Source organism: Sulfurovum indicum (genome assembly GCF_014931715.1).
Classification (GTDB): domain Bacteria; phylum Campylobacterota; class Campylobacteria; order Campylobacterales; family Sulfurovaceae; genus Sulfurovum; species Sulfurovum indicum.
Map to the genome: position 1 here is coordinate 169,717 of NZ_CP063164.1, position 115,343 is coordinate 285,059.

At 43.3% G+C, this 115,343-nt stretch carries 120 protein-coding genes and 5 tRNA genes (2 of these 125 only partly in view); 93 read left to right on the top strand and 32 right to left on the bottom strand.

Annotation, left to right across the window (positions count from 1 at the left end):
• On the bottom strand, positions 1–396 hold the 5' portion of the coding sequence (locus IMZ28_RS00910; protein WP_197548778.1) for a hypothetical protein. The gene continues 207 nt to the left of window position 1, outside the view; the window shows 396 of its 603 coding nt (coding positions 1–396); the start codon lies at positions 394–396; its stop codon lies beyond the left edge, outside the window.
• 145 nt (positions 397–541) lie between these two features.
• Here IMZ28_RS00910 and IMZ28_RS00915 point away from each other — a divergent pair, with 145 nt between their 5' ends.
• The 3 genes from IMZ28_RS00915 (at position 542) to IMZ28_RS00925 (ending at position 1,722) form a co-directional block, all read left to right on the top strand.
• On the top strand, positions 542–919 hold the full coding sequence (locus IMZ28_RS00915; protein WP_197548779.1) for a (2Fe-2S) ferredoxin domain-containing protein: 378 nt from the start codon (positions 542–544) through the stop codon (positions 917–919).
• A 123-nt stretch (positions 920–1,042) separates the two neighbouring features.
• Entirely contained in the window at positions 1,043–1,411 is a 369-nt protein-coding gene (panD, locus tag IMZ28_RS00920; protein WP_197548780.1) for an aspartate 1-decarboxylase, read from the top strand.
• The gene (locus IMZ28_RS00925; protein WP_197548781.1) at positions 1,411–1,722 is read left to right on the top strand and encodes a YbaB/EbfC family nucleoid-associated protein; all 312 of its coding nucleotides are present in this window, start codon (positions 1,411–1,413) and stop codon (positions 1,720–1,722) included. Before panD ends, IMZ28_RS00925 begins: the two co-directional genes overlap by 1 nt.
• Position 1,723: 1 nt before the next feature.
• On the opposite strand, the gene IMZ28_RS11040 is transcribed toward IMZ28_RS00925, so the two are convergent.
• On the bottom strand, positions 1,724–1,849 hold the full coding sequence (locus IMZ28_RS11040; RefSeq protein WP_269472897.1) for a hypothetical protein: 126 nt from the start codon (positions 1,847–1,849) through the stop codon (positions 1,724–1,726).
• 88 nt (positions 1,850–1,937) lie between these two features.
• Here IMZ28_RS11040 and IMZ28_RS00930 point away from each other — a divergent pair, with 88 nt between their 5' ends.
• From IMZ28_RS00930 to IMZ28_RS00945, 4 genes are all read left to right on the top strand, one after another.
• A complete protein-coding gene (locus tag IMZ28_RS00930; RefSeq protein ID WP_197548782.1) occupies positions 1,938–2,465 on the top strand; it encodes an ankyrin repeat domain-containing protein in 528 nt (175 codons plus the stop codon).
• A gap of 168 nt (positions 2,466–2,633) precedes the next feature.
• Complete coding sequence (locus IMZ28_RS00935) at positions 2,634–3,860, top strand: hypothetical protein (RefSeq protein WP_197548783.1); 1,227 nt, start codon at positions 2,634–2,636, stop codon at positions 3,858–3,860.
• Between the two features lie 162 nt (positions 3,861–4,022).
• Positions 4,023–5,561 carry an inorganic phosphate transporter gene (locus IMZ28_RS00940; protein WP_197548784.1) on the top strand — a complete coding sequence of 513 codons (1,539 nt, stop codon included), beginning with the start codon at positions 4,023–4,025 and terminating at the stop codon, positions 5,559–5,561.
• Between the two features lie 122 nt (positions 5,562–5,683).
• Positions 5,684–6,367 carry a response regulator transcription factor gene (locus tag IMZ28_RS00945; RefSeq protein WP_197548785.1) on the top strand — a complete coding sequence of 228 codons (684 nt, stop codon included), beginning with the start codon at positions 5,684–5,686 and terminating at the stop codon, positions 6,365–6,367.
• Positions 6,368–6,387: 20 nt separating this feature from the next.
• Here the strand turns inward: IMZ28_RS00945 and IMZ28_RS00950 are convergent, their stop codons facing one another.
• Positions 6,388–6,624, bottom strand: a complete 237-nt coding sequence (locus tag IMZ28_RS00950; RefSeq protein WP_197548786.1) for a hypothetical protein — start codon at positions 6,622–6,624, stop codon at positions 6,388–6,390.
• Positions 6,625–6,771: 147 nt separating this feature from the next.
• Here IMZ28_RS00950 and IMZ28_RS00955 point away from each other — a divergent pair, with 147 nt between their 5' ends.
• The 11 genes from IMZ28_RS00955 to IMZ28_RS01005 all read left to right on the top strand — a co-directional run bounded on the left by IMZ28_RS00955 (position 6,772) and on the right by IMZ28_RS01005 (position 18,380).
• Positions 6,772–6,981, top strand: a complete 210-nt coding sequence (locus tag IMZ28_RS00955) for a hypothetical protein (RefSeq protein WP_197548787.1) — start codon at positions 6,772–6,774, stop codon at positions 6,979–6,981.
• A complete protein-coding gene (locus tag IMZ28_RS00960) occupies positions 6,978–8,699 on the top strand; it encodes a lysophospholipid acyltransferase family protein (protein ID WP_232087486.1) in 1,722 nt (573 codons plus the stop codon). Before IMZ28_RS00955 ends, IMZ28_RS00960 begins: the two co-directional genes overlap by 4 nt.
• A 90-nt stretch (positions 8,700–8,789) precedes the next feature.
• Positions 8,790–9,791: a phosphate ABC transporter substrate-binding protein PstS gene (pstS, locus tag IMZ28_RS00965; RefSeq protein ID WP_197548788.1), complete on the top strand. Its 1,002-nt coding sequence runs from the start codon at positions 8,790–8,792 to the stop codon at positions 9,789–9,791.
• Between the two features lie 195 nt (positions 9,792–9,986).
• Complete coding sequence (pstC, locus tag IMZ28_RS00970) at positions 9,987–10,841, top strand: phosphate ABC transporter permease subunit PstC (RefSeq protein ID WP_197548789.1); 855 nt, start codon at positions 9,987–9,989, stop codon at positions 10,839–10,841.
• Between the two features lies 1 nt (position 10,842).
• Complete coding sequence (pstA, locus tag IMZ28_RS00975) at positions 10,843–11,652, top strand: phosphate ABC transporter permease PstA (protein ID WP_197548790.1); 810 nt, start codon at positions 10,843–10,845, stop codon at positions 11,650–11,652.
• 17 nt (positions 11,653–11,669) lie between these two features.
• Positions 11,670–12,461: a phosphate ABC transporter ATP-binding protein PstB gene (gene pstB / locus IMZ28_RS00980; RefSeq protein ID WP_197548791.1), complete on the top strand. Its 792-nt coding sequence runs from the start codon at positions 11,670–11,672 to the stop codon at positions 12,459–12,461.
• A 132-nt stretch (positions 12,462–12,593) separates the two neighbouring features.
• Complete coding sequence (locus IMZ28_RS00985; RefSeq protein WP_197548792.1) at positions 12,594–13,259, top strand: phosphate signaling complex PhoU family protein; 666 nt, start codon at positions 12,594–12,596, stop codon at positions 13,257–13,259.
• A gap of 56 nt (positions 13,260–13,315) precedes the next feature.
• On the top strand, positions 13,316–15,205 hold the full coding sequence (locus IMZ28_RS00990) for an alkaline phosphatase PhoX (protein WP_197548793.1): 1,890 nt from the start codon (positions 13,316–13,318) through the stop codon (positions 15,203–15,205).
• Positions 15,206–15,228: 23 nt separating this feature from the next.
• On the top strand, positions 15,229–15,912 hold the full coding sequence (locus IMZ28_RS00995) for a response regulator transcription factor (RefSeq protein WP_197548794.1): 684 nt from the start codon (positions 15,229–15,231) through the stop codon (positions 15,910–15,912).
• Between the two features lie 69 nt (positions 15,913–15,981).
• Positions 15,982–17,772, top strand: a complete 1,791-nt coding sequence (gene recQ / locus IMZ28_RS01000; protein WP_197548795.1) for a DNA helicase RecQ — start codon at positions 15,982–15,984, stop codon at positions 17,770–17,772.
• 38 nt (positions 17,773–17,810) lie between these two features.
• A complete protein-coding gene (locus IMZ28_RS01005) occupies positions 17,811–18,380 on the top strand; it encodes a ribonuclease HII (RefSeq protein WP_197548796.1) in 570 nt (189 codons plus the stop codon).
• 10 nt (positions 18,381–18,390) lie between these two features.
• Here IMZ28_RS01005 and IMZ28_RS01010 read toward each other — a convergent pair whose 3' ends face one another.
• The 5 genes from IMZ28_RS01010 to IMZ28_RS01030 all read right to left on the bottom strand — a co-directional run bounded on the left by IMZ28_RS01010 (position 18,391) and on the right by IMZ28_RS01030 (position 23,023).
• Positions 18,391–19,716, bottom strand: coding sequence for a YdgA family protein (locus IMZ28_RS01010; RefSeq protein ID WP_197548797.1), 1,326 nt, complete (start codon positions 19,714–19,716; stop codon positions 18,391–18,393).
• A 9-nt stretch (positions 19,717–19,725) separates the two neighbouring features.
• Entirely contained in the window at positions 19,726–20,808 is a 1,083-nt protein-coding gene (gene aroC / locus IMZ28_RS01015; protein WP_197548798.1) for a chorismate synthase, read from the bottom strand.
• On the bottom strand, positions 20,805–21,476 hold the full coding sequence (gene rnc / locus IMZ28_RS01020) for a ribonuclease III (RefSeq protein WP_197548799.1): 672 nt from the start codon (positions 21,474–21,476) through the stop codon (positions 20,805–20,807). Before rnc ends, aroC begins: the two co-directional genes overlap by 4 nt.
• 103 nt (positions 21,477–21,579) lie before the next feature.
• The gene (rnhA, locus tag IMZ28_RS01025; protein ID WP_197548800.1) at positions 21,580–22,020 is read right to left on the bottom strand and encodes a ribonuclease HI; all 441 of its coding nucleotides are present in this window, start codon (positions 22,018–22,020) and stop codon (positions 21,580–21,582) included.
• Positions 21,980–23,023 carry a tetratricopeptide repeat protein gene (locus IMZ28_RS01030; RefSeq protein ID WP_197548801.1) on the bottom strand — a complete coding sequence of 348 codons (1,044 nt, stop codon included), beginning with the start codon at positions 23,021–23,023 and terminating at the stop codon, positions 21,980–21,982. The genes rnhA and IMZ28_RS01030 overlap by 41 nt, the downstream gene beginning before the upstream one ends.
• Positions 23,024–23,223: 200 nt before the next feature.
• Here IMZ28_RS01030 and dnaG point away from each other — a divergent pair, with 200 nt between their 5' ends.
• The 4 genes from dnaG to IMZ28_RS01050 all read left to right on the top strand — a co-directional run bounded on the left by dnaG (position 23,224) and on the right by IMZ28_RS01050 (position 26,731).
• On the top strand, positions 23,224–24,879 hold the full coding sequence (gene dnaG, locus IMZ28_RS01035; RefSeq protein WP_197548802.1) for a DNA primase: 1,656 nt from the start codon (positions 23,224–23,226) through the stop codon (positions 24,877–24,879).
• Between the two features lie 20 nt (positions 24,880–24,899).
• Positions 24,900–25,181, top strand: a complete 282-nt coding sequence (locus IMZ28_RS01040) for a peptidylprolyl isomerase (RefSeq protein WP_197548803.1) — start codon at positions 24,900–24,902, stop codon at positions 25,179–25,181.
• Between the two features lie 62 nt (positions 25,182–25,243).
• A tRNA-Ala gene (locus IMZ28_RS01045) sits at positions 25,244–25,319 on the top strand.
• A gap of 179 nt (positions 25,320–25,498) precedes the next feature.
• Positions 25,499–26,731 carry a DUF302 domain-containing protein gene (locus IMZ28_RS01050; protein WP_197548804.1) on the top strand — a complete coding sequence of 411 codons (1,233 nt, stop codon included), beginning with the start codon at positions 25,499–25,501 and terminating at the stop codon, positions 26,729–26,731.
• 190 nt (positions 26,732–26,921) lie between these two features.
• Here the strand turns inward: IMZ28_RS01050 and IMZ28_RS01055 are convergent.
• Both IMZ28_RS01055 and IMZ28_RS01060 read right to left on the bottom strand, forming a co-directional pair.
• A tRNA-Glu gene (locus IMZ28_RS01055) sits at positions 26,922–26,996 on the bottom strand.
• 36 nt (positions 26,997–27,032) lie between these two features.
• Positions 27,033–27,107: transfer RNA gene (locus IMZ28_RS01060), tRNA-Glu, on the bottom strand.
• A gap of 92 nt (positions 27,108–27,199) precedes the next feature.
• Here IMZ28_RS01060 and IMZ28_RS01065 point away from each other — a divergent pair.
• The 7 genes from IMZ28_RS01065 to IMZ28_RS01095 all read left to right on the top strand — a co-directional run bounded on the left by IMZ28_RS01065 (position 27,200) and on the right by IMZ28_RS01095 (position 34,362).
• Positions 27,200–27,691: a hypothetical protein gene (locus tag IMZ28_RS01065; protein WP_197548805.1), complete on the top strand. Its 492-nt coding sequence runs from the start codon at positions 27,200–27,202 to the stop codon at positions 27,689–27,691.
• A gap of 1 nt (position 27,692) precedes the next feature.
• Positions 27,693–28,583, top strand: a complete 891-nt coding sequence (gene nfo / locus IMZ28_RS01070) for a deoxyribonuclease IV (RefSeq protein WP_197548806.1) — start codon at positions 27,693–27,695, stop codon at positions 28,581–28,583.
• Between the two features lie 87 nt (positions 28,584–28,670).
• Positions 28,671–29,924, top strand: coding sequence for a lipase family protein (locus tag IMZ28_RS01075; RefSeq protein WP_232087487.1), 1,254 nt, complete (start codon positions 28,671–28,673; stop codon positions 29,922–29,924).
• A 10-nt stretch (positions 29,925–29,934) separates the two neighbouring features.
• Positions 29,935–31,158, top strand: coding sequence for an OmpP1/FadL family transporter (locus IMZ28_RS01080; protein WP_197548807.1), 1,224 nt, complete (start codon positions 29,935–29,937; stop codon positions 31,156–31,158).
• A 1-nt stretch (position 31,159) separates the two neighbouring features.
• Positions 31,160–32,710 (top strand): long-chain-fatty-acid--CoA ligase, encoded by a 1,551-nt coding sequence (locus IMZ28_RS01085; protein WP_197548808.1) that lies wholly within the window; start codon positions 31,160–31,162, stop codon positions 32,708–32,710.
• A gap of 58 nt (positions 32,711–32,768) precedes the next feature.
• Positions 32,769–33,890, top strand: coding sequence for an N-acetylglucosamine-6-phosphate deacetylase (gene nagA / locus IMZ28_RS01090; protein ID WP_269472907.1), 1,122 nt, complete (start codon positions 32,769–32,771; stop codon positions 33,888–33,890).
• 1 nt (position 33,891) lies between these two features.
• Positions 33,892–34,362, top strand: coding sequence for a PTS sugar transporter subunit IIA (locus IMZ28_RS01095; protein ID WP_197548809.1), 471 nt, complete (start codon positions 33,892–33,894; stop codon positions 34,360–34,362).
• 121 nt (positions 34,363–34,483) lie between these two features.
• Here IMZ28_RS01095 and IMZ28_RS01100 read toward each other — a convergent pair whose 3' ends face one another.
• Complete coding sequence (locus tag IMZ28_RS01100) at positions 34,484–35,878, bottom strand: PTS transporter subunit EIIC (RefSeq protein WP_197548810.1); 1,395 nt, start codon at positions 35,876–35,878, stop codon at positions 34,484–34,486.
• 86 nt (positions 35,879–35,964) lie between these two features.
• On the bottom strand, positions 35,965–37,794 hold the full coding sequence (locus tag IMZ28_RS01105; RefSeq protein WP_197548811.1) for an HPr family phosphocarrier protein: 1,830 nt from the start codon (positions 37,792–37,794) through the stop codon (positions 35,965–35,967).
• A 177-nt stretch (positions 37,795–37,971) separates the two neighbouring features.
• Here IMZ28_RS01105 and IMZ28_RS01110 point away from each other — a divergent pair, with 177 nt between their 5' ends.
• Positions 37,972–39,705, top strand: coding sequence for an ATP-binding protein (locus tag IMZ28_RS01110; protein ID WP_197548812.1), 1,734 nt, complete (start codon positions 37,972–37,974; stop codon positions 39,703–39,705).
• On the opposite strand, the gene IMZ28_RS01115 is transcribed toward IMZ28_RS01110, so the two are convergent.
• Positions 39,706–40,110 carry a rhodanese-like domain-containing protein gene (locus IMZ28_RS01115; protein ID WP_197548813.1) on the bottom strand — a complete coding sequence of 135 codons (405 nt, stop codon included), beginning with the start codon at positions 40,108–40,110 and terminating at the stop codon, positions 39,706–39,708.
• A 190-nt stretch (positions 40,111–40,300) separates the two neighbouring features.
• On the opposite strand from IMZ28_RS01115, the gene IMZ28_RS01120 reads away from it, so the two are divergent.
• The 15 genes from IMZ28_RS01120 to nuoN all read left to right on the top strand — a co-directional run bounded on the left by IMZ28_RS01120 (position 40,301) and on the right by nuoN (position 58,088).
• Positions 40,301–40,690 carry an NAD(P)H-quinone oxidoreductase subunit 3 gene (locus tag IMZ28_RS01120; protein ID WP_197548814.1) on the top strand — a complete coding sequence of 130 codons (390 nt, stop codon included), beginning with the start codon at positions 40,301–40,303 and terminating at the stop codon, positions 40,688–40,690.
• Entirely contained in the window at positions 40,672–41,190 is a 519-nt protein-coding gene (locus tag IMZ28_RS01125; RefSeq protein WP_197548815.1) for a NuoB/complex I 20 kDa subunit family protein, read from the top strand. The genes IMZ28_RS01120 and IMZ28_RS01125 overlap by 19 nt, the downstream gene beginning before the upstream one ends.
• On the top strand, positions 41,190–41,975 hold the full coding sequence (locus tag IMZ28_RS01130; RefSeq protein WP_197548816.1) for an NADH-quinone oxidoreductase subunit C: 786 nt from the start codon (positions 41,190–41,192) through the stop codon (positions 41,973–41,975). The genes IMZ28_RS01125 and IMZ28_RS01130 overlap by 1 nt, the downstream gene beginning before the upstream one ends.
• Positions 41,976–41,986: 11 nt before the next feature.
• Positions 41,987–43,216, top strand: a complete 1,230-nt coding sequence (gene nuoD / locus IMZ28_RS01135) for an NADH dehydrogenase (quinone) subunit D (protein ID WP_197548817.1) — start codon at positions 41,987–41,989, stop codon at positions 43,214–43,216.
• A 97-nt stretch (positions 43,217–43,313) separates the two neighbouring features.
• Positions 43,314–43,835, top strand: coding sequence for an NADH-ubiquinone oxidoreductase subunit E family protein (locus IMZ28_RS01140; RefSeq protein WP_197548818.1), 522 nt, complete (start codon positions 43,314–43,316; stop codon positions 43,833–43,835).
• Positions 43,835–45,844: an FAD-dependent oxidoreductase gene (locus IMZ28_RS01145; RefSeq protein WP_197548819.1), complete on the top strand. Its 2,010-nt coding sequence runs from the start codon at positions 43,835–43,837 to the stop codon at positions 45,842–45,844. Before IMZ28_RS01140 ends, IMZ28_RS01145 begins: the two co-directional genes overlap by 1 nt.
• Before the next feature lie 16 nt (positions 45,845–45,860).
• Positions 45,861–48,143, top strand: a complete 2,283-nt coding sequence (locus IMZ28_RS01150) for a 2Fe-2S iron-sulfur cluster-binding protein (RefSeq protein WP_232087489.1) — start codon at positions 45,861–45,863, stop codon at positions 48,141–48,143.
• Positions 48,136–50,613: an NADH-quinone oxidoreductase subunit G gene (locus IMZ28_RS01155; RefSeq protein WP_197548820.1), complete on the top strand. Its 2,478-nt coding sequence runs from the start codon at positions 48,136–48,138 to the stop codon at positions 50,611–50,613. Before IMZ28_RS01150 ends, IMZ28_RS01155 begins: the two co-directional genes overlap by 8 nt.
• A gap of 1 nt (position 50,614) precedes the next feature.
• A complete protein-coding gene (nuoH, locus tag IMZ28_RS01160) occupies positions 50,615–51,646 on the top strand; it encodes an NADH-quinone oxidoreductase subunit NuoH (RefSeq protein WP_197548821.1) in 1,032 nt (343 codons plus the stop codon).
• Between the two features lie 9 nt (positions 51,647–51,655).
• The gene (gene nuoI / locus IMZ28_RS01165; protein WP_197548822.1) at positions 51,656–52,279 is read left to right on the top strand and encodes an NADH-quinone oxidoreductase subunit NuoI; all 624 of its coding nucleotides are present in this window, start codon (positions 51,656–51,658) and stop codon (positions 52,277–52,279) included.
• Between the two features lie 9 nt (positions 52,280–52,288).
• Entirely contained in the window at positions 52,289–52,852 is a 564-nt protein-coding gene (locus tag IMZ28_RS01170; protein ID WP_197548823.1) for an NADH-quinone oxidoreductase subunit J, read from the top strand.
• Positions 52,849–53,151, top strand: a complete 303-nt coding sequence (gene nuoK / locus IMZ28_RS01175) for an NADH-quinone oxidoreductase subunit NuoK (RefSeq protein ID WP_197548824.1) — start codon at positions 52,849–52,851, stop codon at positions 53,149–53,151. The genes IMZ28_RS01170 and nuoK overlap by 4 nt, the downstream gene beginning before the upstream one ends.
• 2 nt (positions 53,152–53,153) lie before the next feature.
• Positions 53,154–55,052: an NADH-quinone oxidoreductase subunit L gene (gene nuoL / locus IMZ28_RS01180; protein WP_197548825.1), complete on the top strand. Its 1,899-nt coding sequence runs from the start codon at positions 53,154–53,156 to the stop codon at positions 55,050–55,052.
• A 10-nt stretch (positions 55,053–55,062) separates the two neighbouring features.
• On the top strand, positions 55,063–56,598 hold the full coding sequence (locus IMZ28_RS01185) for an NADH-quinone oxidoreductase subunit M (protein ID WP_197548826.1): 1,536 nt from the start codon (positions 55,063–55,065) through the stop codon (positions 56,596–56,598).
• A complete protein-coding gene (gene nuoN, locus IMZ28_RS01190; protein WP_197548827.1) occupies positions 56,598–58,088 on the top strand; it encodes an NADH-quinone oxidoreductase subunit NuoN in 1,491 nt (496 codons plus the stop codon). The genes IMZ28_RS01185 and nuoN overlap by 1 nt, the downstream gene beginning before the upstream one ends.
• Positions 58,089–58,154: 66 nt before the next feature.
• Here nuoN and miaA read toward each other — a convergent pair whose 3' ends face one another.
• Positions 58,155–59,048, bottom strand: a complete 894-nt coding sequence (gene miaA, locus IMZ28_RS01195; protein ID WP_197548828.1) for a tRNA (adenosine(37)-N6)-dimethylallyltransferase MiaA — start codon at positions 59,046–59,048, stop codon at positions 58,155–58,157.
• Positions 59,049–59,119: 71 nt separating this feature from the next.
• Between miaA and IMZ28_RS01200 the strand changes: the two genes are divergently transcribed.
• The 10 genes from IMZ28_RS01200 to IMZ28_RS01245 all read left to right on the top strand — a co-directional run bounded on the left by IMZ28_RS01200 (position 59,120) and on the right by IMZ28_RS01245 (position 65,912).
• On the top strand, positions 59,120–59,680 hold the full coding sequence (locus IMZ28_RS01200) for a CDP-alcohol phosphatidyltransferase family protein (RefSeq protein ID WP_197548829.1): 561 nt from the start codon (positions 59,120–59,122) through the stop codon (positions 59,678–59,680).
• A 17-nt stretch (positions 59,681–59,697) separates the two neighbouring features.
• The gene (gene mqnP, locus IMZ28_RS01205; RefSeq protein ID WP_197548830.1) at positions 59,698–60,588 is read left to right on the top strand and encodes a menaquinone biosynthesis prenyltransferase MqnP; all 891 of its coding nucleotides are present in this window, start codon (positions 59,698–59,700) and stop codon (positions 60,586–60,588) included.
• The gene (locus tag IMZ28_RS01210; RefSeq protein WP_232087490.1) at positions 60,589–60,915 is read left to right on the top strand and encodes a sigma-70 family RNA polymerase sigma factor; all 327 of its coding nucleotides are present in this window, start codon (positions 60,589–60,591) and stop codon (positions 60,913–60,915) included.
• On the top strand, positions 60,881–61,603 hold the full coding sequence (locus IMZ28_RS01215; RefSeq protein ID WP_232087491.1) for a uracil-DNA glycosylase family protein: 723 nt from the start codon (positions 60,881–60,883) through the stop codon (positions 61,601–61,603). Before IMZ28_RS01210 ends, IMZ28_RS01215 begins: the two co-directional genes overlap by 35 nt.
• A gap of 51 nt (positions 61,604–61,654) precedes the next feature.
• A tRNA-Arg gene (locus tag IMZ28_RS01220) sits at positions 61,655–61,731 on the top strand.
• 175 nt (positions 61,732–61,906) lie between these two features.
• Positions 61,907–62,749, top strand: coding sequence for a hypothetical protein (locus tag IMZ28_RS01225; protein ID WP_197548831.1), 843 nt, complete (start codon positions 61,907–61,909; stop codon positions 62,747–62,749).
• Positions 62,750–63,370, top strand: coding sequence for a guanylate kinase (gene gmk, locus IMZ28_RS01230; protein ID WP_197548832.1), 621 nt, complete (start codon positions 62,750–62,752; stop codon positions 63,368–63,370).
• 81 nt (positions 63,371–63,451) lie between these two features.
• On the top strand, positions 63,452–63,676 hold the full coding sequence (locus IMZ28_RS01235) for a twin-arginine translocase TatA/TatE family subunit (RefSeq protein WP_197548833.1): 225 nt from the start codon (positions 63,452–63,454) through the stop codon (positions 63,674–63,676).
• A gap of 130 nt (positions 63,677–63,806) precedes the next feature.
• A complete protein-coding gene (gene argS, locus IMZ28_RS01240; RefSeq protein WP_197548834.1) occupies positions 63,807–65,504 on the top strand; it encodes an arginine--tRNA ligase in 1,698 nt (565 codons plus the stop codon).
• A 66-nt stretch (positions 65,505–65,570) separates the two neighbouring features.
• Entirely contained in the window at positions 65,571–65,912 is a 342-nt protein-coding gene (locus IMZ28_RS01245) for a hypothetical protein (protein ID WP_197548835.1), read from the top strand.
• Between the two features lie 58 nt (positions 65,913–65,970).
• Here the strand turns inward: IMZ28_RS01245 and rsfS are convergent, their stop codons facing one another.
• Together rsfS and nadD are read right to left on the bottom strand one after the other, a co-directional pair.
• Positions 65,971–66,324 carry a ribosome silencing factor gene (gene rsfS / locus IMZ28_RS01250; RefSeq protein ID WP_197548836.1) on the bottom strand — a complete coding sequence of 118 codons (354 nt, stop codon included), beginning with the start codon at positions 66,322–66,324 and terminating at the stop codon, positions 65,971–65,973.
• 6 nt (positions 66,325–66,330) lie between these two features.
• Entirely contained in the window at positions 66,331–66,888 is a 558-nt protein-coding gene (nadD, locus tag IMZ28_RS01255) for a nicotinate (nicotinamide) nucleotide adenylyltransferase (protein WP_197548837.1), read from the bottom strand.
• A 160-nt stretch (positions 66,889–67,048) separates the two neighbouring features.
• Here nadD and gap point away from each other — a divergent pair, with 160 nt between their 5' ends.
• From gap to IMZ28_RS01270, 3 genes are all read left to right on the top strand, one after another.
• Positions 67,049–68,044: a type I glyceraldehyde-3-phosphate dehydrogenase gene (gene gap / locus IMZ28_RS01260; RefSeq protein WP_197548838.1), complete on the top strand. Its 996-nt coding sequence runs from the start codon at positions 67,049–67,051 to the stop codon at positions 68,042–68,044.
• A 13-nt stretch (positions 68,045–68,057) separates the two neighbouring features.
• Complete coding sequence (locus IMZ28_RS01265; protein ID WP_197548839.1) at positions 68,058–69,254, top strand: phosphoglycerate kinase; 1,197 nt, start codon at positions 68,058–68,060, stop codon at positions 69,252–69,254.
• 70 nt (positions 69,255–69,324) lie between these two features.
• Positions 69,325–70,014, top strand: coding sequence for a triose-phosphate isomerase (locus IMZ28_RS01270; protein WP_197548840.1), 690 nt, complete (start codon positions 69,325–69,327; stop codon positions 70,012–70,014).
• Between the two features lie 46 nt (positions 70,015–70,060).
• Here IMZ28_RS01270 and nusA read toward each other — a convergent pair whose 3' ends face one another.
• Complete coding sequence (gene nusA / locus IMZ28_RS01275) at positions 70,061–71,194, bottom strand: transcription termination factor NusA (protein WP_197548841.1); 1,134 nt, start codon at positions 71,192–71,194, stop codon at positions 70,061–70,063.
• A gap of 184 nt (positions 71,195–71,378) precedes the next feature.
• On the opposite strand from nusA, the gene IMZ28_RS01280 reads away from it, so the two are divergent.
• The 4 genes from IMZ28_RS01280 (at position 71,379) to IMZ28_RS01295 (ending at position 74,502) form a co-directional block, all read left to right on the top strand.
• Positions 71,379–71,618 (top strand): HP0268 family nuclease, encoded by a 240-nt coding sequence (locus IMZ28_RS01280; RefSeq protein WP_197548842.1) that lies wholly within the window; start codon positions 71,379–71,381, stop codon positions 71,616–71,618.
• Positions 71,619–71,713: 95 nt separating this feature from the next.
• A complete protein-coding gene (miaB, locus tag IMZ28_RS01285; protein ID WP_197548843.1) occupies positions 71,714–73,018 on the top strand; it encodes a tRNA (N6-isopentenyl adenosine(37)-C2)-methylthiotransferase MiaB in 1,305 nt (434 codons plus the stop codon).
• A gap of 6 nt (positions 73,019–73,024) precedes the next feature.
• The gene (locus IMZ28_RS01290) at positions 73,025–73,645 is read left to right on the top strand and encodes a lysophospholipid acyltransferase family protein (protein ID WP_197548844.1); all 621 of its coding nucleotides are present in this window, start codon (positions 73,025–73,027) and stop codon (positions 73,643–73,645) included.
• Entirely contained in the window at positions 73,645–74,502 is an 858-nt protein-coding gene (locus tag IMZ28_RS01295; RefSeq protein ID WP_197548845.1) for a tyrosine-type recombinase/integrase, read from the top strand. The genes IMZ28_RS01290 and IMZ28_RS01295 overlap by 1 nt, the downstream gene beginning before the upstream one ends.
• A 4-nt stretch (positions 74,503–74,506) precedes the next feature.
• Here the strand turns inward: IMZ28_RS01295 and tilS are convergent, their stop codons facing one another.
• The 9 genes from tilS to mraY form a co-directional block, all read right to left on the bottom strand.
• Positions 74,507–75,517 carry a tRNA lysidine(34) synthetase TilS gene (tilS, locus tag IMZ28_RS01300; protein WP_197548846.1) on the bottom strand — a complete coding sequence of 337 codons (1,011 nt, stop codon included), beginning with the start codon at positions 75,515–75,517 and terminating at the stop codon, positions 74,507–74,509.
• Positions 75,514–75,870, bottom strand: coding sequence for a four helix bundle protein (locus IMZ28_RS01305; RefSeq protein ID WP_197548847.1), 357 nt, complete (start codon positions 75,868–75,870; stop codon positions 75,514–75,516). Before IMZ28_RS01305 ends, tilS begins: the two co-directional genes overlap by 4 nt.
• Before the next feature lie 2 nt (positions 75,871–75,872).
• Positions 75,873–77,201 (bottom strand): 30S ribosomal protein S12 methylthiotransferase RimO, encoded by a 1,329-nt coding sequence (rimO, locus tag IMZ28_RS01310; protein WP_197548848.1) that lies wholly within the window; start codon positions 77,199–77,201, stop codon positions 75,873–75,875.
• Positions 77,202–77,506: 305 nt separating this feature from the next.
• A complete protein-coding gene (locus IMZ28_RS01315) occupies positions 77,507–78,826 on the bottom strand; it encodes a hypothetical protein (RefSeq protein ID WP_197548849.1) in 1,320 nt (439 codons plus the stop codon).
• Between the two features lie 274 nt (positions 78,827–79,100).
• Positions 79,101–80,342 (bottom strand): hypothetical protein, encoded by a 1,242-nt coding sequence (locus tag IMZ28_RS01320; protein WP_197548850.1) that lies wholly within the window; start codon positions 80,340–80,342, stop codon positions 79,101–79,103.
• Positions 80,343–80,587: 245 nt separating this feature from the next.
• Positions 80,588–80,663 (bottom strand) — tRNA-Phe (locus IMZ28_RS01325).
• 244 nt (positions 80,664–80,907) lie between these two features.
• Entirely contained in the window at positions 80,908–82,167 is a 1,260-nt protein-coding gene (gene murD / locus IMZ28_RS01330; RefSeq protein ID WP_197548851.1) for a UDP-N-acetylmuramoyl-L-alanine--D-glutamate ligase, read from the bottom strand.
• 87 nt (positions 82,168–82,254) lie between these two features.
• Positions 82,255–82,611, bottom strand: coding sequence for a four helix bundle protein (locus tag IMZ28_RS01335; RefSeq protein WP_197548852.1), 357 nt, complete (start codon positions 82,609–82,611; stop codon positions 82,255–82,257).
• Positions 82,612–82,705: 94 nt separating this feature from the next.
• On the bottom strand, positions 82,706–83,764 hold the full coding sequence (mraY, locus tag IMZ28_RS01340) for a phospho-N-acetylmuramoyl-pentapeptide-transferase (RefSeq protein ID WP_197548853.1): 1,059 nt from the start codon (positions 83,762–83,764) through the stop codon (positions 82,706–82,708).
• A 77-nt stretch (positions 83,765–83,841) separates the two neighbouring features.
• Here mraY and gpmI point away from each other — a divergent pair, with 77 nt between their 5' ends.
• The 8 genes from gpmI (at position 83,842) to IMZ28_RS01380 (ending at position 90,412) form a co-directional block, all read left to right on the top strand.
• Positions 83,842–85,323: a 2,3-bisphosphoglycerate-independent phosphoglycerate mutase gene (gpmI, locus tag IMZ28_RS01345; RefSeq protein WP_197548854.1), complete on the top strand. Its 1,482-nt coding sequence runs from the start codon at positions 83,842–83,844 to the stop codon at positions 85,321–85,323.
• A gap of 95 nt (positions 85,324–85,418) precedes the next feature.
• Positions 85,419–85,757, top strand: coding sequence for a TerB family tellurite resistance protein (locus tag IMZ28_RS01350; RefSeq protein ID WP_197548855.1), 339 nt, complete (start codon positions 85,419–85,421; stop codon positions 85,755–85,757).
• A 230-nt stretch (positions 85,758–85,987) separates the two neighbouring features.
• On the top strand, positions 85,988–86,731 hold the full coding sequence (gene fabG / locus IMZ28_RS01355; protein WP_197548856.1) for a 3-oxoacyl-ACP reductase FabG: 744 nt from the start codon (positions 85,988–85,990) through the stop codon (positions 86,729–86,731).
• Positions 86,732–86,864: 133 nt separating this feature from the next.
• On the top strand, positions 86,865–87,527 hold the full coding sequence (locus IMZ28_RS01360) for a response regulator transcription factor (protein WP_197548857.1): 663 nt from the start codon (positions 86,865–86,867) through the stop codon (positions 87,525–87,527).
• A gap of 3 nt (positions 87,528–87,530) precedes the next feature.
• Positions 87,531–88,373, top strand: a complete 843-nt coding sequence (locus tag IMZ28_RS01365; protein WP_197548858.1) for a sensor histidine kinase — start codon at positions 87,531–87,533, stop codon at positions 88,371–88,373.
• A gap of 212 nt (positions 88,374–88,585) precedes the next feature.
• Positions 88,586–89,506, top strand: a complete 921-nt coding sequence (yegS, locus tag IMZ28_RS01370; protein WP_232087492.1) for a lipid kinase YegS — start codon at positions 88,586–88,588, stop codon at positions 89,504–89,506.
• Between the two features lie 82 nt (positions 89,507–89,588).
• Positions 89,589–90,041, top strand: coding sequence for a TonB-system energizer ExbB (exbB, locus tag IMZ28_RS01375; RefSeq protein WP_197548859.1), 453 nt, complete (start codon positions 89,589–89,591; stop codon positions 90,039–90,041).
• On the top strand, positions 90,038–90,412 hold the full coding sequence (locus IMZ28_RS01380; RefSeq protein ID WP_197548860.1) for an ExbD/TolR family protein: 375 nt from the start codon (positions 90,038–90,040) through the stop codon (positions 90,410–90,412). The genes exbB and IMZ28_RS01380 overlap by 4 nt, the downstream gene beginning before the upstream one ends.
• A 53-nt stretch (positions 90,413–90,465) precedes the next feature.
• Here IMZ28_RS01380 and IMZ28_RS01385 read toward each other — a convergent pair whose 3' ends face one another.
• The 6 genes from IMZ28_RS01385 to IMZ28_RS01410 all read right to left on the bottom strand — a co-directional run bounded on the left by IMZ28_RS01385 (position 90,466) and on the right by IMZ28_RS01410 (position 95,197).
• Positions 90,466–90,756, bottom strand: coding sequence for a DUF1104 domain-containing protein (locus IMZ28_RS01385; RefSeq protein ID WP_197548861.1), 291 nt, complete (start codon positions 90,754–90,756; stop codon positions 90,466–90,468).
• A 422-nt stretch (positions 90,757–91,178) separates the two neighbouring features.
• Positions 91,179–92,342: a DUF2202 domain-containing protein gene (locus tag IMZ28_RS01390; RefSeq protein WP_197548862.1), complete on the bottom strand. Its 1,164-nt coding sequence runs from the start codon at positions 92,340–92,342 to the stop codon at positions 91,179–91,181.
• Between the two features lie 52 nt (positions 92,343–92,394).
• The gene (locus tag IMZ28_RS01395) at positions 92,395–93,411 is read right to left on the bottom strand and encodes a sensor histidine kinase (RefSeq protein ID WP_197548863.1); all 1,017 of its coding nucleotides are present in this window, start codon (positions 93,409–93,411) and stop codon (positions 92,395–92,397) included.
• A 10-nt stretch (positions 93,412–93,421) separates the two neighbouring features.
• The gene (locus tag IMZ28_RS01400; RefSeq protein WP_197548864.1) at positions 93,422–94,051 is read right to left on the bottom strand and encodes a response regulator transcription factor; all 630 of its coding nucleotides are present in this window, start codon (positions 94,049–94,051) and stop codon (positions 93,422–93,424) included.
• Positions 94,044–94,838, bottom strand: coding sequence for a hypothetical protein (locus IMZ28_RS01405; protein ID WP_197548865.1), 795 nt, complete (start codon positions 94,836–94,838; stop codon positions 94,044–94,046). The genes IMZ28_RS01400 and IMZ28_RS01405 overlap by 8 nt, the downstream gene beginning before the upstream one ends.
• The gene (locus IMZ28_RS01410; protein ID WP_197548866.1) at positions 94,835–95,197 is read right to left on the bottom strand and encodes a hypothetical protein; all 363 of its coding nucleotides are present in this window, start codon (positions 95,195–95,197) and stop codon (positions 94,835–94,837) included. The genes IMZ28_RS01405 and IMZ28_RS01410 overlap by 4 nt, the downstream gene beginning before the upstream one ends.
• Before the next feature lie 319 nt (positions 95,198–95,516).
• Here IMZ28_RS01410 and IMZ28_RS01415 point away from each other — a divergent pair, with 319 nt between their 5' ends.
• The 23 genes from IMZ28_RS01415 to IMZ28_RS01525 all read left to right on the top strand — a co-directional run.
• Positions 95,517–96,170 (top strand): energy transducer TonB, encoded by a 654-nt coding sequence (locus IMZ28_RS01415; protein WP_197548867.1) that lies wholly within the window; start codon positions 95,517–95,519, stop codon positions 96,168–96,170.
• A 73-nt stretch (positions 96,171–96,243) separates the two neighbouring features.
• Positions 96,244–98,289: a TonB-dependent receptor gene (locus IMZ28_RS01420; protein WP_232087493.1), complete on the top strand. Its 2,046-nt coding sequence runs from the start codon at positions 96,244–96,246 to the stop codon at positions 98,287–98,289.
• A gap of 384 nt (positions 98,290–98,673) precedes the next feature.
• A complete protein-coding gene (gene nosZ / locus IMZ28_RS01425; RefSeq protein ID WP_197548868.1) occupies positions 98,674–101,274 on the top strand; it encodes a Sec-dependent nitrous-oxide reductase in 2,601 nt (866 codons plus the stop codon).
• A gap of 200 nt (positions 101,275–101,474) precedes the next feature.
• Positions 101,475–102,257 carry a cytochrome C gene (locus IMZ28_RS01430; protein WP_197548869.1) on the top strand — a complete coding sequence of 261 codons (783 nt, stop codon included), beginning with the start codon at positions 101,475–101,477 and terminating at the stop codon, positions 102,255–102,257.
• 1 nt (position 102,258) lies between these two features.
• Complete coding sequence (locus tag IMZ28_RS01435) at positions 102,259–103,482, top strand: nitrous oxide reductase family maturation protein NosD (protein WP_197548870.1); 1,224 nt, start codon at positions 102,259–102,261, stop codon at positions 103,480–103,482.
• The gene (locus IMZ28_RS01440; protein WP_197548871.1) at positions 103,482–104,303 is read left to right on the top strand and encodes a 4Fe-4S dicluster domain-containing protein; all 822 of its coding nucleotides are present in this window, start codon (positions 103,482–103,484) and stop codon (positions 104,301–104,303) included. Before IMZ28_RS01435 ends, IMZ28_RS01440 begins: the two co-directional genes overlap by 1 nt.
• Positions 104,296–104,868: a c-type cytochrome gene (locus IMZ28_RS01445; RefSeq protein WP_197548872.1), complete on the top strand. Its 573-nt coding sequence runs from the start codon at positions 104,296–104,298 to the stop codon at positions 104,866–104,868. The genes IMZ28_RS01440 and IMZ28_RS01445 overlap by 8 nt, the downstream gene beginning before the upstream one ends.
• A complete protein-coding gene (locus IMZ28_RS01450; RefSeq protein WP_197548873.1) occupies positions 104,865–105,389 on the top strand; it encodes a c-type cytochrome in 525 nt (174 codons plus the stop codon). The genes IMZ28_RS01445 and IMZ28_RS01450 overlap by 4 nt, the downstream gene beginning before the upstream one ends.
• Positions 105,390–105,443: 54 nt before the next feature.
• Entirely contained in the window at positions 105,444–106,355 is a 912-nt protein-coding gene (locus IMZ28_RS01455; RefSeq protein WP_197548874.1) for a NapH/MauN family ferredoxin-type protein, read from the top strand.
• Positions 106,355–106,996, top strand: a complete 642-nt coding sequence (locus tag IMZ28_RS01460; protein WP_332061154.1) for an ABC transporter ATP-binding protein — start codon at positions 106,355–106,357, stop codon at positions 106,994–106,996. The genes IMZ28_RS01455 and IMZ28_RS01460 overlap by 1 nt, the downstream gene beginning before the upstream one ends.
• On the top strand, positions 106,983–107,456 hold the full coding sequence (locus tag IMZ28_RS01465) for an LIM domain-containing protein (protein ID WP_197548875.1): 474 nt from the start codon (positions 106,983–106,985) through the stop codon (positions 107,454–107,456). Before IMZ28_RS01460 ends, IMZ28_RS01465 begins: the two co-directional genes overlap by 14 nt.
• Complete coding sequence (locus tag IMZ28_RS01470; RefSeq protein ID WP_197548876.1) at positions 107,456–108,283, top strand: ABC transporter permease; 828 nt, start codon at positions 107,456–107,458, stop codon at positions 108,281–108,283. Before IMZ28_RS01465 ends, IMZ28_RS01470 begins: the two co-directional genes overlap by 1 nt.
• A gap of 9 nt (positions 108,284–108,292) precedes the next feature.
• Positions 108,293–108,772, top strand: a complete 480-nt coding sequence (locus IMZ28_RS01475) for a nitrous oxide reductase accessory protein NosL (RefSeq protein ID WP_197548877.1) — start codon at positions 108,293–108,295, stop codon at positions 108,770–108,772.
• A 115-nt stretch (positions 108,773–108,887) separates the two neighbouring features.
• Entirely contained in the window at positions 108,888–109,412 is a 525-nt protein-coding gene (locus IMZ28_RS01480; protein ID WP_232087494.1) for a PAS domain-containing protein, read from the top strand.
• Between the two features lie 64 nt (positions 109,413–109,476).
• Positions 109,477–110,214 (top strand): nitrous oxide reductase accessory protein NosL, encoded by a 738-nt coding sequence (locus IMZ28_RS01485; RefSeq protein WP_197548878.1) that lies wholly within the window; start codon positions 109,477–109,479, stop codon positions 110,212–110,214.
• A 44-nt stretch (positions 110,215–110,258) separates the two neighbouring features.
• Positions 110,259–110,933, top strand: coding sequence for a nitrous oxide reductase accessory protein NosL (locus IMZ28_RS01490; protein ID WP_197548879.1), 675 nt, complete (start codon positions 110,259–110,261; stop codon positions 110,931–110,933).
• A gap of 48 nt (positions 110,934–110,981) precedes the next feature.
• Positions 110,982–111,236 carry a hypothetical protein gene (locus IMZ28_RS01495; RefSeq protein ID WP_197548880.1) on the top strand — a complete coding sequence of 85 codons (255 nt, stop codon included), beginning with the start codon at positions 110,982–110,984 and terminating at the stop codon, positions 111,234–111,236.
• Complete coding sequence (locus IMZ28_RS01500; RefSeq protein ID WP_197548881.1) at positions 111,226–112,404, top strand: ABC transporter permease; 1,179 nt, start codon at positions 111,226–111,228, stop codon at positions 112,402–112,404. Before IMZ28_RS01495 ends, IMZ28_RS01500 begins: the two co-directional genes overlap by 11 nt.
• A 109-nt stretch (positions 112,405–112,513) precedes the next feature.
• Positions 112,514–113,194, top strand: coding sequence for an ABC transporter ATP-binding protein (locus IMZ28_RS01505; RefSeq protein WP_197548882.1), 681 nt, complete (start codon positions 112,514–112,516; stop codon positions 113,192–113,194).
• 45 nt (positions 113,195–113,239) lie between these two features.
• Complete coding sequence (locus IMZ28_RS01510) at positions 113,240–114,208, top strand: hypothetical protein (protein ID WP_197548883.1); 969 nt, start codon at positions 113,240–113,242, stop codon at positions 114,206–114,208.
• Complete coding sequence (locus IMZ28_RS01515) at positions 114,205–114,708, top strand: hypothetical protein (RefSeq protein WP_197548884.1); 504 nt, start codon at positions 114,205–114,207, stop codon at positions 114,706–114,708. Before IMZ28_RS01510 ends, IMZ28_RS01515 begins: the two co-directional genes overlap by 4 nt.
• Before the next feature lie 68 nt (positions 114,709–114,776).
• Positions 114,777–115,010: an acyl carrier protein gene (acpP, locus tag IMZ28_RS01520; protein ID WP_197548885.1), complete on the top strand. Its 234-nt coding sequence runs from the start codon at positions 114,777–114,779 to the stop codon at positions 115,008–115,010.
• Between the two features lie 109 nt (positions 115,011–115,119).
• A protein-coding gene (locus IMZ28_RS01525) for a beta-ketoacyl-ACP synthase II (RefSeq protein WP_197548886.1) crosses the window boundary here: on the top strand, positions 115,120–115,343 show its 5' end (the start). It continues 994 nt past the right edge of the window; 224 of the gene's 1,218 nt are visible here — the first part of the coding sequence; it begins with the start codon at positions 115,120–115,122; its stop codon lies off the right edge, out of view.

Consider the following 115,343-nt stretch of genomic DNA (forward strand, 5'->3'; position numbering starts at 1 on the left):
TGTCAACTTGACCTCTCCCTCCATTGGAACATTGTAGGAGACAAGATTGTCTCTGGAGAAATGACCCTGTATACCCTTGAAGCCGCTTTCCCCGTTGGCACCTGCGATAAAAGAGATGACATTGCAGATCACGCCGGTCACACCGTCACTCTCTCCGTCTCTCATCGAAACATGGACCGAACCTCTTTGAGGACGTGCATCTGCATAAAGTATTTCAAGACCTTTAAGTGCCATCAGATAGGCTCCTGCCACTGTCGGACAGGAGTGGCCGGCAAGCTTGACACACTCAAGATAGCTGACCTCCATCTCTCCGTTTTTGAAAGCTCCCAGAAACTCACTCAATGGATCGTAAAGGGCAATGGGCGGTACCTTGTTGAAAAAATCAGGATATTGCATTGATACTCCTAGTTGAAATTACTGATGTGATTATAGTTTAAAATTTTTAATAAGTGTTTGACATGTGTCAAGAGATACTTTAAAGACGATTTAAGTAATTAAGAGTAAAATACTCCTAATTGAAATTACTTTTAAAGGATAAATCATGATGCAAGGTGTACCTCAACCAGCGTTCTATATTTTTAAATGCCAGCAGTCGGCACCTCCGGGAATGCCAAAACCAAGCTGTGTGAGCCAAAATGATCCTGAATCCCAGCAGCTTTTTCAGCATCTGGCACAATCTCTGATGATGAAAGGGATCATCGGAACGGTCCAGCCGATCCAGACAGGGTGTTTGAACAGATGTCAGCAGGGACCGGTGATGCTTGTGGAGCCGGGGCATACAATGTATGTCGGTTTGACAAAAGAGAAGATCGACAGGATCATCGATGAGCATATTATCGGTGGGAAAGTCGTAGAAGAGTATGTGATCCCGGATGAGATGTGGGGTGAGCCTGTCCCTCCATCGCAGATGGCGCGTTAACCTCTTGAGCAGGTGGGTAAGCTTTGCCTGCGCTGCTTATTACAATTTCTTCACAATTACTGTATAATATAGTTAGAAATTCGGTATAATTCCGTCAATTTAAATAGATCAAGTAGGAATATTATGAACATTACTATGCTTTATTCTAAACTACATAGAGCAACTGTGACAGATGCGAACCTCAATTATGTCGGTTCCATCACTATTGATCAGGATCTTTTGGACGCTGCAAATATGCGTGTAGGACAGAAGATTGATATTGTCAATATCAACAACGGTGAACGTTTCTCAACCTATATTATTTCCGGTGAAGCGGGTAAAGGTGATATCTGTCTCAACGGTGCAGCAGCAAGAAAGGTGCATAAAGGGGACAAAATCATCATCATTGCCTATGCAACGATGAGTGAAGAAGAGGCGGAAGCCTATAAACCAAAGATCATCATCCTAAACGATGATAACACGATCGCGCAGGCGTTTGAAGGACTTGAATAATGTTCGAGGGATTTGATATGAGCAAGATGTCCGAGATGATGTCTCAGATGCAGGAGAAAGCAAAAGAGATGCAGGAGCAGGCAAAAAATGTCGAGCTGACTGCAAAATCAGGCGGAGGAATGGTAGAGATCCGTGCCAATGGTGCAGGAGAGATCATTGATATCAATATTGATGATTCGCTGCTGGAAGATAAGGAATCTTTACAGATCCTTTTGATCTCGGCAATGAATGATGTTAACAAAATGGTAGAAGACAACAAGAAGTCCCAGGCAATGGGAATGTTGGGCGGTATGAACCCTTTTGGCTCATAAACTAACGTTTCAGATCAACAAGGTAACTGAACTCTTTAGACTTTTTCAGTCTGAGGATCGTTTTGGTACTCAGGGCATGCCTGCCCTCTTTTTTGATAACACTCTGTATGGCTTTGCTTAACTTCATCTCTTCTCCTTTCTCCTGGTCTCTCTTTAGAGGCAGTGCAATCGTAACAGTGACCCATAACATAATGGTAACAACCAAAGGATAGACAATGAATGAAGTAACCCAGGCGATAGAGAATGATTCGATAGCCAAGCTCAAATCTCTTATCAAAGCAGGTGCGGACCTGAACAAACCTATATTGATAGGTGAAGAGTATGATTTGGAAGATTATGATGAGATCAGTCCTCTCTTTTACGCCATTCGCAAATATGCCTCTCTGGAGATGATCGAGTTGATGCTTGATAACGGTGTCGATCTGCACATGACGGACAGCGACGGTGTCTCGGCACTGGATATGGCGATCAAGTTCAAGCGTAAAGATGTGATACAGTTCTGTATTGATAAAGGTTTTGATCTGAACAGTACCAAACGTAAAAGCGGGATTACTCCGGTTATGCTGGCAGCCTGTTTTGCCGATACGGAGATGATGCAGATGCTGCTTGATGCCGGCGGTGATATCAATGCGCAGGACAGTGCAGGGATGAGTCCTTTGGACTACTCCAGGAAGCTTGGCCAGAAGAAGATGCAAGCCTATCTCGAAGAACGGGGAGCCAGGCATGCTGCCTATAGAGACTGAGGATCATGAACAATAAGGTTGGTTTCAGCCAACCCATGCAAAATTTAACTCATAACTCATAACTCATAACTCATAACTCATAACTCATAACTCATAACTCTCCATGTAACCATTTTGTAACTTTTTTGTTTTATACTGCCACCACAAAAACAAACAAGGAAATAACAAATGAAGAAAACAATACTTTCACTGGTTGCCATTTCAGCGATCTCTACTACAGGGGTATTGGCTGACAGTACAACAGACATTGCAGAGCTTAAAGCAATGATGATGGAGATGAACAAGCGTCTTGCCACTCTTGAGACTGAGAACAAGCAGCTTAAAGCACAAGTTAAAAAAACAAAAACAGCAGTTGCTTCAAGCAGAAAAAGATATGCCTCCAAAGGTGTTGTGCTTGCAGACAACTCTTTGGAAGAGAGAGTTGAAAAACTTGAAAAACATACAACTGTAAAATCGAAAGCGCCAGTACTTAAGTTTTCAGGGAAACACTACCTTGGTTTTGTAAGTGATTCTGAAAAAAATACGAACAAGTTTGAAACAAGAAGAAACTATCTTCAGGTAAAAGGCTATTTTGCCGACAATCCAAAAGACTACTTCAGAATCACACTTGATACACATCATGATGAGACAGGTGACTGGAAAGTCAGACTTAAATATGCATATCTTTACTTGGATAATGTACTTCCTTTTACCGGTGTAGAAATTGGTCAGGCTCATAGACCATGGATCGATTACGAAGAGCATCATGGCTGGTTTTACCGCTCTATCTCCAAAGTATTGGTTGAAGACAGTAATGCTGCACACTTTACCAACTCTGCGGACCTTGGGGTGAACTTTAAAACGAAAACCGAAAATTTCTCTTCAGAGCTTGGTATATTCAATGGTGAAGGTTACCATGGTGATACAGATGGTAATACCAACCTAAGCGGAGAGTGGAGATTGACTGCCCACCTTCTCGGTACAGGTACAAAACATGTTCATAAGTCTGATACTTATGCAAATATCTCATTCTTTGGACAGTACAATACAGATTATAAAGAGACAACAACCAGTGGACCAAAAGATGATTTTGTATGGTATGGTCTGCATGCAGTCTATAACCAGCCTGAGTTCCTTGTTGCAGCACAATATGTAGAAGCAACTGACGGTGGTGTAGACAAAGAAGGTAATGGTTGGTCACTCAATGGTGAGTTCAGATTTGCTGAAAAATGGAACCTTCTCGGAAGATACGATAGTTTTGATCTTGATGCAGGTGAAGAGAAAGAAAGAAAAATTGTCGGTGTAGCATATAAATACAATAAAAATGTTGAGTTTATTGCAAACTATTTGAATGAAGAGATAGATAACAATACTAAAACTGATGCGGCCATGCTTACAGCAGAAGTAAACTGGTAATTAATATTTGAAACTTCATGTACTCTTCTAAAGGTGGGCTGTAATGCCCATCTTGTTTTTTCTTTCCCCTATTTTTATTATTCAAAGTTGTTTGGTTACAGTTTGGTAACAAAATTGTAATACTTTTTTTCTATACTTCGTAAATTTTTTCAAGGATAGAGAATGAACAACACAATAAAGATGATACTGGGGGCAGGTTTTGCTGTGGCAGTAGCTTTCTATGCGAACAGCATCATAGGGCAGGCATCTCATGGCGGCTTTTTGGTGCTTGCCGCAGTCTTTGGTGCCTATATGGCGATGAATATCGGTGCGAATGATGTAGCAAATAACGTAGGTCCTGCGGTGGGTGCAGGTGCACTTACGATCGGTGGTGCAATTTTTATTGCTTCTATATTTGAAGCGGCTGGAGCATTAATTGCAGGTGGAGATGTTGTCGGTACGATCAAGAAAGGGATCATCGATCCTGCTGCATTTGGCGGGGACCCGATGCTTTTTGTCTATGCTATGTCGGCAGCATTGCTCTCTGCAGCGCTTTGGCTTAATCTTGCTACCTGGCTAAAAGCACCGGTATCTACGACACACTCTATTGTCGGAGGTGTCCTTGGAGGAGGTATTGCTGCAGGCGGCTTTGCAATTGTTTCATGGGGAACCATGGGTAAGATCGCTGCGTCGTGGGTGATCTCGCCGGTACTGGGTGGTGCTATCGCTGCGATTTTCCTCTATATTATTAAATCCCAGATCCTTTATAAAGAGGACAAATTGAGCGCGGCAAAGAAGATTGTGCCTGTTCTGGTTTCGATCATGGCAGCGGCATTTTTGACCTACTTGACGCTTAAAGGGCTTAAACACGTCTGGAAAGACTTGACACATGCACTAAGTTTCCTTCCCCAGACCAAAAAGCCGACATTCGGGATTGCTTTTTCTCTGGGCGTTATCGGTGGTGTTATAACCTATTTCTGGACAAAACCAAGAGTGGTGAGCAGGGTCGCCGGTATGGAAGGCAGCAGAGCAGATATCAACATGCTCTTTACGATTCCACTGATTTTTGCCGCGGCACTGCTCAGCTTTGCACATGGTGCGAATGATGTTGCCAATGCCGTCGGGCCTCTGGCTGCGGTGAATGATGCATTGATACATCTTGCGATCTCCAAGAAAGCATCGATCCCTCTATGGGTAATGATCACAGGGGGTATTGGTATCTCGATCGGTCTGGCACTTTTTGGACCGAGACTCATCAGAACAGTAGGTTCGGAGATTACGGAACTTGACCAGATGAGAGCTTTCTCTATTATGATGGCTGCGGCGATCACCGTGGTCATTGCTTCCCAGCTTGGACTTCCGGTTTCATCTACGCATATTGCCGTGGGAGCAGTGTTCGGTGTAGGTTTCCTCAGAGAGTGGCTGGATAGTAAAAATATGGGAGAGAAACAGCAGAAACTTCAGGAAGAAGTTGCCAAACTCCACGAGATAAAGGAGCAGCTGAATGCCTGTACCAATGAGGATCCGGCCAGGAAGCTTGCGTTGATTGAAGCACATAAAGATCAGAAGAAAAAAGTCAAAAAGATCAAAAAGGCACTCAGAGAAAACTATGTCAAGCGTGGCATGGTCAAGAAGATCCTGGCAGCATGGGTTATCACCGTACCGGCCGCAGCGATGCTTTCTGCCATTATATTCTTTGTCCTTAAAGGGCTTGTCTCCTGATACATGGGCTCAAGAGGGAGCTTCCTCTTCCTCTTTCTCTTTCTATCTATTTATCTACCTGCCTCTTTTCGCATATTAGCCGATTGTAATCAAAATGTTACCAATAGATATTATGATACAGTATGGAAAATCAAAATATTGAAATTGTGATTATTGAAGATGAAGAGGATATCCTGGAACTTCTTGAGTATCATCTTAATAAAGAGGGGTATAGAGTGACAGGATTCCTTTCAACAGAGAATGTAGAACAGTTTCTGGAAGAAGAGAGTCCTGCCTTGATGATTGTTGACCGTAACCTTCCCGGTATAGAGGGGAGTGAGTTTATCGCCTATCTAAGAGAAGCAGGGTATAACATTCCCGTGATCTTCCTTACAGCAAGAGATCAGGAGAAGGATCTTGAAGAGGGCTTTAGGTCTGGCGGTGACGACTATATGACCAAACCGTTCAAGACCAAAGAGCTGCTGTTGCGTATCGAGGCATTGCTCAGACGTGCAGGGGTAAGCAGCAATGATAAGGTAAAGTACAGAGATCTGGTACTGGATATGCATCAGCATACATTGAGTATTGAAGGGAAACAGATCGACCTTACCAATCTGGAGTTCAGGCTGCTGCATACATTTATCAAAAATCCGCATCAGCCGCTAGACAGAGATTTCCTGAGGGAAGAGGTATGGGGTGATGACAGTACGGACTTTCATGACAAGACCATCAATGTTGCAATGAACCGTCTGAAAAAGAAGATCGATCCGACAGGAGAGAAGGAGTACATAGCTCCTGTCTGGGGAGTAGGATACAAACTGGTGTAGTCACCAGCGATACGTTCATATCACAGAACAGAAACACCGATCCTGTGCAGATTGAGATACCACTCCTGTGTCAACTCACTTTTGTCAATATCCGTCAACACAACTTCCAGCGTCTCTCCTGCCATTTCCGTACCGTATATTTTTTCATCCGGGATCTCCAGGGCATAGATGCAGTATGCTTCCTGAGAATCGGTATCGTGCAGATCATCCACATCCCATCCCGCTTTAAACTGATCAACCCAAAATATATTTTCCATTATATCTCCTTTATATTCTGATGTGTCAATAGTAATTTATTTTGGAATCAAAATGGTGACAAAAAAGTAACAGAGGTGTAATCGTTCGGTAGCCGTTTTGTTACCAAGTTCTTTTATGATAAGGCATATCAGCATCTGGAGAATATTATGGAAAAAGAGATGATCATTTCGGAAAAAAAACTTGAAAAGCTCGCTAAAAGATTATCAAAAGAGTTTGGTATCGGTATGGATGAAGCCTATGAGCTGATTTATGAGGAGTGGGAGCTGGTAGAAGAACTTTTTGCAGTACATAAAAAGGCGAAAACAGTTAAAGAACACCTGGTACGTAGAATGAATGAACTTTACAGGATCGCATGATGCCGCAGATCAGTGTAGAAAATTATCTGATACATCACTACCCTGCCATAGAACATTTCCCTGCGTTGGCAAAAAAACTACTCTTCTCTTCTGTCCGTAAGCTCTTCCATGAAAACCAGATCAATGATTTTCTGGAAAAGAACAGATATAAAGATGCCTACAGCTTCATTGAAGCGGTACTGGACTATTTTGAGGTAGATATTGCTTTAAAGCAGAAAGAGATGAGTCATGTTCCTCCTTATGGACGGGTAGTGATTATCGCAAACCACCCTTTAGGCACACTGGATGCCATGGCAATGATATATCTGCTCAAAGATGTCAGAAAAGATATCAAGATCGTGGCCAACTCATTTTTGAAAGAGTTTGAGAATCTTAAAGAACTTATTATCCCTGTGGATAATATCAGCGGTAAGATGAGCAGGGAGACACTTGAGGGGATCTATAGTGCATTGGAGAGTGAAAAGGCTGTGATCATCTTTCCTTCAGGAGAGGTGAGCCGTGCAAGACCCAACGGCGTCAAGGATACTGCATGGAAGTCCGGGTTTTACAAAATTGCCAAAAAGACCTACTCTCCCATCCTTCCTGTCTATATCAAAGCAACCAATTCCAAAAGTTTTTATCTGCTCTCCATGCTCAACCGTTCATTTGCAACGGCAACCCTGCCGCATGAAATGTTCAAGGCACGGGGTAAAGAGATAAGATTTACTATAGGTAATCCTGTTCCGTATGAGAGCTACTGTATACAGGGAGTTCCCCAAAAAGAGGCAGTAAAGCTTATTAGAAAACATTTTTACCGTGTTGCAAGAGGGAAACCGAATCTTCTTAAGGTACAAAAGGGTATCTCTCTGGCTGAAGCACCGAGCGATATCAAGCATGCACTCAGCCAGGGAGAACTTTTGGGAGAGACAGCGGATGGAAAACAGATCATTCTCTATGAGAGTGAGCTGGAGAATTGTGTGATCAAAGAGATCGGGCGTTTGCGTGAAATCAGTTTTCGCCATGTGGGAGAGGGTTCGGGGGAGAAAAGAGATGTGGACAGTTATGATTTTTACTATAAACATATTGTGATCTGGGATGACAGTGATCTTGAGATCGCAGGTGCCTACCGTATAGGAGAGTGTGCACAGATTATTGAAGACTTTGGGGGTGAAGGGCTTTATACCAGTACACTTTTTAAGTATGATAAAGCATTCGAACCCTACTTTTGCAGGGGCCTTGAACTTGGAAGAAGTTTTGTGCAGCCGAAATACTGGAACTCAAGAGCGCTGGATTACCTGTGGCAGGGGATCGGTGCATATATCAAAAGCCATCCGGCTATCCGTTATCTGTTTGGTCCTGTGAGTTTGAGTGACAGTTTCACACCGCAGGCAAAAGCGCTCATTATCTATTTTTACCAACACTATTTTCCGGACAGGAAAATGCTGGTAGCACACAAAGCACGCTATAAAATACCTAAAGAGATGAAAGCATATTGTGAAGATATATTCTGCGGACATGACTATAGAGCTGACCAGCGTATTCTGAAAGAGGAGCTTAGCTATATGGGATACACGATACCGCCTCTTTACAAACAGTATGCAGAGGTATGTGAGGAGGGTGGTGTACAGTTTATGGACTTTGGCTATGACAAGCATTTCAATTACTGTATAGATGGTTTCATTTTTGTTGATCTGGACTTTATGAAAGAGAGCAAAAGAAAACGTTATATTGGAGAATAGAAGTTGTTATCGTCTGTAACCAAAATGTTTCCAAGTTGTTCTATACTTTCGATAACCCTAAAGGGACATACTATTTTCGAAGGAAAAAAAATGACATTGAAAAAGATCGTTACTGCTGCTCTAGCAGCATCTGTTGCCTTGACTGCCCTTAATGCGGACGAGCTTAAAGGTAGAGGAGCATCTTTCCCCGGACCTGTATATAAAGCCTGGACATCTGAGTACTTTGCTGCAACAGGCAACAAAGTGAACTATACCCCGACAGGTTCAGGTGACGGTATCAAATCGATCACAAAAAGAATGGTGGATTTTGCAGGTTCGGACAAACCGCTTAAGCCAAAGAAGCTTCAAAAAGAGAAGCTCTATATGTTCCCGTCTGTAATCGGATCCATTGTACTTGCATATAATATAGACGGTGTGAAAGACGGTGAATTGAAACTGAGCCGTGCTGCGATCGATGCGATCTTCTCCGGCAAGGCAAAATTCTGGGATGATGCGGTCATCACGAAAGAGAATACCGGACTTAAGCTGCCCCATGCACCTATCACGACCTGTGTAAGAGCGGACAAGTCCGGTACGACATTCAATTTTACATATTTTCTTAACAAGATCAACCCGGATGTTAAAGTAAGTAAAAAACCGACTTGGAAGGCAGCCAAGGTGGTTGCAGGCAAATCAAACTCCGGCGTATCTGCAAATATCCAGCAGATCAAGAACTCCATTGGCTATATTGAGTACTCATACAAGATCAAGTTGGGCCTTCCTGCTGCACAGGTAGAGAACAAAGAGGGTAAATTCATCAATCCGACAGTCAAGTCTTTCCAGGATGCTGCCAAGTATGCTACATGGACACCGGACAATGATTTCTATGCTGTTATCGGTGATCCTGCAGGTTCAACTTCCTATCCGATAGTAGCCGCAACATTCATTCTTCTTCCACAGGAAAAGAGTGAGAAAAACAAGCAGGTTACAGCATTCATTGACTGGGCATATACCAACGGTGACAAGGCAGCAGCTGATCTTGGATATGTTCCTCTTCCGAAAGAGACGAAGGATCAGATCAGAAAATACTGGGAAGCAAAAGGTATCAAGTAGGATCTGTTTCATTACGCAAAAAGAATCATTTAAAGCATCTCTCTGACAGATGCTTTCCACAGTACCTTTCCGGTACTGTTTCTGTAATCACTCTGTCAACTCTTCTCACAACACTTTTTCACTTGCTGCGCCGGTAACCAAAATGTTACCAATTTGTAATATAATCGCGCAAAACATCAATAAAGGCAATGCGGTATGAGTGGAAAACTCTTTCGAAACTTCTCTTTTATTTCAGCGACACTCTCCTTTTTTCTGCTGGTAGGTATTTTTGCCGTTCTCTTCAGCTATGCACAGGAAGCACTGCATACGTTTGGGTTTGATTTCCTCTGGAATGAACAGTGGGAGCCGGATGAAGATGACGAGGGTGGTGTATTTGGCGGATATATTCCTATAGTAGGTACACTTCTGAGTACCGTGCTCGCTATGGTGCTCGCTACACCGTTAGCTATGGGAATTGCCATTTTTTTAACGGAGATCGCTTCAGAAAAAGTGGCAAAACCTGTCTCTGTCGCTATTGAGCTTCTTGCCGCGATTCCGAGTATTATCTACGGGATGTGGGGCCTTTTCTACTTCGCTCCCATTGTACAGGCGGTTTTTGGGGGCAATGGTGTCGGACTTTTGACTGCAGGGATAGTCCTGGCGATCATGATCATTCCTTTCATGGCTGCGATCACCAGAGACTCAATGAACACTACGCCGGCAGTGCTTAAAGAGTCAGCCTATGCAATGGGTGCCACCAAGTTTGAGGTGATCAAAGATGTGGTGATGCCGTATGCAAAAGGTGGGATTATCGGTTCGATCATTCTGGCCCTTGGACGGGCATTGGGAGAGACGATGGCGGTAGCTTTCCTGATAGGTTCGGTCATGAGTACTGTAGGCAAAGTAACAGATCCGACAACATCCATTCCGGTACTTCTGGCAAACAATTTTGCCGAAGCGGAAGATTTGGAGATGAGCAGTATGTACTTCCTGGCACTTATTCTTTTTGCAATAAGTTTTGCTGTTATCTCCTTTGCAAAATTCTATTTCCTTGGCAGAAAGGCAAAATAAAATGAATAGACTCTTACTCAACAAGATCATTCTTGTTCTTTCGACACTCTCTGCATTGACAGGGATCGGCTTCCTGTTTTGGATCCTTGCTACACTCAGCTACAAGGGAATCGTCAGTATCCATTGGGATACCTTTACCAAAGATCTGGTGGAAGGGGGGATCAGAAACCTGCTGGTCGGCCAGTTTACGATGGCACTGATCGCTACAGCAGTGGCTGTTCCTGTAGGCATGATGGCAGGGATCTATCTTAGAGAGTACGGACATGGTTCCAGACTTGCTTCGATCATTAGAAATCTCAGTGATGTTATGATGTCGGCTCCCTCTATAGTGATTGGTGTTTTTGTCTACGCGCTTCTTGTTGATCCATTTGGCGGATATAATGGCTGGGCAGGGGCAGTGGCCTTGGCGATCATGATGATTCCGATCATTATCTCTACGACGGATAATATGCTTGCACTTGTACCCCAGGAGCTTAGAGAAGCAGGTATCGCTCTGGGAGGAAGCAAGCACAAGATCATTTTGCAGATCGTAATCAGGGCAGCAAAGGTGGGTATTATGACAGGGGTTCTGCTCTCTTTTGCCCGAATCATTGGAGAGACCGCACCGCTGCTCTTTACCTCGGCGAACAACCAGTTCTTTACGATGGATATGAGTGAACAGTTCCCGTCATTGACGGTCAGTATCTATAATCTGGCAACCTACCCGGATGAGGCAAGCCGTGAGTTGGCATGGGCGGCATCATTCATTTTGACGGTGATCGTACTGTGTATCAACCTTTTGGGACGATTTGTCATCCGAAATAAAAAGTAAAAAGTGAAGGAAAAGCAATGGCAGACAAGAATGTAGTAATGGAAGCAAAGAGTTTCTCTTTCTTCTACCCGGGAGCGGAAGCCCCTTCCCTTAACAAGATCGATCTTCCTGTTATGGAAAACAAGATCACGGCAATGATCGGACCGAGCGGTTGCGGAAAGTCGACACTGCTTCGCTCCATGAACCGTATTCATGATCTCTATCCGGGTAACACCTATAAAGGAGAGATAAACCTTTATAAAGCAGACGGAAGCAAAGAGAATATTTTAAAGATAAAAAAAGAGAATGATTTTATCCGTCTGCGACAGGAGGTTGGAATGATCTTTCAGAAGCCCACTCCTTTCCCTATGAGCATTTTTGACAATGTAGCCTACGGACTAAGGCTCTCAGGAGTGAAGAACAGGACAGAGCTTGCCGACCGTGTAGAGCATGCACTCAAGGGTGCAGCAATATGGAAAGAGACCAAGGAGAGACTGGGTGAGAGTGCCCTTGGAATGTCAGGCGGACAGCAGCAGCGTCTCTGTATTGCCAGAGCGGTAGCACTCAAGCCAAGGGTACTGTTGTTTGATGAACCGACTTCAGCACTCGATCCCATCTCTACCGGAGCGATCGAAGAGCTTATCTCTGAACTGAAAAAAGAGATATCAGTAGTGATCGTTACCCATAATATGCAGCAGGCAAGCCGTTTGAGTGACTATACGGCATTTATGTACCTGGGTGAGCTGATCGAATATGATGATACGGAAAAGATCTTTCTCAATCCGGGGAAAAAACTGACAGAAGACTACATTACAGGCAGGTTCGGGTAGAACTTTATGTAGTGGTAGAGGAAATACTCTGGTAAAGGGAGCTTCTCTGCCTCTAAAAGGGAGTATGCCCCGGGCGATTGAAGGCAGACTCTGCCCGGTTTCAAGAAGCAAAAAATATTAAGGAGTTGGATAATGTTGACAAAATATCAGGAAGCAAGACATGCGGTAAGATCACAGATAATAGAGACTGCAGAGATACTGGCCAGTGCGAATGCAGAGGGCTTAAGAGCGCTTGAGGCTTCCGATACGGTCAAGCTGGAAGTAATACGCAAGACACTTAAACCAGTGAGTGAGTATACAGAGAAGATCGATAATGATATCGTTCTGATCTTCGCCCGCTATACACCTGAGGCAAAAGACCTTCGTGAACTGGTCTCCTATCTTAAGATTACATCGGCACTTAACCGCATTAAGACCAATATTAATAATTATCTGAAAAATATGCAAAGCATGCTGGCCGAAGAAGATGACAACATTGTACAATTTATCAAAGAATCTCTCAGTATTAACCGCTGTACAATCAATGCATTTGAGAAAACACTTGCAATGTTCAAGACATTTGATGACAATGAGAAGATCAAACAGTTTGCCATTGAGATCGATGTAGAGTATGCCAAGACAGATGATATCTATGCACTGCTTGAGAAGAGTGTTCTGCAGAAGATGGGTGAAGCAGACGGCAAGGCTGAAGAGTATTTCAATCTTTTAAAATACATCCGAAAAAATCTTAAGATCATTGACAGGCTTGACAGTATTGCCCAGAGGATCATATTTGCACGTATGGGCGGGAAGCTCTAATACACTTTTGAAATCCAAAACGGTATACTATGCTGTCTTGTTTAAAGGAGTATAGTATGTCTAAAATCCAGTGGTCCCTGTTTCTGCTGATCTTGACCGTAGTTGCAGTGAAAATCATACTGCTTGACCCAAAAGAGGTACATCTTCTGGCCTCAAAGATCGAAAAGATTTCGTTTGAACCGGTTCCCCTTTCCAAAACGGATGCAGAAAAGTCTACCTTGCGTATTTCAAACCGTCTGTATCTTACCTATGAGAACAATCGTACCGTTACCTATCCGCTGCAGTATCATCAGATCGCAAAGATGGGAGAGAAGATCGGAGGCGGTACGATCGGATTGCTTACAGACAGAGAGGAGAGAGGGCTTAAAAACAGGGATGGTAAACCGCATATCTCTACCGAACCGGACGGTAACTCTCTCATTACATCTGGAGGCAGACATTTTCTGATCACCCATCTGGAAGAGGCACCCGGAGCTCTTTATGAAACAGAACTCGTTATGGGAGAGGGAAAAGTTTTGACAGCGATCGAAACAAAGAGTGTGGATCTCAGCCGGACTGGAGGGAGCATTATTGACTGTGCAAGTTCAAAAACGGTTTATGGCAGCCATCTTGGAGGGGAGGAGAACTATGCCATGAACTCCCGTTATGCAGACAAGGCTTCACCTTTTTATATTGACTGTCTTCTGGACGGCAGCTCGCAAACAAGTGATGGAGTATTTCACTACTTCTGTGATTATGTTGAAGGTATGAAAGCCTATCTCAATGAAAACAACATCAGCAAAGAGAATGGATACAACGGACGGGAGTTTACACCGTACAACTACGGATATATTATTGAGGTCAAACCTGATGAAAACGGTTCGACAGAAGCAGCAAAACACTATGTAACCGGGCGCTACAGCCCGGAGCTTGCAGTGATGATGCCTGATCACAGAACGCTGTATATGTCAGATGACGGCAACTATAAAGGGTTCTGGAAATTTGTTTCGGATGAACCGATAGAGCAGTTCAGGAAAGTATGGAAAGGGAGGCTGTATGCCGCGAAGCTGACACAACTCTCTGACCGGAACGGGGGTAAGTTTAAAGTGCAATGGCGTGAGCTTGGCCATGCCAGTGACAGTGAGATCAAAGCGTTGATCGACAAGAAGATGAAGCTGAGCGATATCTTTGAGATCGCCAAGCCTGACAAGAACGGGGTATGTCCCGGGGGCTTTAAAAAAATAAATGAAGACAGTGCTGTGGAGTGTCTGAAGATCAAATCGGGGATGCACAAAGCAGCTGCCTTTTTGGAAAGCAGAAAGTATGCTGCCTATCTGGGTGCGACAATGGAGTTTAGAAAGGGCGAAGGGCTTAGCTATGACCCACAACGGAACAGACTCTATTTTGCCATCAGTACGATCAATAAAAGTATGGAAGATGACCATGACGGAGAAGAGAGCCTTAATGATATCAGGCTGCCTGAAAATATCTGCGGAGCAGTCTACGCTTTAGATCTTGACAGTAACTACAGCGTGCAGAAAATGGAAGCCATGGTCATAGGAAAACCACTCAGGGAGTATGAGCCATTTTCCGAAGAGTATCGCTGCCATCCTGATGCCATAGCCAATCCGGACAATATCATGTACCTTGGGAAGAGTATTCTGGTCATAGGAGAAGACAGCAGGAACCATGTCAATAATATGCTATGGGCATATAATATCAATGAGAAAAGCTTGACACGTATCGCCTCTTTGCCCATTGGGGCTGAGGTTACAGGATTGGATAAGACAGTGATAGAAGGGAAGGGTCTTCTGCTCTTTAATGTACAGCATCCGTTTGCAGACAATCCTAAAAATGTGGAAGAAGATACTCCGAATGAAGTACTTGTAGAGGAGAGTACTGATGAACAGAAACGTGCCCAGATCGGTTATATAGGCGGTATTCCCAAAGTGATGATCTTCCAATAGATAAAATCTGATATAATCATTTTATGCAAAACAACATAGAGATCATCGTCATCGAGGACGAAGAGGATATTTTGGAATTGATCGAATATCACCTTATAAAAGAGGGATATGAGGTGACCGGTTTTCTATCGACTGAGAATGTGGAACGTTTCCTTGAAGAGGAGAGCCCCTCTTTGATGATCGTTGACCGCAATCTTCCGGGAGTGGAAGGGAGTGCTTTCGTGGCACATCTGCGGAAGATGGGATATGATATTCCAGTGATCTTTTTGACGGCCAAAGACAAAGAAAGTGACCTTGAATCCGGCTTTGAAGCAGGCGGAGATGACTACATGACCAAACCGTTTAACCCAAGAGAGTTGACCCTGAGAGTCAAGGCACTGCTTAAACGTTCCGGTGTTCTCCAAAAACAGGAAAAAGTCAAATACAAGTCGTTGACACTCGACTTGGCTAGCAAGATACTTTCTGTCAACGGGAAAGAGGTCTCACTAACCAATCTTGAGTTCAATCTGCTGTATACATTCCTTAAACATATTGACAAGCCGTTGACAAGGGATTTCCTCCGTAATGAAGCCTGGGGGTCTGAAGGAGAAAGTGTCAATGACAATGCTGTTAATGTTGCGATCAACCGTCTCAAGCACAAAATAGATCCGGATAATAAAGAGGGCTATTTTCATCCGGTATGGGGTGTAGGGTATAAGTTCGCATAGTACTATAAATAATATGACAATATGACATATTTCATCCGACTTTTGTTAAAAAATAGTTACACTTTCTTTATGAATAAAATAGAAACACTCGAACACTACTTTGGGCACAGCCGATTCAGACCACTTCAGGAAGAGGTGATCGATGCAATAATGGCAAAGCAGGATGTACTGATGATTCTTCCTACAGGAGGGGGGAAGTCACTCTGCTACCAACTACCCACACTCATGATGAAAGGGGTTACAGTCGTGGTCTCTCCGCTTTTGGCACTCATGCATGACCAGGTCGTAGCACTCAGAGCCAATGGTATTCCTGCAGTGATGCTCTCCTCCATGCAGGATATGGAGGAGAGTCAAATGATCGAAAAACAGCTTAGAAGTGGAGAGGTAAAATTTCTTTATGTGGCACCAGAGCGTTTGACAAACGGCTATTTTCTCAATCTTCTGCATCAACTTGATATCAACTTCTTTGTAATCGATGAAGCCCACTGTGTGAGTGAGTGGGGGCATGAATTCAGAGAAAATTATCGCCGTCTCTCTTTGCTCAAGGAGCAGTTTGCCACGATACCGATCGCTGCTTTTACTGCAACCGCAACAAAGATGGTCGAAGAGGATATTGCTGCCAATCTTGGATTGAAAGCTCCCAAACGTGTCAGGGGTTCACTTTTCAGAGAGAATTTGACCATTCAGGCAAAACACCGTATCAAAGACGGACGTGAACAACTGTTGGCTTTTTTGAAGCAGCATGAAGGTGAATCAGGCATCATCTACACGCTTTCAAGAAAGTCGACAGAGTCGGTTGCCCACTTTCTGCAGAACCAGGGCCTCGAAGCCAGAGCATATCATGCAGGGCTCTCTACCCAGGAGAAGAACAGTACTTACCAGGATTTTGTTGCAGACAGAGTCCAGATCGTAGTTGCGACCATTGCGTTTGGTATGGGGATCGACAAGAGCAACATTCGTTTTGTCGTACATATGACAATGCCAAAGACACTGGAAAATTACTACCAGGAGATCGGCCGTGCAGGGCGTGACGGTCTTGAGTCAGAGACCCTGCTTCTCTTTTCTGCATCCGATATCGTACAGCAGAAGATGTTTATAGAGGATCTTCCTGAGACACCCTATAAAGAGCATGCATTCAACAAGCTTGAGAGTATGGTACGCTTTGCCAACTCAGAGAATTGCCGTCACCAGAGCGTAGCAGCATATTTTGATGACAGGATAAATGTATGTGGTGATAAATGTGACAACTGTTCAGCACCGGCATCCCAAAAAGTTGACATTACTACAGCTGCACGAAAACTGCTCTCCGCGATTGCCAGAACCGATCAGAAATTCGGTCTGCACTATGTGATCGATATTCTCAGAGGAAGCAAGGAACAGCGTATTTTACAAAATGGTCATGACAAGTTGACAGTTTACGGTATTGGGGAAGAGTACAGCAAATCCCAGTGGCTGACCATCGGTGACAAACTGCTTGAGATAGGGGCACTGAGTATCGGAGAGTTTAAAGTCTACAAACTGACATCTTTTGGAGTAGAGGTACTTAAAGGAGAGCATCATGTCTCTCTTAAAGAGAGTCGGCTCAGTATCCAAAAAGCAGCACCCAAACGCAAGGTGACCTACTTTGATGACTATGACGTGGAAGTGTATGACAAGCTGAGGGATCTGCGTACCCGTATCGCTTCGGAGAATGGCATTCCTCCCTATATTATATTTTCAGACAAGACACTGAAAGACCTCAGTGCCAAACAGCCAAAAAGCAGAGAAGAGATGCTTGAAGTCCATGGGATCGGTGAAGTAAAATTTGATCGGTACGGGGAAGCGTTTTTGACACTGCTTGCAGAAAAAAGTACAGAATAGGAACAGGCCTGCATCTGCCTGTGAATGAAAAGGAACATATGAATAGAGAGTTTCAAAAACGGCTATGCGGCATAGATGAAGCAGGCAGGGGACCTTTGGCCGGTCCGCTTGTCATGGCTGGGGTGATCCTTACTCTCCCGATTGACGGGCTGATGGACTCCAAAAAGTTGACAGAAAAGAAGCGTGAAGCCCTTTTCCCATTGATCCTTGAGAATTCCGACTATCATATTGTTACATTTTCAGCCAAGCAGATAGATACAATGGGTATTTCAAAATGTCTTCAAAGCGGACTGCTTTCCATTCAAGAACACCTGCCGGGTGTTGCGTACCTGTTTGACGGCAACAGCTCCTTCGGTGTTGTGAATATTGAAACCATGATCAAGGCAGATACGAAGGTTCCAGAAGTAAGTGCTGCAAGTATTTTGGCAAAGGTGACACGGGACAGGGAGATGGTGGAGATGGGCAGGCGCTATCCACAGTATGGCTTTGAAAAGCATAAAGGATATGCGACAAAAGCCCATTATGAGGCGCTGCTGAAGCATAACCGGTGTGCGATCCACAGAAAGACCTTTCGGGTCAGAGGTTTGGACGAACCGGCTCTTTTTTAAACACTCTCTTTTAGAAAGAGATACCGTTTACAGTCGTTTTCCCGTTTCTCATAATGAGCGTATAGCTTTTTCCTCCATTCTCTTCTTTGGGAGGGATAAGCATCATCAGCATCATAGCTCTTGGATCCTCTCCGATAACAGAGAGGATCTCATTTGAAACGACTATTTTTGTATGGCTGTCAAGCGCATTGAGAAGTATAAGCGGGTTCTTGTCCAGCTGGGAAATATCGATATTCGGGTCAAACTTGAAAGAAGAGTTCACTAAAACTCCTCCTAGCTTTTTACCATTTTCAACGATCTTCTGAATGGAAAAGTTGTTGACAGTGAGAGTGATACCTTTTGAAAGCAGCAATCTGAGCTGCTTTTTGTAAGTCTCTGTCTCTATATCGCTCTTTTGCAGTTTATCGAGGGCATCTATATCAATATTCTCTATACTTACATCCCCGTGAAGATCGTTCAGAGAAAAGACTCTGGCTTTGGCTTTGGCCTCCAATACTTTTACAGTTGTTTTAATATGGCTTTGTAAAAGACCGTTTATAAACTTTTGGGAACTCTTTACCGATACTTCTCTGATCTCTGAGGAGAAGGTATCAGTTTGTCTCATATGAATATGTTCTACTTCGTAGAGAGCATCTACATCATGAATCGTTGTACCGGTCATTTGATGGTGGGATACCATGTTTTGAAGTGTGATCTCTGTGCCGTTGTTATCCATGATACCCAGTACTTTCAGCTTTTGGTCCAATTGTGTGATACGCTCCTGATCCATTTTTCCGGTAAAGGAAAGGCCTTTGATTTTGATCCTTACTTCCCTTTTTCCTGTCATGGTCTCATCAATATCCTGCACATAGCCCTGAAAGCCGGAAAGGTTTTTATTGATATCGATATGGATAAGAAGTTTTTTGTTGTCAAATATTTTCTGTATCTGGGAGAAGAGCGCTTTTTCCTCTTCATTCTCTGCAGTCTCAAGAATCCCGTCAGGCAGTTTTACAGGATAGAGATCAATGGAAAGTGCACTGTATATATCTTTCATATAGAAAACATCCGCACCGATCTTCATTCCTTTAAGTAGTGCGATCTCTTCAGGTGTTGTCGGGGTTCCCTGTGCAGTAAAGTAAGATGCGATCTTGGGAGGATCATCGAAACGGATAATGAAATGCTCTTTTTTGCCACTATTCTTGCGGTTTTCTATGACAAAACCGTTATGTTGCAATATGGTCAATTCCTGGTTGAGTTGTTTTTTGGCCTGTATAGTGAGTTCATCATGTCCCAGACTCAGGAAGTAGATGAGTGCTGCGGCAATAAGACCGAAAATCACTATGCCGGCTTTTTTCATAGAGATCCTTTAGTTTGAACGGGAGTAGAGAGTTCTGAGGTGCTCCATCTTCCTGCCCATGTTCAGGAGAGTCATGTCTGCAAGAACCAGTGCCATCATTGCCTCACAGACGACAGCACCGCGAATGGCAACACAGGGGTCATGGCGTCCTTTAAGGTTGCACTTGACCGGTTCATTGGCAGTAGTGACTGTATCCTGTTCCTGAAAAATGGAAGGAGTTGGTTTAAAGTGGGTCTTTATAATGATAGAATCTCCATTACTGATACCGCCAAGCATTCCGCCGGAGTGGTTGCTTTTGAAGCCTTCTGGTGTGATCTCGTCGTTGTTCTCACTGCCTTTAAGGTGTGTACTGGCCACACCGTCACCGATCTCCACAGCTTTGGCTGCATTGATTCCCATCATAGCATCTGCAAGAACAGCATCGAGTTTATAATAGAGAGGCTCACCAAGACCGACAGGTACACCTGTAGCTGTTGTCAAAACCACACCGCCTACGGAATCATGGTTCTCTTTGGCAGTCAGTATTGCCTCCTCCTGTATTTTTTCTTTGTTTGGATCAAGGGCATAGAGTTTTGAGTTTTTAGCATATTCAAAGTCTATGCTCTCTGCTTTGATACCGTCGACTTCACACAGACCGCTTTGGATCTCGATGCCCAGTTCCCGCAGCATTAGTTTGGCGATGGCACCACCGGCCACACGTGCTGCTGTTTCTCTTGCCGAGCTCCGTCCGCCGCCGCGATAGTCACGCAGACCGTATTTGTGAAAGTAGGTGAAATCTGCATGTCCCGGGCGGAAAAGATTTTTGACATTCTCATAATCTTTGCTCTTCTGATTGGTGTTGAAGATGATCATTGCAATGGGAGTACCTGTACTCACACCTTCAAAAACTCCGGAGAGTATCTCAACTTTGTCATCCTCTTTACGCCCGGTCTCAAGCTTGCTTTTGCCAGGTTTGCGTCGATTGAGTTCGGATTGTATAAATGCTTCATCGATCTGGAGTCCTGCCGGTACACCGTCAATAATACACCCGATCGCTTTTCCATGTGACTCGCCAAAAGTGGTCAATGTCAGTCTCTTTCCAAAGGTATTCATGCTTTCAGTGCCTCCAATGCGATCTGTGCAGCTTTCTGCTGTGCCTCTTTTTTGCTTTTTCCTTTTGCCTTGGCGATGATCTCATTATTGAGTGTCACAGCGATCTCAAACTCTTTTTTGTGATCAGGGCCGGAAGAACCCAGAAGTTCATATTGCGGGGTGACACCATGGGATGCCTGTGTCAGTTCCTGAAGGGCGGTTTTGTAATCCTTGGAGAGTGAGTCCAGGTCTATCTTCGGATGTGATGCCTCCAGAAGGGAAATGGAGATCTCTTTTGCCTTTTCCAGTCCAGCCTCCAGATAGACAGCTCCGATAACTGCTTCAAAGGCATTGGAGAGCAGGGAGGGTTTGTGACGTCCGTTGTTGTTCTCTTCTGCCGAGGAGAGAAAGATGTACTCACCCAGATCGATAGTCTTTGCCAGAAGGGTAAAGCCGCTTTCATTCACCAGTGACGCACGGATCTTTGAGAGTACCCCTTCATTGGAGTTTGGGAACTTGTTGAAGAGGTATTCCCCAACAATAAGGTCAAGTACGGCATCGCCCAAAAACTCAAGCCGCTCATTATTGTAAGGCTTTTTATAACTTTTGTGTGTTAAAGCCTCAATAATCAATTGCTTATCTTTAAATGTATAGTTCAGTCGTTTTTCCAGTTGACTGTAGTCTGTCATTGTAGTATCCCTTTATTTTGGTATGTCTGTTGTGCCATTGCGAACCTGTGTATCCCAATAGAAGCCTCTTTGGTCTGCAAAGCCCGGGATGACACCCCTGTTATTATCTATTTTGAAAACGCTCTGCCTCTTCCTTTGCAAGAGCGTCACAGCGTTCGTTCTCCGGATGACCGTTATGTCCGCGTACCCAGGTACCGTGGACATTGTGCGGTGCAGCAACCTCCAGATACTCTTTCCAGAGATCAATATTTTTGACCTTTTTGAAATCTTTTTTTACCCAGGTATCCAGCCACTCGTTGATCGCTTTGACCACATAGGAGCTGTCAGAGATCACTTCCACATCGCAGGGCTCTTTGAGCAGCTTCAATCCCTCGATTACTCCCCTCAGCTCCATACGGTTGTTGGTAGTGTGTGCTTCCCCGCCACAATACTCTTTTCTGTGCCCATTGTACTCCAGGATACCTCCATAGCCTCCGGGACCGGGGTTGCCCAGACTTGAACCGTCAGAGTAGAGAGTAATCTGTTTGCGTACTTGCTTTTGCAATCTGTTCCTCGACTTCTACAGAGTTGATCGCCATACAGTTTGGACACCGTTTGAACGAAACAGGAAAACTCTGTTTACATTTTTTACACAGATAGGAGAACTGCAGATCTCCCTCTTCAAAACCGTTCTCTTTGGCTTTTGCCAGCATATCCAGAGAGAAAATACCGCTTTGGGCCATCGGTTTTTGCAGATACCCCTTTGCATAATAGAGTGTACCCAGTTGTGTATTGTTTGAGATTATATCCAAATCGAGTTGTGAATTGGGTAAGAACCAGAGGATATCAAGTATCTCTCTAATACGTGAAGTATCAATATTTTTCCAGGCAATACGCGTATCCAGCTGAAGCATTGCAGCGATGATCTGACGATAGAGACCAGGTTCTTCGTTCAGCAGTTCCTGCAGTGAGAAGAGCTTCTTTTCTGCAGCTATGGAGCGGTTGGCCATCAATTGGGAGAACTCAAGAAATTTTTGGAGTGTATGGGTGTCCTCTCCAAGCACTTCAAGTGGTTCTATAACCTCTTTTGCCTTATCATACTGCTGCATTATCTCATAAACGACCCCCAACTCATAAAGTACTTTTTTATTGCGGGGTTTTTTGCGCAGTATCTCGACATAGATAGTTCTTGCACGCTCCAGAAAGCCGGCATGCAGGTAGGTTGTGCCCAGCCGTTCCATTAATTCTGTTTTCGCCAGTTCATTGGGTATGTTTTTGATCAGATAGAGATAGATACTGATCGCTTTATGATACTCCCCTGAGTTCTCGAACGCTTTTGCAAGCAGTGTAAGGGGCTTGAACATATGCTCTTCAAAAGGCATGGAAGCTGTATCGAGTGCACACTCTGCACTGTCAAACTTGTCCAGGAACTTCAGCAGGTTTCCGGCTTCTTTTTGCTGTTTATAGACTCCCCATGCATAGGTAGCTACAGCAATAATAAGGCTGATAACAATAATAAGCAGAATACTGAAAAGCGGATCGTTGTAGGTAGGGAGGATATGCTCCATTAAGTGCTCCTTTGGGAGTGTTTAATGGAGGGTGAAGAGTGAAGAGTGAAGAGTGAAGAGTGTAGGTATGCACAACACGTTTGTTGTGCTTTTATTGGATAGGCAGTTTTGTTTTTCACTTTTCATTCCTCAGTTCATCATTCATCATTCATCATTCATCATTCTATGTTGGATTATACCAAATTGGATATAATGTTACTATGATAGATAACGCGTCCATTGAATCACTTAAAAATAGTATCGATATTGTTGATGTGATCGGAAATTATGTTGAGCTGAAAAAGGCGGGAGCCAACTATAAGGCAAACTGTCCGTTCCATGGGGAGAAGACGCCTTCTTTTGTTGTCAGTCCTTCCAAACAGATCTACCACTGTTTCGGATGTGGTGTCGGAGGGGATGCTATCAAGTTCGTTATGGAGCTGGAAAAACTTGCCTATCCTGAAGCGATCGAGAAACTGGCATCAATGTTCAACTTCTCGCTAAACTATACCAAAGGCAGTTCTGACTACTCGGATGCCAAACGGCTGCTTGAGGCGATCCAGCGCTGGTATGTAAAGAATCTTGAACAAAACAAGACGGCAAAATCCTATTTGCATGACAGGGGAGTATCGCAAAACTCCATCGAGCGTTTTGGTATCGGGTATGTACCTGACGGAAGGTCAGTGATGCGTTTTCTGGATTCGGCATCGTTGCCGCGTCCCCAGGCTGCTGAGGCAGGGATCATTGCACAGGGAGAAGATGGAGGGTACTATGCCAGACTGGTTGAGCGTATTACCTTCCCTATCTTCTCGCCCAACGGGGCAGCGGTAGGATTTGGAGGACGTACTATTACAAACCACCCGGCCAAGTATATCAACTCTCCCCAGACAAAACTCTTTAATAAGTCCCGTCTGCTTTATGGCTATAATCTTGCAAAAGAGAGTATCTACAAAAATAAAAAGCTGATCGTCTGTGAGGGGTATCTGGATGTGGTGATGTTCCATCAGGCAGGTTTTACAGAAGCGGTTGCGACCCTTGGTACGGCATTGACACAGGAGCATTTACCGCTGCTTCGTAAAGGGGAGCCTAAGATCATTTTGGCATATGATGGGGACAAAGCAGGTGTATCTGCTGCACTGAAAGCGGCACAGATGCTTGCTTATGCAGGATTTGACGGTGGAGTTGTACTCTTCCCGGACGGACAGGATCCAGCTGATCTTATTGCGAAAGGGGAGAGTGAAACAGTTGCGAAACTGCTGCGTGAAGCCAAGTCGATCATTCCTTTTGTGCTTGAAAAGATCGCAGAGAGTTACGATCTGTACGATCCTCGAGCAAAAGAGACAGCATATGGCGCAATGAAGCAGTTCCTCTCCGGACTCAGCCAGATCATTAAAGATGCCTATATTCCGATGGCAGCGACTTTGATCGGGGTAGCTCCCGCCATGTTCGGTACCCAGACTCAGCCAAATCGTGCCAGAGAGAGTTTTTCTCAGCCAAAAAATGATGTCGCAAAGCTGAGTATCCTCAAGACCTTGCTGGAAAAACCGGAGCTGATCGACTTCGTGCTGGATGTGATTGACATAAAGATGTTCGGTACGTATGCTTCTCTTTTTGCCTCTGTAGTCAATGGTGAGAAAGAGCACCCTCAGTTGATGGGTCTATCTGTGGACGAAAGTATAAAGACCATGACCGAAAAAGAGTTGGAGAGGGCGTTGATACAATTTTTAAAGACATACTACGAAGAGAAGCTAAAGCGTATTCCAAAGGACACTACTATGCCTTCGTCCCAAAAGGTATATTGGATAAGAAAGATAAAAACCGATATCATACCAAGACTGAAACGGGGTGAACTGGTTGCCTCTGTTACAAACATATAGATACTTCCAAAGGAAAAACAATGGCTACAGCAAGTGCAAGACATATTTTGGTAAACGATGAAACGTTCTGTCATGAACTTAAAGCAAAGATCAGCTCCGGAGAGATCACGTTTGAAGAAGCGGCAAGAGACCACTCTTTGTGTCCTTCTGGCATTAAAGGGGGAGAATTGGGCAGCTTCAGTCAGGGGCAAATGGTTCCTGAGTTTGACAAAGTGGTATTCAATGATGAGGTAGGTGTAGTTCACGGTCCGGTAAAAACCCAGTTTGGTTACCACCTTCTGGAAATAACAGAACGCTCATAATTGTACATAAGATGGGTAATCTTTTATCCATCTTATGCTAAAATCCTTTTTATCTAATCTTTGGGGGCTTAGCTCAGCTGGGAGAGCGCTTCGCTGGCAGCGAAGAGGTCGTCGGTTCGATCCCGATAGTCTCCACCACTCTTTTATTTCAATACACTCCACATAGAAATACTTCTTGCCAAATTTACTCTTTTTTCAATCGATACTGTTTGTTTTATCAAAATGTTTTAATTTAAAACATATTTAAAAGTTCAGTTCATATTTAGTTCATATTAATTATATAGAATAAATTATTCTAATAATAGGAGACATTAACGATGAAATATTCAAACATACTAGGCTCAGTTGCATTCTCTGCACTTTTACTTATGGGAACCACCGGTTGCAATAGTGAAAATGACATACTTGCGGCAGAGGAAACGGTTTCACCGTATCAACGCGTGGCGGTTATCCCGGGCACATGGGATGATGTGAATGCAATAGCAACCAAAATTGCACAAATGACTATATACAGTGATGAAAACCAAACTCTCGGATATCCTACCAACTGGGTTATTGCCGGTGCAAACCTTGCTGGGGGAGAGACAGATGACGGACTGGATGACCTGCTGCCGATCCCTGCTATCGGAGGAAAAAGCCGTGTGATAGAGTTCTGTAACAAAGCCTATGCGACCGCAGCTATTGAAACAGGACGGTTCCATGGTTCTGCACTCCCATGTGAGGTTTCTGTTCACAGTGACGGTACAAATGTCTATGTCGATATGTTGGATGCTGAAGCGATCTTCAATATATTTTTTACAGATGCCAAAGACAACTTTACCGATGCGGAGAATGCTGAGTTTGCAAAACTTGCTTCTGCGGTAAAAAGCGAATTACGCGGAATGGTCAAGGCTGCTCTGGAAGATGACAACGGGGCAAGCGGATCGGCTGCAGTTGACTATACGGAGTCAACACTGGCAATGGGACCGGTATTCACACAAGAGAAGATCGATAATGAGATCTCACTGCGTAACCCGTATATTGTCTACAAGTATACCGGAACCGGCACAGGTGAAGGAGGCAGTTTTACACTGGATGATGCAGATACGCTAGCACGTGAGATCATTGCAAAACTGGGAACAGATACGGCAACGGCAGATACAAATGTGCCGGGAGTATCACAAGATTCGGCATGGAGATCGGGAAGACCGGATCCGATCTCTATACCAAATGTGAAAGTGGTTGAAGCCTGTTCCCCAAAATATGCAGCAAAAGCAACGGCCTTGGGCAATGAGTATATTACTGCACTGCCATGCGAAATTACGGTATATGTTGACGAAACAGATCCGACAGGCCAGACACTGGCTATCAGCTTTTTAAATCCCAATTTTATGTTTGGAACTATGTTTGAAGGCGCTGTGGAAAAAGCTTACATGGAGGGTACGCTCAGTAAAGCAGATATGATCGAGTACAGTACGCTTGCCGATGTTGTTTTTGCTGATTTGAGACTGATCGTGGATGCAGCTGTTCAGGGCAGTGTACTGGGATTGGCTGTTCCTCAGTCGCTTTAGAACCCAATCTTCCGATTCCGGATTTCTTCCGGAGTCATACTCCCCCATAGACACTACATACTATAGAAAGACCAAAAGCTATACTCCTTCTCGTAATATAGTACCGGGATGAAGTTTTATTAGCAAAAGGGATTATAGATTTGAATTGGTGTCAAGTAAGTTTCAGTTGATATAATTTGAGTAGTTGTATTGGTGACCCCTAGGAGACTCGAACTCCTGTGGCATGGATGAAAACCATGAATCCTAACCGCTAGATGAAGGGGCCGCAATAGTAATGAAAATAGTATAGACAAGAGATAAATGGTGACCCCTAGGAGACTCGAACTCCTGTGGCATGGATGAAAACCATGAATCCTAACCGCTAGATGAAGGGGCCATTTACAACTTGTGGACGGAATTATATAAACTGAATGCTTAAAAAACTCTTAAAATAGGGTATAATTTTATTAAAAATCCAAAGAGGTCTTGATGAAAGCAAAAATCTCTCTGCTGTCTTTGTTGTTGATGTTGTTTTTGCAGGCATGCAGCACACAACCCTATCTGCAGCAGAACAGTGCCTTTATTGTATTCAGAACACCAACAATGAAATATGCGGACCAGGGGTTTGTCTATATGAACAGGGAGGAGATTAAAGCAGAGGTCTATGGAAGCGGCCAGGCACTCTTCTCTCTGAAGATCAATAAAGACTCTGTCTGTACCGGCCGATTTTCCTGTTTAAGCCGAAGAGCTTTTACCGATAAAGTTCTCTCTCCTTATTATCCGGATGATACGATAGAACAGATATTTCGTTCTGTTCCGGTCTTTAACGGGGAAAAGGTTTGGAAAAAACGTAACGGCTTTACACAAAAACTTATCAAACCGAATAAATATCATATTGACTATAGTGTTTTAAATAATGAAACAATTTTTCGTGATACAATCAATCATATTGTGATCAAGATCAAACGGATGAGAGGTTAAAATGAAATTTGTCGGAGCACACGTCAGTGCCAGTGGCGGAGTAGAAAATGCACCGCTTAATGCTATGAAGATAGGTGCAAAAGCTTTTGCACTTTTTACCAAGAATCAGCGTCAATGGGTGGCTAAACCGTTGGAGTCCAAGAGTATTGATGCTTTTCAGAAAAATCTTGAACTCTCCGGGATATTGCCAAAACATGTACTTCCCCACGACTCCTATCTGATCAACCTGGGACATCCCGAAGCAGACAAGCTGGAAAAATCGCGCAATGCGTTCATTGATGAGCTGGAACGTTGTCGTATTTTAGGGTTGGACAAGCTTAATTTTCATCCCGGGTCACACTTGGTAAAGATTCCCAAAAAAGATCCTTTGTATGAAGAGAAGATGATGGAGGCGGAACTGCATTGTCTGGATGTGATTGCCGAGTCGATGAACCGTGCCATCGATGCGACAGCAAATTCCAATGTCAAACTGATTATCGAGAATACGGCAGGACAGGGAAGCAACCTCGGTTACAGATTCGAGCATTTGGCACACTTGATCGACAAGGTTGAAGACAAAAGCCGCGTAGGTGTCTGTCTTGACACCTGTCACACCTTCACTGCAGGTTACGATTTGCGTACAAAAGAAGCCTATGATGAGACAATGGAGGCATTTGACCGTATTGTCGGAGCTGAATATCTGATGGGTATGCACATTAATGACTCCAAACCGCCGCTTGGTTCCAGGGTTGACAGGCATCACTCTCTGGGCTTGGGAGAGATAGGCTGGGATGCCTTCAGGTTCATTATGAATGATACACGTATGGATGATATCCCATTGATCCTTGAGACGATCAATGAGGAAATCTGGGCAGAGGAGATCAAAGCACTGTATGCATTGACAGAGAGCTGATGCATACATCTGTTTGGACTTGACTCAGGATCTTGAGGGAAAGGTCCTGAGTCAAGTTCAGTGCAACTGAACATTTAAAGGAGGAGAATGATGAAATACAGTATGACAAAAGCTCTATTGGCAATGTCGGTTGTTTTTTTCGTAGGGTGCGGCGGAGGCAGTCTGGAGCAACCTGCAAACGAAACAGTGGTCGGAGGTGAAGTTGTTGTTGATCTTGATGGAGAGACGATCAAGCAGAGTTTACTGCAGGCAGGGACACCGGGAGTAGATGCCTCTACAACCGTTTATGGGTACAAAGCCTATAAAATTCCCTATAAAACAACGGATGAAGAGGGGAATATTGTTGATGTATCCGGTTTGATGGTTGTTCCAACAGGTGTACCGGAAGCTATGACCGCAGCAGGTTTCTCTCTTGTCAGTGATTCTCATGGTACTATTTTTGCCAACTGGGAGGCACCGACAGAAATTGCATCGCTGACCAACGCTCCAGACGGAGCCCCTGTTATTCTGACATCACTGGCAGCATTTGTAACGCTCCAGGCGGACTATATAGGGTTTGGTGATTCGGTCGACCATTATCATCCGTTTGTTCTGAAAAAGTCCTTGGCTAATGCAACAGTTGACTTTATCAAGGCGGCAAAAGAGTTTGCATCCAACAACAATATTCCTTTGAACGGGCAACTCTTTTTAACGGGATACAGTGAGGGCGGGTATGCATCCGTGGCTGCGTTGGAAAAGATTGAAAATGAGGGTGAGTTGCAAGTGACAGTTGCCGCGCCGATGGCTGGTCCGTATATTATGGATGGTCTGGCCGCTCAGGTTTTGTCTCTCGATACACTGAGTGTTCCCTCTTTTATGGCAGATGTTGCATATGCATATACAAAAGCCTATGGACAAGAGATCACTTCTGTACTCAATGAACCTTATGCCTCCAAACTCGATGGACTGTTCGACGGGACAAAAACACGTTTGGAGATTGATCCGGAGTTGACAACGGTAACTACAGGACCTGACGGTCTTTTTACGGAAAGCTTTGTTAGCGGATTTTTTTCCGGAAACTGGTTTACACTGGCTGCGAACGAAAACAATGTACATACCTGGGGACCAAGTACACCTGTAAAGTTGCTGCACTGTAAAGGTGATGATGTAATTCCTTATGATATTTCTGTATATACACAGCAGACTATGGTCGGATACGGCGCACAAAGTGTTGAGCTTATTCCTGTCGAGGATACACTGGGACTGGGTACTACGGTAGGTCATGCTGAGTGTGCGCTTCTTGCCTATGGTATAGCGGCAAATATTTTTGCTCAAACACGTCAGGCAACAATAGGATATTAGGAGAAAATCAATGAAAAAGATAATCGTACTTTCAACATTGGCCGGCAGCCTGCTGTTAGGCGGAGCCTACAAACTACCGGAACAGTCACTGAACTCTATGGCACTTGGTGCAGCATATGTGGCACATACAACTGAGGCGGATACTGCATACTTTAACCCGGCAAATATGGCATTCATGGGAGACAAACAGTATATTGACGGAGCGGTAACCTTGATTCGTCTGCCGTCGAATGTCTATACACTGATAGACCCTTATTCCGGTGAATCGAAAACAGAAAATATAGTTGTACCTACAATACACTATGTTGCTGCACCTGCAGGTGATTTCAGGTGGGGGGTCAGTATAGCAGTTCCAGGCGGTTTGACAAAGAGGTGGGACTCTGCCTATCAAAAACTCTATGCAGAAGAGTTTACTCTGAAAAATGTGGAAGTCAACCCTGTAGTATCATATAAGATCAATGAGAAGTTTGCAGTAGGTGGAGGGGTTCGCCTTGTTTACAGCGAAGGTGTTGTCAAAAGTGACGGTAGGGAAACTACTCCGTATCCTATTGCAAGAGAGATGGAAGGGAATACGATTGAGTTCGGATATAATCTTGCCGTGACCTACCGCCCGACAGATGATATCTCTATGGCAGTGACCTACCGCTCCAACATTGATCTGAATGAAGAGGGTGAAGCAAATCTTTATTTTGGCGGCGTAGGAGAGCAGTATGATGCTGAGGTTTCAGTTCCTCTTCCTGCAGCACTCAATATAGCAGTATCCAAAACATGGAATAATAGATTCACACTCGAGTTTGTTTATGAACGAACCTACTGGTCTGCCTATAAAAGCCTCGACTTTAATTACGACCAGGATATTTTGAATCCTGTGCTTGAGGAAGCATTTAATACGCCTATTCCCAAAAACTGGAAGGATACCAACACTTTCAGGGTCGGTGCGACCATAGAAATGGATAAAATAACGATGATGATGGGATTTGCGATCGACGAAACGCCTGTGCCGGAAGAGACACTCGGGTTTGAGCTTCCTGACAGTGATGCCAAGGTCTTCTCTATGGGATTCCGTTATCAGCAGACTGAGAGTCTCTCCTGGGGAGCTGCTTTTTTGTATGACAGCAAAGAGAGTCGATCTATAACGCCGGGGGTTAATTCCAACGAGGTTCTTGCCAATGGGGGAAGTTTCCACGAAGGAGGTGCATACTTGACAACAATAGGTGTATCATACGAGTATTAATATGAGCTATCAGTTTAACAATTTTTATGAACTCATTGTATACCATGCAAAAAAGCGAAAGAACAAAACAGCACTTTTTGTGGATAATGAGAAGATATCTTACGGTGAACTTCTCTCAAAGGCAGACAGGCTTGCAGGGTTTTTGGCAGAGAAAGGGGTGAAAGAGGGTGACAGGGTCGCACTCTTCTTGCGAAATTCCCCAGAGTTTATCTATACAGTTTTTGCGGCTTCCAAACTGGGAGCTATTCTGGTTCCTGTAAATACTTTTTTAAAAGAGGAAGAGCTCAGCTATATTCTTGAAGACAGCGGCAGTTCCGTATTGGTAGCTTCTGCTATACATGACAAAGTAGTCAACTACAGCCAGGCAAGCAGGCTTTGCAGGTTCATTCTCTGGGAAGGTGATGTGCTGGTCGAAGGTGAACAGCATCACTATTTTGAAGAAGCGTTTAGGTCGGATAAAACGACAGAACATATACAGAGAGGACTTGAAGAGACAGCAGTTATTATTTATACTTCAGGAACTACAGGTAAGCCCAAAGGGGCTATGTTAAGCAATAAAAACATACTGTCAAATGCAGACTCCGGAAGAAGAACCATTAATGTAACGGCAAAAGACAGAGGGATAGTTTTTTTACCCATGTTCCACTCCTTTACCTTCTCTATCGGTGTCATCCTGCCTTTATATGTAGGAGCAAGTATCGTGATCATCAAATCACTTCAGCCCTTCTCCAATATCTTTAAACAGACACTGCTGAAGCAGGTTACAATTTTCTTTGGTATTCCTGATGTTTACAATGCTCTGGCAAAAGCAAAGCTTCCGTGGTACTTTATGTGGTTCAACCGGATTCGTGCATTTATTTCCGGTGCTGCAGCACTGCAGCCTAAAACACTTGAGGCCATGGCAAACAAGTTTAAGCGTGCTACGCTGCTTGAAGGATACGGTTTGAGTGAAGCGAGTCCGGCTGTCTGTATGAATACATTCAAAAAACAAAAAGCCGGCTCGGTCGGGACGGCACTCTACAGTTATGAGATGAAGATCGTTGACGAGAATATGAAGGAACTTCTGCACGGGGAGATCGGGGATATTATCGTCAAGGGAGACAATGTGATGCAGGGGTACTGGAAACGCCCCGAAGCGACAGCAGAAACTATCGTAAACGGATGGTTGTTGACAGGCGATATGGGCTATATGGATGAAGAGGGATTTCTTTTTATTGTGGACAGAAAAAAAGACCTTATTATCTCCAAAGGGATCAATATCTACCCGCGTGAGATAGAAGAGGTGATTGATGCGTTTGCCGGGGTAAAAGCATCGGCAGTAGTTGGTGTTTTCGATGAGAAACACGGGGAGATCCCTGTCGTTTATATTGAACTTGAAGAAGGGACTGAATCACTGGATGAAGCAGGACTGAAAAAGTATCTGCGCGAACAACTGGCCAATTATAAAGTACCGAAGCAGATTCATGTTATTGATGAACTTCCGAAGAATGCCACAGGTAAAGTACTTAAGCGTGTGCTGAAAGAGAAGCTGAAGCAATCGAAAGAAGCATAGGTCGGGTTATCCGCCTAAAGATGATTTAAGACTCTGCAAGGGAGAAGAGATCAAAGCAATAACAAATGCAAAACTCATTATAGGGACTGAGATCATCGAAGGGTTGACACTGCTGTTGGATGAAAAGATCAGAGCTGTTGACAGGCATGTCAACATTGATGGTGCTTCTATTATCGATGCACAAGGCTGTTTTGTAAGCCCGGGATTCATCGATCTTCATATCCACGGAAGCGGTGGTGCAGATGTGATGGATGCTACACACGAGGCACTTGAAACCATCTCCCAGACACTTTTACAAACAGGTACAACAGCCTTTCTTGCTACAACTATGACAATGTCCCGGGAGCGGATCGATGCGGCTTTGGAGAATATCAGAGAGTACAGTGCCGGTGTGTCTGGGGCACAGATCATCGGTGTACATATGGAGGGACCGTTCATTAACCCTCTCAGGCATGGAGCACAGGATGTCAAATATGTGGCAAAGCCGGTACTGGAAGCAGTAGAACCTCATACAGATATCGTCAAAATGATCACACTTGCACCGGAAGTGGAGGGTGGAGAGCTTTTTGTCAAGCTGTTGACAGAACATTTTCCTCATATTATTCTAAGTATTGGCCATTCCGAAGCAAACTATCATGAGACAAAAGAGAGTTTTGGGTGGGGGATCTCACATGCAACCCATCTTTTCAATGCTATGCCCCCTTATCATCACCGTGATCCCGGACTTGTCGGTGCAGTGCTTGAAAGCGATGTTACCTGTGACGTAATCGCCGATCTGCTTCATTTGCATCCTGCCGTACTGAGACTGGTACACAGGATGAAAGAGGACAAACTCATCCTCATTACAGATGCAATGCGTGCAGGATGTATGAAGTGCGGTACCTACGAACTGGGCGGACAGGAGGTTTTGGTAAAGGATGGGAAAGCGACACTCCAAGATGGTACACTCGCAGGCAGTGTACTGAAGATGAATGAAGCACTCCGGCATATGGTAGATCATACAGCTATGTCGCTGCCACAGGCGGTATTCAGTGTAACAGAGGCACCTTCAAAGAAACTGCGACTGAACAAAGGCTGCCTGAAAGAGGGCTACGATGCCGATATTGTGATCTTTGATGAAGATTTCAGTATCATATCGACTATTGTTGCAGGTGAAGTGAAATACCAAAGGAGAATGTAATATGTTCGGATTTTTAAAACGCAAACAAAGAGAGATCTTCTCCCCCGCTGATGGGCAGCTTATTGATATCACAGAGGTTCCCGATACAGTCTTTTCCCAAAAAATGGTAGGTGACGGGGTTGCCCTCAAACCTGTGGGAGATACCTTCTGCGCTCCCATCGATGGAGTTATCAGTAAGATTTTTCCCACTAACCATGCCTTTAGCATTAAAAGTGACAAGGACATGGAGGTGATGGTGCATATCGGTCTGGAGACGGTCGCATTGGAAGGGAAAGGTTTCGAACGCCTTGCCGGTGAAGGTGACAAAGTATCGGTCGGTGATCCCATCATCAAGGTCGATCTGAACTACATTGCCGAGCATGCGAAAGATACTATCACCCCCATCATCGTTTCTGAAGAGAGCGATGTCAAAAGTATTGAGAAGAAACTGCGTATTGTCAAGTGTGGTGATCTCATTATGGAGGTGAACTGATGCCTCAGCACTCAAATGATGTAGTTACCTATATCCTTTATGCAGTGATCATTGTGGTGACGATCGTTATATTGAAGATGCCAAAGAAGAAGTGATGTTATTGCGGGTTTGATCCGGGATTTCAAAACTTCTTTTTGCTCATTGCATTTCTAATGCTCTCCGCGACACTTTCCGCTTTTGTACCAAGTACGATCTGTATGGAGTGCCTGTCAGGTCTTATGACACCTTTGGCACCCAGTGCTGCAAACTCTTCATCTTTCAGGGATCCGCTCTCTTTGAGAGTGATACGAAGTCTGGTAATACAGGCATCGACAGTCACGATATTCTCTTTCCCGCCCAGTGCTGCGATGAATGCAGTACTTTCGTTGGAGGCACAGTTATTGCGGTTATTCTCTTCAGAAAGTTCTGACTCAAAGATTGTAAGTTTGAAAAACTTGATCGTGTAGTAGCTGACTATAAAGTAGATCAGTGCGAAGAGCGCTCCAAGAGGCAGTATGCGGAGGGGATTTGTTGCCAGTTTGTAGTTGATGACATAGTCGATGAATCCTGCTGAGAACCCAAAGCCGGCATGAACGTCAAGTGCCTGTGCTGCGGCGAGAGCAAATCCTGTCAACAAGGCATGGATGACAAAGAGCAGCGGAGCGACAAAAAGAAAGAGAAACTCCAGAGGTTCAGTGATGCCCGTCAGAAAAGAGGTAAAAGCTGCTCCTGCCAGAATGGCACCTGCTTTTTTCCGGTAAGCCTCAGGTGTGTTCAGGTAAATGGCATAGGCCATAGCCGGCAGTCCGAACATCATGACAATATAGAAACCGGACATATAGATGCCTGCGCTTTTGTCTCCGGCAAAGAAACGGTGCAAGTCTCCGTTTGCAATAACCTCTACCCCGTCTTTGAGGTAGGTGTACTCTCCAAGCTGGAACCAGAAGAGCGAGTTGAGAATGTGGTGCAGTCCCAGAGGGATGAGCAGCCGGTTGAGTGTACCGTAGATAAAGGTACCTGTTTCACCCAGCCCGATAATGGTATTGGAGAAGGAGTCGATACCATTTTGGGCATAGTGCCAGAAGTATCCTGCCAATACACCAACAAAGATAGCTGCAAGAGCTGTGATGATAGGTACAAAACGTTTGCCTCCAAAAAACCCAAGGAACTCCGGGACTTTTATGGTATGGTAGCGGTTGTAGAGCGTTCCGGCGATCACACCGATAATGATTCCTACAAAGACACCCATGTTGACATCTTTGTCAATACTGATGTAAACAGCTTTTGCAATGAGCACACCGATGGCACCGCTCAGCGCGGCGGCTCCGTCATTATTTTTCGCCAGGCCATAGGCGATACCAATACCAAAGAGCAGGTCGAGGTTGGCGAAAACTGCTTCTCCGGCACTTTTCATAATGACAGCGATCTGGCCGTCAAAGATGTCTCCAAAACCTAAACGCAAGAGCAGTGCTGCAATAGGAAGTACCGCAATAGGGGTCATTAATGCCTTGCCGATCTTTTGTAAAAGATTAAACATGTAACAGCCTTTTTTCTCTGGTTGTATATGGGTCTTTGTATGTATGGTTCTGAGTCTGTTCCGTCAAGTTTGGAAGGAGTACGTATTCAAACATTCCGAATGGTCTCCTTGGTCTGTGCAATATTTCTGGCTGAAACACTGAGTCTTCTCACTCCGATCTCAATGAGCTTTCCGATCGCTTTGGTATCTCCGGCAAGTTCTCCGCATATGCTGATGGGTTTCTCTGCTTCATCCACGATCTTTTTGATGGCAGCAAAGAGCGCTTCTGAACGCGGATCAAGTTTAAGTGTAGCATGGGTACGTTCAGTGGCGAAAAGATACTGGTTAAGGTCATTTGTTCCAATGGAGTAGAAGTCGACAACATCATTGAAGTGTGTGATCAAAAAGAGTACAGAAGGTACTTCGACCATAATACCAAACTCTATATGGTCAAGGTTGAGGTGATACTTTTTTGCCACATCAAGCGCAAATGCTTTAGCCTCTTCAAACTCTTTGACTGTGCTTATCATGGGGAACATTATTTTGACAGATTTTCCTTTAGCCGCAGTAAAAATGGCATACATCTGTTCTTCAAGGAGTTCGGGATGGGTTTTTAGGAGTCTGACCCCTCGGATACCAAGGAACGGGTTGCTTTCCGGTGGCAGGGTGATATATGGCAGTGCTTTGTCCCCTCCTATATCGAGTGTGCGTACAGTGACCTCTTCAAAGAGAGAAAAGATCGATCTATATGCTTCAACCTGTGCTTCAAAAGTTGGTTTCTCCTCCTTGAAGAGGAACTCGGTACGTAAAAGGCCGATTCCTTCGGCTCCCTCTTCCCTGGCAAGCTGTGCTGAGGTAACATCTGTGACGTTCGCCAACACTTTAATTGTATCACCGGAGGTGGTCACAGCACTTTCAAAACGTCTGCTTTGTGCAGTTTGTTCATTTTTCCTGTCGTTCTCTATGCGTATTTTTGCCTGATGTATATCTGCCGGTGTCGGATCAATGACAACGATACCTCTATGTCCGTCCAGAATGATCTCATCGGGCTCTTTACCTTTCATAGAAAAGGTATTGATGATTAATGAGGGGATACCGGAAGCTCGAAGGAGGATAGCTGTGTGGGAGGTCAGTGAAGTATTGCGCAGGATCACTCCGGCAGTGTTCTGTGGCAGTGTCTCTATCCGGGAGGGAAGAAGATCATCAGCCAGAAGGATGAAAGGTCTCTGTGGATATGCTGTAACAGTCGTATACCCCAAGTGCATTTTGACCCGCTGCAGAATATCCCTGTAGTCATCGTGCCTGGTTTCAAGTATACCTCCTTTCAGTTCCCTCCCCGCTTTCTCAACTGCTTCCTCAAGCATTTCAAGAGAGGTTACGTTTTGCTGCAGGGAGGCAAGCAGCTCTTTTTGTGCCAGGTATATTCCGCTGTCGGCATCAGTTTTATGTGCTTTATATATCTGCTCCAGTTCACTGATACTTTTTGCTACCGCTTCTGTAAAGCTGGTAGTGCTTTGGGTTCGGATGGTCTCTTCTGTGTAGTGCCAGAGGGGTGAAAGTGCCATACCGCCGGAGATGATCTCCCCTTCAATACTTTCTCCTTCATATGCTCCTGTCTCTTTATCGATTCTTACTGCTTCATGGTCATTGGACATCAGTATATCAAATTTTCTGCTAAGCGTCTCCAGCGCTTCCCGGGAATCTTTCCCTTTACAGGTAAGTTCAAAATGGTCTCCTTTTTCAAGATTCAAAGAGAGAAGGGCATTAAGACTTTTTGCATTGATACTCCTCCCGTGCGTTCTTGCTTCGATCACAGCAGCGAACTTTTTGGCTTCTGCTGCAAATGCAGCAGCGGGACGAAGATGAAAACCATTGCCTGAAGTAATGTGAAGCACAGTACTGAAGCTTTTGGAAAAGAGTCTGTCAAAAAAAGGCATTGTTTACTTCATCTCCATGACGATGGCAGCTTCAGCAGGAAGCAGTGCAGAGGAAAGCATCAGTAACAGAGTGGTTTTAAGCATTGCAGCCCTTTTTTCATTTTGTGTTTGATAGGAGTAGTATATCAAATCATATCAAAACTTTGCTATACTGAAAAGAAAAACAGGAAATCGATATTGAAATATCTTATAGAATTTATTGAAGCCAAAGATGTAAAGAAAAGTTCCATTTTCACTCACTTGAAGTGTACAGAAACTGAAGCAAAACTGGTACAGTATGTCTGTCTCCGCTATGTCAGAGGACTGGAAGAGGTTCCTGTCCTTGAAATGCTGCAGGAGAATTTTCAGGGGGAGCCTTATCTTTATCTGAAAAAACTGCCGCTTGTAAAAAACCTGCTTGATCTTGGCTGGTTCATTCAGGTCAGTTTCGGACAGGTAAAAGCACATGATTCCTCACAGTTGGAGCTGATCAATACTTCTATTACACCAAGCATGTCTCTGCTGCGCCTGCTGGAGGAGGGTTCCCTGGAGATATTTCTTCCCGAGGTCAAACCCTATACTGACCATCTGGAGTATCTTCAAGACCAGTTTGATATGGTTACGCTGCTTCATAAGATCGCTACTTTCAAACAGGGATTTGCAGACAACTCCCTGAGCATCGGAAGGCTGAAGAACAAACTTACACTGCTTACCAAGCGTATTGAAGAGCGTGTCAAGATCACTGAGACACCGATTGTTGTAGAAGAGTTCTTCAAAGAAAAACAGCTTGACGAGAAAGAGCAGCGTATTTTTCTTGCCCTGCTAAAAGAGGAGTACAGCGGTGGAGAGGGGCAGTTTAGAGATATGAACACACTCATTGAACTGATCTCTTTTGATGAGTATGAGAAGATCAAGAACCGTGCGTTACTCGAAGACGGGGCCAAGCTTATTACCGAGGGGATTATCGATTATGAAGAGATCCTCAACATGTTTGGAGGAGTGAGTCGTTCTTTTTATCTGCAGGAAGAGGTGATGCAGCGTATTATCCATCCAAAAAAGAATAAAAAAGTGACCAAGCTTAAGCTTGATGCACTCGTCAAAGAGCAGGATATTTTTGAGTATCTCAAACCTGAAACCACGCTTGATGATGTAGTACTGCACCCCAAAACAAGAGAGACACTGAACAATGTGGTCAAACAGGTGGACAAAGAGGTCTTTAAAAAGCTTCGTGAATGGGGTATTAAAGACAAGCGTAAGAGTATCGATGCACGTATCATTTTTTATGGACCTGCAGGAACAGGAAAGACTATGACAGCGATGAGTCTTGCCAAAACACTCAAAAAACCGATCCTCTCCTTTGACTGTTCAAAGATCCTCTCTATGTATGTGGGAGAGAGTGAAAAGAATGTGAGACGTATTTTCGATGATTTCAAGGAGCTTAGTGCCAAAGCGAAGGTGGAGCCCATACTGCTGCTGAATGAAGCCGACCAGTTCCTGAGTGCCAGAAGTGAGGGGCACGGAAGTTCGGCTGACAAAATGCATAATCAGATGCAGAACATCTTCCTTGAACAGATCGAGAGGTTCGAAGGTATTCTTATTGCCACGACCAACCTGCTTGGCAATATTGACAAGGCCTTTTCAAGACGTTTCAATTACAAGATAGAGTTTAAGAAACCGGGTAAGAAACAGCGTCTGCGCCTATGGCAGTTCATGCTTCCCGAAAAAGCGGATTACGCTGAAGATTTTGATGTGGAGGCGCTTGCAAAATATGAACTCACCGGCGGACAGATCAATCTTATTATCAGGAACACAGCCTATAAAGTCGCTGTACGTGATGAGAGTGTCTTCAGCCATCAGGATTTTTTGGAAGAGATCGAAAAAGAGCTGGGTTCCAGTTTCGAAGGTACCAAAAGCATGGGCTTTAAGGTATGATCACTGTGTCAGCTCTATTTTCGCACCCATCAATCCGATGATACCATTCTTCACATTCAGCGGGGTGAACCCGTTTTTTTCCAAAATGCGTGAAGCACTTACGCTTCTGTTGCCGCTCCGGCAGTAGACAATGATCTTTTTGTTCTTGAATGGTGAGAGTTTGTCCAGATTGCTTTCAAGCTTTTCCAGGGGAATGAGTGTCGCACCTCTGAGGTGTCCGGTTCTGAATTCTTCAGGAGTACGGACATCCAGCAAGGTGACATTTTCATCATTTTCAAGCAGTATCTTTGCCTGCTGAGGGGTGATCGTTTCAAAATTTGCCAGTATCCAGCCTTTGGAGTATGCAAACCAGAAAAGAAGACCGATCATTGCTATATAATAAAGAAGGTTTGTCAAGTTTTTCATTTTATTCTCTTTTTTGACCGTATTTTACCACTTTAGTCTTGTTTCACATAGTTACAATAGTTCTGATCTGTTTTCGAATGAAAAAAGAGTTCAAGTAGTTTAATCATCTTTTGGTTAATATAGAAGCACTATTCTGAGAATACTCTCGTGGCAACACGCGGGAAGAATTAAACTTAGCTAAGGAATTACTATGACTCATGTAATTACGCAACATCCGTACTATGGTGTGTTCATACTGTTTGCACTGACCACCATTGCATTTACTGCAACACTGTTTCTGGCTCGTTTTGTCAGTAGAAAACTCGCCAAACTAGATACTGAAAAGCTCAAGCTGACGATCTATGAGTGTGGACCTGAAGTAACCAAACAACCCAATACTATCTCTGCGCAGTTCTATCTGATTGCGCTTCTGTTCATTCTGTTCGATGTGGAAATCATCTTTATGTTCCCATGGGCGATCGACTTTAAGCTGCTTGGCTGGTTCGGTTTTGCGGAAATGATACTGTTTATTTTACTACTTGCGATTGGTTTCGTATATGCATGGAAGAAAGGAGCACTTGAATGGCACAGCATCAAGTAAATTATGCCAGCTCAGCTGGATTGCCGATAGCATTGACTTCGGTAGACAAACTCGTTAACTGGGGGAGAAGTAACTCTCTTTGGCCTCTGACTTACGGACTCGCATGTTGTGCGATCGAAATGATGGCATCGGGTGCGTCCCGTTATGACTTTGACCGTATGGGTACGATCTTTAGAGCCTCTCCAAGACAGGCTGATGTTATGATCCTTGCAGGAACTCTCTCCAAGAAGCATGCTGAATTCGCCAGACGTCTTTATGACCAGATGACAGAGCCAAAATGGGTCATCTCGATGGGATCATGTGCGAATACCGGTGGTATGTTCAATACTTACGCGACTGTTCAGGGGGTTGACCGTATTGTTCCTGTTGATATTTATCTGCCTGGATGTGCGCCGAGGCCTGAAACACTGCAGTATGCACTGATGATGCTTCAGAAAAAGATCAGACGTGAGTCGGCGGACATGAAGAAGAACACAAAACAGAATTTGAGGTTAGTGTAATGAGAAAGTATACACCAAAAGACAATGTACAGGCAAAGTCCTACTATACGGACAGATACTGGGTAGCACCGCGTGTTCCTAGAGAAGCGGTTGAAGAGGGAAGTCACTTTGCCGAGGTAGTGAAGGCGATGAAGGACTTCAGCAAAGAGTCATATGTTGAAGTAGGGCAGCTTGTTATCCACATTGATGCACAAGAGAATTTTGAAGCGATAAAAACACTTAAAGAAGTTTGCGGATATACACAGTGTTCGGAGCAGAGTGCGGTGGATTATCTTGCTCAGGACGGCGAGTTCGAACTTTTCTACCAGTTCCTCAATGTCAATGAAGCAAAAAGAGTACGTATAGTCTGCCGTATCAAGAAAGGTGAAGCGATCGAGTCGATTGTACCGCTTTTCAATTCAGCAAATTTTGCAGAACGTGAAATGTACGATATGTTTGGAATCAAGGTGAATAACCATCCGTTTCTCAAGCGTATCATTATGCCTGATGACTGGGAAGGACATCCGCTGCTTAAGACCTATCCTCTGCATGGTGATGAGTTCGCATCATGGTATGAGGTTGACAAGATCTTCGGTAAAGAGTATCGTGATATTATCGGACCGGAGAACAGGGACCCTGCGCGGATCGACAGATATGATACGAAGCGCTTCTCCAGAGTCGGTTATGAAGTACCGTTTGGAGAAGATATCTCTCAGGGTGAAAAAGAGAATCCGATTGAATACAGTGAGACACTGCTGGTTGACTACAACAACAAGTCCGGTAAACAACTGGATCAGAGAAAGTAAGGGGAGAGAGTATGCAACAGCCTAATAAATTAACACCATTTTTCGAAAACCTCAATTTTGAGCGTGATGACAATACAATGGTGATCAACTTCGGTCCTCAGCACCCTTCTGCACACGGACAGCTTAGACTGGTACTTGAGCTTGACGGTGAACAGGTCGTGAAAGCTTATCCTGATATAGGTTATCTTCACAGGGGTATCGAGAAGATGGCAGAGAATATGACTTACAATGAGTTCCTGCCGACGACAGACAGACTTGATTATATTGCAGCAACTTCCAACAACTATGCCTATGCATTGGCTGTAGAGAAACTGCTTGGTATTGAAGCACCAAGACGTGCACAGGTGATAAGAACGATGCTGCTTGAGATCAACCGTATTATCTCTCACCTCTTCTTCATCGCAACACATGCGCTTGATGTCGGTGCGATGTCGGTGTTCCTCTATGCTTTCCGTGAACGGGAGTTCGGTATGGACCTGATGGAGGATTACTGCGGGGCAAGACTGACACACTCTGCTGTACGTATCGGTGGAGTACCTTTGGACCTTCCTGAAGGATTCATCGAGAATATGATCGCATGGTGTGACAAGGTAGATCATGAAGTGAAGAACACTTATGAAGCACTACTTACAGAGAACCGTATCTGGAAAATGCGTCTGGAAGATGTAGGGGTGATCTCCGCAGAAGATGCACTCAACTGGGGATGTACCGGACCGATGCTCAGAGGCTCCGGTGTGAAATATGATATTAGAAAAGAGGAGCCGTACGAGCTCTACAGTGAACTTGATTTCGATATTCCGGTCAGTGACAGATGTGATTCTTACGGACGTTATCGTCTTTATATGGAAGAGATATATCAGTCTACCAGAATCCTTAGACAGCTTGTACATATGTATAAAGAGAGCGAGCCGCAGCTGATGGCACATGCACCACAGTACATCTCTGCACCTAAAGAGGAGATCATGACACAGAACTATGCGCTGATGCAGCACTTTGTTCTGGTTACACAGGGGATGAGACCGCCAAAAGGTGAAGTCTATGTGCCGACAGAGTCTCCAAAAGGTGAGCTTGGCTTTTATATAAAATCAGAGGGAGAGCCGTATGCTTACCGTTTGAAGTGTAGAGCACCAAGCTTCTTCCATACAGGACTTTTACAGGATATTCTTGTAGGTACATACATTGCAGATGTCGTTACGATCATTGGTTCTACCAATATCGTATTCGGTGAAGTTGACAGATGAGAACCGTTAGAAAAGGTGAAGTGTTTCACCTTTCCAGGTTTGAAACCGAAGCGGTCGGAACAAAGTGCAGCCGCGTAGGCAGGAGGACAAATATATAATGAAAAGATATGATTTAAGACATTTACATGATGATTTTTATGACAGAATGGTCGAACTTATCGATAAAGGGCTGAAAGTTGGTGAAGTAGGGATCTTTCTGTTTGAGGTAGGTGATTTTTCCTCTATCCAGAAGAGTGCTGATGTAATCAAAGCTGCCGGACATGATCTCATGAACTCATTGAAGTTTAATGAGGTGGACTGGACCATTGTGGTTAAAAAAGTCGATGAAGAGACTAGAAAAGCCAGAGCTGAAGAGATCGAAGCAGCAAGAATAGAAGAAGAGAAGAGAGCTGCAGAAGCGGCAGCAGCAGCTGAAGAGAAAGCAAAAGCTGAAGCGAAAGCCAAGGAAGAAGCTGAAAAAGCAGCAGCCAAGGCAAAAGAAGAGGCTGAAAAAGCTGAATCAGGGAAAGAAGAGAGTGCTCCGGCGGATAAATCTGCAGCGAAAAATGCATCGGCGAAGAAAACAGCAGCAAAACCGGCAGGAAAGAAGACGCCGGCAAGCAAAACAAAGGCTAAATAATGTCACGTGTTGTATTCTCTACTTGGAGAGACGAGTTTATCGATAACCGCGGTAAGCTCTCTGATGAGTGGAGTGAATCTGGATTTAAACTGCCAGAGACCTACCATGGTGATACCAAGTCCAAAGCTTTTATCGGCTGGGATGGTGTGGCTATCTTCGATGAAGATATCGATGCAGTGGAACTGGCTTCCCAGTATGCTGCACAGTATCAGGAGTACTCTGAGGCTTGCGGACGTTGTGCACCGGGTAGGTGGGGCGGAAGGATCCTTTATGATTTGCTTGATAAAATAGCCCGTGGTGAAGGAACACATGATGATGTGGCTCATCTTAAGGAGATATCCCAAACGATGATGACCACATCCAAGTGTGAGATCGGAAAAACTGTACCGAAGCCGATTCTGGATCTGATGGAACATTATAAGGATCAGTTCGATACCTGTATTGATGCCAAACAGCCATCCAAGCATTACGGAGGGGATACCTCCTATATTGCAAAAGTGACGGCTCCATGTACCGATATGTGTCCGGCACATGTCGATATCCCTGCATATATTGAAGGTGTCAGGGATATGGTCTTTACCGATTCACTGGCTGCAACACGTCAGACAATGCCTCTGGCACATACTTGTGGACGTGTCTGCCCTCATCCATGTGAAGATGCCTGCCGCCGTGCAAACCTTGATGAACCGATATCTATTATGGAGCTTAAGCGTATCGGTGCAGATTATGAGACGGACCATGAAGTACCCTGGCTGCACCCGAGAGAACCCAAACCGCCGAGAAATGACGGAAAGAAAGTGGCGATTATTGGTGCAGGACCGGCAGGACTTACGGCTGCCTACTACCTTGCACTGGAAGGTATTCAGGTTGACATTTTTGAAGAGCTTCCTGTCAATGGCGGTGAGGTAGCTGTCGGTGTACCTGAATACAGAATGCCGGTGGACAAGTATAATAAAGATATACAGTTCGTACTTGATATGCCTACAGTCAGCATTACCAACAACCATCGTGTAGATGCTGAGCGCCTTAAAGAGATCGATGCAGAGTATGATGCGACACTGTTGGCATTTGGTACACGTCTCTCCAAAAAAGTACGTGCAACCAATGAAAACCCTAAAATGGGTGGATATTGGGGTGCGATCTCGATGCTTGACAAGGTGAACCTGTGGAACAAGTACGGTATTGGATCTCCAGCTTCTAATGAGCTCAAAGATAAGGTTGTTGTCTGTGTCGGTGGAGGATTTACTTCTATGGACGTTGTAAGATGTTCCATCCGTGAAGGTGCGAAGAAGGTGATCATGCTCTATCGTCGTGATGAGAAGACGATCATCAGAAACACAACCTATGAAGAGTACCATGAAGCAGTCGAAGAGGGAGTTGAGTTCATCTTTCACTCTGCCATTGAAGAGATCTTTGATGATGGAGAGAAGATCACTAAACTCAAGGTTAACCGTTTTGAACTGGTCCCTGATCCAGAGGGTGGTAGACCACAGCTTCAAAAGATCGAAGGTGCGGATTTTGAGATTGAATGTGATTTCCTTATTCCTGCGGTTTCCCAGGCAGCAGACCTTCAGATACTGCCGGAAGAGTGGAACATAGAACTGACTTCGTGGAATACGATCCTTACCAACGGACGAGACTTTATGAGCTCGCGTCCGGGACTTTTTGCCGCGGGAGATTGTGAGTATGGTCCTATGACAATTGTGAATGCAGTTGGTCAGGCAAGACGAGCCGCATCAGTGATTAGCCGTTATATCTATGACGGAAAATGCACATTGACTGATGATGAGATTATGGAAGATCATCTCAATAAACTCAAAGTTTATGACAAGAATGAGAAGATCACCGGTTGGATGCCAGGACTTCCGCGTGCTGTAAGTGAAAAGCTTGGTGTTGATGAGCGTAAAGACAACAACAAAGAGGTTAATCTCGGATTTACCGGGGAAGAGGCAATTGCTGAAGCAGAACGTTGTATGCGTTGTTACTACATCTCTATGGTAGCAGTGTAATGGAAGGTGGTGCAAGATGAGTGTACATAATTCAATGAATACAGGAAAGCCGATCAGCATCACTATCGATGGAAAAGTGTGTAAAAGTACGTTTGGCAAAACCATTCTGGAGATTGCCAGAGAAAATGATATTTACATTCCAACGATGTGTTACCTTACCAAAGTGCAGCCTATAGCTTCGTGTCGTATGTGTGTGGTGAATGTCGAGGGTGTTGAGGGAATGATCCTCTCTTGTCAGGAGAAGGCAGTTGATGGTGCAGTGATCACGACCAACAACAGAGAGCTTTATCAGGAGCGACAGAATATCATGAAGCTCTATAATGTCAACCATCCGCTGGAGTGTGGGGTGTGTGACAAAAGCGGTGAGTGCGATCTGCAGAACAAAACAATGGAGTTCAATGTTGACCAACAGCATTTTACCGCCCGTGATCAGCACAGACCGGTTGAGAACTGGGGACATGTCTCCTATGACCCGGCACTGTGTATCATGTGCGAAAAGTGCGTTCGTGTTTCAACCGAGATAACCGGTGATGAAGCACTGAAGGTGAAATTCGGCGGATACAGTTCGACTATCATCAATGTCAAACAGGAGAAGAACTACGCATCGCTTGGTGAAGCAGCAGCTGTCTGTCCGGTGGGGGCTTTGGTCAGTACAGATTTCAAGTATACATCCAATGCATGGGAACTTACAAAGATCCCGTCTGCCTGTCCGCATTGCGGCGGCGGATGCCAGATGTATTATGAAGTCAAACATGACCGGATATACCGTGTAACGAACACTTTTGAATTCTCAAATCTCTGTGGGGCAGGACGCTTTGGATTTGACTATGCCAATGAAGGAGCTGTGAAAGATCCAAAAGTATTTGAAAGAGCCGTAGAAGCTTTCAGGAAAGCTGATTCTGTGATCTTTTCAAACCAGACCTCCAACGAAGAGGCTCTGATCCTTCAGAAGCTCAAGGAAAAATTCGGGTTTAAGCTTGTTTCCCATGAAGCAAGAGCATATCAGAGGTTTATGAATGCTTATGCTCAAATTACAGGGAAACACCTCTATGGAGGCGATCTGAAAACACTTTCTCAATCCACTGCGGTCATTATTTTCGGAAGCCGTATCAACAATGATTCGCCAACAGTCAAGTATCATATCAATATGGCAAGCAAGTGGCATCGGGCAAGAGTAATCTATATGCACCCTATGGAAGATGCAGAGATTAAAAATATCGTGACACAGTTCATTAAGTATGAAGTAGGGAGTGAAGAGGGTGCTGCTGCACTGCTTGCACATGCACTGCTCGAAGATGCCGAACTGCCAAAAACACTGCGTGCATCACTTGATGATCTTGATATCGGCAATCTCAGCGCAGAGAGCAATATCGGTGAAGAGGAGCTTGAAGCATTGAAGAAATCTTTGCTGAAAAAGCATGGTTTCTCACTGGTTGTCGGAAGCGATCTCTATACGCATCCAAGAGCGGAGCAGATTGCCAAGCTGGTAGCACTGCTTGAACAGTACGCAGGATTCAATGTGATCTGTGTACCGCCGGCAGGCAATGCAATGGGTATCTCTCTTGTTTGCGATCTTGATGATGAGACGGAAGGGTATACAGTAGGTTATAATGCCCAGGCGGACTTTACTCTTTCAGCATTGGGGGACGGAGATATTGATATGCCTGCAATGAACCAGCAGGAAGGGACCTTGACAACGGTAGACAAACGTGTTGTACCGATGAACGTGGCACTCCCGTATGGGGGATATGTCCTTAATGACATTGCCAATGCATTAGGAGAGAGAGCAGAGTATACGATCGACTATACGAAGGTACTTCCTGAAGAGAAAGGGTTTAAAGCTGTTGAATTCGATGCGCTTGAGGATTACTTTGATACTGTAGGAAATGAGCATCGAGGGTATCTTTTGAAAGTGCAGAAAGTTTCTGTCAGGCGTGCACTTGAAGAGGTTGAAGAGCTTCAGGCTTACGATGGGGCTGTGATCTACCGATGTGATCCGGTTGAGCAGTTCTCACCGTTTACGGCCAAATCAAGGCTGCTCAAAGATGAAGCGATGCTTTTAGGTTCACAGCAGTTTGCAACTGTTACAAAACTGCAGGAGGGTGATGTGATCGAGTTCGAGGTGGATGGTGTCAGCTTCCGCCGTGTGTTTAAGATCGATACATCTATGAAAGGAACGATTGCGCTTAACCCAACATTTGACATGGGATTAAGTGCATCTTTGCTATCCTCTTACAGATTTAGCAGACTGGTTCACAAGAAAACCAATAATGAGAATATAGGAAACAACGATGAGTGAAGTAAAAACAGTAGAAAATATGGTTACCATCACCATTGACGGTAAGACATATCATGCCAAAGAGGGTGAGTATATCCTCAATGCGGCACGTGCAAATGATGTATTCATCCCGGCTATCTGTTATTTGACACGATGTTCGCCGACTTTGGCGTGTCGTCTCTGTCTGGTCGAAGCAGACGGCAAACAGGTCTATGCCTGTAATGCTAAGGTCAAAGAGGGAATGGAGATTACGGTAGATACGCCGAATATTCTTGAAGAACGCCGTGCTATTATGGAAGTATATGATGTTAATCATCCGCTTCAATGTGGTGTTTGTGACAAGAGTGGAGAGTGTGAACTTCAAAATTATACTTTGGAGTTGGCAGTTGATTCGCAGTCTTATTCTATTCCTGATACGAAGAGGGAAGTGAAGAACTGGAGTACGGTACTTCATTATGATGCCGGTCTCTGTATTGTGTGCGAAAGATGTACGACTGTGTGTAAAGATATGATCGGTGATTCAGCGATCACTACGACAAAAAGAGGCGGAGAAGCACTGGACAAGTCATACAAAGAGTCTATGCCAAAAGATGCCTATGCTATGTGGAACAAACTGCAAAAATCGATCATTGCACCAAGTAACGGAACAGACTTTACTGATTGTTCCGACTGTGGTGAATGTACGGCAGTCTGTCCTGTAGGTGCATTGACTGGTAGAGATTTTGTTTATACCACCAATGCATGGGAGTTGAAACGTATTCCCGCAACATGTGCACACTGCAGTTCCGGATGTCAGATCTATTATGAAACAAAACACACCTCTGTCTCTGACAGAACAGAGAAGATCTACCGTGTGACCAATGAGTGGAATTATGTATCGCTCTGTGGTGCCGGTCGTTACGGATATGACTTTGAGAACAGGGTAGAAGGGAAAGACAAAGATGCATTTGATGCTGCAGTCGAAGCATTTAAGAAGGCAGAAACAATCCGTTTCAACTCAGTGATCACGAATGAAGAAGCCTTGATGCTTCAAACGCTTAAAGAGAAGATGGGTATAAAGCTGATCAATCCTGATGCACGTGCATTCCAAAAATTCCTAACGGCATACAGTAAAGCAGCCGGCCAGTCACTTTACACTTATGATTTTAAAGAGGTGATGGCAACTGATTTTGTTATGAGCGTAGGAGCTTCACTCAGAAACGATAATCCGAATGCACGCTATGCATTCAATAATGTTCAGAAGATGAACAAAGGTGCGGGGCTCTATTTCCATCCGGTAGGCGATACATTGGTACCGACCTTCGGAAAAAACGTTGAAGTATTTACCCATAAAGTGGGACTTGAAGAGGCTGCACTCTATTTGATTCTTGATCTTTTCGCTGATAAAGAGAAGCTTCCTTCAGATGTGAAAGAGTATCTGGAGAGTTTCAAGTCGACTGCTACGAAAACAGTGAAAGAGAAGGTGATGAAGAGTGTTACCGAGACTGTGATCGATGAAGAGACAGGTGAAGAGAAAGAGGTAACCAAAAAGGTACCTGAAATGGTAGAAAAAGAAGTGGCAGTTGAGAAGAACGGACTGGTTGAACTGCTTGGCAAGGAGAGTGACAAGTTTACTGAAGCATTTGAGAAGATGATGAAGAAAAAAGAGAGCTTCTCACTTATTATCGGTGAAGATCTTTACTTCAATGACAGAGCAGAGAACCTCGCTAAACTGATAGCACTGATTGAACAGACTTCACCGGTACGCGTAGCAATGATTCCTCCTAAGACGAACTCTCTGGGTGTAGCGCTTATCTGTGAACTTGATGATGAGGCGACGGGATATACTATCGGATATAACGAGAACGGAGATTTCAGACTTTCTGCACTTGGTGACGGAGATCTTGATATGCCTGCGATGAATCAGCAGGAAGGAACACTGACCAATATGCATAAGCGTGTGACACCGACCAATGCAGCACTTGAGTATAAAGGGTATGAACTTAATGACCTGATGAAGGTACTTGTCGGTGCACCGGAATTGACAATAGACTGGACAGAGAAACTGCCGACAGAGAAAGGATTTAAGGCTGTCGAGTTTGATTCACTTCCTAACGGATACCTTAATGACGGAACAGAGAACAGAGGATATGCATTGAATCTCTCTACCTTTGATAGAGAAGAGATCAAAGTTGAGAAGATCGATGAATCCAAAGTACTTGAGGGTGATATCGTTTACCGATGCAATCCTCAGAGACAGTTCAATGACTTCACAGACAAAGCGCATGAGATCTTTGAAAGCTTCGGTCTTTATGCCTCTCCTGCAAAAGCTGAAATGCTTGGTGAGAAAGTAGAAATCGATTTCGGAGAAAAAAGTATCACAGTCGATGTCATTGTGGATGACCGTATGGAGGGTGAGATTACTGCTCTTACAGATTTCAAGAGCAGCCAGGATGTCTATAGCCTCTTTGGTGAGTCCCGATATCAAACAGTAACAATGAGAAAGGTGTAATATGGAAACAACACTCGCACACAATTTACCGGAAGTAACGGCAGCAGGAGTCTGGATAAAAGCTATAATTATTTTGGCTGTTATCTCTGCTATCGCGGGATTTGGTACCTTTATTGAAAGAAAGGTACTGGCATTTATGCAGCGAAGACTTGGACCGATGCACGTAGGTCCCTACGGACTCCTGCAGTTGATTGCCGATGGTATCAAACTTTTTACCAAAGAGGATATCGTACCGCAAAATGCAAATAAACTGATCTTTATGGTCGCCCCGATTATCACAGCTGCAACAGCATTTATTGCCCTTGCAGCAGTACCGGTATTCCCTGACTTTACTATCCCTGAGTGGATACCGCTTCTTGGGGGTACTTTTGTTCCGTCGATAGCGGCAGATCTTAATATTGGGATTCTTTTTGTTCTGGGAATGATGGCTGCAGGGCTTTACGGTCCTTTGCTGGCAGGTATGGCACAGGCGAACAAGTGGGGTATCATAGGTGCAGCGCGTACTGCGATCCAGTTCCTCTCTTATGAAGTAGTAACAGGATTGTCTATCCTGGCACCGATAATGCTGGTCGGATCTCTTTCTTTTGTAGACTTCAACAATGCCCAGGCAGGCGGCATCAGTAATTGGCTCATCTGGCAGCAGCCGGTAGCTTTCGTACTTTTCCTTATCGCAGGATTTGCAGAAACGAACAGAACACCGTTTGACCTGCTTGAGCATGAAGCAGAGGTTGTTTCCGGGTATGCAACAGAGTATTCTGGAATGAGATGGGGGATGTTCTTCATCGGCGAGTATGCGAACATGATCACAATCTCGATCATTGCAGCGATTGTTTTTCTTGGCGGATACAGTGCAGATGGACTGGGTTGGCTGGCCATTATCTTGAAAGTAGCCTTCTTCTTTTTCTTGATGTTATGGGTAAGAGCGGCGTGGCCGCACGTGAGACCGGATCAGTTGATGTGGCTGTGCTGGAAAGTCTTGATGCCGATAGCGGTGATCAATGTGGTCATCACCGGTATTGTGATGATGGTATAAGGAGTGAGTATGGGTTTAGAACAATTTAAAAACAGAAATGTCGGAGAGCAGAACTACGTCATGCTTGACCTTGGTCAGTCACCGACAAAAGGAATGGATAAATTCACCCAGGTCGTCAAGAGAACCTTCAAGGGGGAACTCTTTGTCGGTCTCTGGGTTACAATGAGAGAGATGATCAATGCGCTTTTTAAAGGACAGATGCATACGGTCAAGTACCCGTTCGAGAAGCTGCCTATCTCTCCGCGTTACAGAGCGATCCATGATATGCTCCGGCTGCTGGAGAGCGGACACTACAGATGTATAGGTTGTGGTCTGTGTGAGAAGATATGTATCTCCAACTGTATTACGATGGATACCCGTTATGACGAGAATCAGCGTAAAGAGGTGAGTGAATATACCATCAACTTCGGCCGCTGTATCTTCTGTGGATACTGTGCAGAAGTGTGTCCGGAGCTGGCGATCGTACATGGCCCGCGTTACGAAACAGCATCAGAGCAGAGAGCGAGTTTCTCCCTCTTTGAAGATATGCTTACGCCGATCGACAAACTTAATCTGCAGCAAGAGTACGACGGCTTTGGTGCAGTCTCGCCGAATGCGGATGAGAATATTAAGAAAACGCCGTTAGCGTATTAAGGAGAGAAGATGTATGAAGTAGTAGCCTTTTACCTATTTTCGGCTTTAACAATAGGATTGTTTCTCATTACAGTGATGAGCAAGAACGTACTTTATGCGATGACAGCATTGGCATCGGGTATGGTTCTTATTTCCGGGTTCTTCTTTATCCTTGGAGCGGATTTCCTCGGAGTGGTGCAACTGATCGTATATGTAGGTGCGGTTATGGCACTCTACTCATTTGCAATGATGTTCTTTGATGCAACAAGAGATATTAAAGAGAAAAACACACCGGCACCGCTTATCTTCCTGCTGGGGGGTGTAAGCGCATTGGTACTTGTGCTAATGTTTGCCGGACCGATCCACTCTGAAGCGATTCAGGCACTCTATCCGATGCATGAGGGTGTAGGGAATGCACAGGATGTAGGTATTGTACTCTTTACCAAGTATCTCGTACCTTTCGAAGTAGCAGCTGTAATGCTGCTTGTGGCTATGATCGCAGGGATTATCCTTGCCGGTAGGAAGATGGAACAGAGTCTTACTGAAGATCAAAGTGCAGATGATGAAATATTACAACAAAAGGATGCAAAATGATAGGTCTATCACACTACCTTATCGTATCGGCAATCCTCTTCTCAATTGGGTTGATGGGTGTGCTTAGAAGAAGAAATCTGTTGATGCTTTTCTTCGCGACAGAGGTCATGCTCAATGCAGTTAATATTGCATTTGCAGCGATCTCACACTATTACAACGATCTTACAGGTCAAATGTTTGCATTCTTTATTATTGCGATCGCAGCGAGTGAAGTGGCAGTAGGACTTGGTATATTGATTGTATTGTATAAAAAACACGGCAGTCTGGATCTTGATGATCTTGCAAGTATGAGGGGGTAAGTATGGAAGGTTTAGTATATATAGCACTCTTTGCTCCGTTTGCAAGTTCACTATTTGCAGCGCTGTTCGGAATGAGTGAAAGAAAGATTTTTGTCGGAATCGTGGCTTCAGTGCTGCTGGCAGTCTCATTCATTGCTTCTGCGATGTTGGCATTCTATGTCTACACTACAGGAGATGCAGTTCATGTTACGATGATGGACTGGATCAATGCAGGTGATCTTCGTATCCCGTTCGGCTTCGTGGTTGACCAGGTCTCTGTAACAATGATGACTGTAGTTACACTGGTTTCAACAATTGTTCACATCTACTCTATCGGGTATATGGATCATGACAAGAGTTTCAACAGATTCTTCTCCTATCTGTCAGCCTTCGTTTTCTCAATGATGGTACTTGTAATGAGTGACAACTTTGCAGGTCTGTTCATCGGCTGGGAAGGGGTTGGTGTCTGTTCATGGCTGCTTGTCGGATTCTGGTACCACAAGCCTGATCAGTCAAGAGAGGAAAACCCGTCCATCTCTCCTTCATGGGCAGCAAATGAAGCGTTCATTATGAACCGTATTGCTGACCTTGGGATGCTTATCGGGATTTTCATTATCTACTGGAATGTCGGAAGCCTTCAGTATGATGTGGTTTTTGCCGCACTTCCTAACCTTAGTGGTTCTATCCTGAATGCGGCTGCTATTGCGCTCTTTATCGGTGCGATGGGTAAATCTGCACAGTTCCCTCTGCATACATGGCTTACAGATGCAATGGAAGGTCCTACTCCGGTTTCTGCGCTGATCCACGCAGCGACAATGGTTACTGCAGGGGTCTTCCTTGTTATCCGTGCAAATCCGCTCTTTAGTATGACGCCGGAAGTAAGTTACTTTATTGCGTCATTGGGTACTTTTGTTGCTTTTTTTGCTGCATCTATGGCTTTGGTCAACAGAGATCTGAAGAGAATTATTGCATTCTCCACCCTTTCACAGCTTGGGTATATGTTCGCAGCAGCAGGCCTTGGGGCTTATTGGATCGCACTTTTTCACCTGGCAGCGCATGCCTTCTTTAAGGCACTCCTCTTCCTTGGAGCCGGTAACGTAATGCACGCAATGCATGACGAGCTTGACATCTTTAAGATGGGTGGATTGAAAAAAGTGATGAAGTGGAGTTATATCTATATGGGACTGGCTTCATTGGCACTTGCAGGTATTCCGTTCTTTGCAGGATTCTTCTCAAAAGATGCGATTATTGAAACAGCATGGAATGAGGGGACAATCGTACTATGGGCAATTCTTGTTGTAACAGCAGGAATGACAGCATTCTACAGCTTTAGACAGGTCTTCCTTACCTTCCATGGAGATGAGAGATACAAAGCCTTTGGTATCCATCCTCATGAGATGTACAAATTCGTATTGATCGCGATGTCACCGCTTGCTGTACTTGCTGTCGTAGCAGGTTTCGGAATGGGTGGCTTTGAGCACTTTGTGACCAAGCTTCTTCCGGAGTATCACATGAGCGAACATACACACCATATTGCATGGATCCTTGGCCTTGTTGTGCTTGTATTCGCTGTCGGCGGTATTGCATTGGCATATAAAAAATATGCAAACGGTCTCAAAAGAGATGAGAAGCTCGAATCAAGCTGGTATTACAAGCTTCTTGCCAACCAGTATTATATTCCAAATCTCTATGAAGAGTTCATTTCCAAACCATATGCAATGATCTCGGAGATGATGTGGAGTAAGGTCGATATGAAAATTGTTGACGCAACGGTAGACGGTATTGCAAAAATCCTCTACAAAACAGGTGATGGTTCAAGAAAAATGCAAACGGGTAACCTTTCAAACTATCTGAACTGGATGGCTGTAGGTGCAGTATTACTTTTGGTTGTCGCAGCCATCTCAGCAGCGATGTTAGGTTAAGGAGAGATAAATGGATAATATTTTAAGTGTATTAGTATTTTTCCCTGCGATCGCTGGATTGCTCGGATTTGTAGTTGATAAAGAGAGTGCAAGATCGTACGGTATCACGGTTGCTGCGATCGAGTTCCTGCTCTCTTTATGGTTGTGGTTAAGTTTTGACACCGCTAATGCAGGAATGCAGTTTGTGGAGATGATCCCGCTTATTCCTGACATGGGAGTGAACTATTACCTTGGTGTAGATGGTATTTCTCTTTTCATTATCATTATGGCAACACTGATGACACTGATCGGTATGATGAGTATGAGTGTAGAGACAAATGTAAAAAATATGATCATTACATTGCTCTTTTTGGAGATGACAATGGTCGGTGTTTTCGTAGCACTTGATGCGATCATTTTCTATCTTTTCTGGGAACTTTCACTTGTACCGATGCTTTATATCATCGGTGCATGGGGGGGACCGCTTCGTGTGTATGCATCGGTCAAGTTCTTTCTGTATACATTCATGGGATCACTTGTAATGCTTGTAGGTATGCTGTTTGTTGCCTATGTATACCATAACCTGACAGGAGTATGGAGTTTTGCGATTACAGACTGGTATGCTCTGGTGCTGCCTGTTGATTATCAGCTTTGGCTTTTTGCAGCATTCTTCCTTGGGTTTGCCATCAAGGTACCGATGTTCCCGTTCCACACCTGGTTGCCGTATGCGCACGGTCAGGCACCGACTATCGGTTCGGTTATTCTTGCTGCAGTACTCCTTAAAATGGGTACGTACGGGTTTGTAAGATTCTCGCTTCCGATGTTTCCTGATGCATCAGTATTGATGATCACACCGATCGCTGTACTTTCTATCATTATGATCATCTATACAGCAATGGTGGCTTATGCACAAAAAGATATCAAGCAGGTTATTGCATATTCATCTGTTTCTCACATGGGTATTATTATGATCGGTGTCTTTGCAATGAACAGTGAAGGTATTGGTGGTTCTGTCTTCCAGATGCTTTCCCACGGTATCGTATCTGGGGCACTCTTTATGTTGGTAGGGGTGATTTATGACAGAAGACATACAAAGCTGATGAGTGAGTTCGGTGGACTTGCATCGGTCATGCCTAAGTTTGCAGTGATCTTTGGAATTATGCTGATGGCATCAGTTGGACTGCCGCTTACAATAGGGTTTGTCGGTGAATTCCTTGTATTACTTGGATTCTATGAGATCTCTCCGGTTATGACAGTATTGGCAGGGACATCTATTATTCTGGGTGCAGTCTATATGCTCTCAGTCTTTAAAAAGAGTTTCTTTGGTCCAGTGACCAAAGAGGAGAACAGAACATTGAAAGATCTTACACCGAAAGAGACATGGTCATTGGTACCGTTGGTCGCAATCGTAATCTGGCTTGGAGTCTACCCCAAACCAATTCTTGATCCGATCAACAACTCAGTCAATGCAATGTTGGTGTTTATGGATGAGAAAGCGATTACAGCCGAGGCGAAGGATATTATCAAAGTACCGCAGTCGGTGATTAAAACAGGGGAGGTGAAGTAATGTTGGAACCAATAAAAGTAAGTTTGGAGAGTCTGAACCTCATTACCCTGGCACCGATGCTGCTTGCTATTGCAGGTGGTTTGGTTATTTTGATTCTTGACCTTGTCAATGACAAGTTGCATAAGTCGCTTTATGTAATGCTGACGATTCTTATTCTGATCGTGGATTTTGGTGCAACGGTAGGACTGAATGTCAATGAGCGTGGTTTCTTCGATGTAATGCTGATAGACGGTATCTCGATCATTTCGCAGTTATTGATCATTGTAGCATCGATTCTCTTTACACCGCTTGCATTGACATCTAAGCGTTTTCATGAGTACTCATACCCTGAGTTCTTTGCCTTGTTCCTGTTCATGGTAGCCGGATTCCAGTTTATGGTAGCAAGTGACAACCTGATCCTGATCTTCGTCGGTCTTGAGACAGCGTCACTTTCCCTCTATACTCTGATTGCCCTGCATAACAGAAGCAATTCGTATGAAGCAGCTGTGAAATACTTTACCATGGGTGCATTGGCAGCCGGTTTCTTTGCGATGGGATCTGCGGTAGTATATGCATTAACTGGTTCTATCGAACTCTACCAGGTGGCACAGATACTCTCTACACGTCTGCATGAGACAGGGATCATGATGGCTGTATTCGGCTCATCGGTACTCTTGATGGTCGCGATGGCGTTCAAGCTTTCGCTCTTCCCGTTCCATACCTGGGCACCGGATGTCTATGAAGGTGCTTCTGCGCCGTTGGCCGGTTATATGGCGATTGTACCAAAGATCGCGGCATTGGTCGTATCGGTCAGAATTTTTGGTATGTATATCGATCTTGGTGTCGAATGGGTAAGAGTAATGATTCTGGTACTTGCTGTAGTTACTATGACCCTTGCAAACCTCATGGCACTTGTACAGGAAGATGTGAAACGTATGTTGGCTTACTCATCTATATCACATGCCGGTTTCATCATGGCGGCATTGGCACTGGACACAACAGAGGGAACGACAAGTATCTTCCTCTACTATGCGCTCTTTATGTTTACCAACCTTGGTGCCTTTACAATGCTTTGGATCTCGCGCCACAAAGTGAGACGTTTCAATGCGCGTTATGACCATCCATATGAGAAGTTTGCCGGTTTGATCCATATTATGCCTATCGGTGCTGTGATCATGGCACTCTTTATGCTTTCATTGGCAGGGGTTCCTCCGTTCTCTGTCTTCTGGGGCAAGATCTATGTGATGCAGGCGGCGGTGAATGCAGGGTTTGTATGGCTTGCGATCGTGATGGGACTCAACTCAGCGATCTCTGCCTACTACTATTTGAAGCTGATCGTCTATATGTTCCTCAAGGAACCGGTGAAAGATACTGATACTGTCTACTATAACCTTTCAAGACCATTGATGGCAGTGATCGGGTTTGCTACTGTTGCAACCATTACAGCGATCTTCTATGTTCAGCCACTGGTATCTTACCTCTACTATATGATCAGTGCGAGCGGGTATTAATTTAAAGCGTTCAGCGTTTAGCGCTGAGCGTTGAAATTTGTCTCAAAACCATCTATGTAGACACACCTACAAAAGCATATTTTCCAAATCTTCCAAACTTCCCTTAATCACATTTTTAAACTGAGAATTGTTGAATGTCACTTGTCTTTTTGCAAGTCTTCCCGTATTGACCGCGATCTTTTCAATGAGCATTTTTTTGTTATAAATCCCGTCAAGATACATCAGTGTCTCTTTGATACCGATGGCTTTCATACAGTTTGGAGAACGGGTGTACTTCCTCTCCAAGGTGATGATCTCATCAATGAGCCCATCATTGAGCATTTGCTCCGTACGCAGCCATATACGCTCTCTAAGTCTCTGCCTGTCCCAGATGATCTCATAGACGGGCAGGGACTCTGTAATGACAGGTTGTGGAGGATTGTTTTCAAAATAACTGCCGGGCTTCTCGTTTGTTGCCAAATATATCTCCAGAGCCTTTTGAATGCGATAAGTGTCCCCGGTTTCGATCTTTTGCATGTATGCAGGGTCGACCTTTTTCAGCAGCCTATATACTTTGTCCGGATCTTTCATCTGTTGTGCTACATTATGCAGATGTTCTTTTGAAAGTTCAGGTCGTTTGGATATACCCTCAAGCAGCATTTTCAGATAGAAGCTTGTTCCACCTACAATAACGAGGTTTTTACCTTCATCTTGACACCTCTTTTTTACACTCTTGTAAAGGTCAATGTATGTAGTGACATCGAAAGGTTCATCCGGAAAAAGGTAGTCGATCCCATAGTGTGTGACACCCTGACGTTCTTCATGGTTTGGCTTGGCAGAGACAATATCTATCTCCTTGTAGATGGAGAGTGAGTCAAGTGAGAGAATCTGGGCATTCATTTTTTGTGCAACTTTAACAGCAAGTGATGTTTTGCCTGAAGCAGTAGGACCGATAAGTGCGAGTTGTCTGAAGTTATTCATAGTGTAATCATAACATAGAGAGTGTTAAGTGCCAAGAGGGTAAAATTGTATATTCTTATTTTGGAGCGTACATGGATCTGTTTGAGAAGGAGAACCGTTTTAATATTGCCAATCTTATTACTTTTGGGAATATTGCATGTGGTGTGGCAGCAATGTACCTGATACAGCAGAACAATTTTTTTATAGCAATTATATTTGCCTGGATCGCCGGTGCACTTGATATTGCTGATGGTAAAGTAGCACGAAAGTTTGGACTCTCTACAGAGTTCGGCATTCAGCTTGACAGTTTTGCTGACTTCCTCTCCTTTGTCGTAATGCCGGCATTTTTGCTTTTTTATGCAGTGAGGCACTATGCAATGATCAGCGGTCTGGAAGAGTTGGTACTGGGGATTGTCTTTATCTGGTATATCATTTCCGGGCTTAGACGTCTTGTGGAGTTCAATCTGAAGGTAGATGCAGGTGAAGTGGCGAAGTATTTTGAGGGGGTACCTACACCACTGGGTGCGATATTGTTGTGGTTTGTCTATCTGTTGACAGCATACGGTGTATTGGCAAGCGGATACACAGTGGCTTTGCTGGTGCTGGTGATCGCATGGTCGCTGAACAGCAAGTTAAAAATTCCACACCCATAAAAAGTGAAGGGTGAAGAGTGAAGAGTGAAGAGATAAAAGAGAATGCGTTTTTCAAAAAGCTGAATGATTTTTCGGAACTGGTGATGTTTAAGCACTCTGTGTTTTCTCTCCCGTTTATTTTTATTGCAATGCTTGTTGCCTCCTATTTGGAGAGTGGCTCAGGCTGGTTTGGCTGGAAATTGTTGTTCCTCGGTACACTGGCAGCAGTAAGTGCACGCAACTTTGCCATGGGAGTCAATCGATACCTTGACAGAGACATTGATGTGCTCAACCCACGGACAAAGAACAGACCTTCGGTGGATGGCAGGGTATCGACAACACAGATGGTCGGGTTTATATTTGCCAATGCACTCTTTTTCATTGTTGTTGCCTATTTTGTCAATGATCTTGCATTTAGGCTTTCCGTCCCGATATTGGCAGTTTTGGGTGCCTATACCCTTTTTAAGCGTTTCTCTGCCCTGGCCCATCTGATCCTGGGTATCAGCCTTGGCTTGGCACCGATCGCAGGTGTGGTGGCAGTTTCAGGTGAGATCACACTCTGGTCTGTTTATCTGGCCATCGGAGTCATGTTCTGGGTAGCAGGGTTTGATCTGCTTTATTCCCTGCAGGATATGGAGTTTGACAAAGCAAATAATCTGCACTCCATTCCCTCAAAGTTCGGTGCACAAAATACAATGTATATTGCCAGAGTTTTTCATCTGATGACTGTTGTATTCTGGTTCTGGTTCGTCAGCAGTGCAGGACTTGGGGTATGGGCACAGACTGCAGTAGTTTTTGCAGCCGTAATGCTGGGTTATGAACACTACCTTGTTAAGAAAGATTTTACAAAAATTGACAAAGCCTTTTTTACAGTGAACGGCTATCTCGGATTTGTCTTTCTGCTTTTTATCATACTGGAGGTGATGTAGATGGTATTATGGATTCTGATCGCAACGATCGTAGTGCTGCTGACAGTGCTGATGCTTTGCTGCAGCAGCAACAAAAAGCTTAAAGAAGAGAAACGTGTACTTGAAGAGATCATTGAGGCCAAAGAAAAGACCATAGAAAACCTGCAGGCCTCCCGTGTTGCAGTGAAAGATGTTATTGAGAACTTCTCCAATCATGCTGAGGTTATGATGTTGATAGAAGCAGGAGAGAGCAGGGAAGAGGTTTCCCGCAAGCTTGGAATCCCTCTTAACAAGATAGAACTTATTATCAAATTTGACAAGATCAAAAAAGAAAATGCCTCATCATAGCTGGAAAGAGATACTGGAGAGGGCATACGGGCAGCTTGATCCGGAGTATAGAATATTTTTGGAAAAAGACAACACTTTTTTTCCTACCCGTGAGAACTATCTCAATGCTTTCAGGACTTTGCCGAAAGACGAAGTGAAATATGTTCTTTTTGGACAGGATCCTTATCCCAGAAGAGAGAGTGCAGGAGGATATGCTTTCATTGATGAAAAAGTCAAAACACTTTTTTCTGACAAAGGTTTGAGCAAAGAGGTCAACCGGGCAACCAGCCTGCGTAATTTTATCAAGATGGCGCTGCTTGCAAGAGGAGACATTACTGTAGATGATACTTCACAGACAGCGATCAGCAGAATAGACAGGACAGCCCTTATAGAGTCGATTTGCCAATTGCGTATCAACTTTGAAAAGAACGGGGTACTACTGCTTAATACCTCTTTGATATTTACCGATAAAAAGAGTTCTTCCAGACATGTCAAGTCCTGGCGCCCGTTTATGCACTCTTTGTTGAATGACCTGAGGGTAAATGCACCGAAGCTGATTCTTTTTGGTACACATGCGCAGGCTCTGAAAAAGTCTTTGCCGCTGGAGAGCTTTGAGACTATAGAGGTAGAGCATCCCTACAATCATACATTTATTTGCAATGAAAAAGTACTAAATCTTTTCAGACCGATGAATCTACTTGAAAAATAAAGAAAAATTCGCTACAATTCGCTCACCAAATATCGCAGTAGACTACAAAGTGCACTCATAGCTTAGCTGGATAGAGCATCGGTTTGCGGTACCGAAGGTCACAGGTTCGAATCCTGTTGAGTGTACCACCTTTTAAATACTCACAAATCATCGCCGAACCTACGGGTGCGACTCAAATTTTACGTAAACCCCACGAATACGAGCATAACGCAAATTCAAAGAATCCTATTTTGAGATTTGGGTCAAATTTCTATCTAACCACATTTATCATATAATAGTATCAATCTATTATGGAGCTATTGTATGAATATCCTGTTGATCAATACCAATCCGGTCGTTTCCCGTCTGGTTTCACTCTGTATGCGCGATACGTCCATCACCTTTGAAGAGGTGGATCTTATTGCCGAGGTAAGCGGAACGTATTATGACATTGTTTTTGTTGATGATGCTTCCTATCATGATGAGGTGGCAGCTTTTTTAAGTGCGATCGATATTGCCAAGGTTGTTTTTCTCTCAAGCCGTGATACAGGTGAAGAGATAGGAAGTATGTTCGACACAGTGATCAAAAAACCTTTCCTGCCTTCCCAAATACAGGCAGTACTCGACAGTTTCAAGAATGAAGAAACGGACCTTCTTTCAAAAAAAGAAAATGAAGCAGAAGAGAGTTTTATCTTTCCGCTTTCTTCTGATGAAGAGATCTCAGAAGAGGAGGGAAAAATCATAAAGGAGAATGCAGAAACATCTGTAGAGGAAGAAAAGGGGAAAGCCCCCAAAGTTTTGGACAGCAGAGATATCGAGCAGATAAAGGCGCTGCTTGAAGAGGACGAAGATGAGGTGTTGCCTCTGATCGATCTTGAAGATGAGGCTGAGTATGAAGCACGCAAGGTAGAGGTGATCACGCAGAAACTCGAAGAGGACGGGCTTGAGATTGTTAGAGAAGACGAGATCATAAAAGCACTGAGCCAAAAACCTAAAAAGAAAAAAGAGAAATCAAAAAAGATCGGAAAAAAGAAGAAAAAAGAGGAAGCTTATACCTTTGAAGAAGCACTGCTTGCTGCGATAGAAGGCATGAAGCCCAAAAAGATCAAAAAACTCCTTCGCGGTGCCGAAGTGACGATCAAGATCCGTTTTAAGGATGAAGAGTAGATGGAGAGAGTAAAAAAAGGTGCTATTTTGGTACTTTCCGGACCAAGTGGCGCGGGAAAGAGTACGATTATCAATGCTGCTTCGGGAGAGATAGGAGAGTTCTATTTCTCCATCTCAACCACGACACGGAAACCCAGAGAGGGTGAAAAACACGGAAGAGAGTACTTCTTTGTAAGTAAAGAGGAGTTCGAAGAGGATATCAAGGCAGGAAATTTTCTGGAGTATGCAGAGGTACATGGAAATTATTACGGAACCTCCCTCAAACCGGTACGGGAAGCATTGAATAGCGGAAAACTGGTGATCTTCGATATCGATGTGCAGGGACACCGCCTGGTACGTGCAAAAATGAATGATATTACAACTTCCGCATTTATTACACCACCTACTCTCAAGGAGCTTGAAAAACGTTTACGTGATCGCAGTACTGACAGTGAAGAGGTGATAAAACGCCGTATTGAGAATGCCAAAGAAGAGATTCTGGCAGTAGGTGAATATGACTTTACTATCATCAATGATACTGTTGACGAAGCGGCGCGGGAGTTTGTCATAGTTGCCAAGGCAGCCCGTCTGAAACAGAGCAGAGAGGATGAAGAGGCATTTATTGCACACTGGCTGGGATAAGATTAGAGCTTCCCTTAAACTAATTTAAGTATAATTATTCAAATTTAACATTACACTCGATTTGAGTTTAAAGGATTGACTATGGGTATGCCAAGTATGCCGGAACTACTGATCGTTTTGGCGATCGTTGTACTACTGTTCGGAGCGAAGAAAATTCCAGATCTTGCAAAAGGTATGGGTAAAGGGATCAAAGATTTCAAAAAAGCGATCAAAGAAGATGATGAAGATGATGTAAAAGAGATCGCCAAAAAAGAAGAGACGAAAGTCGAAGAGAAAATCGAAGAGAAAAAGAGCGAGAACGCCTAATAAGCGTTCAGCACTCAGTACCACAAGGGCATTTCTCCCTTTGGTCGGGCATGCGTAGCGTTAAGATTACTCTACAAGTGTACCGCACTTATTATCTACAACCCCACACTATTATTTACGGAATATTTTCATGAGACTAAAAGAAGAAGTTAACAAAGTTATACAGGCAGCATTTAGCAGGGCCGGCATAGAAGAAACGCCTATTTCTGTTTCCGAAGCGACCAAACCGGAGTTCGGAGATTATCAGTTCAATGGTGCAATGGCACTGGCGAAAGTGCTGAAGAAGAATCCCAGGGAGATTGCAGGTATGATTGCTGACAGCCTTGATCTGTCAGGTATTGTCAGCAAGGCAGAGATCGCAGGTCCGGGTTTCATTAATCTCTGGCTGAATCCTGAGCGGATTGCAAGTTTTTGTGAAAAAGCAGATAAGGACAGCCGTCTTGATATAAGCAAGCGTGAAAAACCTGTTAAAGCGGTGGTGGACTATTCCGGTCCTAATATGGCAAAACAGATGCATGTGGGGCATCTGCGTTCTACGATCATCGGTGATACACTGGCAAATCTGTTGGAGTTTCTTGGAGATGAGGTGATCCGCCAGAACCATATCGGTGACTGGGGAACGCAGTTTGGGATGCTCATCGCCTACCTTGAAGAGATAGATGAAGACGGCACCACATCACTTAAAGATCTTGAACAGTTTTACAAAGATGCCAAGGGACGATTTGATGAAGATGAAAACTTTGCTAATAAAGCCAGAGAGTATGTGGTCAAGATACAAAGTGGAGACAGCCATTGTTTGAAGCTCTGGCAGAAATTCATTGATATTTCTTTGGGGCATTGTGAAGAGGTCTATGAAAAACTTGATGTCAACCTGACACGCGATGATGTACGTGCTGAGAGCTTTTACAATGAGTCACTGGCCAAAGTGATCACTGATCTTGAGAAAGTCGGTATGCTTAAAGAGAGTGACGGTGCCCAGTGTGTTTTTTTGGAAGGTGAAGATATTCCGGTGATCGTACAAAAAGGTGATGGTGGCTATCTCTATGCAACTACCGATCTTGCAGCACTCTATTACCGTGCCAATGTACTGGGGGCCAAGCGTATCTCCTATGTGGTTGATGCACGTCAGAGCGAGCATTTCAAGCAGGTTTTCCGTGTAGCTAAAGAGGCCGGTTTTGTGCCTGAAGATGTGAAGCTTGAACATATTGCATTTGGCACGATGATGGATACCAACGGCAAACCGTTCAAGACACGGGAAGGGGGGACAGTTAAACTGATAGAACTGCTTGATGAAGCAGTTACCCGTGCAAAAGAAGCAATTACCGCTAAAGATGATTATTCAGAAGAGGAACTGGAAAGGCTTGCAAAGATTGTGGGTATCGGTGCAGTCAAGTATGCCGATCTTGCGATAAACCGTGAGTCAAACTATATCTTTAACTGGGATAAGATGCTTTCGTTTGACGGTAACACCTCACTCTATATGCAGTATGCCTATGCACGTATACAGAGTATCCTGAGAAAGTACGGCAGAGAAGTGGAAGGAAAGATCATTATAAGTGATGAACTGGAGCACCGGTTGGCAGTGATGCTGCTTCGTTTTGAAGATGTATTGGAAAAAGCTGCAGAAGATGCAGCGCCAAACCAGATTACAGGTTACCTCTATGATGTGGTGACACTCTTTATGCGTTTTTATGAGAGAAACCCTATTCTGAAAGAGGGTGTAGATGAAGAGACAAGAGTATCGCGTCTGCTGCTTGCGGATCTGACTGCAAAGACCATTAAGCAGGGCCTGGCTATACTGGGTATTCAGGTGGTAGACAAGTTGTAGTGACCCTGCAGATCGGAGGTGCTGATCTGCAGTTCAGTCATTGTGGTTGAGAAAAGGAGTGATCCTGTGAAAGCACTTATCATTATTGGCATACTTGTAACATTTGGGCTTATCTTTGTGCTCTATAGTCGCAATAAAGAGATAAAGAGACTTTTGGCTGCGCTGGCCAGCTTTGCACTTATCCTCTCTTTGGGAATTATGGGAAATGTTGCAAGACCGATTATTCCGCTGTTTCTGATGCATATACTGCTGACTCTTTTTGCATGGGGAGGGCTGCTCTACTATCTGGTCAGGGGGAGGTATGTCTGGTGGGTGATCTTCTCTCCGGTTATTACGATCATTCTGTTTATACTATTGTCTCTGCTGGAGGGGTCACGCTATGAGGATACATGGGGGCAACTGTTTTAGGCAGGTCCGGCTATTGCCAGAGGATCTATAGAAGGTAGTGTCGGGTAGAGAATTCAACCTACACATCTTCTTTGTTGGATCTTTTCTGATTCTCTACCAGTTCGCTTAAAAAAGTTTCAAGTGAATAGCGTTGACGATACTCCGGGATCATGATGTGTACCAAAATATCTCCAAGGTCCGCTACAACCCATTCATCACTCGTATCTGCGTGGAGGAAAGTCTCTCCTTCTGGTTTCAGTGCCTCTTTGAGCTGTTCAAAAAGTGCCTGTGTGTGTTTTAGGTTGAGTGAGTTGGCAATGACCACACGGTCTGCAATATAGTCTGCATCATCAAGGTTGAATACTTCAATCTCTTCTGCTTTTTTCTCATCAAGTACTTTAACGATATTTTCTATTCTCTCTTCTATTGTCATTAAGGTTTATCCTTTTAATGTATTTTTGACTGAGTCTTTAATTTTACTGTCAACATGTTCAAGCTGCTTCTTTTTGCGTATACGTGTTGAACTTACAGGTGTGTCAAGTGTAAGTACTCTCCATGAATGCAGTACACTCGTATCCAGCTCATACCCCCTGCGTGTAACGATCACCCATGTGATCGTCTTGTTAAGCCATTCAAACTCATGCCATTCTGTCAATGTTGACAAATTGTCAGCACCGATGATGAGATACTTGACTTCATAGGTATCACTGAAATGTTTCACGCTCTGTGATGTTCTGATACTTTTCCCTTGCCTGATCTCGTAATCATCCACGATCACATTGGGGGTCTCATCAAAAAGCTGATGACACCAGGCAAGCCGTTGTTCTGCACTCGCCAGAGAAGATGATTTGAACGGGTTCAGGTAGGCAGGCAGCACAAGCAGCTTATCGATATCAAGACTTTCCAGTGCTTTTTGGACAATCTCCTGGTGCCCTCTGTGAGGGGGGTCGAAACTCCCTCCGAATATCGCGACTGCCGGCTTGGGTCTATTAACCAAATGCTAACCTCATTTACTGTAAAATTGCGTACTATTTAATGTGACGTTTTTGGAGCAAAGCCCAAAACAACCATACTGACGCGGGACAACTGAAACAGTTGTCCCATGCGGCTAGTCGCATTTTAGCATATTACACCACAAGGCTTATTGAAGGATTTATATGGCGGTAAAAGTAGCGATAAACGGATTGGGTAGGATCGGAAGATGTGTGGCACGTATCATCGCAGACAGAGATGATATTGAACTGGTTGCGGTCAATGCCAGCGGTACACATGAAATGATCGAATATAATGTCAAGTATGACTCTGTACACGGTACGCGCAGTGATGTCGTGGTAAGTGACGGATATTTACAGATAGGAAAAGAGAAAGCAAAGATCCTTTCAGAAAGAGATCCCGCCAAACTGAACTTTGCAGACTTTGGTGCAGAGCTTGTACTGGAGTGTACAGGAGCATTCCTGACACAGGAGAGTGTAAAGCCTTATCTTGACAACGGCATTGGGAAAGTCGTCTTTTCTGCACCGGCAAAAGATGATACACCGACGTTTGTTATTGGTGCCAATGCTGAAACCTATGCAGGAGAGCCGGTTGTTTCCAATGCATCCTGTACAACTAACGGATTGGCACCTGTGGCAAAAGTACTTGATGATGCATTTGGTATTGAAGCGGGCTTGATGACAACGATCCACTCTTATACCTCTTCTCAACCAATTCTGGACAGTAAGCATAAAAAAGATCCTCGTAAGGGACGGTCAGGTGCGACCAACCTTGTTCCGACTACTACAGGTGCTGCAAAAGCTATTTCCAAGGTATTGCCAAATCTTGCAGGCAAACTCAACGGCCAGGCGATCCGTGTACCGACACCGGATGTCTCTATGGTCGATCTTACCGTCACACTGAAGCAGAGAGTAACGGTTGAAGTAGTGCAGACAGCCTTTAAAATGGCTGCGGAAGGATCACACAAGGGGATTCTGGGTGTTGATGAAGAGTACAGGGTTTCCCAGGATTTTGTCGGAGAGGAGCTCAGCACGGTCGTAGCACTTGATACGATTCAGGTGATCGGTGACAAGATGGTCAAGGTACTTTCATGGTATGACAATGAGTGGGGATACTCCTGCCGTTTGGTAGATATGGCACTTTTGGTAAGCAAAAAATAAAGGTTGAAGGTAGATGAGAACATTGAAAGATATCAATATTGACGGTAAAAGAGTATTTATAAGATGTGACTTCAACGTCCCCAAAGATGAGTTCGGCAATATCACTGATGACAGACGTATCCGTTCTGCACTGCAGACAATCCGCTACTGTATTGACAGAGACTGCAGGATCGTGCTTGCATCGCACTATGAGCGTCCCGAACCGGGGAAGTATGAAGAGAAATATTCACTCAAGCCAGTTGCCAAACGCCTGCATACGCTTTTGAAGATCAAAAATGAGATATTGATGGCCGAAGATGTGGTAGGTCCCGATGCCAAAGCAAAAGCAGCACAGCTTGAAGCAGGAGATATACTTCTGCTTGAAAATCTCCGTTTTGAAGCGGGCGAGACACAGAATGATGAAGCGTTTGCCAAAGAGCTGGCATCTTTTGCCGATATCTATGTGAATGATGCTTTTGGTGCCTGTCACAGAAAACATGCTTCTATTCATGCGATCGCAAAATTCTTTGACAGAGAGCACAAAGCAGCAGGTTTTCTGATGGGGAAAGAGGTTAACTTCTTTGGGAAGGTGCTTGAAAACCCCGTACGTCCGTTCGTAGCCGTTGTAGGAGGATCAAAAGTATCCGGAAAACTTCAGGCACTGACCAATCTTGTCAACAAGGTTGACAAAGTGATCATCGGCGGGGGAATGGCATTTACTTTTTTGAAAGCACAGGGATATGAAATCGGTAAATCCCTGGTAGAAGACGATCTGCTGGATGAAGCGAACAAAATTATGGAAAAGGCATATAAACTGGGAGTAAAGTTCTATCTGCCTGTCGATTTTGTGGTTGCACCTGAGTTTTCAGAGAATACGGCAGTGAAGTACCTTCCTTCCCAGGAGATCCCAAAAGAGTGGATGGGGCTTGATACCGGACCGGCATCCTCCAGACTCTTCAGGGAAGTGCTGAATGATGCACAGACGATTATCTGGAATGGACCGATGGGCGTCTATGAGATGGATAAGTTCTCAAAAGGAAGTATCATGATGTCACACCATATTGCAGAGACACATGCTACGACGATTGTAGGAGGCGGGGATACCGCAGATGTTGCTCAGCGTGCAGGTGATGTAGATGAAATGACCTTTGTAAGTACCGGTGGAGGTGCAAGCCTGAAGCTTATTGAGGGAGAAGAACTTCCTGGACTTACAGCACTTGAACTGGACTAGTCGAACATATAGAAATTGAAAAGTGAAAGCGGCAGGCTTTTCCTGTCATCTTTCTACAAAGGAAAACAAAATGATCTTTGCTGCAAATTTCAAGACAAACCATACCAGGGCATCAACAAGAACCTACTTGAAAGTATTGTCGGAAAAACTCTCTGCAAAAAGAACTGGGGATCGTGTCATGGTCTTTCCTCCTGCAACAGCACTGGACAGCTATAAGGGCAGTTTTACTATAGGTGCCCAAAATGCCTATCCTGCACAAAATGGTGCTTTTACGGGAGAGATAGGAGTGGAGCAGCTTGAAGAGTTCGGCATCAAGAGTATTCTGATCGGTCACAGTGAACGTCGTGAGTATATGAAAGAAGATCAGGAAACAGTTGCTGCGAAGTACAGCTTTTTTATGGAACAGGGCTTTGAGATCGTTTACTGTATCGGTGAACCTCTTGAAGTACGTGAAGCCGGAGAGAAAGCTGTTGCAGATTATCTGCTGGCTCAGTTTGAAGGAATTGATACGGCATATGAAAAGCTTATAGTCGCCTATGAGCCCGTATGGGCGATCGGTACTGGACGTTCTGCAACGGTTGAAGAGATCTCTTCTACTCACGCAGTGCTCAAACAACATGTAAAGAGGCCACTTCTTTACGGAGGATCCGTGAAGCCTGCCAATATTAGAGAGATCATCTCTATTGACGGTGTAGATGGTGTGTTGGTTGGTTCTGCATCACTTGATGTAGAGAGTTTTTCTGAAATGATCTTAAGTTAGGCAGGGAGTAATAAGCCCGACCTATTGTTTATTATGACTACTATGTTTACTTAAAGAGATCTTCCAGTGCAGAAGTATCGGTTGTTTTGTTTGTCTCTATAGTATCACCGTTGCTGTCTGTCTGTCTTTCTGTTACCCCTTCAACTTCATTCAGCTCTATGGTATAACCTGTCAGCATTGATGCAAGACGGATATTGATACCGCTTTTTCCGATGGCTTTGGCTTTCTGGTCACCGGTAATATTAATGATGGCTTTTTTCTCGTTCTGATCAACCTTGATACTTTGTGTGATCGCAGGAGAGAGTGCTCTGGTGATAAATATCTCAGGGATCGGAGAGTATTCGATACAGTCAATATTCTCTCCGTTTAGTTCTTCACTGACAGCATTTATCCGTACCCCTTTGACACCTACGGCTGCACCAATCGGGTCAACGTTCATCTGTTCTGTTTTCAGGGCTATTTTTGCTCTTTCTCCCGGGATCCTTGCTGCAGCAACAATCTCTACGATACCATCCGCGATCTCAGGTACTTCATTGGCCATTAATGCTTCAAGGAATTTTGGCGATGTGCGTGTCAGCTCCAGAAAAAGCCCAATCTGCGGGTCAACACTGACATAACGCAGCAGTGCTCTGATGGTATCACCGCGTTTGTATGTTTCACCCTTGATACGGTTTCGGCGTGTCAGTATACCTTTGAGCTCTCCTATTTCAACATGTGTATTGTCATCTGCATCGATACGGTTGACTGTTCCAAGCATGACCGTGCCTACTTTTTCTCTGTATTTTTCAAAGAGATCCTGCTCAATACGTCTTTGGACATGGTACTCAAGTTCCTTAAAAAGATTGGCTGAAGCGGTACGACCATGATCTTCAAGTATAAACTCCTCTTTGAGCTGATCTCCGATCTCAATGGAGTTGTCAAACTCTTTGGCTTCTGAAAGAGGAATGTAACTATCCGGCTCTTCTTCCAGTTTCTCATCATCATCGGCAACGACTGTGATTACTTTATTGATACTATAGGTTTTTGTATCATTGTCGATGATGGCTTCAAAGGTGCTGGTCTGGCTTGTCAGTTTTTTTGCTGTATTGATCAATGCCTCTTTAAAGGCCTCTACAGCACTCTCTTTGGAGATATTTTTTTCATGTGCGATCGCTTCAATAATATCTAATATTTTTTCCATAAAAATCCTTTACTATAACGCTTCAATATATCGCTACAAGAGGTAACATAACAGTGTTAAGAACGTCTGGGAGGCGTGTTTTTTGAAGTAAGGAATTATAGCTAATCAAACCTTTACTGAAAATAAAGTATAATAAAACCAATACGTATGCCTGTATAGATAAAAAGAATTAAAGGAAATATAGATGAAATTGAAACTGGCTAGAACCACCCTGAAAGCAAAACCAAAAACCATAGAGTTGAAAAAACTCGAAGAGGAACTAGCAAACAGATCTATATTTTACTTTGACAAGGACAATTCACACAAAGAGTTGAAAGAGCTTATCGAATATTTCGAAGAGAAGGGATATTCTGTATATATGAGAGAAGTGAAATATGGCCTGGACGATAATGAATATATCTATGAGGTACATATTATCGCCTAAAGAAGAGCGCGTAGTGTGTAGCTACGGTCGTCTCAAATCTCTACCCAAATCCGCTTCCTTCTACCCACTACAATAATATAATGAGCAGATAACATATGAGTAAAAAACTATTTATTGAAACGCTTGGATGTGCGATGAATGTACGTGATACTGAGCACATGATCGCAGAACTGAACCAAAAAGAGCCTTACGAGCTTACTGAGGAGCTTTCCCAGGCAGACCTGATCATCATCAATACCTGTTCGGTACGAGAAAAACCGGTGGCAAAACTTTTTTCCGAGATTGGTCTTTTCAACAAACATAAAAAAGAAGGGGCTAAGATCGGTGTGGCAGGGTGTACGGCGAGTCACCTTGGAGAAGAGATCATCAAGCGTGCACCCTCCGTTGATTTTGTACTGGGGGCACGAAATGTCTCCAAGATCACACAGGTGGTCGACAAAAAACATGCCGTTGAGGTCAGTACGGACTACGATGAGAGTACCTACGCTTTTGGAGAGTACAGGACAAACCCCTTCAAGGCAATGGTGAACATCTCCATCGGCTGTGACAAATCATGTACCTTCTGTATCGTTCCGCATACCCGTGGCGATGAGATCTCCATCCCCAGTGACCTGCTGGTACAGGAGATTACCAAAGCAGTTGACAGCGGAGCCAAAGAGGTGATGCTTTTGGGACAGAACGTCAATAATTACGGCAGACGTTTTGGCAGCAGTGATGAGAAGATAGATTTTACCGGTCTGCTGCAGAAGATCTCAAAGATAGAAGGGCTGGAACGTATCCGCTTCACATCACCTCACCCTCTGCATATGGATGATGCTTTTTTGGAAGAATTTGCTTCAAACCCCAAGATCTGCAAACAGATACATGTACCGCTCCAAAGCGGTTCAACTGCTCTGCTGAAGGCCATGAAGCGCGGTTATAGCAAAGAGTGGTTCCTCAATCGTTGTGAAAAGATACGGACACTTTGCCCGGAAGCAACCATTTCTACAGATATCATTGTAGGGTTCCCGGGTGAGAGTGAATCCGATTTTGAAGATACGATGGATGTTCTTGAGAAGGTACGGTTTGAGCAGATGTTCTCTTTCAAGTACTCTCCGAGACCCTACACAGAAGCTGCAGAGTTTGAGAACCAGATAGATGACGCCATAGCCGGTGAACGCCTGAGTCGCCTTCAGAAACGTCATACACAGATACTCGATGAGATCATGGATGCACAGCTTGGTGTGGTACATAAAGTCTATTTTGATGAGCTCAAACCAGGTAACCGTGCAGCCGGACGCAGTGATGACGGGAAACTTGTTTTTGTAGAAGGCAGTGAGGAGCTGCTTGGAAAGATCGTTGATGTGCAGATCACCAAGACATCACGCGGTGCCCTTGACGGGGTAGTGATAACGGAATAGACAGAAATGAGAGATCTCTTCAGGCAGGCAGGTATCATTGTGATCCCTGTGCTTGTCTATGTTATCATGCGGTTACTATGGGTGACCTGCCGCAAGCGCTTCCACAATCTTTCCGAGATAGATGAATCACAGCATGTCTGTGTCTGTTGGCATGGTGAACTGTTAATGAGTCCACAGGCATATAGAAAGATCCACCCTGAGCACAAAGCTTCCGCTATTATCTCCTCGCATTTTGATGGATCCCTGATTGCAGGTACTCTGCGTTTTTTAAAGATAAGACCTCTCCGCGGATCGACCAAAAAAGGTGCCAGACAGGTACTTTTGCAGGCGTTTAAAAGTATTAAAGCGGGTGAAGAGGTGCTGATTACCCCAGACGGTCCAAGAGGTCCCAGACACTCTATGAGTGACGGAGCCATTGGGATCGCACTCAAAAGCAGGCTGCCTATTTTTGTGATGAATTACCAGCCATCATCCTACTGGCAGCTTGGCAGCTGGGACAGGTTTGTCATTCCCAAACCTTTCTGCCGCATTGACTTCTACATACAGAGTCTCTCTCTGGAAGGGATGGAGATAGAAGAGGCAAAAGAGTATCTGAAAGAGAAGATGCTGGAACACACGGTAATTTAATGAGCAATAAGCAACTGAGAGAGTATATTGAGGAATTTCTCGATTACCTTTTGAGTGTGCGCGGCTATTCCGAAGCGACGGTAGAGACTTATGAGATAGCGTTGCGGCAGATGGAGGAGGTGAGTCACTTTTATGAAGAGGATGGTGTATGGGTGCTCGATATTACACCTTTTCGTTTCAAGATCGTCAAGAACAGTAAAAAGACTATTGTTAAAAAGCTCTCTGCTGTACGTTCACTGGTCAAATACCTGGAAGATCAGTGTGATTTTGCAGTCAGGGTGATCTCCGATGAGTCCATAAAGGTACCTCAGTCTCTTCCCAAGCCAATAGAAGAGAGGCATATAGATGAGGTCTTAAGGAAGGCAACGATCGAAGAGAAAGTGCTTGTAGCGATGCTTTACGGTCTTGGTCTGCGTATTTCGGAGTTGAGCAGACTGAAACTGGATGATATTAAAGAGGGATGGGTCATGGTTCACGGAAAAGGGAACAAAGTACGTCAACTCCCTCTGCTGGATTCACTGCAGAAACTTCTACAGGTTTATTTGGCAAATACCCAGCCTGAAACGTATCTTTTTGAAAAAGGAAATGCTCCGCTCAATAGCGCACAGCTGCGCTACAGACTGACAAAACTCTTTAGGGAGCATGGGCTTCAAGCTACACCGCACCAGCTTCGGCACTCTTTTGCCACCCATTTGCTCAACCATGGAGCACGTATTGCTGATGTAAGTGAACTGCTGGGGCATGAAACGATGGCAACAACACAAGTCTATACCAAACTTGGTTCTGCAAGGAAGATGCAGGAGTATATGAAGGCGCACCCTTTGGCTGATGCCAGGCATCAGCCAGATGAGGAGTGAGGAGTCAGGATCGGTATGTATTGCTTTGCAATGCGTTGATCTCCTGGAGGTCTATCTCTTTTGTGAAGAGATAGGGGCGTATTTTTGATGGGATCTTTGCAACACGGCACACCTCTTTAAATTTCTTTGGCATCTCAGTTGTAATATAGGGGGCAATATAGAGCAGGTCATCCTTGAGTTCTACTGCCCATGCTCCACCAATGACAAGGCTTTGTTTATTCTCTATCTCCTGACGTTGTGATGCAGAGAGGAGATATCCCAGTGTTTTAAGGGTCATGTCGGCTGCTTTGCTTTTGGCATTTGCTCTGTAGAGTTTAATGATCCTTAGTTTTTCATAGCTGTAGATGAGACTATATCCGCTCTCAAGCACTTTTTTGTCTCTTCTGAGGTATGCAAAACTGCGTTTGATCCCCTCTTTGTATTTTGACAGCAGAGGATCGGAGAACTGTTTTCTAAATCTGTTTCTCTCATATTTTTCATCGCTGTTGCTTGTGTCTGTGAAGTAGGGATGACCATGCTCTTTCAGGTAAGCAAGTAACTCTTCCTTACTGTATTCGAGCAGAGGACGTACCACTGTATAGTTCTCTCTTTTGCTTAGAGGTTCAAGTCCAAGTAGCTCAGAAGTGCCGGCACCTTTTGTAAGGCGCATCAGCAGCCACTCCAGCTGATCATTGAGTTGATGGGCGGTAAGCAGATTGTCATAACCGTGTGCTTTGATAAGTCTCTCAAAAAAATCATAGCGGAATATTCTGGCATTTGCTTCAAAGTGTGAGCTAAAATGTGGTGCCATTGCTGTATGACACTTCAGGTTGTACTGTTGTGCCAAGGCTTTGGCATGTGCTACTTCTTTTTTACTCTCTTCTCTTACACCATAATCAACAATAGCAATATCAAATTTGATGTTGTTTTCTATGAGTAGAAAAAAAAGAGCGGAAGAGTCTACTCCTGCAGAAAAAGCGAGAAGATTTCTTTTTTCAAGTAGGAAGTAGGAAGTAGGAAGTAGAAGTGATTTCATTTTAGATTTTCTTTTATCTTTTTCGTACTAGAGATAAGAAGTTTGAGCAGTTCATCAATTTCAGGTTGAATACTTTGGAGCATTTTATCATTTAGATATCCAGACTCTTTCAATAGTAAGAGCCAATATTCGGTTTCGTTAGCTTCTTTTAGAGCAATAGTGAGCTTATGTAAAAAGTCAGCTTTAGATTGGGCATATTGTGCTTCACGTATCAACGCTCCGATGGATGTGCCGCTACGAATAATCTGTTTCGATAAAATATATTCTTTATGCTCTGTTTGTAAGTATTGAGAGAGCTTGATGATTCGCAATGCAAAGGCAAAGCTTTTTTCTCGTAACAGATCCTTTTTCATTCCTACTTTCTACTTTCTACTTCCTCATTAATAAGTGTTGCGAGAAGTTGTTCCCCCACCAGTTCTGTCACTTTTGCCTCATATATCTTTCCATATTCTACACTTATGTCGTTTGTATCGTTGATGAGGATCTCTCCATCGATGTCAATGGCCCACTGCAGCGGTCTTGCCGAGAGAAGGAATTCATGTTCATCACTCTCTCCGTCAATAACAAGTTCAACAGTTTTGCCTACCATTTTTTCAAGAGATCTGACTGTACATGCCTGGGCGATCTCACCTAGAATCGCGGTTCTCTCTTCAATGAGCTCTTTAGGCAGCTGCTCCATTTCATAGGCAGCAGTGCTCTCTTCATTGGAGTAGGCAAAGACATTGAATCGGTCAAATCCGAAATCTTCCATGAAAGAGCAGAGCTTTTCAAAACTTTCACTGTTCTCCCCCGGATGCCCGGCAATGACTGAAGTGCGCAGGAAGGCGTTTGGTTTGCTTTTCATGTATTCGAGCAGTTCAATGGTCTTCTCTTCCCCAAAACCTCGTTTCATTGTTTTAAGCACACGGTCATCGATATGCTGAACAGGCATATCGTAGTAGGTCTGGAAGATTGCTGAGTCGGCGATGGTATCGATGAGTGCAAAAGTAGTAGTACTGGGATAGAGGTAAAGAATGCGTGCACTCTTGACACCTTCTATCTTTTCTACTGCTTTGATGAGGTCTCTAAGCCCATCCTTGAGCCCCATGTCGCGTCCGTAGCTTGAGGAGTCCTGGGAGATGAAAGAGAAGTCGTAAAAACCCTGTGCAGCAAGGCTGCTTACCTCTTTGACGATCGATTCGAGTGAGCGTGAGTGGAGTTTACCTTTAAAGCTTGGAATGGCACAGAAAGAACAGGTTTGGTTGCATCCCTCGGCGATCTTGATATAGGCATGGTAGTTTGAACCGGTAATGACCCTTCCGCTTGACTCTGTAGCCAGATAGACTTCCGGAGAGAAAGAGCTCTGTTTCTGGGCAATGAGCTGGTCTATCTTTTCATAGTCTCCTACCCCGGTAAAGATATCGATCTCCGGGAGCTCCTGCATGAGCTCTTCTTTGTAGCGCTCACTGAGACAGCCACTCATGACAAGAATAGAGTCTTTTTTTCGTTCATCATGCAGATTGAGGAGTGTATTGATACTCTCTTCTTTGGCTGCATCGATGAAGCCGCAGGTATTGACGATGATGACATCAGCAGCAGTATTGTCATCGGTGATCTCATACTCTTTGAGACGACCAAGCATCACTTCGCTGTCGACAAGGTTTTTGGTACAGCCGAGGCTGACGAGGTGTAGTTTTTTGGACATGTTGTATTCTTTTTTTTGTGGATTATAGCATATTTTGTAGTTTTGATGAAAATGTATCATATTAATGTTACGCTACATCAATCTCTACGGAATAAAGTTTCAAGTATGTAGGGGCAGGATCCCTGTGTTCCCATAGGAGATGCCCGTAGGATGCATGACAAGGTATGGGGATATGGATAACGTATATGTAAAAATTGTTTTGAGTATGGTATGAATGGTATGAAAACTGGAAAGAGTAAAAAAAGAAAGGTTAGAGCCAGACCGAAGTCTGACTCCTAAGAGGTTGTAACTTTAAGAAGTGATTCTTAGAAGTTGTATCTTGCCCAGAAACGAAGAACATTTTGGTCATACTCATCTATTGGTGCCCAGTAAGCACTATCTACATCCAAAGTTCGATAAATGTATCCGGCAAATACAGTTGTAGTGTCATTAAATACTTTAGTTTTGTAAGTAAGATCTAATTCTTGATATGTTCCCTCATCATCGCCGGCAAATCTATTACTTCCTAAATAATAGTTTACAGAGTTAGTTGCTAATCCATAATCACTGTAGTTATAGGCTAAACCAAGTTTACCACCTAATGCTTTTACACCAACTCTTGCAACAAAAGTATCAGAATCTATTTTAATGAAGTCTTGGTTGAGTATCATTTGTGTGTAAAGAGGTGTTTTTACACCACCGGTATTAAATACACCAACTGCGCTGTTATTTACGTTTGAATATGCTAAAGAAAGATCAAACATACCTACTTTTCCACCGATTTTAGCACCAAATGCACCTGTATCTTCAGCTCCGTTTGTATCTAACCATACTGCACCACCTTGAAGTGATACATAGAAAGAATCTGCATTGTATTTAGCATCACCCCAAAGAATGTTGGTGTCACCAGAAGCTACTCCAAGAGTATTTGAAACAAGATCAGGTGCATAATACCAAGAACCTGTCAAAGTCAAGTTGCTAAAAGACTTGTTTTGGGCAGTTAGCATATGAATACCGTCATTATCATTGAAGTCATTGAAATCAGTTACATTTCCTACACTCGAATTACCGCCATATACCCATGCATATACCAAAGTTGTATTTTCGATGTCAGTATTCACTGCAAGTACAGCATCGAATGTATTTTTAAATACGTTCCAACCTTCAGAGAAAGCAAACGGAGAGAGTGCTTTTGGAAGTTCCTGACGACCTGCTTTGAAGCTAGTGTTGTCAACACTGTATGTTAAATACATTTGAGAGATCCAGCCTCCATCTGTCATATCATCAATATCTCCACTGCCAGTACCTTGCATAACACCAGAAACCACGGAGTTTTCAAGATTAAGGGTAGAAAGACCGCTTACTTCCACACCGACACCGACACCGGCAAAAAGATCTTTATTTACTGCTCTTAGTTGAATACCGGCATCTGCTACAGAACCTTCTTGGCTAAACAGATCAGTCTCAGCGTAAACATCACTTGCTGTAGAATCGACTGTTTGGTAATAAAGTACCGCCTGTCCGCTAAAGTCCCAACCGGATGTTTCTGCTATCGGTGCTTCTACTTCTGGCTCTACTGGAGCGATATCTCCACCTGCCATGATCATTGTTGACGCTATTACTGAAAGTAATAATGTTTTCTTCATTGTAATCCCCCTGTTTTTTTAATATAGATGATTATAGCAAGTATGATAAGATAATGTCAATAAAGTTAATAAAAAGTTAATAAACTTACAAAAACTACGCAAATTAAAGAAGGGTTGCTTTTAAAAAACAATACTCTTCTTAAGAGTTTTCTAAAGAAGTTGTTGATAAATTGAAGTAAAAATAATATAACAAATGTGGAAAGAGTAAAAAAAGAAAGGTTAGAGCCAGACCGAAGTCTGACTCCTAAGAGGTTGTAACTTTAAGAAGTGATTCTTAGAAGTTGTATCTACCCCAGAGACGAATATTATTTTGACTTTCAGCCCATGCATCAGCATCTTGGTAGATGTATCCAGCAAAGAGTGTTGTAGAGTCGTTAAATACTTTTGTTTTATAGACAAGGTCAAGTTCTTGGTAATCATTGTTAGCAGCTGAGTTGTCAGATGTAGTATCATATGCCAGGGCAATTTTACCGCCAAGTGCTTTTACTGCAGCTCTTGCAACGAAAGTATCATTGTCTGATGCGATAAAACCTTGGTTAAGGATCATTTGAGTATAGAGAGGTGTTTTAACACCACCAACGTTAAAGACACCAGTATCGCCATCATCTACATTAGAGTAAGACAAAGAAAGATCGAACATATCGATTTTTCCACCGATCTTAGCACCAAATGCTCTTGTATCATTAAGGAATGCATCACTCATTACTGAACCACCCTGAAGTGCAACATTTAGACCGGCAAGACCAAATTTAGCATCACCCCAAAGAATGTTGATATCATCAGTTACAGCCATATCTGAACCAAAATACCATGAACCAGTTAAAGTTACACCTTCAAAAGATTTGTTTTGGACAGTTAGCATGTGAACACCGTCATCATCGTTGAGAGCATTAAAATCAGTTAGGTTACTGCCGAGCGCACCTAGACCATTGCTGTTTCCACCATATACCCATGCATATACCAAAGTTGTATCTTTGATATCAGTATTTACAACAAGAAGAGCATCGAATGTATTTTTAAATACATTCCACCCTTCAGAGAAAGCAAACGGAGAGAGTGATTTTGGAAGTTCCTGACGACCTGCTTTGAAGCTAGTGTTGTCAATAGCGTATGTTAAGTACATTTGAGAGATCCAACCACCATCGGTCATATCATCAAGATCACCATTACCGACACCTTGCATTACGTCAGATACTATACTGTTCTCAAGATTCAGTGTAGAAAGGCCAGTTACTTCTACACCAGCACCGATACCTGCAACAACATCTTTGTTTACCGCTCTAAGTTGAAGACCAAAGTCAGCTCTTGAACCATCTTGATCAAAAAGATCTGCATCTACTGCTCCTGATGGAGCTGTAGCATAATCACCTGTTTGATAATAAACTACCGCTTGTCCGCTAAAGTCCCAGCCAGATACTGCGGCAGGTGCCTCTACTACTGGCTCAACTGGAGCGATATCTCCACCTGCCATGATCATTGTTGACGCTACTACTGAGAGTAAAAGTGTCTTTTTCATTGTAATCTCCTTGTTTTTTTGAATACAGGGTATTGTAACACATTGTATTTACCAATGTCAAGTTAATTAACAAAAAATTAACCAGTGGTTTATTTTTCATTTAAAGTACACTGCAGTAGGGTTATAAAAGGGAAGAAGGTAAGAAACAAATTAAGAATCAGGCAGTTTTTTTACAGATATTTTTAAGTTTATTATGGAATAAAACTGTTTTTGTGTTCAGTTTTTAAGAAAAAGAACATGTAAGATGGTGGCGCTGGACGGAATCGAACCGCCGACACAAGGATTTTCAATCCTTTGCTCTACCGACTGAGCTACAGAGCCACTGTTGTCTTGAAGTGGGTGAAATTATAGCTATGTAACCTTAAAGATTATTGAGAAATCGAGGGAGATTTTGTTTTTTCTTAAACTTTTTTGCTTTGAATAGAATTTTGATGAAAATTATGATAGTTGAATAGTTTACTTAGGTCTTCAGCTTAGAGCGCTGAACAAGGATCTATTTTTAATGCAGAGTATATTTTTATTTGTGCAGGGGCCGTGCCTATAGTCTGCCCTTTGGGCGGGTAGACTACAGGCTCTTTACAAGCTTTACAAATCTCTCTCCCCGGTGTTTGTATGATGTAAACTGGTCAAAACTGGCTGCTGCCGGGGAGAGGAGGGCAATGCTCTTTTGGGTATGTATTGTATCGATCAATTTGACAGCATGTTCAAGGGTAACTGCCTCTTTCAGATCGATATTGAATTTTTTTGAAAGCTTTTTCACCTTTTGGCTGTTTGCTCCGATGCTATATAATGTAAGGTCTATATGTGCCAAAAGGCTGAAAAGCGGTGTAAGGTCTACCCCTTTGTCATCTCCTCCGAGAATAAGGTGAATATGGTTGTCACTGTAAGTCTTTACTGCCTGTATGGTTGCATCAAGGTTGGTTGCTTTGGAGTCATTGACCCAGAGTCTACCCTTTCTGTCTGTGAGCTCTTCCTGTCTGTGGGCATCCCGTTGAAAAGTGTTGAGCAGATCGTAGTCTGTTTCGTCAAAAAGTACCTTGGTAATGGAAAGAGAGAGCAGGGCATCTTGTAAAAAGGCCCCTTTGTAGTTGAGGTTGGCTGCATTCAGACCAAAGTAGTCACAGAGAAAGTTGTTGCTGTCATACTCGACCACATAGGCATCAGTCCTGGGAAGGTTCATCCCTTTGGGGATCAGTGCCAGCTCTCCCTCTTTCATATTCAGCAGCGGTTTGAGCTTATCGGCTTCATAGGCTTGAGGGGTACTGTGCCAGTCCAGATGGTCAGGGGTGACAGGCAGAAGCAGATAGATGTCCGGTGAGGCGATTTTGGTATGATGCAGGGTAAAAGAGCTTGTCTCCAACACCCAGACAGGTGCTTTTTCATCAAGCTCTGCCAGTGGTGTACCGATGTTCCCACCGCTTACGGCACCGCGTTTTTTCAAAAGGTGGGTAAGCATCTGGGTCGTGGTGGTTTTGCCGTTGGTACCTGATATCCAAATCGTAAAAGGCGTTTTCCTTTTAAATGAGGAAGTAGGAAGTAGGAAGTAGGAATTGTGGTTTGCGTTATTTTCACCGCCTAAAAAGTAGTCATATTCACTTAGTAGATGTTTTGCTTTTTGAATAAGCGGGTGTTTTGGGGGCAAGCTGGGTGTAGTGACTTCCAATCGACTTTCATCGGGGTTGAACAGAGATGAAGGCTTGATGATATTGTTGTATTCATCAGTATAAGTTTCTTTACAGTTGTCGTCGAAAAAGGTACAGCCCCCACCCAGTTTTTTTGCTATGGCTTTGGTGGTAAGACCGTAGCCGAAAAGGGTTGGCTTCATGAAAAATTCCTTTGGAATTTTTCAAGTGAAGAGTGAAGAGTGAAGAGTGAAGAGTGTTGGTATGTTTTGCAGAGCAAAACTTCTGCTTTATTTTTCATGATTGTTCTCTTTAGCTGTTTTAATACTGGATGCTAACATTCTAATAAGATTTTCTATATCATCCAATAGGCTTATTGCCAATTTTTCCTGAAGATAACTACAATCTTTTAGAAGGCTTAACCAATATTTTGTCTCATTCGCTTCTTTTAATGCAATAGAAAGTTTATTGATGAAATCTGATTTTGATTGGGCATATTTTCCTTCAGCAATCAAAGCTCCAATGGCGGTACCTGAACGTAAAACTTGTTTACTTAGGATAAACTCTTTTTTTTCTTGTTGTAAATATTCACTACACTTCACAATACGAATGGAAAAAGCATAACTTTTCTCTTCTAAAATACTCATTTACTTCTCATCCAATAAAGGCTTTTTGTAAGAAAAGCTTACCATAACTCTTCACTCTTAGTTCTTAGTTCTTCACTTCAAAGCTTTGCTTTGATCATCTGAATTTAAACGAGATCAACGCAAGTATATTGGCAATAAACGAAATCATCCAGAAACGTACGATGATCTTGTTCTCAGCCCAGCCCTTGAGTTCAAAGTGGTGATGGATCGGAGCCATACGGAAAATACGTTTTTGGCGCAGCTTGAAGCTCCCTACCTGCAAGATAACAGAGACAGTTTCGATCACAAAGATCAGACCGATAAGTATGAGCAGTACTTCACTTTTCCCCAGTATGGCAAGATAGGCAAGGAGACCTCCGATAGCAAGGCTTCCGGTATCTCCCATAAAGACTTCGGCAGGGTAGGAGTTGTACCATAGAAACCCCATGAGCCCACCGCCCAGTGAGGCAGCAAGTATCATTACCTCTCCTACCCCTTTAATATTCGGAATAAGCAGATAGCTGCTGAAAATAGCATGGCCTGTCACATAAACGATGATGCCAAGGCTAAAGAGTGCAATGATGGAAGGAACTGTTGCCAGACCATCCAGTCCGTCGGTCAGATTAACAGCATTGGTTGCTGCCAAAAAGACTAAAACCCAGAATATGACTGCACCATAACCCATATCAAAGAGAGGTTTTTTGTAAAAAGGGATGTAAAACTCGGTAGAGAAACCGCTATATATGATCAGTGTTGTTACCAGTATGGCAATGATTGCAAGCAAGCCCATTTTCATGCGTGGTGTCAACCCTTCGAGATTGTCCCCCGAGAGCACTTTCCCAAGATCATCTTTCAGCCCTACCAGTCCAAAACCAAGCAGTGTGATAATCCCTCCCCAGACATAAGGGTTGCTTAAGTCCATGGTGGCAAACACGGCGATCAGGGTAGCCAGAAGAAATATAGCACCGCCCATTGTCGGTGTATGGCGTTTCCCTTCATGGGAAGGAATATATTTACTGATAGGCTGATTGGCTTTTTTGCTGATCGCCCAGGCAAGATATTTGGGCATGATAAAAAGCGTCATGACAAATGCGATAAGAAAAGCAAAGCCGGCACGTACTGAGATATAGCTAAAAAGATTGATGTCGAAAAGCTGGGAAAGGGTATAAAGCATAGATAACTTTCAAAATAGGGATTTAGGTTTACAAAAGCTTATTTTACTATGATTTCAATAAAAAAAGAGATGAGAGCATGGATATTCAAAAGACGATATTGATTATTACCGACGGGATCGGGTATAAGCCCCATAGTGCCTGCAATGCTTTTGCAGATGCTGTAAAGCCGACCTATGATGCACTTGAGAATGTACCCCGGGCATTGATTTCCACTTACGGGCTCAGTGTGGGTCTTCCGGAAGGACAGATGGGGAATTCGGAAGTAGGGCATATGACGATCGGATCGGGTCGTATTTTGTACCAGGATCTTGTGAAGATATCTTTGGCGCTGAAAGAGGGCGGTATTGAAGAGAACAGAGTACTTAAAGAGACGATGGGAAAGAGTGACCGTGTCCATCTTATCGGACTTTTAAGCGATGGCGGGGTGCATTCGCATATCGAGCATACGATCGGATTTGCCAAGTTGGCAAAGCGCAGAGGCAAAAAGGTCTTTTTGCATCTCATTACCGATGGACGTGATGTAAGTCCGACGTCGGCCAAAACCTATATTGAACAGATCGAAGCGATCTGTGACAACGATATTCGTATCGCAACGATCGGCGGCCGTTTCTATACAATGGACAGGGACAACCGTTGGGAGAGAGTGGAGAAAGGGTATAGAGCGATTGCTGAAGCGACCCCGAAGACGGAACTTTCTCCCAAGGCGTATATTGATGCAAGCTATGCGAAAAATGAGACTGATGAGTTTATTGAGCCTGTGGCATTTGCAGGCTATGAAGGGATGCAGGAGGGTGATACAGTTATCGTAACCAACTTCCGTTCCGACAGGGTACGGGAGATCACGACTGCCCTTGGCGACCCTGGCTTCAGCGCTTTTGAGCGTACATTCATTCCTCTGCATATTGCAACGATGACACAGTATGATGCTGCTTTTCCCTACCCGGTACTCTTTCCAAAAGAGGCACCGAAGAATACACTTGCGGAAGTGATCGCGAATGCGGGTCTGCGTCAGCTGCATACGGCAGAAACGGAAAAATATGCACATGTAACATTTTTCCTGAATGGAGGTATCGAAGAGCCGATGATCGGAGAGAGCCGTGTACTCATTCCCAGTCCGGATGTCAAGACCTATGATATGAAACCGGAGATGTCTGCACCACAGGTGGGCGAGGCGGTACGTAAAGCGATGGATGAAGCCTATGATTTCATCGTGGTGAATTTTGCCAATGGCGATATGGTTGGACATACAGGAAACTATGAAGCGGCCAAAGAAGCGGTACAGGCGGTAGATACAGAGCTTGGGAAGATCATTGCCAAGGCGGCAGAGGACGGCTATGCGATAGTGTTGACCTCTGATCACGGGAACTGTGAAGAGATGTGTGACGGAGAGGGGCATGTGTTGACCAACCATACGGTAGGCGATGTCTGGTGTTATGTATTGGCTGAGGGTATAACCAGAGTGAAAGAGGGGGGTGGACTCAACAATGTCGCACCAACTGTTCTGAAACTGATGGGGCTTGAGATCCCTGAAGAGATGGATGAGCCTCTAATAGTATAATCGTTGTGCAGAACAATAATATTTTGGTACAATGATGGCAATAGTTCATTTTATATATCACTGTGCTTAGTACGGTGATTGCAGAAGGTATCGAAATGGAAAAGAAGATCAAAGAGTCAGTGGGGACCCTGCTGGCACATATTATCAAGATAGACAAACGGGATCTGGAGAAAGAAGCACCGCTCTTTTGTGATATCATGGGACAGAATTTCGACTGTAATCCGGAAGAGGCAAAAACATTTCTTCATGATATTATGGAGAAAGATTATGACCTGGACAAACATGTTGAGATCATCAATCAGGCCTTGGCCGATGACAAACTCTCAAAGTATCATCTTTTGGAACAGCTTAACCACATTATCTACTCTGACAAGATCAGTGAAGAGGATTACAGGATCTTTGAAAACATCAAAGAGCGGCTGTTCCCCTCATAAGTATCAAAACAGATGGGATATTGCAGAAAAAAGAGATAAAGCAGGGGGAGTGATGGGAGTGTAAACAGAAGCTCTTCTGAAAACACAGCCCCTTTATATACCGTGTGCAATCTGTTATGACAAAGTCGTGGTTCAATCGGATGATAATGCTTCAGGGTACTGTGAAGGATAATATAGCGGTAAATGATCGGATCTTTTAAAGGTACACTAAATTAAAACAAAGGATATGAATGAAATTTTCCGGAAGTAATGTATTGGTAACAGGTGCAAGCCGCGGGATCGGTGCACAGATCGCAAAAACACTGGCACAGATGGGACTGAAAGTATGGGTGAACTACAGAAGCGGTGAGGCAGAGGCAAAGGCTGTCAAAGCAGACATTGAAGCATCCGGAGGAAAAGCAGAAGTGATTGGTTTTGATGTGAGCGATGAGGCGGCGTTTGTAGATGCGATCAAGCGTATTGTAGAGGCAGACGGTGAACTCTCCTATTTGGTTAACAATGCAGGGATCACCAATGACAAACTTGCTATGCGTATGAAAACGGAAGATTTTATGTCTGTGATTGAAGCGAATCTGAAATCAACCTTTATTGGCTGCCGTGAAGCTGTCAAAGTAATGGGGAAAAAACGTTTTGGATCGGTTGTTAACATTGCATCGATTGTTGGAGAAACAGGTAATGCAGGTCAGACGAACTACGCAGCAAGCAAAGGCGGAACAATTGCAATGACAAAGAGTTTTGCCATTGAAGCGGCACCGAGAAACATCCGTTACAATACGATTACTCCGGGATTCATTGCAACAGAGATGACTGATGTACTTAAAGATGAGGTAAAAGATGCCTTTACCGCAAAGATTCCTATGGGTCGTTTTGGTGAACCTAAAGAGGTAGCTGAGGCTGTAGCGTTTCTGCTTTCCGATCACGCTTCTTATATTACGGGCGAGACGTTGAAAGTGAATGGTGGGATGTATATGTAGTTTTGCATTTGCAAAATTGCAAATTAGGAGTGAGGAATGAGGAGTGAAGTGTTGAGGTATGCATTGCTGTGCAATGCTTGTATTGTCGATTACTCATTACTCATTAGTCATTCTTCTTTTGTCGGAGACAACCATGGCAACTAAAATTCTTCTGCTTGAAGATGACAGGCTCTTTAACGAAACGCTTCAGGACTTTCTGGAAGAAGAAGGATTTGTACTCAATGTGGCACTTGATCCTTACACGGCATTGGAGCTAAGCTATGCGAATAAGTATGATATCTATCTCTTTGATGTTAACCTTCCCTATGAGAGCGGTTTTGATCTACTGAAAAAACTGCGTCAAAGCGGTGATCTTACACCAACAATATTTTTAACTTCACGTGAAGACCGTGATTCTCTGGCAGAGGGATTTGAGACGGGCGCTGATGACTATATGAGAAAGCCTATCGATCTGGATGAACTGTTGTTCCGTATACAGGCGATACTGCGTAGGCAGGTACGCCAGGAGCGTATGGTGTTTGGCGAGTACAGTCTTGATATGGTTGCCAAGACACTTTATCACAACGGCGAAGCACTGGAAGTAACAAAAAAAGCGGTCGAGCTTCTTGTATTGCTGGTTGAATCAGGCGGGGAAGTGGTCAGAAGTGAGATGATTAAGAACCGTTTATGGGCAGCGGGGCAGAGTGCAAGTGACGGATCGTTAAGGGTCTATGTTACGCAACTTAAGAAGTATTTCCCCGATGCTATTGTCAATGTACGCGGTGTAGGTTACAAATGGCAGTTTGAAGGTCATTGAACTATGAAAAAGCAGACGTGGCTGGCAGCCTTCGGTTATGTATTCAGTGTACTGATACTGCTTAGTTTTCTTTACTGGCTTTTGAAGAATGAAGGATTTGATGAAACAACTTTTCTTATTGGAAGCGGATTTGTACTTCTTTTGAGTGTTGGCTGGGGGTACATCATCGCCTCTCATCTGTTGATACCCCAAAAAAAGACACAGGAACATCTGCTGCACTTGACCAAAGATATTATTCATGAACTGAATCTGCCTCTTGCGACTATCCAGGCCAATACTGCAATGCTTGCAAAAAATCGTACAGATGAGAAGTCTCTAAAACGGCTGAAGCGTATTGAAGACGCTTCCTTGAGACTGAAAAGGCTTTACGGAGAGCTGGTCTATACGATCCGAAAAGAGATGCATGAAATAGAAAGGGAGCGGTTTGATCTCAAAGCACTGGTAGAGGAGCGTGTGGAAATTTTCAGAGAGCAGAACCGCAACCCTGTTGTGATTGGGGTGGAGCGGTGTCAACTGTTGACAGACAAGATCGGTTTTGAGCAGATGTTTGACAATCTTGTCAGTAATGCCATGAAATATTCTGATAAAGAGTCTCCGGTAAAGATCATTTTAAAAGAGCATGTGCTTCAGATCATCGATGAGGGGATCGGCATGGATGAAGCACAGTTGGTCAAAGTCTATGAACGCTATTATCAGGGTGACCGTCAAAAAGAGGGTGACGGGATCGGGCTGGCCCTGGTAAAAGCCTATTGTGATCAGGAAGATATAGGAATAAAGATCGAATCGAGAAGAGGCAGAGGAACGAAGGTCACTCTTGATTTGGGAAGAGTCTTATCTCAAGCGTAAAGGATTTATCCGGCGTTTAAGTACTTAGTTACTGTAACATAAACCCGATAGCGCAAGTATTTGATGAACTTCGAGTGATTCTAATGCATATTTCGGGATAAATTGTCAGCAGAACAGATTATTGCAAATATTATGTTTTCCATAATCGATCTTCTCATTCTCTTCGGAAGTATGGAATGTGTTAAGTCTGTTTGGGCTATACTCAAATAAAAATGGGTTACAGTATGATACGGATCATTTTAAACGGGAAAAAGGTGGCTGATGAGGATGTTCGTTATGCAGTTTCTGTTTTACGTGAAGAGGGTATCGATATAGAGGTAAGGGTTACCTGGGAACACGGCGATGCGCAGCGCATGGTTGCAGAGGCGAGTGATGAAGGCATTACACGTATTATTGCTGCAGGTGGAGACGGTACTTTGAATGAAGTTGTCAACGGGTTGGCACTGCTTCCAAAGGAGAAGCGTCCCCAGTTGGCAATATTGCCTTTGGGAACAGCCAATGATTTTGCGACAGCCTGCCGGATACCATTTTCCCCATTGGAAGCATTGCGGCTGGCAGTTGAAGGAGAGGCTTACCCTGTAGATATTGTAAAAGCAAATGATCGGTATTTCATTAATGTTGCTTCAAGCGGTTTTGGCGCACAGATCGTTGCGGATACACCAGCTTCCCTAAAGAACTTTCTTGGAGGTGGTGCCTATACGCTTTCAGCAGTGATCATGACCCTCAACTACAGTAGTCATGAAGGACGACTGATCGCAGATGATATTGATATTGAGGGAAAGAGTATTGCGGGAGTAATCTGTAATGGAAGACAGGCAGGAGGAGGGCAGATGCTGGCACCTTTTGCCTATATTGATGACGGAATGCTCGATATTGTAGTATTTATGGAGTTTCCCATTACCGACCTGGGACAGGTGATTGCGGAGATGTTTGACTATGAGCACTCAGGTACCTATATAAAGCGTTTTCAAAAAAGATGGGTGGAGTCCATTCCTCAACAGAAACGCTCAGTCAATCTTGACGGAGAACCTTATGAGGCGGACAGAATAAGGTTTGAAGTGTTGCATAAAGAGATCGACCTGATTCTTCCAAAAGGGTGTCCGGTGCTTAAAAATTCTGGATCGGGGAGTTGAACGGAGCCTATAGACAGAAGTTCTCTATAATCTAATTTCCAATATAATCCTATAGATATTATACTAAATCAAAAGAGGTCAGATGCCAGTAGAACAGATAAAGAATATTGTTGATTACGGGATCATAGGATTTCTCCTTTTTTTGAGTTTTATTACATTTGCATTCGCTATAGAGCGTGTACTTTTCTACCGCAGTGTCAAACTTGAGAACTATGAGCATGAGAAGGAGTTGGAACTGGATCTTGGAAAACATCTTTCTACTATTGCTTCTATTGGGGTGAATGCACCCTATATTGGACTTTTGGGAACGGTACTTGCGATCATTTTGACGTTTTATATTATTGGAGAACAACAAGAGAGTATTGACCCGGGAGAGATCATGAAGCATTTGGCTTTGGCACTTAAAGCGACTGCCGCAGGTTTGATCGTAGCGATCCCTGCAACAGCGATTTATAATGCATTGCTGACAAAAGTTGACAGAATTCTCTCAGAGTGGGAGATATACCGGGACAAACAGGGAAAACGCAACATATGAGACGAGAGCGTTTTGACAAGATGAACGTTGTACCGTTCATCGATATTGTACTGGTTCTGCTGGTCATTGTCTTGGCAACAGCAAGTTTTGTCACCAATAAAACCATCAAGATCGATCTCCCTTCGGCCAGTACAAAGAAAGAGGAAGATAAAAAGAGCATTGTTATTGCGATCAATAAGGAAGGAAAGTACTTTTACAACAAAGAAGAACTCCCTTTTGATATGATACAGGCAAGGCTGAATGCACTTGACCCCAAAAGTGATACAGTCTCTCTGCATACAGACAAGTTAACACCGTTTGACTACTTTGTTCAAGTGATCGATGTGATGAAAGCTAAAGGATTTGAGAACATCTCTATTGTTACCAAGTAGCAGGTATGTCTTGAAAAATTGTTAGAGGGTATGGTAATAATGAAGATGGCGGGTTACCTTCTACCCCCACCTCTATAGATGATACCGCTGCCGGATCCGTCTCTGAGTCTCTGCATTGTCCCTTGACCTTTATCTGCGTTTTTTCTTCGTGCAGCTGCATATGCCTGGCGCTCTTCAGGGCTCATGGCTTTAAGTCTGTTCTGCATCTCTGCTCGGAATGCATCTCTTTCTTCTGTAGCTACTGTACCTCTCATCGCATTAAGTTGTTCCATAGTCATTTGTGAAAAGTCTGTTGCCGCTAATCCGACCGTTAGCATACTTATTGTTAGAATGAGTTTTTTCATTGTCTCTCCTTTGAATTGTTTTACAGAAGTCACACTTTCTGAAGAGTGAAATAGGGGATACGTATTAATGATCACCAATCTCTTACAGGCTCATCAGAGCATGAGTAAGATATTTGGCATCTCCAATGCATAATCCGGGTTAAATTGTAAAACAATATTGTTACCAGGGTGTTACTAAACAGTGTAGAAGTTGTATAAAAGTTTTAAGTCATTTATACTTAAAACTCTTACTGAAGTATCAGGAGTGGTTCATCATTGCCGTATAAAGACTATGACCACTATAGTACTGAGAGATGAACAGAAAGTGAAGTTTTTGTAAGAAGCAAATGGTGCTCTAATATCTAAGGGAGTAGTGGTTTGAGGGGCCCATCCCGGTGCTGTTGCAAGGATGGGAAATGTAATTTCTGAAAGTCTATTACAGGCTACTGGGGTATATGACTGTTTTGTGGGTATTCCGGGTGACAGTAGTTTATGCCATCGATCGTACCTAAAGCACAGCATCCTTCCGTAATACCAAGATTTTTAAGACCTGTATCAAAGGCCCAGTAGTGGTTGTAGCTTCCATCACGCAGATGACTGAATACAGCAACAAGATCAGAAGCATTTACTTCCTCTGCAATGGCTATTTCCTCATTGAGATCATTGATATCAGTAACCTCTACCATACATCCTACTTCAAGTGCATCCTGCTGTGACTGGCTTCCTATACTGTAGAGGGCATCGTAAAGATCCTGTACAGCCTGAATACCGAATTGGCCAGGTTCAAAGGCTCTCAGCTCTTCTTCTGAATAATGTTCCGAGTAGTCTATCAAATTAGTGATATTGAGATCATATCTTTGTACCAACTCTTCTACCAGTGCCTGATGTTTTGTTTCCGACCGGGTTGCAATATTTTCAAGTTGCTGGGTAGGATAGATGCTGTTGAGTGCAAGATAGAGATCTTTTGCCAGTTTCTCTTCATTCCACATAAAGGCGATCGTATATTTTTGTGCATCTGTCAGGTTGGATTCCGGATAGAGTGAAAGGTCAAAGCTATTGCCTGTACTCAGTATGACCTCCTGCAGGGTTTCTCTTAAATGCTCCTGTGCCTCTGTTTGCGTACGCAGCTGTATGGCAGCACGAAGAGCATAGAAGTCAAGGTCCGATGCAGTAAAGTTTGCATCTTCGACAAGAGCTCTTTTGGCCTCTTCGGAGATTTGAATACCATTGGTCAAGTTGGCATCTTCATCCAGTGACTGAAGGAGTTGTGCCATGGCAGTTACCTCTTCATTTTCGATCTGGTCTCTGGCCACACCTATGATATCCTGCGGAAAAACATATCCGTCTGCCGGCAATGCAGAAATATCTCCAAGAACCAAATAGCTCAGTCTAAATCGTACCTGATGCATATTTTGGCATGTAAATGCGCCGTCAGCACCGGTTGTTTTGTTGTAGTCACCGTCTGCAATACAGTCATAATCAACATTTTCTACAGCCGAGTCGACCAAATAACCTGTAGTTGAAGAAACTGTATCGCTGCTTCCTCCTCCACATCCTGCCAAAAGCAATACCGCCAGCGTTGATCCAATAAGATATTTCCTGATCATTCTTTTTCCTTCTTTTCTGTTAAGTTGTAAACAAAAGTATAAAAAATATTTGTTACTTCAATGTTACCTTCCCCAGATGCAGGTGTATGGTAACAGTACTGTCCGTTACTTTCAGTTCTTTTTCAATATCAAGCTCTGTACATAATTTCTCTACAATATGCAATCCGATACCCAGGCCTCTGTCACTCTCTTTATAAAAGCGTTTGAATATTCTTGAAGGGTTTTTGATGCCATAACTGCTGTTGGAGATAGAGATGGTATCTTTATCGGCTTGTATTTTTATGAAACCTTTGGAAATATTATATTTGCACGCATTGCTGAGAAGATTGTATATGATGCGTGCAAGCGCATTTTTATCACTTTTGATAATGGTGTCCTGTATGTTTACCTCCCAGTCAAGATAGTGATACATCGGAGCAAAAAAAGCAACCTGTTCATTGATGACTTCTTTAAGATGAAATTTTTCCTTTTCAAACGCCATCTCTTTAAGATAGGCATTAAGATTATAATGGAGCATGGAAATGGTCTTTGCACTGCTTGTAATACTTTCCACCTCTTCATTTTTGGCATCCATCATTTTAAGGTTGATAAGGATGGAGGTAAGAGGTGTGTTGAGGTCATGGATAATATCTTTGATGAAAACCTCTAAAAGCTGCAAAGAGTGACGCAAAGGGCTGAGTACATAGAAAGAGAACAGCAGTGAGATCAGGACAGCGATAAAAGAGAGGAAAAGAAATTGCCGAAGTATAGAGAGCTTAATGGTATATAAAAGTGCTTCATACTTTTTTTTGGGGTAAAAGACTTTGAGAAGGTCATTGTTGTCAGTAGGGAAAGGGATGAGGATAAAGAGTGAATCCGTATCAAAATAAAGCTCATAGAATTTACTTTTTTTATCTCTCTGAACGATATCAATATCAAAGCGGTCATCATCAAAAAAGAGACTGTAGTTCTTCATTTCCAAAAAAATATTCTCTCTTGTATGTTCTTCTTCTATTTTATAGTAATGATAGAAAATAAAGATCAGGAAGATCTCAATGACAAGAAAAAACAGGATAAAACTTTTAAGCAAAGACTCTTTTTCAGATAATTTTATAACCTACTCCTCTTACATTTTTAATTTGAATATCAAGATTTTTCTTGAGTTTGGCAATGTTGACCCTCAGTGCCAGATCAGAAGGTTTTTCCAGCAGCAGCATAAGTTCATCTTTGGTAACAGGAGCAGGATGGTTTCGGACCAGTGTTGTAAAAATCTTTTTTTGTACTTCTCCCAAGTGTATGGGATTTCCCTGATGAAAAATCTCTTCTCTTCTGATATCGATCTCAAAATCTTTAAACTGGAGGAGTTCTTTTAATGTACTGGTTTTGGCCTTTATTCTTACAATAAGTTCATCCGGGTCAAAAGGTTTTTTTATATAGTCGTCTGCTCCGGCAATGAACCCTTTTGTTACCGAAGCGATATCTCCCAGTGCACTGATTATAATGGTCGGAGTAAAATCTTCTGCCTCCCTGAGGGCAGTAAGCAGATCAATTCCGTTCATTACAGGCACATTGATATCAAAAAGGTAAAGTGTGTAGTTACAGGCATAGCTGAGCTCTATCGCCTCTTCACCATTTTTGGCCCAGTCTACTTCATAGCCATGGTGTGCAAGATATTTTATCAGTGTTTTTGAAAGGGCAGGATCATCTTCAAGAAGAAGCAGTTTACTCAAAATGTACTCCTACATTAAAAGATATGATATGGTCATAAGAGAGCTTATCCAGTGTATAGGCATAATTGCAGGTAACAAAAAGGTCTTTTGATACAGTATAAGCGTTGAACCATGAGAGCGCTTTATAGGCTTCATTCTCCGGATAGGCAGAACCGGAGTAGCTGTAAGAGAGAGCACTGTACCATTTGTCGGTCAAGGCATAACCTGTTCCTGTAGAACAGGAATAAAAATTATTATAGTCCATTGTTGGACTGTCACCGCTAACTGTATAACTGTAATAGAAAAAAATATTTTGTTTTGTGTTGATGAAATAGTCAAAGTTAACAGAGCTGAAATAATCATTGTCTCTACCGGATGTCTCATCACCCGTTAAAGAAAATTTTGTTCCCATTGATACTTTGGTGTTGAAGGAAGGGGTTTGAAAGAGGTATCCTGCCGTAAAATAGAGACTGTTTTCAGAGCGGGTAATCGTGTTGATATTGGTTGTACTGTAGTTTGAGCTTGAAAGGGAAAAACTCCAGTGACCATAATCATAATTTACAAACAGGTTTAAATTGCTTGATGTGGCCGATAAGGTATTGAAGCTGATATCGCTTCCCAGCTGAAGAGTGATCTTTCCCGGGTATTTTTTGTCATATGGACAGCCTCTTTCATCTACAATGACATCAAAAGGGGTGTCTGCACAGAGGTCTTTGCTGTCATCTACACCATCAATATCCTGATCTTCATATGCCAAAAGAGCTGACGAACACAATAGTATGGATAGAGTGATTTTCAGAAGAGTCACCTGTGAGTCCCGCCTTGTCCATTTCTCATTGAGCCGTGTCCTCCCAGCTGCTGAAGTTGCATATGTAGCTGCATACTGTTCTGTATATCGGAGGTATCACGGGATTTTTGCACAGATGTGCTTTTGGCTGCAAAAGATTCCTGAAGATCCAACATGATTTTTCGTCGGATCTCTTTATTCATTTTTCTAAGTTTTATTTTGAGCTTGTTCATTGCAATCCTCCGATCATCTGAAGAACTGTTTTTGATCTGGGTGATCAATATGTTTAACTCTTTTGTCTGCTCCGTTGTCTCTTGGGCGCCAAGCTGAACGGCAAGTATAAAAAAGGAAATGCTTAAAATGATAAGTTTATGATGCATAACAACTCCTACCTTCCGACGATTGTATAGTAATTTTGTTAATAAAGTGTTACCAAACAGTGCCCATATACTTTTTCGTAAAATATATTTTTGAAATGTATAAAAGTCAAGTTTTGATTTCAATTAATATTTCTTTAACATATCTTTGCTAAACTTCAACATCCTTATAAAATAAACTGTATAAAGGGATGTTGTGGTAAAACACCGGTACCTGATCTCCTTCCTTGGCACAACATTTCTCTACCTTTTACTGGCCGGAGCCTACTTTTATATACTGACCCGACATCCTGTATCAGACCAAAATTCTCAAGAAACAATTATGCATTTTTCCCTTGCTGCTTTCACTCCGGAGGTACTGTCTCCTGCCGAGAACTCCAAAGAGACAAAAACAGAAGAACAGACCCTGGAAACGGAGTCTGAAGCCAAACCTGATCCTCTACCGGAGGCTGAAGAGTCCAAAGAACCTGAACTAGAGTCTGATCCTTTGCCGGAGACTGAAGAGCCCAAAGAGCCCGAAATTAAAGAAGAGCCGGCAAAAGAGGAGGCCACTCATGAAACGGTCATCAAGGAGATACCGATAGTCAAACCGGTTAAGAAGGTCACACCGAAACCCAAAAAGAAACCGGTTAAAAAGAGAAGAAAAGTACAGCAAAAAAGAGAGATAAACAGTGGCGGCTCTCCCCGTCACAGCACTGCAGAGAAGAACAAGTTTTTGGCAGAGGTTCGCAGAAAGATCAATCGAGCCAAATCGTACCCGCGTATTGCACAAAGACGCGGGATGCAGGGAACAGTGAAAGCGTGTTTTACTATTCTGGCCAATGGACAGGTAGGCAATATCTCTCTCTCCGGACCCAGGGTTTTTTATGCTTCTGCAAGAAAAGCCATCAAAAGTGCTTTCCCTGTAAATGTGAAAAAAGCACCGATCTCCCTGCCGGTTGTCGTTAACCTATCGCTCCGCTATAAACTCAGGTAAATTTTATTATAAACTTAACACAAATTTAACACTAGCTTGGCATACTCTTTTAAAATGATTTTAGGGGAGAAGAATGATGATCAAAAAACAAACGATAGCCCTCTCACTGGTCTGTGCTGTATCACTGCATGCGGCACAGGCAGAATTGGGAACAATCGATGTGGAAGCCAACATCGATACGGAAGTGATCAAGGATGTACACGGAGAAGAGATCAAATCAGCAGACTTGGCAGAAGCACTTTTTAAGCAGTCACCAAGCGTGTCACTGGTCAGAAGAAGCGGTATTGCCAATGATGTGATCGTAAGGGGACAGAAAAAAGACAATATCAGTGTCACGATGGATGGAGTCAAAGTGTATGGTGCCTGTCCAAACAGAATGGATCCTCCTGTTTCTCATGTATTAACGAACAACATTGATTATATCGAGATCAATGAAGGACCCTACAATGTAGAAGATTTCGGGGTATTGAGTGCAGATGTCAAGATACATACTATTAAACCGAAAAAAGAGTTTACAGGAGACCTTAATCTTGGTTTTGGTAGCTGGGGGTATAAGAAGGGAGCATTCTCAATGAGCGGCGGTACAGACAGGGTAAGGGTCTTGCTAAGCGGTTCAGTTGAGACAAGTGGACAATATGAAGATGGCAACGGTGATGACTTTGTGGGACAGATAGCCAGAAATATTTCAGAAGGTGTAGTACCCCCGGATGCACAATACCAGTCAGTCTATCAGGATATGGATGCCTATACAAAAAAAACATTTATGGCAAAACTCTTTTGGGATATTACTGATAATCAGGAGTTAAGGCTTGGCTATACAGCAAACAGAAGTGATGATATCCTCTATCCTTCTTCCAAAATGGATGCACTCTATGATGATTCAGACATTTATAATCTTGAATATATCGTAAAAGAGCTTGGCAGATATTCAAAAGAACTCGATTTTCAACTCTATCGGTCGACAGTTGAGCATCCAATGTCGACCATGTATCGTGAAACAGCAGTGATCAAAGGCTTTGAAATGACACATGCCCTGGAGACAAAAATGCAGGGAGCCAAGATCAAAAACCGTTTTGAACTTGATAACCATACGATCACAACAGGACTGGACTACAGTCTGAGAAACTGGGACGGTGGATACTATAAAGATGGTGTTCCTCTGCCTGAATCCGTTTTTCACAGTATATATGATGTAGATACGAAGAATACGGCAGTATTTATCAAAGACAAGATCAAAATGGACAAACTCGTTTTGGAGGTGGGTTTACGGTATGACGATACAACGATCACTTCAGACAATGCTTCACAGCAGAGTAATGATTATAATGAACTGAATGGTTATATCTTTGGAACCTATCATACGGATACCGGTACCAAATATTTTATAGGGCTTGGAAAGTCATCAAGAGTACCTGATGCCAAGGAACTTTACTGGATAGGAAGTATGGGTAATGAGATCGGTACACCTGATCTGGAAGATACAGTGAATTACGAATTTGACATTGGGCTTGAAAAACAATTTGATAATGCAACACTGAAAGTAAAAGCATTCTACAGTATGCTGGATAACTATATTGCATATAATGCAAATAATGTGAATATGATGGGTGCAGCTGAAAATGCCTATGAAAATGTTGATGCAACAATCTATGGGATTGAATTAAGCGGTATATATATTGCAACAGAATCACTCTATTTTGATTATGGCATGTCATATCAAAGGGGAAAAAAAGAGACTCCTTTAACTGGGCAGACTGGGACTAATATGCCTGAGATCCCGCCATTTAAACTCAATGCGGCCGTAAATTATGATTATGATGACAGTTTGGTATTGCGAGCTGAACTGATTGCTTCTGACAGTTGGACGCATATTGACTGGGAAAACGGTGAGCAGGAGTTGGATGCCTATGCGATACTTAACCTTAAAGGAACAAAGAATTTTGGCAAGCATTTTGAACTGACTCTGGGCATAGATAATATATTTGATAAAACCTATGCAGTATCCAATACCTATAAAGACCTGATCCTCCTTACCGATACAAGCGGAGGAGTGGATAATGTCATGTTGATGAATGAGCCGGGACGTTATTTCTATACAAATCTAAGCTATAAATTCTAAAAGCTTGATTTTTGACAAGTATGAAGAGTCCACTCTTCATGCCCGGCCTGTCTTCTGTTTCAAACATCTATCTTTATCATAGCCTTATCCTCTCTGTTATTTCTCCTTTTATACTGTAATTCTGTTTTTACTGTTCCTATCTTTTTTATAAAACAATACATTCATCCATAAGAGAGGATCTTAAACTTTTTATAGAATCCTCTTGAAAATATCTCTTTTTCTATATAAGTTTGTTGATTTGACTGGTTTGTATTTATCAGAGAAGTGTTAAATTAGTGTTAAATTCTTGATGTAAATCAATTATATTTATAATAAGATTAAGATATAATGAAAAGATGGGCGATAGTACTTTGTGTTATTGACTAAAATTTTAAGGAGGAAAAAATGAGCTACAGATTAAGCAGATTCGCATCGCTTGTTCTTGGTTCTGCACTGAGTGTAACGACACTTTTTGGTGCGGGAGAGCTGGATAAAGTGATGAAAGAGAGAGGGTTGACACAGGCTGACCTGCTGGCAGCAGCAAAAACCTATACACCTAGTGGCGGACGTGACAAGTATATTGTATTCAGTTCCGGTGGACAGTCCGGACAGATCATGGTCTATGGTGTACCCTCTATGAGGATCCTGAAATATATCGGTGTCTTTACCCCGGAACCGTGGCAGGGATGGGGGTACGATGATGATACCAAAAAAATTCTTGCACAGGGTAATATCAGAGGCAAGCAGATCACATGGGGTGACACACATCACCCGGCTCTCTCAGAAACAGCTGGCAAATATGATGGGAAATGGCTGGTCATTAACGACAAGGCAAATCCAAGACTTGCAGTAATAGATCTTGCAGACTTCGTTACCAAGCAGATCGTGGTAAACCCGGTCTTTAAATCAGACCACGGTGGAGCGTTCTTTACGCCGAACTCCGAATATATTCTGGAAGCATGTCAATACGCAGCTCCTTTTGATAACAACTATCATCCCATCGAAGAGTATAAAGAGACCTACCGAGGCGGTGTGACAGTTTGGAAGTTCGATCATGAAAAAGGCAAGATCATTCCTGAGGAATCATTTACGATTGAAATGCCTCCGTATATGCAGGATCTTTCTGATTCAGGCAAGGCGGCAAGTAACGGTTGGGGGTTCACCAACTCTTTCAACTCCGAAATGTATACCGGAGGTATCGAAAAAGGGCTTCCGCCATTTGAAGCGGGTATGAGTCGTAACGATACCGATTTTCTGCATATGTACAACTGGAAGAAGCTGGCTGAACTTGCAAAAGATGACAAGAATGTGAAGATCATTAACGGACATAGAGTTATTCCTATGAATGTCGCGATCAAAAATGATGCCCTCTTTCTGATCCCTGAGCCGAAATCACCCCACGGTGTAGATGTATCACCAGATGGTAAAAGTATTGTTGTCTGCGGTAAACTTGACACACATGCAACAGTTTACGATTTTGACAAGCTTATGAAAGCAATCAAGAATAAAGATTATGTAGGAAAAGACCCATACGGTATTCCGATTTTAGATCTCAAGAAAACTATGCATTGTCAAGCTGAGCTTGGTCTTGGACCATTACACAACCAGTATGGAAAGAACTGGAAAGATGGTGAAATTTATACTTCTCTTTATGTTGATTCCCAGGTTGTCAAATGGAATTACAAAACATGTAAAGTAGAAGACAGACAGAATGTCAACTATAATATCGGACACCTTTGTGGTATGGAGGGCAAGTCAGCTGATCCTCAGGGAGACTACATCATTGCACTGAACAAACTGGCAATTGACAGATTTAACGAGATAGGGCCATTGCACCCGCAAAACCACCAGCTAATAGATATCCGAGGCAAGAAGATGCAACTGCTTTATGATATGCCGGTACCTCTGGGGGAGCCGCACCAGGCAGTGGCGATAAGAGCAAGCAAACTGCATACACATGTACGCTATAAAATGGGGACAAATGCCTTTACCGGTGAAGTCCATGAGGGTAAAACACTTGCAGGACAGGAGAAAATCGTAAGAAAAGGGAATCATGTCTATGTGTACGGTACTGTGGTGAGATCACATATTAATCCGGAGCGTGTAACGGTAAATAAAGGTGATATTGTAACTTTCTATTTGACAAATCTTGAAAGAGCACAGGATGAAACACACGGATTTACAGTGGACAACTATAATATACACACTTCACTCGAACCGGGTAAAACCGTTGCCGCTACATTCAAAGCAGACATGGAGGGCGTATTCCCTTACTACTGTACAGAGTTCTGTTCCGCACTTCACCTGGAGATGATGGGATACCTTATGGTAAAAGATCCGAACAAGAAATATACAGCGGCTAAAAAACTCAAAATGGCAGCAATGAGCCCTGAACAGCTCAAAAAAGAGTATGAACAGACTGTAGCTGTAAACAATGCGACTGATAAAGTTATTCAAAGTGTTGTGAAGTTCCTTAAAGATAACCACTATGAGAAGTATCCGACTGTCAAAGCTTTGGTTGTGGATGCATTGGATCAGTACGGTAAGATCGCTGAGCAGAAGAAAAAGTCTGATGCAGCAGTGAAAGCCGGAGATCTTGAAAAAGCGATCCTTTTTGAAAATATGATCTGGCAGTATATGGTCAAAACAGCTGATGTTGGTATCAGAGCGAAAGATCTCCTGGTCAAGAAAGTGGCAAAACCGATGAGTGAAGCAGCAAAACGAGGTGAAACCGCATATCTTGAAGGTGGGTGTAACGGATGTCATGTCATCGGAAAAGTATCTTCCGGTCCGGATTTGACAGGTGTACTCCAAAGACATGAGAACGGGGAACAATGGGTAGCTGAGTGGATCATGCATCCTGAAAAAATGTATGAGAATGACTATATTAAGTCTATGATCAACTACTTCAATCTTAAAATGCCTAACCAGGGAATGACAGAACAGCAGACAAAAGATATCATTGAATATCTTAAGTGGATCGACGAAAACGCGAATCTCTTCTAGCATCTACAATATAAAGGGGACCCCCCCTTTATACACTATCCTATAAATAAAGCTTATGGTTTTAAAGTATAATTTAATTTGATAGATATCAAGTATTATCGAAAGTGAATAGGGTAGAATATACTGTATAAGGGATATAGGCATATTTAAAAACTTGATTTGTTTGAGTTTTTAAATATATCTATAAAGAAAGGATATCTATGAGTTCTTTGGCAAAGTCAAGACTGTTTACACTGTTGGCATTGGGTATATTGCTATATTGGTTCGTCATTCCTGCTGTATTTACACATAATGTTGTCGAGATGGGACGACAGGGGAAAGGAGAGCATCTCTCTGATATGACGGTAAAGGTCTGGGACTATTATCAGAGTGGACGATATGTCTCTCCAAACATTCCTAAAGAGGATGCGAACAATCTGCGAAAAATGATCGCCGATGATATGGAGCTGAATGTAGTGACAGCACCGATCTGGTATGTGGCACTTGAAGCACCAAACTATCCTAAAGATGCATTTCCCGAAGGGATCCCTGTATTTTACCACTTTGACGGATTCAGCGGGGATGTACATGAGATGAATACGATCAATCATTATATCGGAATGGACCCGATGGAGAGAGGAGCACCGTATCTTCGTATGTTGGCACCTTATGCCCTGATCTTTGTAGCATGGATCATGGCGATGTTCATGATCTATAACAATAGACTCTTGAATCTTCTTATGCTGATCCCTGTGGTATTGCCGTTGGTTTTCATAGGGTTCTACTCTTATTGGCTCTACTGGTTTGGACACCATATGCATGACTGGGGTGCATTCAAGATTAAACCTTTTACTCCTACGGTTTTTGGGGACGGGAAAGTAGCGCAGTTCATCACGCATTCCTATCCGACACTTGGTTTCTGGCTTTTGGTTGCGATCAGTGTGCTGAGTATTTTGGCATTGGCGGCAAAACGTAAATATCAGAAAAGTAAACAAGAAGTATAAAATGATACAAAAGATCATAGCTTTCAGTATCGCAATAAGTTCTTTGTCCTCGGCAGGCAATGTATTGCAGGAGGCTATTGACAATGCAAAACCGGGATCACGTCTGGAATTGCCTGCAGGTATTTACCGCGGGAATATTGTAATTGACAAACCGCTGATCATAGACGGTAAAGATCAGAAAGCAGTGATAGAAGGTGATGGCAAAAGTACGGTTATTACCATTTTGAGTTCCGGAGTTACTGTAAAGAATCTTACCATTCGAAACAGTGGGGAAAATCATGACAAAGTGGATGCCGGAATTGCCCTTAAGAAGGTGACACAGTGCATAGTTGAGAATAACCGGATCGTTGACTGTCTTTTTGGTATCGATATGGCAGAAGTGACAAGCTCAGAGATCAATAACAACTATATTGAGTCTAAACCTTTTGACCTTGGTATTCGGGGTGACGGTGTACGGTTGTGGTACAGCAACGACAACCACCTGAGCGGAAACCATCTTTACAAGTCACGCGACTTTGTTGTGTGGTACTCGCATGGAAACCTGATAGAAAAAAATCTGGGTGAGTATGGAAGGTATTCACTGCATTTTATGTATACAGGAAAGAACTTTGTAAGAGATAATGTCTATAAACACAACTCTGTAGGGATATTCTTCATGTATTCACGTGATACGGTAGCTACAGGAAACCTGATACAAAACTCTCTGGGAACCACAGGACTGGGTATTGGACTGAAGGATGCCAGCAATTTTATCCTGAAGAACAACACGATCATCTATTGTGCAAGAGGATTATATGTGGACAGGTCACCATATGAACCCGGTGAGACCAATCTGATAGAAGGAAACCGTATTATTTACAACAGTGAAGGGATTCATTTTCACTCTTTAAGTTTGCATAACCGCTTCGAGAACAATGTTTTTAAAGGAAATATTGAAAATATTGTTAATGATTCTTACAATACCAAGGTCACAGAGAATTATTTTGACGGGAACTATTGGGATGACTACGAAGGCTTTGATAGGAATGGTGACGGTATAGGTGATAGTGCCTATAACTATTATGCCTATGCCGACAAAGTGTGGCTTCTCAATCATAATGTGAAGTTTTTTTACGGCTCACCGGTGATTTCTATTTTGAACTTTTTGGCAAAGCTGGCACCTTTTTCGGAGCCGGTATTGTTATTGAGTGATGAACATCCTAAAATGTACGAAGGGCAGGTATAATGGAAGAGAAAGTACAACAGCCAGCTTCGAAAGAGGAGTTGAAACGACGCGCATTCATGAAACAGGCAGCCGGTCTTGGTGTGCTTGGGATTGCTGCAGCCGGAGGGATCTGGGCAGCAAAAGGTTTCAAGCCGGAAAAAGGGAGGTTAAGGCCTCCAGGTGCTGTACCTGAAGATCAGTATCTCTCTATGTGTATCAAGTGTGGGCAGTGTCTTCAGGTCTGTCCTTATGATTCCATCAAGCTGGAAGATATAGACGGGAAAGCTGGTGTGGGAACAGCTTATATTGATCCTCTGGCCAGGGGATGTTATCTTTGTGAAGCTTTTCCCTGTGTGTTGGCATGTCCGACCGGTGCACTTAACCATGAAGCAAATGTGATCGATAAAGTACATATGGGTATGGTGATCATCGTAAATGAAAGTGCCTGTATTGCATTGGAGAACAAAAAAGTCACCAGGGAGATGATCGGCCGTATCTATGACCATACGAAAGTGATCACAAATGCAGAGCGGCTGGCACGAAAAGTAAACATTTACGATAATGACGAGGAAAAAGTGAAGCTGCAAAAAGAGCTTTTGCAGAAATTGAGTGCAGAGGAGGGGAAAATATGCAGTCTCTGTGCTGATATGTGCCCCTATCCTGCCCCTGAACAGGCTATTGGAATGGTCTCAAAGAACGGGGGACTCTTCCCTGAGATCAGGGATGCGTGTGTTGGATGTGGTGCCTGTGTGGAAGTTTGTCCGACAAAAGTGCTCCAAATTCTTCCGTATGCAACGTATGCTGAAGTGTATGAAAAAAACAAAGGAAGTAAAAATGCGTAATACAGTATGGATCATCTCATTGGGAACAGCACTGGTCTGTTTTAATGGATGCAGTAGCGAAAAGCCAAGTGAATCAGCTTCAGAAGTAAAAACCACAGGAGATATCGTTGTAACGGAGGGGGTTGTAAAAACACTGAAAAAAGAGGGGGAGTCAAAAGAGAACAGCGGGCAATTCTATTACTCCTACAATAAAGAGAAAAAAGGGAATGAATACAACTCTGAAACATCCAAGGTAAGAACAGAGCTTGATGCTTACAGAAATATCAAATCCCCATACGAGAGTGTACAGATTACACTGATGATACAGCAGTTGAGTCCTGATTACCGTCTTTTGTGTTCCGCCTGCCATGATGATTACGCGAACGGGGTGATCGGGCCAGCTCTGCTGGACAAGAATGCAACATTTATCTATGAACAGATCATTGCATTTAAAACAGGCAGGAAGAAGAATGAGCTGATGAGAGAGCTGGTCAATCGTATAGAGGAAGAGCGTCTCAAGGCTATTGCAAAAGAGATCGAAAGGTTTAACAGAGAAATCAGAGAGATGAGGAGTCAAGGAAAATGAAACATGTATTAGCGGCTATTGTAACGGTACTGGCACTTGGAGCAATGTTTTTGGTATATCAGTCTGATAAAGAGGTCAATAAGCTTGAAGAGATCAAAAAAATGATCGCCAAGACAGAAGTAAAGGTGAAACTTGATACACAGACAGTTTTACAGGTGGAACCTGTAGAAAGCTTGAGCCAGGTAGAGATCGAAAAAGAGCAGGAAAAGAAAAAGAAAGAACTGGATGAGAAACTTCAGGCTCTGAAAGAGAAAGCAGGGAATGTAGCAGCATTCAATGTGAGCCCGCTCTATAAACAGAAATGTGCTTCCTGTCACGGAGTAAACGGTGAAGGAATCATCGGTCCGAAACTCATAGGTCTCAGTGCACAAAAAGTTTATCAGGATTTGGTGGACTTCAAATCGGGTGCAAGGAAGAACTATGTAATGTATGGTCTGCTCAGTAAAATGGAAGAGAGTCAGATGAAAGAGCTCTCTGACGAGATTGGATCGTTCGAAACAAAACTGAAAGAGCAGCAGTAAGTGTCATAGAAGTCGTTTCCGACTTCTGTTCCAGCCCCAAGCAAAGGATAGCAAATGGATAGATATAACGGTAGCGTCAAGGAGTTGATCAATGCTCCTTTGTTGAGTACCTTGTATTACAAAACCAAAAACGGAAAACTCAGACTTACCCTCAGAGCATGGAGGTGGTTGAGTATCATCATCATTAATCTGCTCTTTTTCCTCTCTTTCCATATTGATCTGCAGATGCTGGAAGGTACACTGAACGGATCAAGACTGTTTGGATTTCACCTGGTCGATCCGTTTACCGCGCTGGAGATCTTTGCAGCAGAGCACCATTTCCATACCAATGTGATTATTGGTACGATGACACTGATCGTTTTCTATTTTCTTATTGGCGGTAAAGCATATTGTGCATGGGTATGTCCGTATGGGATACTCAGTGAGATAGGAGAGCGTATTCATCAAATACTTGTGCGCAGAAAGATCATTAAGGAGCATAAATTCACACCGAATGTACGCTTTGTTTTCTGGGGGATCTTTCTGGCAGCTGCAGCGATAGATGGCTATCTTGTTTTTGAAGTGATCAATCCTATCGGGTATTTGAGCCGTGCGATTACATATGGATGGAGTCTGGCTTTTGTATGGGTGCTTGTGGTACTTTCCATTGAAATATTCTACTCCAGAAGGGCATGGTGTAAATATATCTGTCCGGTAGGTACAACCTACAATATGCTTGGCTGGGCAAGTATGACCAAAGTCAAGTGGGATATGAACAGATGTGACCACTGCGGTGCCTGTCTGAATGCTTGCTTTGAAGACCATGTCTTGGAGTTCATTAAACCAAAATATGACAAAGAGAGAAAAGAGAAAGGTGTGGAAACACAACTGGTGGTCAATGGTGACTGTACACTGTGTGGCAGATGCTTTGATGTGTGTCATACCGATGCCTACAATTATGAGTTTAGACTGAAGGATTTGATCTGATGCTGGTTAAAGTCCAAAAGGTAAGCAAGGTGTTCATGGGAAGCAGAGTGCTTGACAATGTTGATCTTACTGTAGAACGTGGGGACCGTATTGCGATGATGGGACCTAATGGTGCAGGAAAGACTACGCTAGTACGGGCGATACTCGGGTTTTATCATATTGACAGTGGAGTGATTAGTGTCAACGGGTATGACCCTGTAAAGCAGAGAGTGGATGTGCTGAAGAACATCAGTTTTATTCCTCAGCTGCCACCGCCTGTCAAACTGAGTCTTGAAGAGCTGCTTCTTTATGTGGAACGCAGTTCCGGAGTCTCCAGAGCAAAAATCTTTGAAGAATCCAACCGGATGGATCTGGACCTTAAAAAACATATTTCCAAACCCTTCTTCAAACTTTCCGGAGGAATGAAGCAAAAACTTCTGATCGCGATCGCTCTTTCCAAAAAAAGCGACCTGCTTATTTTTGATGAACCGACAGCCAACCTTGATCCGAAAGGACGAGAGAAGTTCTATGAACTTCTTGGTGAGATTGATGTGTCATGTTCCACCCTTTTTATTACACACAGACTTGATGAGATCGAAGGGTTGGTTAATCGGAAAATCTATATGGATCTTGGAAAGGTGGTAGAAGATGAAAAAGTTTAAATTTCTCTTTTTTACAGGGCTTCTTTTTTTACTGGTTTTTCCTGGCTGTGATAAAAAATCGACAGGAGAAGCAGTAAAAATGCACTGGGACCGGGATATGTGCGAACGCTGTAAAATGGCTATCAGTGAACGCAAATTTGCTGTTCAGATCATAGAGCCTGAAAGCGGCAGGGATTATAAATTTGATGATATCGGCTGCGCGGTACTCTGGATAGATGAGACAAACATCCCGTGGAGAGATCAGGCAATCATATGGGTCACTGATGCAAAGAGTGGTTTATGGCTGGATGCAAGACAGGCAAAATATACTGAAGGAGCGATCACCCCTATGGCATTTGGTTTTGCCGCATACAGTGATGAAACCTTGCCGGACGGAGCCAAAACATATGATCTTCCACGTGTAACCGAGAAGATAAGAGAGATCGAAAAAAAGAACACACATAAAGTTAGGAACTACTGATGAAAAATATTTTTCTTGTGGCATACCTGGATATAAAAGAGTCGTTGCGCTCAAAATGGTTCTATGTCTACTCTGTTGTGTTTGGTGGTCTGATGGCACTCTTTTTTATCACTGGAGTTTCAGATTCTGTGGTAATGGGCTTTACCGGGCTGAGCCGTATGTTACTGATTTTTATTCAGGTAACGATCATTATTTTGCCTATTTTCATTTTAATCACAACAGTAAAATCGATCTCTGGAGACCGTGAAAGTAATGTCCTTGAATATATGCTCTCTTTTCCTGTGGCGTTAAAGGACTATTATTGGGGTAAAATGCTCGGACGGTTCCTGACGGTTTTTATGCCGGTTTTTCTCGCTCTTTTGCTTGGTGTTGTTTTCGGTCTTTTTAAAGGAGGTGAACTGCCGTGGCGTATGGTATTTCTTTACTCCACGCTTCTCTTCTCTTTGAGTTTTGTTTTTTTGGGACTGGCATTTTTCCTTTCGACTCTGGTCAAGTCAACAGATATTGCACTGGGAAGTTCTTTTGTGGTCTGGATTGCAATGCTGGCATTCATTGATATTGCATTGATGGGACTGATGCTTCAGAACAGGATGAATGACGGATTGATCATTGTGTTGGCCATGCTCAACCCTATAGAAGTATTCCGTATCGGGGCAATTTCACTTTTTGATCCCGAACTAACCGTTATAGGACCGGTTGCCTATTATCTTCTTGATACACTGGGAGCAACACTCTTAATGGTATATGCCATCATATATCCTATCATAATGGGAGCAATTTTGGCATATTTGGGATATATTGCCTTTAGGAAAAAAGATCTTTTGTAAGGAGATTAAATGAGAAAAATTATTTTAAGTCTGTTACTGTTTGCCGGAACAGGTATTGCCGGGACATCATTTAACAGCAAGATACTGTTGTTGAATCAAAAAGCTAACGACCCTGTTTATCAACTTCCTTTGAATCAATATATGGAGTGGCTCTGTGAAGCAGAGTTGAAAAACGGGGAAAAAGTACAGTTTGTATCTGTCAAAGCGATGATGCAGGTCTATCAGCATCAAGAATACTTTCTTGAACGGCAACTGCTTTCTGCACCTATAAGGATGATCTATGTACAGGATTTCATTAGTGGACAGAGAGTTGATGCAACCAAAGCGGTCTATGTATTCGGCAGCAGGATTGTCGGACCGCACGGAGATGAGCTGATCCCCTTTGGCTCGGAAGAGAATGCCAAACTTTTCATGATGAAAAATGGCGGAACAAAGATATTGCCTTTTACGAGAATAACCAAAGGTTTAATCAGATATTTAGACATGTGAGTCACGTTTTTAGTGACGGAACCGGAGCGGTCGTAACGAAGTGGAGCCGCGAAGAGAGGAAATTGAAAAGTCGGTAAATGCTTTATATACCCAGCGATTCCAGACAGGAGGAAAAATGATGAAGAGACCGGACCCCATTAATGAAGAGATAGAACTCAAAAACAATGTCTATATTGAGAGCGATACGGATCTTAAAGGCATTATCACATATGTCAATGACTATTTTGCAGAGATATCACGTTACAGCAAAGGTGAACTTGTCGGTCAGCCGCACAGTATTGTACGTCATCCCGATATGCCAAAGATCCTGTTCAAGATCCTTTGGGATCGTATCCAGCATGGACATAACTTTATTGCAGCGATCAAAAACCTTGCCAAGGACGGAAGATACTATTGGGTATTTACCGATTTTGATATACTTAAGGACGAGCATGACAACCCGGTAGGATATAAGGCCTCCAGGAAGAAGATATCCAAACATGTGACGGATATACTGGATCCGCTTTACAGAAAACTGGTTGAGATCGAAAAAGAGAGTGGTATGGAGGCTTCTGAAAAGTATTTGACAGATTTTTTGAAATCCCATGGAGATGATATTACCGTAGACAACATGCTTGAAGAGATACATCGGATGTACTAAACAATTTAACACTAATTTAACACAAATATATTATGATATATTATTAATATAATAAGGATGTAAAATGAAAAAAATATTACTGGTTCTATTGGCAATAGGTACGATGGTAAGCTATTCCCATGCTGAGATGAAGTGTGCACCAGGCAAATGCGGGGCAGCGATGAAAATGCCTGGAAAACCTAAAAAGATGATGAAGATGTTCCAGTCGGTTTCCAAAGAGAAAGCCATACTCCTGCAGGAGGGTAAAGCAAAAGCGTTTTGTCCTGAGTGCGGAATGTCACTGCCGATGTTCTATAAAACGAACCATGCTGCACATGTGAACGGAAAAACGAAACAGTATTGTTCTATTCACTGTGTAGTAGAAGATATGCAAAAAGGTTCCACACTTACAGATATCAAAGTGGTTGATACAAACTCCCTGAAGTTCATTGATGCTACAAAAGCTTTTTATGTTGTAGGAAGCAGTAAAAAAGGTACTATGACAGCCGTGAGTAAATATGCTTTCTCTTCCAAAGCAGATGCAGATGCTTTTGCCAAAGTCAACGGTGGCAAAGTGGTTGATTTCAAAGGAGCATTGGAAGCCGCAAAAGCAGACTTTGCCAAAGACAGTAAGATGATTGCCAAAAAACAGGCAATGATGGCTAAAAAAGGTGAGATGATGTATGGTAAAATGTGTCAAAAGACAGATAAAAAGTTTGCCACCACAGCAGAAGCCAAAGCTTTCATCATTGAGAATAAACTCTGTAAAGGTCTGAACGGCAAACAGTTACAGGCAGTCGGACTTTATCTTAAAAACAGATAAACTGCAGGGTGTTCTCTTCCGGGGCACCCGATGGAGGAGAAAGATTGAAAAAAATTATTTTTATAGTGTTATTGTGTCTGGTTTCACTTTATGCCGCAGAGAGTAGTACTATAAAAGTAATCAAACTTGCACAGAAGGGTGAGCGTATTGCCAAAGTGATGTGTGATAAGGATAAACTGCCCAAAGCGACAGGAACAATTGAAGAGCTGACAGAAAAGATCAAAAGTTCCAAAGCCTGTTCTCCTCTTTCACAGTCAAAACTAAAGGCAGTAGCCTACTATGTGAGTAACGGCAGTATGAAGAGGGGCAGTCACCATATTCATGTACCTGACGAGGCTAAGTGTCCTGTATGCGGTATGTTCGTGGCCAAGTATCCAAAGTGGGCGGCAGTAATGGAAGTAGATGGAGAAAAACGGTATTTTGACGGGGTTAAAGATATGATGAAGTACTATATCTTTGATGGTGATTTTCCCTATGACCGAAGCCGTATTGCAAAGATAACAGTGAGCGATTATTATACGCTTGAAGCGATTCCCGCGGAAGAAGCGTTTTATGTGCTTGACCCGGATGTTTACGGACCGATGGGACATGAACTGGTTCCGTTTAAGAGTAAAGAGAGTGCTAAAATATTTATGTCCGAACATCATGGCAAAGCGCTTGTAGGATTTGATGAAATTACCGATACAATGGTTATGGCACTGGATGGCATAGAACAATAGTCTGCGGGGGATGGATCACTGTATCCGTCCGGATGGATAGGGAATAAAATGATCAAACCGTTTTTTATACTTGTTTCATTATTGATGTTGATGGTGGGGATAACATTTATCCACTATGCGGGTGTAGGCCGTCAAACACCACAGCAAACCCTGGAAAGGATCAGCACTGTAACTCAGATTGTTTCACCGTCACTGAGTGTTGCCTACTATGAGCCAAGAGTGCTTTTTGTTGAAAAAGGAAGCAACCCGGCATATCCGCAGATGCAGCCTATCGATAAAATGGATTTTGTATATGCAAAATAGCGCATTTCTCTACTTTCTTACACTCATGCTCTTTAGGCAGAAAAGTAAACATATAGGGGCCATAATGATCTCTGTGATCATTATTTTTCTCTTGAGTGCCGTTCTCTTCATCTCCTCTTCTCTGCAGTATTCACTTTTGGCAACACTGGAAGGTCAGGCAGATTTCAGTGTGAGCAGGGTTCAGGCAGGCAGACCGGTGAATACCCCGGTAGAGTGGGTAGAGAGGATACTTGAGATCAATGGGGTATCCCATGTCGCACCAAGGATCTATGGAAGATACTTCTTTACACCGCGAGAAAAATCTTTTTTAGTGGTCGGTATAGATTTTTTCGATGAGCAAAACAGTAAAGCTATGGAAAAGTTGATAGAAGAGATAGATTTAAAACGTTTTCTCTCTGCCGAGAGTATGCTGGTAGGGGAAGGGGTGAAGAGATTTTTGGAAGCACACTATTTTAAGAATGATTTTACCTTTAAGACCCCGAAGGGAACATTTAAAAAAGTAAAAATATACAAAGTGCTGCCTGAACAGACCAATCTTATAGCCAACGATATGATAGTGATGCCGCTCGAACTGGCAAGAGAGGTATTTGGTATGAGGGATGATGAGGTCACAGATATCACATTCAATGTGCCCAATGATGCCGAATGGGACAATATCATTACAAAACTGCATTTGATGTTCTATGATGTAAGGGTGGTTGAAAAAAGAGAGATCAAAAAAGCGTATGAAAACCTTTACAACTACAAAGGAGGACTCTTTTTGATACTTTATCTGGTGAGTATTGTTACTTTTATGCTTGTTTTGTATCAGCGTTACTCCATGGTATACTCTACCGAGCGGAAAGAGATAGGTATTCTTCGTGCGACAGGATGGAGTATCAAAGATATTCTGCGGTTGAAGTTCTATGAGAACCTGATCATTGTGATAGTGAGTTTTACTGTAGGGGTAGTCCTGGCATATCTTTATGTATTTATTTTTGATGCCCCACTGCTTAGCCAGATCTTTTTGGGTGGAGCAAATCTGCCTAACCGTGTCTCATTCATACCTGCACTGGAGTTCGGTATTCTGGGATCGGTTTTTCTTTTTTACGCTGTTCCTTTTTTGGCAGCAGTTTTGATTCCTGCATGGAAGATTGCAGTGACATCACCGAGAGAGGCGATGCAGTAAACAGTGAGGAGTGAAGAGTGAAGAGTGAAAGTATGCATTGCTCTGCAATGCCCGGATCAGATGGAGGGTACTCTGTTGTTACAGTTGTATTTGTTAAAAAGAAGAAACTATGGTAATCCTCGAAAACGTATACAAGATCTATAACGAAGGTACACCGCAGGCTTTTGAAGCGCTTAAATCGATCGATCTGAAGATTGCTGAGGGGGAAACGGTAATCCTGAATGGAGTAAGCGGCAGCGGAAAGTCGACACTGCTTTCGCTGATCGCTGCTTTGGATAAACCGAGTTCAGGAAAGATCACTGTGGGTGGTGAACTGATCTCCAAACTGCCTGATCTGCATGCTTCAGCCTACCGTGCCAAAACGATAGGTGTTATTTTTCAACACTTTAATCTTTTGGAGGCATTGAGCGTGGAAGAGAATGTGATGGCTCCTCTGATCAACTCCAGACTTGATATGGCAACGATCGAACGGAGGGTAATGAAAAGTATGGCGCTGGCCGCCATTTCACATAAGAGAGAAGGAGAGGTGAAAGCACTTTCAGGTGGAGAGAAACAGCGTTGTGCTATTGCCAGAGCATTGGTACATGAGCCTCAACTGATATTGTGTGATGAACCTACTGCCAATCTTGACAGAGCAAATTCACTCAAGTTCATAGAGATACTCCAATCTTTGTATGAGATGGGAAAAACGATTATTGTTGCAACACATGATCCGCTTTTTGAAGGACTTTCGTTCGTCAATAAAGTGATACACATGGAAGATGGAAAAATAGTGAAGAGGGAAGAGTAGATTCTCTATCTGCCCGCTGTATGAAATGAAAAGAAAGAAGGTATTATGAATGAGATTCTCCTAAGCAACGAAGTCATCGTCTATCTTCTTTCCGAAGCAGTACTCTATATGCTGCTGTTCATTGCTTTTTTGGTGACACTGGGATTGGTAAGAAAGTGGAATTTTGATGCATTTACTTCAGAACAGTTCATGTGGGAGAACCGCTCCTATCTGGTGGTGACCATTATCTCTTTTGCCATGCTTCTGAAACTATTACTGCTGCCTTACTTTGTCTATACAGTCGATAATCTCTCTGATCTTATTCCGGGAGCAATGTGTGGTGCAGGTGTGATCAAGGCAAATGAGTATGGGAATCCTCTTTTGGCACTAAAGATCATAGTGCTGTTTTTGAGTGGCCTGTGGTTAAGTATGAACAGTTTGGATCTAAAGGCGAAGAACTATCCTTATTTAAAAGCAAAGTCATGGTTTTTTATAGTTGTTTTTGTTTTTCTTAGTGTAGAATTTACTCTGGATATACTCTATTTTACCCATATAGAGACAAGCAATCCCGTAACATGCTGCTCTGTGATCTTCGGCGTAAGCGGAGGAGCGAACGATCTGCCTTTTGGCTTGAATATTCCCAGACTTTTGATACTCTTCTATCTGCTTTTTGCTTTGCTCGTGTTAACAGTTAATGCCTCTATGCCACTTGTCAGTATCGGTGCAAGCCTTCTTTTTGCCATAGTGGCTTATTATGCGGTTGTCTATTTCTTTGGTACCTATATTTATGAACTTCCTACGCACCAGTGTCCCTTCTGTATGCTGCAGAATCACTACAACTATGTTGGTTATTTTGTTTGGGGTTCATTGCTTTTAGGGATATTTTTTGTACTCGACAGTGCTGTGATGCAGCTGTTTTTTAAGCGTTCTTCCAAAAAACTAAAGAGAGTTTCGTTACTATTTCTAACATTGTTTGTCGTGTTGTGCAGTTTCTATGTGGGATTGTATTATCTTGAAAATGGAGTGCTTTTATGAAAAAAATACTTATAAATATCGCTGTTTTTGTTATGGTGATTGCTGTGATTATCATACTGTTGCTCTCTTTCGGTACCGATGAAGGGGCAAAGTATGTTTACAAGAACAATACAGCATACAAGATCGTTGAGCTCAAGCCCAAAGAGTATCAGTGCTCAGAGTGCAATATGGACGTAGCAGACCTTGAGTATGCCGTTCAGTTGATCACAAAGAACGGAAATACCTACTTCTTCGATGATATAGGGTGTGTTGTGCTCTGGTTAAAGAACAATTCACCAAAGATCGTTAAACTGATGACAAAAACGTTAGATACCCATCGATGGATTGATGCAAAAAAAGCATGGTACAGCCGTACTGACAATACACCGATGGGGTATGGCTTTGCCGCTTATGAGCATAAAGAAGAGGGCATGATACCTTATGAAGAGATGAAACTGCTTATGCTGCAAGGCAAGAACCTCCATGACCCATTCGTCAAAAAGCAGCTGCTTTCCAAATAAGTAAGATAAGGTTTTATCATTTTTTTGCTATACTTATGCGTATTTTAAACACAATTAAGGAGAAATCAATGGCATTATTTGATGATGTAAAAGAGGTAGTTGTTGAGCAACTGAATGTGAGCCCGGATGAGGTAAAAGAAGAGTCTAAGTTCGTAGAGGACCTTGGGGCTGACAGTCTTGATGTCGTTGAATTGGTAATGGCGCTTGAAGAGAAATTTGATATTGAAATTCCTGATGATCAGGCGGAAGCGATCGCAACTGTAGCAGATGCCATCAAATTTATCGAGAATGCAAACGCATAATCTAAACTCCTTCCTTCGGGAGGGCACTAAGAGATAGATGAGTGTTTGAAAACATGAGAAGTGTAAATATTCACCTATATCTTATGAAAGCAGACAGACAGGAGAAGCAGTGAAAAGAGTAGTGGTAACAGGTTTGGGAATGATCAACTCTCTTGGGTTGGATAAAGAGAGTGCATTCGCTGCCATTGTAGAAGGAAAATGCGGGATCAAAGAGATCGGGGCTTTTGATACTGAGAAGCATTCAGTTAAAATTGCGGGGGAGATCACCGATTTTGACCCGACATCCGTTATGGATGCCAAAGAGGTCAAAAAAGCGGACAGGTTTATTCAGCT

Coding starts and splice junctions, on each gene's coding strand:
- IMZ28_RS00915 (WP_197548779.1), top strand. CDS start 542: ATGATGCAAGGTGTACCTCAACCAGCGTTCTATATTTTTAAATGCCAG.
- panD (WP_197548780.1), top strand. CDS start 1,043: ATGAACATTACTATGCTTTATTCTAAACTACATAGAGCAACTGTGACA.
- IMZ28_RS00925 (WP_197548781.1), top strand. CDS start 1,411: ATGTTCGAGGGATTTGATATGAGCAAGATGTCCGAGATGATGTCTCAG.
- IMZ28_RS11040 (WP_269472897.1), bottom strand. CDS start 1,849: ATGAAGTTAAGCAAAGCCATACAGAGTGTTATCAAAAAAGAGGGCAGG.
- IMZ28_RS00930 (WP_197548782.1), top strand. CDS start 1,938: ATGAATGAAGTAACCCAGGCGATAGAGAATGATTCGATAGCCAAGCTC.
- IMZ28_RS00935 (WP_197548783.1), top strand. CDS start 2,634: ATGAAGAAAACAATACTTTCACTGGTTGCCATTTCAGCGATCTCTACT.
- IMZ28_RS00940 (WP_197548784.1), top strand. CDS start 4,023: ATGAACAACACAATAAAGATGATACTGGGGGCAGGTTTTGCTGTGGCA.
- IMZ28_RS00945 (WP_197548785.1), top strand. CDS start 5,684: ATGGAAAATCAAAATATTGAAATTGTGATTATTGAAGATGAAGAGGAT.
- IMZ28_RS00950 (WP_197548786.1), bottom strand. CDS start 6,624: ATGGAAAATATATTTTGGGTTGATCAGTTTAAAGCGGGATGGGATGTG.
- IMZ28_RS00955 (WP_197548787.1), top strand. CDS start 6,772: ATGGAAAAAGAGATGATCATTTCGGAAAAAAAACTTGAAAAGCTCGCT.
- IMZ28_RS00960 (WP_232087486.1), top strand. CDS start 6,978: ATGATGCCGCAGATCAGTGTAGAAAATTATCTGATACATCACTACCCT.
- pstS (WP_197548788.1), top strand. CDS start 8,790: ATGACATTGAAAAAGATCGTTACTGCTGCTCTAGCAGCATCTGTTGCC.
- pstC (WP_197548789.1), top strand. CDS start 9,987: ATGAGTGGAAAACTCTTTCGAAACTTCTCTTTTATTTCAGCGACACTC.
- pstA (WP_197548790.1), top strand. CDS start 10,843: ATGAATAGACTCTTACTCAACAAGATCATTCTTGTTCTTTCGACACTC.
- pstB (WP_197548791.1), top strand. CDS start 11,670: ATGGCAGACAAGAATGTAGTAATGGAAGCAAAGAGTTTCTCTTTCTTC.
- IMZ28_RS00985 (WP_197548792.1), top strand. CDS start 12,594: ATGTTGACAAAATATCAGGAAGCAAGACATGCGGTAAGATCACAGATA.
- IMZ28_RS00990 (WP_197548793.1), top strand. CDS start 13,316: ATGTCTAAAATCCAGTGGTCCCTGTTTCTGCTGATCTTGACCGTAGTT.
- IMZ28_RS00995 (WP_197548794.1), top strand. CDS start 15,229: ATGCAAAACAACATAGAGATCATCGTCATCGAGGACGAAGAGGATATT.
- recQ (WP_197548795.1), top strand. CDS start 15,982: ATGAATAAAATAGAAACACTCGAACACTACTTTGGGCACAGCCGATTC.
- IMZ28_RS01005 (WP_197548796.1), top strand. CDS start 17,811: ATGAATAGAGAGTTTCAAAAACGGCTATGCGGCATAGATGAAGCAGGC.
- IMZ28_RS01010 (WP_197548797.1), bottom strand. CDS start 19,716: ATGAAAAAAGCCGGCATAGTGATTTTCGGTCTTATTGCCGCAGCACTC.
- aroC (WP_197548798.1), bottom strand. CDS start 20,808: ATGAATACCTTTGGAAAGAGACTGACATTGACCACTTTTGGCGAGTCA.
- rnc (WP_197548799.1), bottom strand. CDS start 21,476: ATGACAGACTACAGTCAACTGGAAAAACGACTGAACTATACATTTAAA.
- IMZ28_RS01030 (WP_197548801.1), bottom strand. CDS start 23,023: ATGGAGCATATCCTCCCTACCTACAACGATCCGCTTTTCAGTATTCTG.
- dnaG (WP_197548802.1), top strand. CDS start 23,224: ATGATAGATAACGCGTCCATTGAATCACTTAAAAATAGTATCGATATT.
- IMZ28_RS01040 (WP_197548803.1), top strand. CDS start 24,900: ATGGCTACAGCAAGTGCAAGACATATTTTGGTAAACGATGAAACGTTC.
- IMZ28_RS01050 (WP_197548804.1), top strand. CDS start 25,499: ATGAAATATTCAAACATACTAGGCTCAGTTGCATTCTCTGCACTTTTA.
- IMZ28_RS01065 (WP_197548805.1), top strand. CDS start 27,200: ATGAAAGCAAAAATCTCTCTGCTGTCTTTGTTGTTGATGTTGTTTTTG.
- nfo (WP_197548806.1), top strand. CDS start 27,693: ATGAAATTTGTCGGAGCACACGTCAGTGCCAGTGGCGGAGTAGAAAAT.
- IMZ28_RS01075 (WP_232087487.1), top strand. CDS start 28,671: ATGATGAAATACAGTATGACAAAAGCTCTATTGGCAATGTCGGTTGTT.
- IMZ28_RS01080 (WP_197548807.1), top strand. CDS start 29,935: ATGAAAAAGATAATCGTACTTTCAACATTGGCCGGCAGCCTGCTGTTA.
- IMZ28_RS01085 (WP_197548808.1), top strand. CDS start 31,160: ATGAGCTATCAGTTTAACAATTTTTATGAACTCATTGTATACCATGCA.
- IMZ28_RS01095 (WP_197548809.1), top strand. CDS start 33,892: ATGTTCGGATTTTTAAAACGCAAACAAAGAGAGATCTTCTCCCCCGCT.
- IMZ28_RS01100 (WP_197548810.1), bottom strand. CDS start 35,878: ATGTTTAATCTTTTACAAAAGATCGGCAAGGCATTAATGACCCCTATT.
- IMZ28_RS01105 (WP_197548811.1), bottom strand. CDS start 37,794: ATGCCTTTTTTTGACAGACTCTTTTCCAAAAGCTTCAGTACTGTGCTT.
- IMZ28_RS01115 (WP_197548813.1), bottom strand. CDS start 40,110: ATGAAAAACTTGACAAACCTTCTTTATTATATAGCAATGATCGGTCTT.
- IMZ28_RS01120 (WP_197548814.1), top strand. CDS start 40,301: ATGACTCATGTAATTACGCAACATCCGTACTATGGTGTGTTCATACTG.
- IMZ28_RS01125 (WP_197548815.1), top strand. CDS start 40,672: ATGGCACAGCATCAAGTAAATTATGCCAGCTCAGCTGGATTGCCGATA.
- IMZ28_RS01130 (WP_197548816.1), top strand. CDS start 41,190: ATGAGAAAGTATACACCAAAAGACAATGTACAGGCAAAGTCCTACTAT.
- nuoD (WP_197548817.1), top strand. CDS start 41,987: ATGCAACAGCCTAATAAATTAACACCATTTTTCGAAAACCTCAATTTT.
- IMZ28_RS01140 (WP_197548818.1), top strand. CDS start 43,314: ATGAAAAGATATGATTTAAGACATTTACATGATGATTTTTATGACAGA.
- IMZ28_RS01145 (WP_197548819.1), top strand. CDS start 43,835: ATGTCACGTGTTGTATTCTCTACTTGGAGAGACGAGTTTATCGATAAC.
- IMZ28_RS01150 (WP_232087489.1), top strand. CDS start 45,861: ATGAGTGTACATAATTCAATGAATACAGGAAAGCCGATCAGCATCACT.
- IMZ28_RS01155 (WP_197548820.1), top strand. CDS start 48,136: ATGAGTGAAGTAAAAACAGTAGAAAATATGGTTACCATCACCATTGAC.
- nuoH (WP_197548821.1), top strand. CDS start 50,615: ATGGAAACAACACTCGCACACAATTTACCGGAAGTAACGGCAGCAGGA.
- nuoI (WP_197548822.1), top strand. CDS start 51,656: ATGGGTTTAGAACAATTTAAAAACAGAAATGTCGGAGAGCAGAACTAC.
- IMZ28_RS01170 (WP_197548823.1), top strand. CDS start 52,289: ATGTATGAAGTAGTAGCCTTTTACCTATTTTCGGCTTTAACAATAGGA.
- nuoK (WP_197548824.1), top strand. CDS start 52,849: ATGATAGGTCTATCACACTACCTTATCGTATCGGCAATCCTCTTCTCA.
- nuoL (WP_197548825.1), top strand. CDS start 53,154: ATGGAAGGTTTAGTATATATAGCACTCTTTGCTCCGTTTGCAAGTTCA.
- IMZ28_RS01185 (WP_197548826.1), top strand. CDS start 55,063: ATGGATAATATTTTAAGTGTATTAGTATTTTTCCCTGCGATCGCTGGA.
- nuoN (WP_197548827.1), top strand. CDS start 56,598: ATGTTGGAACCAATAAAAGTAAGTTTGGAGAGTCTGAACCTCATTACC.
- miaA (WP_197548828.1), bottom strand. CDS start 59,048: ATGAATAACTTCAGACAACTCGCACTTATCGGTCCTACTGCTTCAGGC.
- IMZ28_RS01200 (WP_197548829.1), top strand. CDS start 59,120: ATGGATCTGTTTGAGAAGGAGAACCGTTTTAATATTGCCAATCTTATT.
- IMZ28_RS01210 (WP_232087490.1), top strand. CDS start 60,589: ATGGTATTATGGATTCTGATCGCAACGATCGTAGTGCTGCTGACAGTG.
- IMZ28_RS01225 (WP_197548831.1), top strand. CDS start 61,907: ATGAATATCCTGTTGATCAATACCAATCCGGTCGTTTCCCGTCTGGTT.
- gmk (WP_197548832.1), top strand. CDS start 62,750: ATGGAGAGAGTAAAAAAAGGTGCTATTTTGGTACTTTCCGGACCAAGT.
- IMZ28_RS01235 (WP_197548833.1), top strand. CDS start 63,452: ATGGGTATGCCAAGTATGCCGGAACTACTGATCGTTTTGGCGATCGTT.
- argS (WP_197548834.1), top strand. CDS start 63,807: ATGAGACTAAAAGAAGAAGTTAACAAAGTTATACAGGCAGCATTTAGC.
- rsfS (WP_197548836.1), bottom strand. CDS start 66,324: ATGACAATAGAAGAGAGAATAGAAAATATCGTTAAAGTACTTGATGAG.
- gap (WP_197548838.1), top strand. CDS start 67,049: ATGGCGGTAAAAGTAGCGATAAACGGATTGGGTAGGATCGGAAGATGT.
- IMZ28_RS01265 (WP_197548839.1), top strand. CDS start 68,058: ATGAGAACATTGAAAGATATCAATATTGACGGTAAAAGAGTATTTATA.
- IMZ28_RS01270 (WP_197548840.1), top strand. CDS start 69,325: ATGATCTTTGCTGCAAATTTCAAGACAAACCATACCAGGGCATCAACA.
- nusA (WP_197548841.1), bottom strand. CDS start 71,194: ATGGAAAAAATATTAGATATTATTGAAGCGATCGCACATGAAAAAAAT.
- IMZ28_RS01280 (WP_197548842.1), top strand. CDS start 71,379: ATGAAATTGAAACTGGCTAGAACCACCCTGAAAGCAAAACCAAAAACC.
- miaB (WP_197548843.1), top strand. CDS start 71,714: ATGAGTAAAAAACTATTTATTGAAACGCTTGGATGTGCGATGAATGTA.
- IMZ28_RS01290 (WP_197548844.1), top strand. CDS start 73,025: ATGAGAGATCTCTTCAGGCAGGCAGGTATCATTGTGATCCCTGTGCTT.
- IMZ28_RS01295 (WP_197548845.1), top strand. CDS start 73,645: ATGAGCAATAAGCAACTGAGAGAGTATATTGAGGAATTTCTCGATTAC.
- tilS (WP_197548846.1), bottom strand. CDS start 75,517: ATGAAATCACTTCTACTTCCTACTTCCTACTTCCTACTTGAAAAAAGA.
- IMZ28_RS01305 (WP_197548847.1), bottom strand. CDS start 75,870: ATGAAAAAGGATCTGTTACGAGAAAAAAGCTTTGCCTTTGCATTGCGA.
- rimO (WP_197548848.1), bottom strand. CDS start 77,201: ATGTCCAAAAAACTACACCTCGTCAGCCTCGGCTGTACCAAAAACCTT.
- IMZ28_RS01315 (WP_197548849.1), bottom strand. CDS start 78,826: ATGAAGAAAACATTATTACTTTCAGTAATAGCGTCAACAATGATCATG.
- IMZ28_RS01320 (WP_197548850.1), bottom strand. CDS start 80,342: ATGAAAAAGACACTTTTACTCTCAGTAGTAGCGTCAACAATGATCATG.
- murD (WP_197548851.1), bottom strand. CDS start 82,167: ATGAAGCCAACCCTTTTCGGCTACGGTCTTACCACCAAAGCCATAGCA.
- IMZ28_RS01335 (WP_197548852.1), bottom strand. CDS start 82,611: ATGAGTATTTTAGAAGAGAAAAGTTATGCTTTTTCCATTCGTATTGTG.
- mraY (WP_197548853.1), bottom strand. CDS start 83,764: ATGCTTTATACCCTTTCCCAGCTTTTCGACATCAATCTTTTTAGCTAT.
- gpmI (WP_197548854.1), top strand. CDS start 83,842: ATGGATATTCAAAAGACGATATTGATTATTACCGACGGGATCGGGTAT.
- IMZ28_RS01350 (WP_197548855.1), top strand. CDS start 85,419: ATGGAAAAGAAGATCAAAGAGTCAGTGGGGACCCTGCTGGCACATATT.
- fabG (WP_197548856.1), top strand. CDS start 85,988: ATGAAATTTTCCGGAAGTAATGTATTGGTAACAGGTGCAAGCCGCGGG.
- IMZ28_RS01360 (WP_197548857.1), top strand. CDS start 86,865: ATGGCAACTAAAATTCTTCTGCTTGAAGATGACAGGCTCTTTAACGAA.
- IMZ28_RS01365 (WP_197548858.1), top strand. CDS start 87,531: ATGAAAAAGCAGACGTGGCTGGCAGCCTTCGGTTATGTATTCAGTGTA.
- yegS (WP_232087492.1), top strand. CDS start 88,586: ATGGGTTACAGTATGATACGGATCATTTTAAACGGGAAAAAGGTGGCT.
- exbB (WP_197548859.1), top strand. CDS start 89,589: ATGCCAGTAGAACAGATAAAGAATATTGTTGATTACGGGATCATAGGA.
- IMZ28_RS01380 (WP_197548860.1), top strand. CDS start 90,038: ATGAGACGAGAGCGTTTTGACAAGATGAACGTTGTACCGTTCATCGAT.
- IMZ28_RS01385 (WP_197548861.1), bottom strand. CDS start 90,756: ATGAAAAAACTCATTCTAACAATAAGTATGCTAACGGTCGGATTAGCG.
- IMZ28_RS01390 (WP_197548862.1), bottom strand. CDS start 92,342: ATGATCAGGAAATATCTTATTGGATCAACGCTGGCGGTATTGCTTTTG.
- IMZ28_RS01410 (WP_197548866.1), bottom strand. CDS start 95,197: ATGCATCATAAACTTATCATTTTAAGCATTTCCTTTTTTATACTTGCC.
- IMZ28_RS01415 (WP_197548867.1), top strand. CDS start 95,517: ATGCATTTTTCCCTTGCTGCTTTCACTCCGGAGGTACTGTCTCCTGCC.
- IMZ28_RS01420 (WP_232087493.1), top strand. CDS start 96,244: ATGATGATCAAAAAACAAACGATAGCCCTCTCACTGGTCTGTGCTGTA.
- nosZ (WP_197548868.1), top strand. CDS start 98,674: ATGAGCTACAGATTAAGCAGATTCGCATCGCTTGTTCTTGGTTCTGCA.
- IMZ28_RS01430 (WP_197548869.1), top strand. CDS start 101,475: ATGAGTTCTTTGGCAAAGTCAAGACTGTTTACACTGTTGGCATTGGGT.
- IMZ28_RS01435 (WP_197548870.1), top strand. CDS start 102,259: ATGATACAAAAGATCATAGCTTTCAGTATCGCAATAAGTTCTTTGTCC.
- IMZ28_RS01440 (WP_197548871.1), top strand. CDS start 103,482: ATGGAAGAGAAAGTACAACAGCCAGCTTCGAAAGAGGAGTTGAAACGA.
- IMZ28_RS01445 (WP_197548872.1), top strand. CDS start 104,296: ATGCGTAATACAGTATGGATCATCTCATTGGGAACAGCACTGGTCTGT.
- IMZ28_RS01450 (WP_197548873.1), top strand. CDS start 104,865: ATGAAACATGTATTAGCGGCTATTGTAACGGTACTGGCACTTGGAGCA.
- IMZ28_RS01455 (WP_197548874.1), top strand. CDS start 105,444: ATGGATAGATATAACGGTAGCGTCAAGGAGTTGATCAATGCTCCTTTG.
- IMZ28_RS01460 (WP_332061154.1), top strand. CDS start 106,355: ATGCTGGTTAAAGTCCAAAAGGTAAGCAAGGTGTTCATGGGAAGCAGA.
- IMZ28_RS01465 (WP_197548875.1), top strand. CDS start 106,983: ATGAAAAAGTTTAAATTTCTCTTTTTTACAGGGCTTCTTTTTTTACTG.
- IMZ28_RS01470 (WP_197548876.1), top strand. CDS start 107,456: ATGAAAAATATTTTTCTTGTGGCATACCTGGATATAAAAGAGTCGTTG.
- IMZ28_RS01475 (WP_197548877.1), top strand. CDS start 108,293: ATGAGAAAAATTATTTTAAGTCTGTTACTGTTTGCCGGAACAGGTATT.
- IMZ28_RS01480 (WP_232087494.1), top strand. CDS start 108,888: ATGATGAAGAGACCGGACCCCATTAATGAAGAGATAGAACTCAAAAAC.
- IMZ28_RS01485 (WP_197548878.1), top strand. CDS start 109,477: ATGAAAAAAATATTACTGGTTCTATTGGCAATAGGTACGATGGTAAGC.
- IMZ28_RS01495 (WP_197548880.1), top strand. CDS start 110,982: ATGATCAAACCGTTTTTTATACTTGTTTCATTATTGATGTTGATGGTG.
- IMZ28_RS01500 (WP_197548881.1), top strand. CDS start 111,226: ATGCAAAATAGCGCATTTCTCTACTTTCTTACACTCATGCTCTTTAGG.
- IMZ28_RS01505 (WP_197548882.1), top strand. CDS start 112,514: ATGGTAATCCTCGAAAACGTATACAAGATCTATAACGAAGGTACACCG.
- IMZ28_RS01510 (WP_197548883.1), top strand. CDS start 113,240: ATGAATGAGATTCTCCTAAGCAACGAAGTCATCGTCTATCTTCTTTCC.
- IMZ28_RS01515 (WP_197548884.1), top strand. CDS start 114,205: ATGAAAAAAATACTTATAAATATCGCTGTTTTTGTTATGGTGATTGCT.
- acpP (WP_197548885.1), top strand. CDS start 114,777: ATGGCATTATTTGATGATGTAAAAGAGGTAGTTGTTGAGCAACTGAAT.